The organism is Prochlorococcus sp. MIT 1327, assembly GCF_047304785.1.
GTDB classification, from domain to species: Bacteria; Cyanobacteriota; Cyanobacteriia; order PCC-6307; family Cyanobiaceae; genus Prochlorococcus; species Prochlorococcus marinus_D.
The window spans coordinates 1,947,752-2,058,030 of record NZ_CP138972.1 but is presented as its reverse complement, the minus strand read 5'-3'; the positions used below and the strand labels follow the sequence as shown (position 1 = coordinate 2,058,030).

General features: G+C 51.0%; 122 protein-coding genes and 3 pseudogenes (1 of these 125 cut by a window edge). 60 read left to right on the top strand and 65 right to left on the bottom strand.

The genetic code is table 11. The features are described from left to right. The 3 genes in view from SIB80_RS10285 to SIB80_RS10275 are tightly spaced (at most 49 nt apart) and all read right to left on the bottom strand, a layout consistent with a single transcriptional unit that may run on beyond the window. Positions 1-624 carry the 5' portion of a hypothetical protein gene (locus tag SIB80_RS10285; RefSeq protein WP_063419825.1) on the bottom strand. The gene continues 720 nt to the left of window position 1, outside the view, so only the first 624 of its 1,344 coding nucleotides appear in the window; the start codon lies at positions 622-624; the stop codon falls past the left edge of the window. 49 nt (positions 625-673) lie between these two features. Then, positions 674-904 carry a hypothetical protein gene (locus tag SIB80_RS10280; protein WP_063419826.1) on the bottom strand — a complete coding sequence of 77 codons (231 nt, stop codon included), beginning with the start codon at positions 902-904 and terminating at the stop codon, positions 674-676. Positions 905-925: 21 nt separating this feature from the next. After that, a complete protein-coding gene (locus SIB80_RS10275; RefSeq protein WP_169189856.1) occupies positions 926-1,153 on the bottom strand; it encodes a hypothetical protein in 228 nt (75 codons plus the stop codon). A gap of 9 nt (positions 1,154-1,162) precedes the next feature. Here SIB80_RS10275 and SIB80_RS10270 point away from each other — a divergent pair, with 9 nt between their 5' ends. The 4 genes from SIB80_RS10270 (at position 1,163) to SIB80_RS10255 (ending at position 3,910) form a co-directional block, all read left to right on the top strand. Then, positions 1,163-1,930, top strand: a complete 768-nt coding sequence (locus tag SIB80_RS10270) for a sulfite exporter TauE/SafE family protein (RefSeq protein WP_063419827.1) — start codon at positions 1,163-1,165, stop codon at positions 1,928-1,930. A 303-nt stretch (positions 1,931-2,233) separates the two neighbouring features. Then, complete coding sequence (gene psaM, locus SIB80_RS10265) at positions 2,234-2,344, top strand: photosystem I reaction center subunit XII (protein WP_011130590.1); 111 nt, start codon at positions 2,234-2,236, stop codon at positions 2,342-2,344. Between the two features lie 80 nt (positions 2,345-2,424). Beyond that, complete coding sequence (locus SIB80_RS10260) at positions 2,425-2,823, top strand: hypothetical protein (protein WP_155724643.1); 399 nt, start codon at positions 2,425-2,427, stop codon at positions 2,821-2,823. A gap of 82 nt (positions 2,824-2,905) precedes the next feature. Further along, a complete protein-coding gene (locus SIB80_RS10255; protein ID WP_063397369.1) occupies positions 2,906-3,910 on the top strand; it encodes a protochlorophyllide reductase in 1,005 nt (334 codons plus the stop codon). A 29-nt stretch (positions 3,911-3,939) separates the two neighbouring features. On the opposite strand, the gene bchL is transcribed toward SIB80_RS10255, so the two are convergent. From bchL to SIB80_RS10240, 3 genes are all read right to left on the bottom strand, one after another. After that, on the bottom strand, positions 3,940-4,830 hold the full coding sequence (gene bchL / locus SIB80_RS10250; RefSeq protein WP_063397370.1) for a ferredoxin:protochlorophyllide reductase (ATP-dependent) iron-sulfur ATP-binding protein: 891 nt from the start codon (positions 4,828-4,830) through the stop codon (positions 3,940-3,942). Positions 4,831-5,033: 203 nt separating this feature from the next. Then, entirely contained in the window at positions 5,034-6,644 is a 1,611-nt protein-coding gene (locus tag SIB80_RS10245; protein ID WP_063419828.1) for a ferredoxin:protochlorophyllide reductase (ATP-dependent) subunit B, read from the bottom strand. 8 nt (positions 6,645-6,652) lie between these two features. Next, a complete protein-coding gene (locus SIB80_RS10240; protein ID WP_063406480.1) occupies positions 6,653-7,909 on the bottom strand; it encodes a ferredoxin:protochlorophyllide reductase (ATP-dependent) subunit N in 1,257 nt (418 codons plus the stop codon). Positions 7,910-8,097: 188 nt separating this feature from the next. Between SIB80_RS10240 and SIB80_RS10235 the strand changes: the two genes are divergently transcribed. The 4 genes from SIB80_RS10235 (at position 8,098) to SIB80_RS10220 (ending at position 12,325) form a co-directional block, all read left to right on the top strand. Then, the gene (locus SIB80_RS10235) at positions 8,098-9,819 is read left to right on the top strand and encodes a SulP family inorganic anion transporter (RefSeq protein WP_063419829.1); all 1,722 of its coding nucleotides are present in this window, start codon (positions 8,098-8,100) and stop codon (positions 9,817-9,819) included. Between the two features lie 201 nt (positions 9,820-10,020). Then, positions 10,021-11,040, top strand: a complete 1,020-nt coding sequence (locus SIB80_RS10230) for a sodium-dependent bicarbonate transport family permease (RefSeq protein ID WP_063419830.1) — start codon at positions 10,021-10,023, stop codon at positions 11,038-11,040. A gap of 4 nt (positions 11,041-11,044) precedes the next feature. Further along, positions 11,045-11,326: a P-II family nitrogen regulator gene (locus SIB80_RS10225; RefSeq protein ID WP_063419831.1), complete on the top strand. Its 282-nt coding sequence runs from the start codon at positions 11,045-11,047 to the stop codon at positions 11,324-11,326. Positions 11,327-12,157: 831 nt separating this feature from the next. Further along, entirely contained in the window at positions 12,158-12,325 is a 168-nt protein-coding gene (locus tag SIB80_RS10220; RefSeq protein WP_240953028.1) for a hypothetical protein, read from the top strand. A gap of 214 nt (positions 12,326-12,539) precedes the next feature. Here the strand turns inward: SIB80_RS10220 and SIB80_RS10215 are convergent, their stop codons facing one another. Beyond that, on the bottom strand, positions 12,540-12,941 hold the full coding sequence (locus tag SIB80_RS10215) for a hypothetical protein (RefSeq protein ID WP_011130580.1): 402 nt from the start codon (positions 12,939-12,941) through the stop codon (positions 12,540-12,542). A 101-nt stretch (positions 12,942-13,042) separates the two neighbouring features. Between SIB80_RS10215 and SIB80_RS10210 the strand changes: the two genes are divergently transcribed. After that, complete coding sequence (locus tag SIB80_RS10210; protein WP_011130579.1) at positions 13,043-13,813, top strand: hypothetical protein; 771 nt, start codon at positions 13,043-13,045, stop codon at positions 13,811-13,813. On the opposite strand, the gene SIB80_RS10205 is transcribed toward SIB80_RS10210, so the two are convergent. Continuing rightward, positions 13,814-14,407, bottom strand: coding sequence for a non-canonical purine NTP pyrophosphatase (locus SIB80_RS10205; protein ID WP_063416009.1), 594 nt, complete (start codon positions 14,405-14,407; stop codon positions 13,814-13,816). A 343-nt stretch (positions 14,408-14,750) separates the two neighbouring features. Between SIB80_RS10205 and SIB80_RS10200 the strand changes: the two genes are divergently transcribed. The 10 genes from SIB80_RS10200 to cbbX all read left to right on the top strand — a co-directional run bounded on the left by SIB80_RS10200 (position 14,751) and on the right by cbbX (position 23,531). Beyond that, positions 14,751-15,062 carry a BMC domain-containing protein gene (locus SIB80_RS10200; RefSeq protein WP_011825471.1) on the top strand — a complete coding sequence of 104 codons (312 nt, stop codon included), beginning with the start codon at positions 14,751-14,753 and terminating at the stop codon, positions 15,060-15,062. Between the two features lie 69 nt (positions 15,063-15,131). Then, positions 15,132-16,544: a form I ribulose bisphosphate carboxylase large subunit gene (locus tag SIB80_RS10195; protein ID WP_011825472.1), complete on the top strand. Its 1,413-nt coding sequence runs from the start codon at positions 15,132-15,134 to the stop codon at positions 16,542-16,544. A gap of 108 nt (positions 16,545-16,652) precedes the next feature. Further along, entirely contained in the window at positions 16,653-16,994 is a 342-nt protein-coding gene (locus SIB80_RS10190) for a ribulose bisphosphate carboxylase small subunit (protein WP_011825473.1), read from the top strand. Positions 16,995-17,105: 111 nt separating this feature from the next. Then, positions 17,106-19,487: a CsoS2 family carboxysome shell protein gene (locus SIB80_RS10185; protein ID WP_063419834.1), complete on the top strand. Its 2,382-nt coding sequence runs from the start codon at positions 17,106-17,108 to the stop codon at positions 19,485-19,487. Between the two features lie 7 nt (positions 19,488-19,494). Next, a complete protein-coding gene (locus SIB80_RS10180; protein ID WP_063419835.1) occupies positions 19,495-21,039 on the top strand; it encodes a carboxysome shell carbonic anhydrase in 1,545 nt (514 codons plus the stop codon). Between the two features lies 1 nt (position 21,040). Continuing rightward, a complete protein-coding gene (locus tag SIB80_RS10175) occupies positions 21,041-21,316 on the top strand; it encodes a carboxysome peptide A (protein WP_011825477.1) in 276 nt (91 codons plus the stop codon). Beyond that, positions 21,316-21,567 carry a carboxysome peptide B gene (locus SIB80_RS10170; RefSeq protein ID WP_011825478.1) on the top strand — a complete coding sequence of 84 codons (252 nt, stop codon included), beginning with the start codon at positions 21,316-21,318 and terminating at the stop codon, positions 21,565-21,567. Before SIB80_RS10175 ends, SIB80_RS10170 begins: the two co-directional genes overlap by 1 nt. Before the next feature lie 56 nt (positions 21,568-21,623). Then, positions 21,624-22,235 carry a BMC domain-containing protein gene (locus SIB80_RS10165; RefSeq protein WP_074160147.1) on the top strand — a complete coding sequence of 204 codons (612 nt, stop codon included), beginning with the start codon at positions 21,624-21,626 and terminating at the stop codon, positions 22,233-22,235. Positions 22,236-22,378: 143 nt separating this feature from the next. Then, positions 22,379-22,630, top strand: a complete 252-nt coding sequence (locus SIB80_RS10160) for a 4a-hydroxytetrahydrobiopterin dehydratase (protein ID WP_011825480.1) — start codon at positions 22,379-22,381, stop codon at positions 22,628-22,630. Further along, a complete protein-coding gene (gene cbbX / locus SIB80_RS10155; protein WP_063419836.1) occupies positions 22,614-23,531 on the top strand; it encodes a CbbX protein in 918 nt (305 codons plus the stop codon). The genes SIB80_RS10160 and cbbX overlap by 17 nt, the downstream gene beginning before the upstream one ends. Before the next feature lie 35 nt (positions 23,532-23,566). Here cbbX and SIB80_RS10150 read toward each other — a convergent pair whose 3' ends face one another. From SIB80_RS10150 to gloB, 3 genes are all read right to left on the bottom strand, one after another. Continuing rightward, positions 23,567-23,788 carry a DUF3136 domain-containing protein gene (locus SIB80_RS10150; RefSeq protein ID WP_011130567.1) on the bottom strand — a complete coding sequence of 74 codons (222 nt, stop codon included), beginning with the start codon at positions 23,786-23,788 and terminating at the stop codon, positions 23,567-23,569. A gap of 290 nt (positions 23,789-24,078) precedes the next feature. Then, entirely contained in the window at positions 24,079-24,477 is a 399-nt protein-coding gene (locus tag SIB80_RS10145) for a Rid family detoxifying hydrolase (RefSeq protein WP_011825483.1), read from the bottom strand. 222 nt (positions 24,478-24,699) lie between these two features. Then, complete coding sequence (gloB, locus tag SIB80_RS10140) at positions 24,700-25,482, bottom strand: hydroxyacylglutathione hydrolase (protein WP_063419838.1); 783 nt, start codon at positions 25,480-25,482, stop codon at positions 24,700-24,702. A 29-nt stretch (positions 25,483-25,511) separates the two neighbouring features. Here gloB and hisG point away from each other — a divergent pair, with 29 nt between their 5' ends. The 3 genes from hisG to SIB80_RS10125 all read left to right on the top strand — a co-directional run bounded on the left by hisG (position 25,512) and on the right by SIB80_RS10125 (position 28,562). Beyond that, entirely contained in the window at positions 25,512-26,165 is a 654-nt protein-coding gene (gene hisG, locus SIB80_RS10135) for an ATP phosphoribosyltransferase (RefSeq protein ID WP_063419839.1), read from the top strand. After that, complete coding sequence (locus tag SIB80_RS10130) at positions 26,165-27,961, top strand: ABC transporter ATP-binding protein (RefSeq protein ID WP_063419840.1); 1,797 nt, start codon at positions 26,165-26,167, stop codon at positions 27,959-27,961. Before hisG ends, SIB80_RS10130 begins: the two co-directional genes overlap by 1 nt. 100 nt (positions 27,962-28,061) lie before the next feature. Continuing rightward, a complete protein-coding gene (locus SIB80_RS10125; RefSeq protein ID WP_063396120.1) occupies positions 28,062-28,562 on the top strand; it encodes a GNAT family N-acetyltransferase in 501 nt (166 codons plus the stop codon). Positions 28,563-28,565: 3 nt separating this feature from the next. Here the strand turns inward: SIB80_RS10125 and SIB80_RS10120 are convergent, their stop codons facing one another. Beyond that, positions 28,566-29,282: a TIGR04283 family arsenosugar biosynthesis glycosyltransferase gene (locus SIB80_RS10120; protein ID WP_063419841.1), complete on the bottom strand. Its 717-nt coding sequence runs from the start codon at positions 29,280-29,282 to the stop codon at positions 28,566-28,568. 680 nt (positions 29,283-29,962) lie between these two features. On the opposite strand from SIB80_RS10120, the gene SIB80_RS10115 reads away from it, so the two are divergent. From SIB80_RS10115 to SIB80_RS10090, 6 genes are all read left to right on the top strand, one after another. After that, positions 29,963-30,220: a Nif11-like leader peptide family natural product precursor gene (locus tag SIB80_RS10115; protein WP_063419842.1), complete on the top strand. Its 258-nt coding sequence runs from the start codon at positions 29,963-29,965 to the stop codon at positions 30,218-30,220. A 312-nt stretch (positions 30,221-30,532) separates the two neighbouring features. Then, positions 30,533-30,709: a CCRG-2 family RiPP gene (locus SIB80_RS10110; RefSeq protein ID WP_169189907.1), complete on the top strand. Its 177-nt coding sequence runs from the start codon at positions 30,533-30,535 to the stop codon at positions 30,707-30,709. A gap of 101 nt (positions 30,710-30,810) precedes the next feature. Further along, positions 30,811-31,047 (top strand): CCRG-2 family RiPP, encoded by a 237-nt coding sequence (locus tag SIB80_RS10105; RefSeq protein ID WP_063419844.1) that lies wholly within the window; start codon positions 30,811-30,813, stop codon positions 31,045-31,047. Positions 31,048-31,098: 51 nt separating this feature from the next. Beyond that, positions 31,099-31,353: a CCRG-2 family RiPP gene (locus tag SIB80_RS10100; protein WP_063419845.1), complete on the top strand. Its 255-nt coding sequence runs from the start codon at positions 31,099-31,101 to the stop codon at positions 31,351-31,353. Between the two features lie 44 nt (positions 31,354-31,397). Next, positions 31,398-31,667, top strand: a complete 270-nt coding sequence (locus tag SIB80_RS10095) for a hypothetical protein (protein ID WP_063419846.1) — start codon at positions 31,398-31,400, stop codon at positions 31,665-31,667. A gap of 5 nt (positions 31,668-31,672) precedes the next feature. Further along, positions 31,673-31,948 (top strand): bacteriocin, encoded by a 276-nt coding sequence (locus SIB80_RS10090; RefSeq protein WP_063419847.1) that lies wholly within the window; start codon positions 31,673-31,675, stop codon positions 31,946-31,948. A gap of 10 nt (positions 31,949-31,958) precedes the next feature. Here SIB80_RS10090 and SIB80_RS10085 read toward each other — a convergent pair whose 3' ends face one another. The 9 genes from SIB80_RS10085 to SIB80_RS10045 all read right to left on the bottom strand — a co-directional run bounded on the left by SIB80_RS10085 (position 31,959) and on the right by SIB80_RS10045 (position 40,350). Continuing rightward, complete coding sequence (locus tag SIB80_RS10085) at positions 31,959-32,261, bottom strand: hypothetical protein (protein ID WP_063419848.1); 303 nt, start codon at positions 32,259-32,261, stop codon at positions 31,959-31,961. 424 nt (positions 32,262-32,685) lie between these two features. Continuing rightward, the gene (locus tag SIB80_RS10080) at positions 32,686-33,486 is read right to left on the bottom strand and encodes a hypothetical protein (RefSeq protein WP_063419849.1); all 801 of its coding nucleotides are present in this window, start codon (positions 33,484-33,486) and stop codon (positions 32,686-32,688) included. 253 nt (positions 33,487-33,739) lie between these two features. Next, positions 33,740-34,168 carry a hypothetical protein gene (locus tag SIB80_RS10075; protein WP_413351499.1) on the bottom strand — a complete coding sequence of 143 codons (429 nt, stop codon included), beginning with the start codon at positions 34,166-34,168 and terminating at the stop codon, positions 33,740-33,742. Between the two features lie 483 nt (positions 34,169-34,651). Further along, complete coding sequence (locus SIB80_RS10070; protein WP_063419851.1) at positions 34,652-34,855, bottom strand: hypothetical protein; 204 nt, start codon at positions 34,853-34,855, stop codon at positions 34,652-34,654. 228 nt (positions 34,856-35,083) lie between these two features. Further along, entirely contained in the window at positions 35,084-35,566 is a 483-nt protein-coding gene (locus SIB80_RS10065; protein ID WP_169246884.1) for a hypothetical protein, read from the bottom strand. A 192-nt stretch (positions 35,567-35,758) separates the two neighbouring features. Further along, a complete protein-coding gene (locus SIB80_RS10060; protein WP_063419854.1) occupies positions 35,759-36,496 on the bottom strand; it encodes a hypothetical protein in 738 nt (245 codons plus the stop codon). Between the two features lie 204 nt (positions 36,497-36,700). Next, the gene (locus SIB80_RS10055; protein WP_063419855.1) at positions 36,701-38,263 is read right to left on the bottom strand and encodes a site-specific integrase; all 1,563 of its coding nucleotides are present in this window, start codon (positions 38,261-38,263) and stop codon (positions 36,701-36,703) included. A gap of 251 nt (positions 38,264-38,514) precedes the next feature. Further along, a complete protein-coding gene (locus SIB80_RS10050) occupies positions 38,515-39,189 on the bottom strand; it encodes a TIGR04282 family arsenosugar biosynthesis glycosyltransferase (protein ID WP_063419856.1) in 675 nt (224 codons plus the stop codon). Positions 39,190-39,195: 6 nt separating this feature from the next. Further along, positions 39,196-40,350: a trypsin-like peptidase domain-containing protein gene (locus SIB80_RS10045; RefSeq protein WP_063419857.1), complete on the bottom strand. Its 1,155-nt coding sequence runs from the start codon at positions 40,348-40,350 to the stop codon at positions 39,196-39,198. Positions 40,351-40,449: 99 nt separating this feature from the next. On the opposite strand from SIB80_RS10045, the gene dnaA reads away from it, so the two are divergent. Both dnaA and SIB80_RS10035 read left to right on the top strand, forming a co-directional pair. Beyond that, positions 40,450-41,841 (top strand): chromosomal replication initiator protein DnaA, encoded by a 1,392-nt coding sequence (dnaA, locus tag SIB80_RS10040; RefSeq protein ID WP_063419858.1) that lies wholly within the window; start codon positions 40,450-40,452, stop codon positions 41,839-41,841. A gap of 75 nt (positions 41,842-41,916) precedes the next feature. Beyond that, positions 41,917-42,489, top strand: coding sequence for a peroxiredoxin (locus tag SIB80_RS10035; protein ID WP_063419859.1), 573 nt, complete (start codon positions 41,917-41,919; stop codon positions 42,487-42,489). A gap of 65 nt (positions 42,490-42,554) precedes the next feature. Here the strand turns inward: SIB80_RS10035 and SIB80_RS10030 are convergent, their stop codons facing one another. From SIB80_RS10030 to SIB80_RS10010, 5 genes are all read right to left on the bottom strand, one after another. Beyond that, complete coding sequence (locus SIB80_RS10030; protein ID WP_236066044.1) at positions 42,555-43,355, bottom strand: class I SAM-dependent methyltransferase; 801 nt, start codon at positions 43,353-43,355, stop codon at positions 42,555-42,557. A 320-nt stretch (positions 43,356-43,675) separates the two neighbouring features. Next, the gene (locus SIB80_RS10025) at positions 43,676-43,933 is read right to left on the bottom strand and encodes a hypothetical protein (RefSeq protein ID WP_063419861.1); all 258 of its coding nucleotides are present in this window, start codon (positions 43,931-43,933) and stop codon (positions 43,676-43,678) included. Next, the gene (locus tag SIB80_RS10020) at positions 43,917-44,162 is read right to left on the bottom strand and encodes a 2Fe-2S iron-sulfur cluster-binding protein (RefSeq protein ID WP_011825497.1); all 246 of its coding nucleotides are present in this window, start codon (positions 44,160-44,162) and stop codon (positions 43,917-43,919) included. The genes SIB80_RS10025 and SIB80_RS10020 overlap by 17 nt, the downstream gene beginning before the upstream one ends. Next, positions 44,159-45,664: a cobyric acid synthase gene (locus SIB80_RS10015; RefSeq protein ID WP_063420016.1), complete on the bottom strand. Its 1,506-nt coding sequence runs from the start codon at positions 45,662-45,664 to the stop codon at positions 44,159-44,161. Before SIB80_RS10015 ends, SIB80_RS10020 begins: the two co-directional genes overlap by 4 nt. Before the next feature lie 11 nt (positions 45,665-45,675). Further along, positions 45,676-46,086: an Npun_F0494 family protein gene (locus SIB80_RS10010; protein WP_169189894.1), complete on the bottom strand. Its 411-nt coding sequence runs from the start codon at positions 46,084-46,086 to the stop codon at positions 45,676-45,678. A 42-nt stretch (positions 46,087-46,128) separates the two neighbouring features. Between SIB80_RS10010 and SIB80_RS10005 the strand changes: the two genes are divergently transcribed. Further along, a complete protein-coding gene (locus SIB80_RS10005; RefSeq protein WP_063419862.1) occupies positions 46,129-46,689 on the top strand; it encodes a nucleoside triphosphate pyrophosphatase in 561 nt (186 codons plus the stop codon). Positions 46,690-46,922: 233 nt separating this feature from the next. Here the strand turns inward: SIB80_RS10005 and psbC are convergent, their stop codons facing one another. Both psbC and psbD read right to left on the bottom strand, forming a co-directional pair. After that, positions 46,923-48,320, bottom strand: coding sequence for a photosystem II reaction center protein CP43 (psbC, locus tag SIB80_RS10000; protein WP_063419863.1), 1,398 nt, complete (start codon positions 48,318-48,320; stop codon positions 46,923-46,925). Further along, positions 48,304-49,359, bottom strand: coding sequence for a photosystem II D2 protein (photosystem q(a) protein) (gene psbD, locus SIB80_RS09995; RefSeq protein WP_041374731.1), 1,056 nt, complete (start codon positions 49,357-49,359; stop codon positions 48,304-48,306). The genes psbC and psbD overlap by 17 nt, the downstream gene beginning before the upstream one ends. Here psbD and SIB80_RS09990 point away from each other — a divergent pair. From SIB80_RS09990 to SIB80_RS09980, 3 genes are read left to right on the top strand one after another with little or no spacing between them, the layout of a single operon-like run. Next, complete coding sequence (locus tag SIB80_RS09990; protein ID WP_063397392.1) at positions 49,358-49,561, top strand: hypothetical protein; 204 nt, start codon at positions 49,358-49,360, stop codon at positions 49,559-49,561. The two genes, psbD and SIB80_RS09990, sit on opposite strands and share 2 nt — an antisense overlap. Then, complete coding sequence (locus tag SIB80_RS09985) at positions 49,551-50,126, top strand: photosystem I assembly protein Ycf4 (protein WP_063419864.1); 576 nt, start codon at positions 49,551-49,553, stop codon at positions 50,124-50,126. The genes SIB80_RS09990 and SIB80_RS09985 overlap by 11 nt, the downstream gene beginning before the upstream one ends. Before the next feature lie 3 nt (positions 50,127-50,129). Beyond that, entirely contained in the window at positions 50,130-50,834 is a 705-nt protein-coding gene (locus SIB80_RS09980; RefSeq protein ID WP_063419865.1) for a peptidylprolyl isomerase, read from the top strand. A 32-nt stretch (positions 50,835-50,866) separates the two neighbouring features. On the opposite strand, the gene ilvN is transcribed toward SIB80_RS09980, so the two are convergent. Both ilvN and SIB80_RS09970 read right to left on the bottom strand, forming a co-directional pair. After that, positions 50,867-51,397, bottom strand: coding sequence for an acetolactate synthase small subunit (ilvN, locus tag SIB80_RS09975; protein WP_063419866.1), 531 nt, complete (start codon positions 51,395-51,397; stop codon positions 50,867-50,869). Continuing rightward, a complete protein-coding gene (locus tag SIB80_RS09970) occupies positions 51,394-52,401 on the bottom strand; it encodes an alpha/beta fold hydrolase (RefSeq protein WP_169189895.1) in 1,008 nt (335 codons plus the stop codon). The genes ilvN and SIB80_RS09970 overlap by 4 nt, the downstream gene beginning before the upstream one ends. On the opposite strand from SIB80_RS09970, the gene SIB80_RS09965 reads away from it, so the two are divergent. The 5 genes from SIB80_RS09965 (at position 52,315) to SIB80_RS09945 (ending at position 55,909) form a co-directional block, all read left to right on the top strand. Then, positions 52,315-53,589, top strand: a complete 1,275-nt coding sequence (locus SIB80_RS09965) for a N2,N2-dimethylguanosine tRNA methyltransferase (protein ID WP_063420018.1) — start codon at positions 52,315-52,317, stop codon at positions 53,587-53,589. The two genes, SIB80_RS09970 and SIB80_RS09965, sit on opposite strands and share 87 nt — an antisense overlap. Before the next feature lie 28 nt (positions 53,590-53,617). Then, positions 53,618-53,716, top strand: coding sequence for a cytochrome b6-f complex subunit PetM (petM, locus tag SIB80_RS09960; protein ID WP_011130544.1), 99 nt, complete (start codon positions 53,618-53,620; stop codon positions 53,714-53,716). 55 nt (positions 53,717-53,771) lie between these two features. Continuing rightward, positions 53,772-54,734, top strand: coding sequence for an NmrA family NAD(P)-binding protein (locus SIB80_RS09955; protein WP_063419867.1), 963 nt, complete (start codon positions 53,772-53,774; stop codon positions 54,732-54,734). Positions 54,735-54,808: 74 nt separating this feature from the next. Beyond that, positions 54,809-55,024 carry a hypothetical protein gene (locus tag SIB80_RS09950; protein WP_063419868.1) on the top strand — a complete coding sequence of 72 codons (216 nt, stop codon included), beginning with the start codon at positions 54,809-54,811 and terminating at the stop codon, positions 55,022-55,024. An 81-nt stretch (positions 55,025-55,105) separates the two neighbouring features. After that, positions 55,106-55,909 (top strand): methyltransferase domain-containing protein, encoded by an 804-nt coding sequence (locus SIB80_RS09945; protein ID WP_063419869.1) that lies wholly within the window; start codon positions 55,106-55,108, stop codon positions 55,907-55,909. On the opposite strand, the gene SIB80_RS09940 is transcribed toward SIB80_RS09945, so the two are convergent. Next, complete coding sequence (locus SIB80_RS09940) at positions 55,878-56,489, bottom strand: pseudouridine synthase (protein WP_236066046.1); 612 nt, start codon at positions 56,487-56,489, stop codon at positions 55,878-55,880. The two genes, SIB80_RS09945 and SIB80_RS09940, sit on opposite strands and share 32 nt — an antisense overlap. A 267-nt stretch (positions 56,490-56,756) precedes the next feature. On the opposite strand from SIB80_RS09940, the gene infA reads away from it, so the two are divergent. Further along, positions 56,757-57,026, top strand: a complete 270-nt coding sequence (gene infA, locus SIB80_RS09935; RefSeq protein ID WP_006041809.1) for a translation initiation factor IF-1 — start codon at positions 56,757-56,759, stop codon at positions 57,024-57,026. Positions 57,027-57,374: 348 nt separating this feature from the next. On the opposite strand, the gene SIB80_RS09930 is transcribed toward infA, so the two are convergent. Both SIB80_RS09930 and SIB80_RS09925 read right to left on the bottom strand, forming a co-directional pair. Beyond that, a complete protein-coding gene (locus tag SIB80_RS09930; protein ID WP_063420022.1) occupies positions 57,375-57,623 on the bottom strand; it encodes a hypothetical protein in 249 nt (82 codons plus the stop codon). Between the two features lie 94 nt (positions 57,624-57,717). Then, a complete protein-coding gene (locus SIB80_RS09925; protein ID WP_370520951.1) occupies positions 57,718-59,139 on the bottom strand; it encodes a DEAD/DEAH box helicase in 1,422 nt (473 codons plus the stop codon). 124 nt (positions 59,140-59,263) lie between these two features. Here SIB80_RS09925 and SIB80_RS09920 point away from each other — a divergent pair, with 124 nt between their 5' ends. After that, positions 59,264-59,440 (top strand): hypothetical protein, encoded by a 177-nt coding sequence (locus SIB80_RS09920; RefSeq protein ID WP_236066047.1) that lies wholly within the window; start codon positions 59,264-59,266, stop codon positions 59,438-59,440. Between the two features lie 6 nt (positions 59,441-59,446). On the opposite strand, the gene SIB80_RS09915 is transcribed toward SIB80_RS09920, so the two are convergent. Then, positions 59,447-60,025, bottom strand: a complete 579-nt coding sequence (locus SIB80_RS09915; protein WP_011825519.1) for a hypothetical protein — start codon at positions 60,023-60,025, stop codon at positions 59,447-59,449. Positions 60,026-60,151: 126 nt separating this feature from the next. Here SIB80_RS09915 and SIB80_RS09910 point away from each other — a divergent pair, with 126 nt between their 5' ends. From SIB80_RS09910 to SIB80_RS09895, 4 genes are read left to right on the top strand one after another with little or no spacing between them, the layout of a single operon-like run. Next, positions 60,152-61,294 (top strand): Re/Si-specific NAD(P)(+) transhydrogenase subunit alpha, encoded by a 1,143-nt coding sequence (locus SIB80_RS09910; RefSeq protein WP_205909549.1) that lies wholly within the window; start codon positions 60,152-60,154, stop codon positions 61,292-61,294. Further along, complete coding sequence (locus SIB80_RS09905; protein ID WP_063419872.1) at positions 61,294-61,599, top strand: NAD(P) transhydrogenase subunit alpha; 306 nt, start codon at positions 61,294-61,296, stop codon at positions 61,597-61,599. The genes SIB80_RS09910 and SIB80_RS09905 overlap by 1 nt, the downstream gene beginning before the upstream one ends. Then, the gene (locus tag SIB80_RS09900; protein WP_063419873.1) at positions 61,599-63,038 is read left to right on the top strand and encodes an NAD(P)(+) transhydrogenase (Re/Si-specific) subunit beta; all 1,440 of its coding nucleotides are present in this window, start codon (positions 61,599-61,601) and stop codon (positions 63,036-63,038) included. Before SIB80_RS09905 ends, SIB80_RS09900 begins: the two co-directional genes overlap by 1 nt. Next, entirely contained in the window at positions 63,019-64,131 is a 1,113-nt protein-coding gene (locus tag SIB80_RS09895) for an alpha/beta fold hydrolase (protein ID WP_169189917.1), read from the top strand. The genes SIB80_RS09900 and SIB80_RS09895 overlap by 20 nt, the downstream gene beginning before the upstream one ends. 8 nt (positions 64,132-64,139) lie before the next feature. Here SIB80_RS09895 and SIB80_RS09890 read toward each other — a convergent pair whose 3' ends face one another. Both SIB80_RS09890 and SIB80_RS09885 read right to left on the bottom strand, forming a co-directional pair. Beyond that, positions 64,140-64,487 (bottom strand): (2Fe-2S) ferredoxin domain-containing protein, encoded by a 348-nt coding sequence (locus SIB80_RS09890; protein ID WP_063419875.1) that lies wholly within the window; start codon positions 64,485-64,487, stop codon positions 64,140-64,142. Next, complete coding sequence (locus SIB80_RS09885; protein WP_063419876.1) at positions 64,484-65,737, bottom strand: 1-deoxy-D-xylulose-5-phosphate reductoisomerase; 1,254 nt, start codon at positions 65,735-65,737, stop codon at positions 64,484-64,486. The genes SIB80_RS09890 and SIB80_RS09885 overlap by 4 nt, the downstream gene beginning before the upstream one ends. A 78-nt stretch (positions 65,738-65,815) precedes the next feature. Between SIB80_RS09885 and SIB80_RS09880 the strand changes: the two genes are divergently transcribed. Then, a complete protein-coding gene (locus SIB80_RS09880) occupies positions 65,816-67,147 on the top strand; it encodes a sodium-dependent transporter (RefSeq protein WP_063419877.1) in 1,332 nt (443 codons plus the stop codon). 157 nt (positions 67,148-67,304) lie between these two features. Here SIB80_RS09880 and cysS read toward each other — a convergent pair whose 3' ends face one another. The 4 genes from cysS to SIB80_RS09860 all read right to left on the bottom strand — a co-directional run bounded on the left by cysS (position 67,305) and on the right by SIB80_RS09860 (position 74,077). Next, the gene (cysS, locus tag SIB80_RS09875; RefSeq protein ID WP_236066070.1) at positions 67,305-68,804 is read right to left on the bottom strand and encodes a cysteine--tRNA ligase; all 1,500 of its coding nucleotides are present in this window, start codon (positions 68,802-68,804) and stop codon (positions 67,305-67,307) included. 70 nt (positions 68,805-68,874) lie between these two features. Next, positions 68,875-69,534, bottom strand: coding sequence for a Coq4 family protein (locus tag SIB80_RS09870; RefSeq protein ID WP_063419879.1), 660 nt, complete (start codon positions 69,532-69,534; stop codon positions 68,875-68,877). A 379-nt stretch (positions 69,535-69,913) separates the two neighbouring features. Next, positions 69,914-72,874 carry a DNA polymerase I gene (gene polA / locus SIB80_RS09865; RefSeq protein ID WP_063419880.1) on the bottom strand — a complete coding sequence of 987 codons (2,961 nt, stop codon included), beginning with the start codon at positions 72,872-72,874 and terminating at the stop codon, positions 69,914-69,916. Between the two features lie 24 nt (positions 72,875-72,898). Further along, the gene (locus SIB80_RS09860) at positions 72,899-74,077 is read right to left on the bottom strand and encodes an efflux RND transporter periplasmic adaptor subunit (protein WP_205909542.1); all 1,179 of its coding nucleotides are present in this window, start codon (positions 74,075-74,077) and stop codon (positions 72,899-72,901) included. A gap of 154 nt (positions 74,078-74,231) precedes the next feature. On the opposite strand from SIB80_RS09860, the gene ychF reads away from it, so the two are divergent. The 6 genes and pseudogenes from ychF (at position 74,232) to SIB80_RS09830 (ending at position 78,378) form a co-directional block, all read left to right on the top strand. After that, on the top strand, positions 74,232-75,323 hold the full coding sequence (gene ychF / locus SIB80_RS09855) for a redox-regulated ATPase YchF (RefSeq protein WP_063420027.1): 1,092 nt from the start codon (positions 74,232-74,234) through the stop codon (positions 75,321-75,323). 952 nt (positions 75,324-76,275) lie between these two features. Continuing rightward, positions 76,276-76,419 carry a high light inducible protein gene (locus tag SIB80_RS09850; protein WP_011130525.1) on the top strand — a complete coding sequence of 48 codons (144 nt, stop codon included), beginning with the start codon at positions 76,276-76,278 and terminating at the stop codon, positions 76,417-76,419. An 11-nt stretch (positions 76,420-76,430) separates the two neighbouring features. Continuing rightward, positions 76,431-76,634, top strand: a complete 204-nt coding sequence (locus SIB80_RS09845; RefSeq protein WP_063419882.1) for a chlorophyll a/b-binding protein — start codon at positions 76,431-76,433, stop codon at positions 76,632-76,634. A gap of 163 nt (positions 76,635-76,797) precedes the next feature. Continuing rightward, positions 76,798-76,899 (top strand): annotated as a pseudogene (locus SIB80_RS09840) (chlorophyll a/b-binding protein); the annotation flags it as partial. 748 nt (positions 76,900-77,647) lie between these two features. After that, entirely contained in the window at positions 77,648-78,037 is a 390-nt protein-coding gene (locus SIB80_RS09835; RefSeq protein ID WP_169189956.1) for a hypothetical protein, read from the top strand. Beyond that, on the top strand, positions 78,022-78,378 hold the full coding sequence (locus SIB80_RS09830) for a hypothetical protein (RefSeq protein WP_063419884.1): 357 nt from the start codon (positions 78,022-78,024) through the stop codon (positions 78,376-78,378). The genes SIB80_RS09835 and SIB80_RS09830 overlap by 16 nt, the downstream gene beginning before the upstream one ends. 157 nt (positions 78,379-78,535) lie before the next feature. Here SIB80_RS09830 and SIB80_RS09825 read toward each other — a convergent pair. The 3 genes and pseudogenes from SIB80_RS09825 to SIB80_RS09815 all read right to left on the bottom strand — a co-directional run. Then, positions 78,536-79,001: pseudogene (locus tag SIB80_RS09825) on the bottom strand (iron uptake porin); the annotation flags it as partial. A 725-nt stretch (positions 79,002-79,726) separates the two neighbouring features. Beyond that, positions 79,727-80,098: a hypothetical protein gene (locus SIB80_RS09820; RefSeq protein WP_063419886.1), complete on the bottom strand. Its 372-nt coding sequence runs from the start codon at positions 80,096-80,098 to the stop codon at positions 79,727-79,729. Between the two features lie 208 nt (positions 80,099-80,306). After that, positions 80,307-80,810 carry a glutamyl-tRNA amidotransferase gene (locus SIB80_RS09815; protein WP_236066048.1) on the bottom strand — a complete coding sequence of 168 codons (504 nt, stop codon included), beginning with the start codon at positions 80,808-80,810 and terminating at the stop codon, positions 80,307-80,309. Between the two features lie 384 nt (positions 80,811-81,194). On the opposite strand from SIB80_RS09815, the gene SIB80_RS09810 reads away from it, so the two are divergent. After that, positions 81,195-82,787 (top strand): alpha/beta hydrolase, encoded by a 1,593-nt coding sequence (locus SIB80_RS09810; RefSeq protein ID WP_063419887.1) that lies wholly within the window; start codon positions 81,195-81,197, stop codon positions 82,785-82,787. Here SIB80_RS09810 and SIB80_RS09805 read toward each other — a convergent pair. The 15 genes from SIB80_RS09805 to SIB80_RS09735 form a co-directional block, all read right to left on the bottom strand. After that, positions 82,781-83,800, bottom strand: a complete 1,020-nt coding sequence (locus SIB80_RS09805; RefSeq protein ID WP_063419888.1) for an ABC transporter permease — start codon at positions 83,798-83,800, stop codon at positions 82,781-82,783. The two genes, SIB80_RS09810 and SIB80_RS09805, sit on opposite strands and share 7 nt — an antisense overlap. Beyond that, positions 83,800-85,389: an ABC transporter substrate-binding protein gene (locus tag SIB80_RS09800; protein ID WP_063419889.1), complete on the bottom strand. Its 1,590-nt coding sequence runs from the start codon at positions 85,387-85,389 to the stop codon at positions 83,800-83,802. Before SIB80_RS09800 ends, SIB80_RS09805 begins: the two co-directional genes overlap by 1 nt. Before the next feature lie 27 nt (positions 85,390-85,416). Continuing rightward, a complete protein-coding gene (locus SIB80_RS09795) occupies positions 85,417-85,668 on the bottom strand; it encodes a hypothetical protein (protein ID WP_063420031.1) in 252 nt (83 codons plus the stop codon). A gap of 114 nt (positions 85,669-85,782) precedes the next feature. After that, the gene (locus SIB80_RS09790) at positions 85,783-87,099 is read right to left on the bottom strand and encodes a homoserine dehydrogenase (protein ID WP_063419890.1); all 1,317 of its coding nucleotides are present in this window, start codon (positions 87,097-87,099) and stop codon (positions 85,783-85,785) included. A gap of 37 nt (positions 87,100-87,136) precedes the next feature. Then, positions 87,137-87,598 carry a SufE family protein gene (locus tag SIB80_RS09785; RefSeq protein WP_063419891.1) on the bottom strand — a complete coding sequence of 154 codons (462 nt, stop codon included), beginning with the start codon at positions 87,596-87,598 and terminating at the stop codon, positions 87,137-87,139. 27 nt (positions 87,599-87,625) lie between these two features. Beyond that, the gene (locus SIB80_RS09780) at positions 87,626-88,084 is read right to left on the bottom strand and encodes a hypothetical protein (protein WP_063420033.1); all 459 of its coding nucleotides are present in this window, start codon (positions 88,082-88,084) and stop codon (positions 87,626-87,628) included. A 227-nt stretch (positions 88,085-88,311) separates the two neighbouring features. Continuing rightward, complete coding sequence (locus tag SIB80_RS09775) at positions 88,312-89,325, bottom strand: hypothetical protein (RefSeq protein WP_063419892.1); 1,014 nt, start codon at positions 89,323-89,325, stop codon at positions 88,312-88,314. A 144-nt stretch (positions 89,326-89,469) separates the two neighbouring features. Then, entirely contained in the window at positions 89,470-90,039 is a 570-nt protein-coding gene (locus SIB80_RS09770) for a 5-formyltetrahydrofolate cyclo-ligase (protein WP_063419893.1), read from the bottom strand. Further along, positions 90,036-90,803 carry a class I SAM-dependent methyltransferase gene (locus SIB80_RS09765; RefSeq protein WP_063419894.1) on the bottom strand — a complete coding sequence of 256 codons (768 nt, stop codon included), beginning with the start codon at positions 90,801-90,803 and terminating at the stop codon, positions 90,036-90,038. The genes SIB80_RS09770 and SIB80_RS09765 overlap by 4 nt, the downstream gene beginning before the upstream one ends. Positions 90,804-90,811: 8 nt before the next feature. After that, entirely contained in the window at positions 90,812-91,276 is a 465-nt protein-coding gene (gene ruvC / locus SIB80_RS09760) for a crossover junction endodeoxyribonuclease RuvC (protein WP_011130508.1), read from the bottom strand. 4 nt (positions 91,277-91,280) lie between these two features. Then, a complete protein-coding gene (gene bchI / locus SIB80_RS09755) occupies positions 91,281-92,372 on the bottom strand; it encodes a magnesium chelatase ATPase subunit I (RefSeq protein WP_063419895.1) in 1,092 nt (363 codons plus the stop codon). Then, complete coding sequence (locus SIB80_RS09750) at positions 92,369-93,787, bottom strand: DUF3370 domain-containing protein (RefSeq protein WP_063419896.1); 1,419 nt, start codon at positions 93,785-93,787, stop codon at positions 92,369-92,371. Before SIB80_RS09750 ends, bchI begins: the two co-directional genes overlap by 4 nt. Continuing rightward, the gene (locus SIB80_RS09745; RefSeq protein ID WP_063419897.1) at positions 93,784-94,944 is read right to left on the bottom strand and encodes a serine hydrolase; all 1,161 of its coding nucleotides are present in this window, start codon (positions 94,942-94,944) and stop codon (positions 93,784-93,786) included. Before SIB80_RS09745 ends, SIB80_RS09750 begins: the two co-directional genes overlap by 4 nt. A 30-nt stretch (positions 94,945-94,974) precedes the next feature. Continuing rightward, entirely contained in the window at positions 94,975-95,724 is a 750-nt protein-coding gene (locus tag SIB80_RS09740; RefSeq protein ID WP_063419898.1) for an RNA methyltransferase, read from the bottom strand. Beyond that, the gene (locus SIB80_RS09735) at positions 95,721-96,098 is read right to left on the bottom strand and encodes a c-type cytochrome (protein ID WP_063420035.1); all 378 of its coding nucleotides are present in this window, start codon (positions 96,096-96,098) and stop codon (positions 95,721-95,723) included. Before SIB80_RS09735 ends, SIB80_RS09740 begins: the two co-directional genes overlap by 4 nt. A gap of 56 nt (positions 96,099-96,154) precedes the next feature. Here SIB80_RS09735 and petG point away from each other — a divergent pair, with 56 nt between their 5' ends. Further along, positions 96,155-96,271, top strand: a complete 117-nt coding sequence (petG, locus tag SIB80_RS09730) for a cytochrome b6-f complex subunit V (protein WP_011130502.1) — start codon at positions 96,155-96,157, stop codon at positions 96,269-96,271. 10 nt (positions 96,272-96,281) lie between these two features. Here petG and rsmD read toward each other — a convergent pair. The 5 genes and pseudogenes from rsmD to SIB80_RS09705 all read right to left on the bottom strand — a co-directional run. After that, positions 96,282-96,845 (bottom strand): annotated as a pseudogene (gene rsmD / locus SIB80_RS09725) (16S rRNA (guanine(966)-N(2))-methyltransferase RsmD); the annotation flags it as partial. Then, complete coding sequence (gene hisH, locus SIB80_RS09720) at positions 96,842-97,483, bottom strand: imidazole glycerol phosphate synthase subunit HisH (RefSeq protein WP_074160150.1); 642 nt, start codon at positions 97,481-97,483, stop codon at positions 96,842-96,844. The pseudogene rsmD and the gene hisH, both read right to left, overlap by 4 nt. 94 nt (positions 97,484-97,577) lie before the next feature. Next, the gene (gene trxA / locus SIB80_RS09715; RefSeq protein WP_011130499.1) at positions 97,578-97,901 is read right to left on the bottom strand and encodes a thioredoxin; all 324 of its coding nucleotides are present in this window, start codon (positions 97,899-97,901) and stop codon (positions 97,578-97,580) included. Between the two features lie 224 nt (positions 97,902-98,125). After that, positions 98,126-99,289, bottom strand: a complete 1,164-nt coding sequence (locus SIB80_RS09710; protein WP_063420037.1) for a GuaB3 family IMP dehydrogenase-related protein — start codon at positions 99,287-99,289, stop codon at positions 98,126-98,128. Between the two features lie 75 nt (positions 99,290-99,364). After that, a complete protein-coding gene (locus SIB80_RS09705) occupies positions 99,365-100,504 on the bottom strand; it encodes a CAAD domain-containing protein (protein WP_413351522.1) in 1,140 nt (379 codons plus the stop codon). A 158-nt stretch (positions 100,505-100,662) separates the two neighbouring features. Here SIB80_RS09705 and gyrA point away from each other — a divergent pair, with 158 nt between their 5' ends. Together gyrA and crtL are read left to right on the top strand one after the other, a co-directional pair. Further along, positions 100,663-103,290: a DNA gyrase subunit A gene (gyrA, locus tag SIB80_RS09700; protein WP_063419902.1), complete on the top strand. Its 2,628-nt coding sequence runs from the start codon at positions 100,663-100,665 to the stop codon at positions 103,288-103,290. 2 nt (positions 103,291-103,292) lie between these two features. Continuing rightward, positions 103,293-104,519, top strand: coding sequence for a lycopene beta cyclase (gene crtL / locus SIB80_RS09695; RefSeq protein WP_346766606.1), 1,227 nt, complete (start codon positions 103,293-103,295; stop codon positions 104,517-104,519). Here crtL and SIB80_RS09690 read toward each other — a convergent pair. Further along, a complete protein-coding gene (locus SIB80_RS09690) occupies positions 104,516-106,084 on the bottom strand; it encodes a glycoside hydrolase family 57 protein (RefSeq protein ID WP_063419904.1) in 1,569 nt (522 codons plus the stop codon). The two genes, crtL and SIB80_RS09690, sit on opposite strands and share 4 nt — an antisense overlap. Positions 106,085-106,231: 147 nt before the next feature. Between SIB80_RS09690 and SIB80_RS09685 the strand changes: the two genes are divergently transcribed. Together SIB80_RS09685 and SIB80_RS09680 are read left to right on the top strand one after the other, a co-directional pair. Beyond that, the gene (locus SIB80_RS09685) at positions 106,232-107,854 is read left to right on the top strand and encodes a 2-isopropylmalate synthase (RefSeq protein ID WP_011130493.1); all 1,623 of its coding nucleotides are present in this window, start codon (positions 106,232-106,234) and stop codon (positions 107,852-107,854) included. A gap of 3 nt (positions 107,855-107,857) precedes the next feature. After that, the gene (locus tag SIB80_RS09680) at positions 107,858-108,721 is read left to right on the top strand and encodes a carbohydrate ABC transporter permease (RefSeq protein ID WP_063419905.1); all 864 of its coding nucleotides are present in this window, start codon (positions 107,858-107,860) and stop codon (positions 108,719-108,721) included. Positions 108,722-108,782: 61 nt separating this feature from the next. Here SIB80_RS09680 and SIB80_RS09675 read toward each other — a convergent pair whose 3' ends face one another. After that, entirely contained in the window at positions 108,783-109,145 is a 363-nt protein-coding gene (locus SIB80_RS09675; RefSeq protein WP_063419906.1) for a hypothetical protein, read from the bottom strand. Between the two features lie 142 nt (positions 109,146-109,287). Here SIB80_RS09675 and SIB80_RS09670 point away from each other — a divergent pair, with 142 nt between their 5' ends. Together SIB80_RS09670 and SIB80_RS09665 are read left to right on the top strand one after the other, a co-directional pair. After that, the gene (locus SIB80_RS09670; RefSeq protein WP_063419908.1) at positions 109,288-109,533 is read left to right on the top strand and encodes a Nif11-like leader peptide family natural product precursor; all 246 of its coding nucleotides are present in this window, start codon (positions 109,288-109,290) and stop codon (positions 109,531-109,533) included. Positions 109,534-110,023: 490 nt separating this feature from the next. Then, positions 110,024-110,269: a hypothetical protein gene (locus SIB80_RS09665; RefSeq protein ID WP_370520970.1), complete on the top strand. Its 246-nt coding sequence runs from the start codon at positions 110,024-110,026 to the stop codon at positions 110,267-110,269. Positions 110,270-110,279: the final 10 nt, after the last annotated feature.

The following is a 110,279-nucleotide window of genomic DNA, read 5'->3' as shown; positions in this document are numbered from 1 at the left end:
ATCGGAGTTCGAAAATGTATTTGTATGTCCTACTGTTGTGTCATCCCACGAAGATATTCCTGCCATGATATGACCCCAAGTTCTCTCCATGGCTGCATCTGCCATGCCAATATGCCTATCCGCGATATCGGTTGAAAAGGCAGCATCAGGATGGATAGGTTGGATGAGATCGACTTCTCGTGGCTGAGTCAAGTTGATTTCAGGTATGCGAATATCGAGGTCAACCAAATCAGTTGACTTGATCTTTGGATTCTTGATAGGATCTAATAGATGAGAATCTAACAATTGGTTGCCATAATTGTCTTTCCATCCACCATTAACTAGAGATGAGGCCTTGGTAATGTTGAAATTAAAATTGCTATCATTATTGTCAAGCCAATTCGTTGCTTTTGGGTGGATGCTTGGCACTTTATTGTCTAATTCAAACGTCATTGCATGATCCTCACCCTTCCTTGTGATGTCTTCCCAATTAGCTTTGACTTGATTGCGAACGAGGTTGTTGTTAATCATTGTTTTAAAGGGTTGATGAGTTTCAGAGGCTTTCGCCTCCTGATGCACATACCCTCTCTCAGCACAATCAATCTGGTTGTGACCCGTCTCGATGAATGCTGTGATGTTGATCACAGTTGAGTAGGGGCATTCATCTTCTTGTTGATAGAGCAGTTTCTGTCTATTAGTGATGGGCAGTCTTGCTTTGTGAATAGATCCACGTGTCGATCAGCGCAAAGCTTGCCCAACCGATGTGATGCAACTCAAGGTTTGGTGGATTGCCTAAGAGGAGCTGCCAGCCAATAGCGGAGGCTGAACGATCAAAACTTTCTCCTCTTTCATCTATCAAGCCATGCGCTGTTCCATTGATCTCTCCATTGCGAAGCCGCTCTCCACTTGGATCATTTTTTCTCAATGCTGCCTGGATGGCTTGTTGCTAACAAGCAGCGACCCAAGAATCTGCAGTACCGCTTAGATAGCTAAGCCTCCCTGCAGCTAACGGCAACAACTCAAGTCTGGGCGCATCAACTCCCGGGCGAGTCTTGTTTAAACAGGCGCCGCAAAAATGGAAGCTATGGGTCATCTGCGGCGTGGTTGCGTTGAGCAGTTCGGCGTGTTCGCCGAAACAGAAGCGAACCACTAGGCAGGATGCAGCTGTCGGCATCGAGCAGTGATGGTGTTGTGGGATTGGCTGGTGTTTGTGCCTTTGGGGCTGTTGGCTGGTGGTCTGGCGGGTCTGCTGGGTATTGGCGGTGGTCTGATCTTTGCGCCCCTCCTGCTGTGGATGGGGCTTAGCCCTCACCAGGCTTTGGCCACCAGTACTTTCGCCATTGTTCCCACTGCGTTGAGTGGCACGCTGACCCACCTCTTCGCTGGAGGATTTCAGCTTCGGGCTGGATTGAGCATCGCAGTGGCCGCATTTTTGTCTTCACTGCTGTTCAGCAAGATTGGTTTAGATGTTTCTGGCTGGCTTTTGCTGACGCTTCAGGTGGGGCTCTATCTCGTGGTGGCTGCCACGATTCGTTCAGAGCCTCAGCAAGCAGGTCAGCAGCTCAAATCCACTCTTTTTTTGCCGGGTCTTGCAGTCGTTGGCGGTGTCGCAGGATTTTCAGCAGGCTTGCTTGGTTTGGGGGGTGGTTTGTTGATGGTGCCTTTGATGGTGAATGGTTTGGCTGTTCCTATTCACTTGGCGATCCGTTTAAGCACCCTTGCCGTGACATGCTCAGCGACTGCGGCCTCTTTACAGTTTCTTAGCGAGGGTCGGGGCTCTGTAGGGATTGGGCTGTTGCTCGGTGGCGTGGCGGCTCTGGCCGCTCATTGGTCAGCGTCTCGACTTCAACAGGTTTCTGGCAAGAGTTTGGCTTGGATGTTGAGAACACTTGTGCTGTTGCTTGCTTTTGGCACTGGCCGTCAGGCCCTGATCCTTGCGATGGGGCATTAACTATTCCTCGTGCAAGTTTCAGTGCTAAGCCCCGCGTTTCAAGAGCCCATGTTTTTTGCTGCAAGGCGTTATTGATGAGTTGATCTCAGGAACCCTTTCCCTCCGAGAAAGTCGCTGCGAGAGCTTGCTCTCAATGGGCTTTGAGAGGCGTCTTTCGAGTCAGTGGATGGTGGGGAGATTGATCGATCAATGCCATTCGACGGAGGAGTTGCCATTGATAGGTGTGACAGGCCTTTGCGAAGACTGGTCTTAGGTACCGTTTTGCTAGGAGAATATGGATGCTTCTAGCGTTCCCCTTCCATCATGGGCATCACTGATATTGCAAATGTCGACTTGGCCGGTTTGTGCCTCGTGGTTGTCTTTCATTGCGGTGTGCTAGCTCTTCGCCTTGGCGTAACCCTTCATGAGGCTTGATTGAGGCCTTGATCTAATTGGGTCTAGCCCCTTGGCAGTTGAGGTTTGCTGCGCTACAAGCGGTCAACCGTTGAATAAACTTGGGCTCCTCCCTGGCTAGACCCAGGTCAAAACAGAAAAGCACAGCTCGGCGACGCCGTAAGCAGATTCATCCTGAGGTGATGGATGCAGTCACTATGGCGTCTACTTTGCAGCTGCAAGAGCAGCGCAGAGAGATTAATTTCAGCCTTTTGGCATTGACCATGAAGCTGGGATTGGTTTCCCTTTGTGTTGTGACTCTGGTCAAGCTCTCAATCGCTTATCAGGAACGTCTTGATCGTCATGGTGAACTTGTCGCCGTCTTGAACCTTGAATCTGCTCAGCTGAATACCCTTCAGCAACGTTTTGATCGTTTGTTCACCCTTGGAGGCGGCATTCGTCTGATGGACGAGCATGATCAGTGGATCGCCCCGAATCGTTTGAGGGTCATCTGGCGCTGAGTTTTGTTTTGCTTGCGTCGAGAGTGAAGCTCAGCGCTTAGTTTTATATCTATACCAACCTGCTGCTCTCAAGGCTGCGTCGATGGCTTCTTCTCAAGCTTCTCCAGGCACCGTCTTAATCACGGGCACGACCTCTGGCGTCGGGTTGTATGCCTGCAAGGCACTCGTCTATCGAGGCTGGCAGGTGATCACTGCAAATCGACATCCATTGCGAGCTGTTGCCGCTGCTGAGAGGGTGGGTATCCCAGCGGCTCAACTTCAGCATCTAAGGATGGATTTGAGTGATCTCCAGAGCGTTCGAGATGGAGTCGAGACCCTTCTCGGCTCGCTCGAACAACCGTTGGATGCGCTTGTTTGTAATGCTGCGGTCTATCAGCCCAGATTGAGCAAGCCGAAACGCTCAGCTCAGGGCTATGAGCTCTCGATGGCAACCAATCATTTCGGCCATTTCTTGCTGATTCAACTTTTGCTTGAGAACCTCGGCAAAGCAAAAGTATTTCAATCAGCGCGTGGCTCTTATTTGTCTGCTGCCCGAGTGGTCATTCTTGGCACAGTCACTGCAAATTATAAGGAGCTTGGCGGCAAGATCCCCATTCCTGCACCGGCTGATCTGGGTAATCTTTCAGGTTTTGAGCAAGGATTTCATGCGCCTATCAGTATGGCGAGTGGCAAAAGCTTCAAGCCTGGCAAGGCCTATAAAGACAGCAAGCTCTGCAACATGATCACCACGCAGGAGCTTCATCGGCGTCTACATGAACAATCAGGCATTTTATTTACCTCTCTTTATCCTGGTTGTGTGGCTGATACACCGTTATTCCGCTACACACCAAAAATCTTCCGGTTTTTGTTTCCTATATTCCAGAGGCTGATTACTGGTGGATATGTCACCCAGGCCAAGGCTGGCCAACGGGTTGCACAGGTTGTGACTAATCCAGAGTTTGGTGTATCAGGCGTGCATTGGAGTTGGGGCAATCGTCAGAAGAAGAACCGCGAAAGTTTCCGACAGGAACTATCGGAAAGGGCAACAGATCCCATCACTGCAAAACGGGTCTGGGAATTGTCGATGAAATTGGTTGGCTTGACTTAAATGATCAAGGGCTTTGCTCCTTTTAGAGGTTAGTCAAAGCCAAGCAGGTCAAAAATTTCACGATCTTTGAGAGGTTCCGCTTCAAGAGGCTCAACCTTATCGATCATTTTTTGTGCGAGTGCAAGATATTCATTTTGACATTCCATTACCCCCTCGTCTGATGAGTCCATCTCGAAAATTGTGCATTTTTTAAGTCTTGATCTACGTATTGCATCAACGTTTTTAAAATGAGCCATAGTTTTCAGCCCTGTCTGTTGATTGAATTTTTCTATTTGATCTAATTCGGCAGAACGATTCGCAATAACTCCGCCAAGGCGAACTTTGTAGTTCTTAGCTTTAGCGTTAATTGCAGCGACAATGCGATTCATCGCAAAAATCGAATCAAAGTCGTTGGCGGTGACGATGAGGCAGTAGTTGGCATGTTGCAAGGGTGCAGCGAAGCCGCCACAGACCACGTCTCCAAGGACATCGAAGATCACCACATCGGTGTCTTCCAGCAGGTGATGCTCTTTAAGCAGCTTTACGGTCTGTCCAGTCACGTAACCACCGCAACCGGTGCCGGCTGGAGGCCCACCACTCTCGACACACTTGACTCCATTGAAGCCTTCAAACATGAAGTCATCTGGTCGTAACTCTTCGCTATGGAAATCAACCTCTTCAAGGATGTCGATCACCGTAGGCACCATGCGATGCGTAAGCGTGAAAGTACTGTCGTGCTTGGGATCACAACCAATTTGCAGCACTCGTTTGCCGAGTTTGGAGAATGCGGCTGAAAGGTTGGAGGAGGTGGTGGATTTACCAATTCCGCCTTTCCCATAAACCGCGATTACCAGGGCCCCTTCCTGAATGCGAACAGAAGCATCCTGTTGAACTTGCACACTGCCTTCACCATCGGCTGGTCGTGTCAGGGTCGTGGTCATTGAGTGATCTTGCTCAAGTTCGTATTGTTATTCAAGGCCAAGGGATCTATCTCTGCTGGTTCCTAACAAATTCGATACAACTTTTTTCAAGGTTTGCTTGCTTTTCGAGACAAAGGGATTGACCATTAGAGAAAGATGAGTGTAAACACTCATCCTCTTTTCTCCTTGTAATGACTAGAAGCCTCTCTATTTTTTTCTGATAGTCAAGCCCGAAAGTGGACTTTTGCGTCGTAAACGGTTTCGCTGTCGATACGTCTACAACCAGCCTGGCGCGCATACTTTTCCGTATTGCGGCGAACCTTTCCGCGTACAAAGAAGGGGATCTTTGCGAGCTCTGCTTCTCCCTCTGGGGTCCAGAGAGGTGATTCCTCAGATGAGGAAGCCGCATTTGTTTGCGTTGATGGATTGCTGGCTGCTTGGCTTTGTTGTTGTTCCGTTTGGCTCTGATGTCCGCCTAGGTGCCCTAGGTGGCTTTGATGACCATCCACAAATTCAAAGTCATGGCGGAACATACCGATTAGATGCTCCTCAAGGCCCATCATCAATGGATGCACCCAGCTATCGAAAATGACGTTTGCACCTTCCCATCCCATTTGTGGGCTGTATCTGGCAGGGACGTCTTGCACGTGCATCGGTGTGCTGATGACTGCACAGGGAATACCCAGTCGTTTTGCACTGTGCCGCTCCATCTGTGTGCCAAGCACAAGTTCGGGAGCGGCCTCTGCCATGGCAGCTTCCACGGCAAGGTAGTCATCGCTGATGAGTGCTTCAAGTCCTAGTTCTTTGGCTGCAGCTCGTACCGGTCTGGCCATTTCGCGGCTGTAGGTGCCAAGACCCACCACTTTGAAACCGAGCTCTTGATCAGCAATCCTTGCTGCGGCAAGGGCATGTGTGCCATCGCCAAAAATGAACACGCGCTTGCCGGTGAGGTAGTTGGAATCCACAGACTGTGAATACCAAGGCAGTCTCGATTGCTCTGTACCTTCGCCTGGATTAGGTGCAGGCATCTCTAACAATTGATGGAGTTCCTTTAAAAAGTCTTTGGTAGCACCCACTCCGATCGGCACTGTTTTGGAGAACGGCATGCCGTAATTGCGCTCAAGCCAGAGACAAGTTGCTTCTGCGATTTCAGGGTAAAGACAGACATTCAGATCAGCATTGGGAAGCCGCATTAGATCAGCTGGCCTTGCTTCAAGTGGAGCCACAACATGTACATCAATGCCGTGTTGATTGAGCAGTTTTTCCAATTCGAGAATGTCGTCTCTACAGCGGAAGCCGAGCAGGGTTGGCCCCAAGAGATTCACTCTGGGCCGGCGTCCTTCGTTTTTCCATGCAGCAGGGCTATGACTGACATCAGATTGCTCAGAAGGCTGCTTGCTGAGGATGCCTCGCACGAGTTGATAGAACGTTTCTGAGGCTCCCCAATTTTCTTTCTTGCTGTAGGCCGGCAGTTCTATACCCACAACAGGCATGTTGAAACCCATGCCTGAAGCAAGTGAGCCGGGTTGGTCTTGAATGAGTTCAGCGGTGCAACTTTCACCCACCAAGAGTGCTTCGGGGTTAAAACGCTCCACGGCTTCACGCAGATGACCTTTGACCAATTCAGCCGTATCTCCTCCTAGATCCCTGGCTTGAAAGGTGGTGTAGGTCACTGGCGGTCTGCGCCCGCGCCGCTCGATCATCGTGAACAGCAGATCCGCGTATGTGTCTCCTTGCGGGGCATGCAACACATAATGAACTCCTTCCATCGAGGAGGCGATGCGCATGGCTCCTACGTGAGGAGGCCCTTCATAGGTCCAGAGAGTGAGTTCCATTGGCTTTTTTAGACGCTTACGAGGAGTTGGTTGTTGAGAAGGTTGCGGCGATGCAGTGGCCTTGCAAACAGTTCGGCGAGGTCTGCGGCTTGATCAATGCCGTGGATGGGGCTAAAGATCAATTCGATTGACCATTTCGTTGCAATCTCTTCCGCTTCAAGGGGATTTGCCAAACCCATACCGCAGACAACTAGATCAGGACGCTGCTCCCTAACCCTGTCGAGCTGCTTCTCCACATGTTGGCCCTCCATGACCTGCGTGTTGTGCGGCAGCAGTTCCAATTCAGACTGCATCATCTCTCGATTGAGATAAGGAACTCCAACTTCTACAAGTTCCATTCCACATTCTCTGTGAAGGAAACGTGCTAGTGGAATTTCCAACTGGGATTCAGGCATCAGGAAAATTCGCTTTCCAGCCAGTTGCTCTTTGTAGGGCGATAAAGCCTTTTGGGCGCGCACCATCAAAGGTTCAAGGATGGTTGCAACGTGACTGCCATTGATATCAAAAGCGTGGGCTGCCGCTTCCATCCAGAGTCGGCTTCCCTCAGCTCCCAGAGGGAAAGGCGCTTGAAGGATCTCGGCGCCTCTGTCTTTGAGTTCCCTAGCCGTGTCAGTTAAGTAGGGCTGGGTTAGCAAAACACGGGTGCCAGGCCCTACGGATGGCAGATCAGTCGACTGCCTTGGCGGCAAGCTGGACACTGAGGGGATGCCGAGGCGCTCGAAGAGATGTTTGAGACGATCTTCAACTGCGTTGGCCATGGTGCCAACAAGCAGTAGCTGCGCTTCGTTGCTATTAGGCATCAAAGGCACCATGGCTTTGAGCGCACCGTCCTCTCCCTGAGTAAAGGTGGTTTCAATGCCGCTGCCTGAGTAATTCAGCACGCGTACGCCGCCTTGAAGCTGTCCATTGAGTCGCTCGGCAACTCTTGCCAGATCTAACTTGATCACTTCGCTGGGGCAGGAACCCACCAGAAAGAGGGTGCGAATTTCAGGACGTCTCGCCAACAAGTCGTTTATCACCCGATCGAGCTCTTCATGAGCGTCTGCGAGTCCAGCGAGGTCTCGCTCTCCCAGGATGGCAGTGCCAAAACGCGGCTCGGCAAAGATCATCACGCCTGCGGCGCTTTGGATCAGATGGGCACAGGTGCGTGAGCCCACCACGAGGAAGAAGGCGTCGGGCATTCGTCGATGCAGCCAAACAATTGACGTCAAGCCACAGAAAACCTCCCGAGGTCCGCTTTCCTTTAGCAGCGTCGTGCTGCCCATGGGCTGCTCCAAAATCGCTATAACAATTTGCTTGATGAATGAACAAATCTGCGGGAGTTAATAAACTCTTCGGGATCGAGAAAAGCTTTTTGTTATAGAGGCCGGACAAATTGCTTCTCTTGCCATAGAGGAGGGGCCCACAGCCAGATATTGTTTTGTTCAACTCAAGTGGGAAGGAGCACTACGTTTTGGCATTGATCCATGGATTTCATCTGCGCAATGTTCGCGGAGATCTATTAGGCGGATTGACCGCTGCGGTGGTGGCGCTGCCTTTAGCTCTCGCATTTGGCAATGCTGCCCTTGGCGATGGAGGCGCGATCTACGGTCTCTACGGAGCGGTGATTGTTGGCTTCTTCGCAGCGCTGTTTGGCGGCACTCCATCTCAGGTCAGCGGTCCTACAGGACCGATGAGCGTCACTGTGGCAGGAGTTGTAGCCGCCCTTGCTGCTGTTGGTATTTCCACAGCGTTGCCAACGGTTGATGGGCCTGGAGAGCTTTTGCCCCTGGTGATGGCCGCAGTTGTTGTTGGAGGTCTCTTCCAAATTCTTTTTGGGGTCTTACGACTGGGTCGTTACATCACGCTTGTGCCCTATTCAGTGGTGTCTGGCTTTATGTCTGGGATTGGGGTGATCATCCTCATTCTTCAGATTGGACCTCTCTTTGGCATCTCAACCAAGGGCGGTGTGATTGCTTGCCTTACGCAGTTATCGGCAAACTTTCAACCCAACTGGGGCGCGGTAGCAGTGGCTGTGATGACCTTGGCCATTGTCTTTTTGGCACCTCGGCGACTCACCGAGTGGGTGCCTTCACCGTTGTTGGCTTTGTTGATCGTTACGCCTCTCTCGGTTGTGCTGTTCAATGACGCGAACCTTTCAGCTCGAGGCATCGATGAGCTGCCGCGTATCGGCACGATCCCTGAAGGTGGCCTGAGCTTTTCTTTGCCCAGCTGGGACCCAGCATTTCTTCCTTTGATTATCAAATCAGGCTTAGTGCTTGCAGTGTTGGGAGCAATCGATTCGCTGTTGACATCCCTTGTTGCAGACAACATTACCCAGACTCGTCATAACTCAGACCGAGAGCTGATTGGCCAAGGAATTGGCAACTCTCTTGCTGGGCTGTTTAACGGATTGCCTGGCGCCGGTGCAACGATGCGGACGGTGATCAATGTCAAATCTGGAGGCAGCACGCCACTCTCTGGAATGGTGCATTCCATTGTGCTGTTGATTGTTTTGTATGGAGCAGGTCAGTTCGCGGCTTTAATTCCAACTGCTTTGCTTGCAGGAATATTGGTCAAGGTAGGTCTCGATATCATTGATTGGGGCTTCTTGCTTAGAGCTCATCGCCTCTCGATTAAGACAGCTGTTGTCATGTATGGCGTCTTGCTGATGACAGTTTTCTGGGATTTAATCTCAGCAGTTTTGGTTGGTGTGTTTGTTGCAAACCTATTGACAATTGATTCGTTGACACAGGCTCAATTGGAAGGAATGGATGCCGATAATCGTTTGATGGATGGTGATTTTGACAACAAATCAACTGGTGCTGGTGCTAATACTGAAGAGCCATCACTGCCCCCTTCAGAGCAAGCATTGCTTGATCGTTGTGGCGGGCAGGTGATGTTATTTCGCCTGCGCGGGCCATTGAGCTTTGGAGCCGCTTCTGGGATCACAGAACGAATGGCTCTGGTACGTAATTACAAGGTTTTGATCCTTGACATTACTGAAGTCCCTCGGCTTGGCATTACTGCAACTTTGGCCATTGAACAGATGGTTCAAGAGGCAAAAAACCATTCAAGGAAAGCTTATGTTGTGGCTGCAAACGAGAGGGTCCGCAAAAGACTTGAGAAGTTTGATGTGCAAGGTTTGATGGCTAATCGAACTCAAGCTCTTGAAGCTGCCCTGGCTGACTTATAAGGGGTAAGTGACAACTTATTAGAGATCTCAGCTTCATTAGACCACCTTCATGGGGTTGGGATCTTTGATAAAAACAATGATATAATCTATCTTGTAAAATTTACAGCTTTAAATGGTTTGAAAAATTGTCTACGTTTCGTTTAAGTACGCCGTTCTCCTTCATTATCTAAAACAGACCAGATTTCCCTGCAACTTCTTTATATGATCACAGCAACCGCAACAGCACTTGACGCAGGGCTCGTACTGGCCAATGTTTTATCACCAAAGGTTTTATTTTTTTTCTTGGGTGCGATTGCGGTTTTCTTGAATGCTGACCTTGAGATTCCTGCGCCGCTGCCGAAATTATTTTCGCTTTATCTGTTGATGGCCGTTGGCTTTAGGGGTGGCATGGCTTTGGCGAAAGATGGTCTCGGTGGTCAAGTTATCCCAACCATTACTGTTTCTATTTTAATGGCAGCGGTCATCCCGCTGATTTGCTTCTGTATTTTGCGATTGAGGTTTGATGTCTTTAATGCAGCAGCAATATCAGCAACATATGGCTCAATTAGCGCAGTGACCTTTATCGCTGCTGAGAGTTTTCTTCAGGCTCAAAATATTTCTTATGACGGATTTATGGTGGCCCCACTGGCGTTAATGGAATCACCGGCAATCATCGTTGGATTGGTCCTGGTTCGGCTTGGTTCCCGTCAGGCACGTCCTGGTTCTGATGGAATGAATTGGCGCAAGGTTCTGCATGAATCGATGCTGAATGGCTATGTCTATTTGATTGCAGGTAGCCTTGTAATTGGTTTCATTGCTTCTATTTATAGCCCTGCTGGTGTAGAGAAGATGGAACCATTCGTTTATAAGCTTTTCTATGGAGTCTTGTGCTTCTTCTTGCTGGACATGGGAATCGTTGCGGCGCAGCGTTTTAAAGACCTCAAAAAAGCAGGAGCGTTTCTTGTCTTTTTTGCCATTCTGATGCCAATGTTCAATGCGTTAATCGGAGGCCTTGTTGCTAGGGCACTTGGTTTAGGGTATGGCAATGCACTTTTGTTTATTATTTTGTGCTCTAGTGCCTCATATATTGCCGTCCCTACGGCAATGCGAATGACAGTTCCAGAGGCCAACCCAAGGTATTACATTTCTAGCGCATTGGGATTAACTTTCCCTTTTAATCATACGATTGGGATTCCACTATATATGGGTTTGGTTTACAAGTTAATCCCTGCATCAATTTAAAATCATGAAGCGACTAGATTTAATTGTAAGCGAGAGAGAGCTTGAGTCAGTGATTAAAGCTCTTGACGAAGCTGGGGCACCTGGCTATTCAGTCATTAGGCCTGTCACTGGTAGGGGGCCTGATACTTATGTGACAGAGGGCATGGATTTTAGTGGCCTTGGGGCAAATGCTCATGTGATTGTCTTTTGCGAGATAGAAGTTCTTGAGAAGTTGCGTGTATCGATAAATCCCATACTTAATTATTATGGTGGCGTAGCTTATGTTGCGGAGGCTGCTCCACTCTGACAATCTTTTGAAAATATAAATAATAACGATATGGGTTTTGTGCGGCTTAGTAGTAGCCGCAATTGATGCCGCCTTAAAGGTTTAAGTTTTTTCCCTCACGCTAGAGGGGCAACTTTTTCTTTGAAGTTAGCTTGATTGATGTGAGAGTACCTATTCTCTTTCTGGCAACCAAGTCATGGCTGAATGCAATGATTCCAACTGGTAAGGAAAGAAATAATTAAAATATCGCATATGAATCTAAATATAAGCTTCTAAAATAAAGTGGGTTTTTCAATGACTTCTCCCCTCTCTACCATTAGAACAGTATTAGTGGTGTTATTTGGATGTTGTCAAGAGATACTCGCCTGCGTTTGCAAGAGATTCTTGCTCGAGTCGCAAGCGATCAGCCCGTTAGCTTAAGTGAACGGATTTATATTCATAAGTTTGCTGACCGAAACCAGACTGTTGCAACCTGGTTGTATAGAGCGAGGAGAGAACAACAGAAATTGCAACCTCAAGATGGCATCGATCAGTTGCTCGATGCTCTTCAAATTGGCTCGTCCGAACCAGATGATCACTACTGCTCGGAGGATGAAGAGCTTGGCGAATGGTTTGGTGGAGCTCCGTCCTGGTTAGGTAGGAGCTGACCTTCAATTGTAGGTTTTTCTATCACAATGCAATCTGTCTGCACTAAGATTTTTTTAATTGCAGACGAAACATGACTAAATTTACGAGAATCGATTTTTTGGATTGATGGCTGCAGTTCGCTTTTTACCGTCTGTTTTGGCTTGATCTCTCACTCTTGCTTCTTGTGAGTCATCTAGCCAGAAAGCAACCAATGATCAAATCCAAGTGGCTGATTGTGCTGAGCTGGTGTGCTCTGCTCGAAATCAAGTTGATCAGGCTGTAGCGGTGGTCAATGCGCTGACTCCTGAACCCACGATTGCCCAGGCTGAATTCAGTGAGTATCGTTACCAGGTGAAGATCTTCTGCGACGCTGTCGAGGAGATACGTGAGTAGAAGGATCTGACTCTTGCTGAAGCTGCTGATCAGCAAAAGGGCAAAGTGGCTCCTGTGATTGCGGCCAGAGAACAATTGATGGCAACCACGGTCTGCATCGATGTTGAACAGTCGGCTAAAAGAGAGTCAGACGATGAAGACGAGTCAGAAGATGAATGATTAAAGACAATCTCTTCTGGAGATTGATCAGTTTGATGATTAATTTTTAAGGGATTCAAAGGCGGCGACGGAATCCATCGCCGCTGAATCCATCAACATTGCGCTCTGGAGTTTTGTCGGAACTGCTGAGCTTCCAAACGTTTCTGCTGACTCGCCTTGCGATTAGTCCTCCTCGTCTGACTTCCTTTGAGCCGGGTCTCGCACCAAGAAGTTTTGACACCTCAGCGGTGCTCAGTGGAGCACCAGTTTGAATGGCCAAAGATGTGAGCTCGAGGCGTTGTCGCAGAGCTAAAAGATCGGCTTGTCCGCCAGTCTCAGCTTGAGACCATGTCCATTCACTTGCACCTTCCCGCATTTTTTGCATCAGGCCCAAACCAATTAAACCCAGTGCTTGCTCTGCTTTTAGGTCTGTTGGAAGGTTTGTAGATTCAGATTTTTTTTCTTGCATGGTGGCCATAGTCCATCCCAATCATTGATTTGGACGGTATCGGCTCTAAGGCCACTTGCAAGAGCAGTGCATTTGAAAGATATGTTCAATCACAAGGTATTATCCCCGCCATGCAGCGATTTGCGGGTTTAGAAATTCGGGAGCGGCGTCAAGGTGGAAGCTCGCTGGTGACAGGAACTGAGGTTTTGCCTCAGGCCTCAGGGGCAAGCTGCGTCATTACGACTGATTCGGAGACAGCAAGGGTTGGCCGTCAAAATAGTCATGTGCAGCAAATTGAATTGCGCACGTATGTTTTCCTCGATTCACTTCAGCCTCAGCTAGCTGCCTACATGGGCACGGTGAGTCAAGGCTTTTTACCGATTCCTGGTGATGCTTGCCTGTGGATGGAGGTCTCACCAGGCATGGCCGTCCATCGAGTGACTGATATTGCCCTTAAAGCGAGCAATGTTCGGCTCGGTCAAATGGTTGTGGAAAGGGCTTTTGGTTCTTTGGCCCTCTACCACCGTGATCAGAGCACGGTGCTCCATTCTGGCGATGTTGTTTTGGATGCCATTGGCAGCACTGTTAGCCAGAGAAGTTCTTGTGATGTGAGCTGGACCGAGGTGATCCGTGCGATAACCCCAGATCACGCTGTTTTGATTAATCGCCAAAATCGTCGTGGTTCGATGATTGAAGCTGGAATGAGCATGTTCATTCTTGAAACCGAACCGGCTGGTTATGTATTAATTGCTGCCAATGAAGCTGAGAAGGCATCCAATATCACCATCGTTGACGTGAAAGGCGTGGGAGCCTTTGGCAGGCTCACTTTGGCTGGGAAAGAAGGTGATGTAGAGGAGGCTGCTGCTGCTGCAATGCGAGCCATCGATCAAATCAATCGTTAGCTAAACAATCTGATCAAGTCCTAGTTGTTCTCGCAGGCAGGGGGCTAGTGCTCTAGCTGCTTTCCCTCGACTACCAAGCCTTGAAAGCTGTTGATTGTTGAGTTCTCCGTAGGTGCAGTTAGCTTCGCGAACCCAAAACAGCGATTCGAACTCGCCTCCTTCATAGGCAGGCGATCTAAGTAGTTCTCCCCAGCAAATCCCCTCTGCTGCTTTAAGAAGCTTCCCCTTGGAATTGCATAGAACCATCACACTGCGGAAGCGAGCACTCCGATATGGGTTGTTTTCAAGGGCCGCAAGGATTTTCTTGATTTTTTCTTGATTGTTGGCAGCAAAGCGGGCCGAATAAAGCCCCGGGGCTCCATCCAGGGCATCAACTTCTAATCCGGAGTCGTCAGCAATGGTCCAGTTTCCAACTCGTTTTGCGACTGCTCGAGCTTTGAGTAGGGCATTGTCTAGATAAGTGGAGCCCGTTTCCTCGACATCTAGATCTTTTGGTTGCCTCTGCACATCGATTGGTAGTGGACCAAGCATTGCTTCGATCTCGGCGACCTTGCGAGGGTTTCCACTCGCAATGGTTAGCAGTGGTTTAGCCAAAATCAAAAAAACTATCGCTCTTATTCTGCTTTAGGGGGTGGAAGTTCTCTCTTGGGAAGACCTGAGGCAGGATTTTTTGATTGTTTCTGCTCCCCTTGGGCAAGCGATAGAAACTCCTGGAGCCGATCAATTGAGGCTTTTGGGCTACTTGGCAACCAAATGTGGCCAAGCGCTGACAGAAAAACGAACAGTCGTTTAAAACAGTCGTAGCAAGGGTGATTAGCCGAGCTTATGGAAGGGGCTACGGATGGTGATCCATTTTTTGGCCAAATTTGCTTGACGGAACGTTGGCCTGCAGAGCATTGTCCATTGCGAACATTCCATTCATCACTTCAGGTAGGCAATGGCTAACGAAACCATGGGCATCGCCCTAGGCATGATCGAAACCCGCGGCCTTGTGCCAGCAATTGAAGCTGCTGACGCCATGACCAAGGCAGCTGAAGTGCGCCTGATTGGCCGTGAGTTTGTCGGTGGTGGATATGTCACCGTGCTCGTGCGTGGCGAAACAGGTGCTGTTAACGCTGCTGTCCGTGCTGGCGCTGATGCTTGCGAGCGTGTAGGAGACGGCCTTGTGGCAGCGCACATCATTGCCCGCCCTCATCGCGAAGTTGAGCCTGCGCTAGGCAACGGCAATTTCGTAGGTCAGAAGGACTGAGGCCTTCTGCGATGGCTCTAAGAGCCGCGCTATCTCAACCTTCTATACCGACTTAAAAGGAGCTATTCCATGAGCAAGAAGTACGACGCTGGGGTTAAGGAGTACAGAGACACCTACTGGACTCCCGATTATGTACCCCTAGACACCGACCTGCTGGCCTGCTTTAAGGTCACTGGCCAGGAAGGAGTACCCAGAGAGGAAGTTGCCGCTGCTGTGGCTGCTGAATCTTCAACAGGTACTTGGTCCACTGTTTGGTCAGAACTACTAACTGACCTTGAGTTTTACAAGGGCCGTTGCTATCGCATCGAAGATGTCCCTGGAGATAAGGAATCTTTTTACGCATTCATTGCTTATCCTCTTGACCTTTTTGAAGAAGGTTCAATTACGAACGTTCTGACCTCCTTGGTCGGTAATGTTTTTGGATTCAAGGCCTTGCGCCATCTGCGCTTAGAAGACATCCGCTTCCCGATGGCCTTCATCAAGACCTGCGGTGGTCCTCCTAATGGCATTGTCGTAGAACGCGATCGTTTGAATAAGTACGGTCGCCCCTTGCTTGGTTGCACCATTAAGCCAAAGCTTGGCCTTTCTGGTAAAAACTACGGACGTGTTGTTTATGAGTGTCTGCGTGGTGGTCTTGACTTAACCAAAGACGACGAGAACATCAACTCTCAGCCTTTCCAGCGTTGGCGCGAGCGCTTTGAGTTTGTTGCTGAGGCTGTCAAACTTGCACAACAAGAAACTGGAGAAGTCAAAGGTCATTATCTCAATTGCACCGCGACGACTCCTGAAGAGATGTATGAGCGCGCCGAGTTCGCCAAAGAACTCGACATGCCAATCATCATGCATGACTACATCACTGGTGGATTTACCGCCAACACTGGTTTGGCGAATTGGTGCCGTAAAAACGGCATGCTGTTGCACATCCACCGCGCTATGCATGCGGTGATTGACCGTCATCCCAAACACGGAATTCACTTCCGTGTGCTTGCTAAGTGCTTGCGCCTTTCCGGTGGTGACCAGCTCCATACAGGAACTGTGGTTGGCAAGCTAGAAGGTGATCGTCAGACCACCCTCGGCTTCATCGACAACCTGCGTGAGTCTTTTGTTCCAGAAGACCGCAATCGCGGTAACTTCTTTGACCAAGACTGGGGTTCCATGCCTGGAGTCTTTGCTGTTGCCTCTGGTGGTATCCACGTTTGGCACATGCCAGCGCTGCTGGCAATTTTCGGAGACGACTCCTGCCTGCAGTTCGGCGGTGGTACCCATGGTCATCCATGGGGGTCAGCTGCTGGTGCAGCTGCTAACCGAGTCGCACTTGAAGCTTGTGTGAAAGCACGCAATGCAGGTCGTGAGATCGAGAAGGAAAGTCGAGACATCCTTATGGAAGCGGCGAAGCACAGCCCTGAGCTTGCGATCGCACTTGAGACTTGGAAAGAAATCAAGTTCGAATTCGACACCGTCGACAAACTCGACGTTCAGTAGATCGGCTTAATCGAGGAGACACCTGTCTCCTCAAAACTTCTTCTCAGATTTAGTTAGGCCAACACTTAATTGTATTGGCCCCCCAATATCCACATTCCAAGGTTCACCATGCCTTTCCAGAGCACAGTTGGTGACTATCAAACAGTCGCCACCCTGGAAACCTTCGGCTTTTTACCGCCGATGACCCAGGACGAAATTTACGATCAAATTGCCTACATCATTGCTCAGGGATGGAGCCCTGTTATTGAACACGTTCATCCAAGTGGTTCCATGCAGACCTATTGGTCTTATTGGAAGTTACCTTTCTTTGGCGAGAAGGATCTGAATGCTGTAGTCAGTGAGCTTGAGGCTTGCCATCGTGCATACCCAGACCACCATGTGCGCATGGTCGGTTACGACGCTTACACCCAAAGTCAAGGAACTGCATTCGTAGTATTTGAAGGACGCTGATTTTAGTTTCAGCATCTATTCCTTAATAGCCTCGAGTTTTTTCGGGGCTATTAATTCTCATCAGAGGCAACGTGCCTCTTTCATCCTTACGACGTTTTTTATTGGTTGGGCATGGCAAAACAATCCAGTCGAGAGCTAGCGCTTGAACGCCGTAGGGCCCAGAGCAATTCAGGCAAGAAATCCACGTCATTAAATGGATCAAGTCCTAATCGCACCCGCAATGCCTCTGATGCACGTGTCACAAGGACTGATCAATCTTTCCTCAAGACTGGAAAAACTTCTCCGCAGCTAGTCGCTCCTAAGAAAGAGCTGCCAGATACGTCTTTTGTTGCTTCAAGAGAATCCTCTGGCGCTTCACGTCGTCAAGTTAAATCCATAGCTAATCCTAGTCGAGAGTTGGTTTTGGCTCGTCGTGACCAGCTCTCTCGCCGTGGTCAGCCAGCGGCAAAAAGTAAAGACAGAACCCGTGCAGAAGTTGAGAAGCTCTCTTCAAAGCTTAGCCAGCAAGGTGCTGCAATGAATGAGGTTAAGGATTTAGCCTCTAATCAAAAAAGTTTTGATGAATCTTCTGCTAATTCTTTGAGGACTTCTGATGCCATCTCAAGATTAAGCCCTAAACATTCATCTTCAAGCCGCCCTACTTCGAAACGCCGCTCAATACAAAATCCAAGTCGAGCATTGGTTCTTGCTCGCCGTGAAGCACAATCGAAACACGGAAAAACAGCAGCCAATCAACCGACCTCTGCCGCATCAGTCGCTCGCCAGGGAGACCCTGACTTGTCAAGTCGAGAGATTTCACAGAGAGTGCGTGAATTGCGTAGTAAAAGTGGATCTACCGATAAAAAGCGTTCAGGTGCTTGTCGTCCCTGTGGCCCTAATCGTAATGGTTCCAAGCAGGCTGTTGCGGCAGATGCCCATTGGAAAGTTGGTTTAAGTGAAACAAATACAGGCCAGTTTGTTACTGGAACTCAAGCAAATCGCTCTTCTAAAACCACTGGCAACGAAGCGAGTACTTGTCGTTCAATTACAGGTACTCAATATTTAGGTTCAGAGGTGTTTGATGCTTTTTGTCAGTCATCTCCGCAACCAGGTCAGCCTTTAAAAGTTGCAGTTACAAATACTAGTCATGGAAATCGGGTGACCGGTAATGAAGTTGGCCGCTCAGAAAAAGTGACTGGTGATGAACCTGGGACTTGTAAGACTTTGACCGGCACTGAATATATTTCAGCTAATCAGGCCAATCAATATTGTGGAGTTAGCCAACCTTCCCCAAGAAAAGTTGGCCAGAGCATTACAGAAGATGGTCGCAAGGTTAGCGGTGTGATGGTGGGACGTTCCGAGAGGGTTACTGGAGACGAAGCTGGTTCCAATCGGCAACTGACTGGTGATCAGTATCTTGGAGCTGACCCACTCCCTGAAGGAAGACCTGCTGAAAAAGTTGGTTCATTTCATACTCTGCGTGGAGCAGGTGTAACTGGTACCAATGTTGCCCGCTCTGAGTACGTTACCGGTAATGAACCAGGTAGTTGTAAAAGAGTGACTGGTGATGAATATGTTGGTACTCAGCAATACAAAACATTTTGCGGTGGCAGGCCAAACCCTGAGGCAGCAAAGGTCGGTTTAAGCCTCACAAATAAATCGCAAACTGTTAGTGGAACTCTTACAGGTCGCTCTGAACTTGTAACAGGAGATGAGCCTGGAACATGTAAAGCAGTTACTGGAACTCCATATGGTGGCCTTGAACAAGCTGCTGGCTGGTGTGATACAAATTCTGTAAGAGAAATTCAGGACCGTACACCAAAGATGATGGGTACACCTGGAGCTGTGATGACAGGTCTTCAGCCTGGAGTAGGTGGAGTGATGACAGGAGCAGAGAAAGGTGCTTGTGAACCCTTAACTGGCACCCCATATGTAGGTGGAGATCAACTTGCCCAGGCTTGTGGATCAGACGCCCCCGCTGGTAGTGAGTTGCAACAGGATGGACAAAGGTCTGCCCCTTGGACCCACTTTAGTGTTCAGTCTCCAGCAAGGGCTGCTCATGTGAAAAGTGAACAGCGCTCTGGTGTGACAGGAACAAGTTATGAGCAGGGCTCTCAGATTACGGGGCCTTTTAATATGGCGGTTGATAAAATTACTGGCACTGAGCAGTTCCGTTTTGACCGCAAACAACGTCATTTCAAGTCGGCTCCTGTTGAAGAAACCCCCAATGATGTAAGTCAAACACGCCCAGAATCACGAGTTACAGGAGAAGGCCAATCTGCCGGCCTCAATATCACTGGTGATGATTGGGATCGCAGTGAAAGGGTGACTGGTACCGAAGGAGCTTCTGCTCGTCGCCGTAATCCAACTCGGCCTGGCCCGATGTCTGCGATGCCTGCTGCTGATTTAAAGCGTAATGAGGAAGTTTCTCAACCAATGAGTCGAGTAACAGGGTCAAGTGGTAACACTGATCAAGGCTCCTTGATCACAGTCTCTGGCGGCGCAAGGGGTTGATTGATTGATGGCCTATCGCAATCGCAATTTGGCCTCTCAAACGCAAAGACCCTTGGCGCCGACTGCTCCAAGGAGGAGGCCTGTTGTAACACCTCAGATCTCTGATCGCTCAAGGCTAAGAGGGTTTGCCAATGTTGGTTCAGGGCCTTGCCACCCTCTCACAGACAGAGCTGCAAATCAGCATCTGCAGACTTATGAAGCCAATGTCAAAGGCTCTTTTGAGCTGATTGTTCCTTTCCTTAAAAGGATCTCAGCACTTCAGCATGATCAGGATTTTGTCTCAAAGTCCCAAAGTCTTGCTCGCTCTGAACTTGGTTTTGATTTGCCTAGCCACCTTTTGGAAAAGGCTTGGGTACGAGCATTAGATATGAGGGCCTTATTTGCTTGGTGTGTGTTTCAGTCTCATCAGCAGGTGAGTGACCGCTTTTTTCAAGAAGACCCTCTGCAAGGAGGAGAAGGCAGCATTCAAGCAAAGCATTTCCAATCATTCCTTGTTGATTGTGGTTTTCATCTCCTTGATGTCTCCCCCTGCGCTGATGGACGCTTGGCACATACGATTGCTTATGCCTTACGGATTCCATTTAGTTCAGTAAGACGTCGCTCCCATGCAGGCGCTCTATTTGATGTTGAGAAAACTGTCAACCGTTGGATTAAGACAGAACACAGACGATATCGAGAAGGTGTGCCAAATTCAGCCGACTCTCCAACACGTTATCTCAAGGTTGTCACCTATCATTTTAGTTCCCTTGATCCATCTCATCAAGGATGTGCGGCTCATGGGAGTGATGATGCCTTGGCAGCTTCTGCTGGCCAACAGCGCTTGCTTGATTTTCGTGAATCCGTCGAAAATAGTTTCTGTTGTGGTGCATCAGTAGACCTTCTTTTGATCGGGCTTGATACCGATACTGATGCCATTCGCGTACATGTTCCTGCGGCAGATGGTTCAATTGTTTTAGATGAATGGCTTTCTGCGGAAGATCTTTATCACGAGACGCTTGCTCTAAATTCAGATGAGGCGATGCAACATATTGCTGAACGTGTTGAAGCAAGTGCACCTAAGAAACCCGACGAGGGGATGGTTGCATTCATTGCGAAATTGATTGCAAACAACTTTTCTCAGATTGACTACGTGAAACAATCACATGCTGGCCCCTACCCAGATGCTGGGCATGCAGAGCGCTTTATTGGAGTTGGAATAGGTTTTAAGGAAGTGCATCTTCGCAACCTAACTTATTTCGCTCATTTGGATACTGTCGAAGTAGGTGCCCCAGATTTAGATGTAGGAGTGAAAATTTTTAAAGGGTTGAATGTTTCTCGAGATCTACCAATTCCTGTTGTTGTTCGTTTTGATTATTCTGGCCAAGTCCCAGGGGCAAGGGATCGTGCTGTCACTGATTGCTATCGTGTAAATCAAGCTATTGCTGAGCGTTATTCTGATCTTTTCGATCAGGGCCTTCTTCATACATTCTTGACGATTCGTGATCGTGATAAAAAAGACACTTCAGAGGTAGTCGGTTCCTCCTTGGAGCCTGTTCATCAGGAGGCACACTGACATGTTGATCTGCAAGGTTCTTAAGCCGCTTGTTTCCACCAATCGAATCCCTGGATTCGAACACAAACACCTTCAAGTTGTTCTTGATGGAAGTTCCAAGAAGGTTGCAGTCGATGCTGTGGGTTGTAAGCCAGATGATTGGGTGATTTGTGTTGGCAGCTCAGCAGCGAGAGAGGCGGCAGGAAGTAAATCCTATCCCAGTGATCTTACGATTGTAGGCATTATTGATCATTGGGATCCAGACGCCCCGAAGCCAGTTTCAGGGGGCTCAGCTTGATGGAAATCATGCAGGTTATGGGTCGTTTGGTTTGTACGCAAAGGGTTGACGGTCTTGGTCATATGCATCTGCGCATCCTGCGTAATAACGCTGGCAAGCAGTTGGTGGCTGTTGATCCTGTTGGTGCTCGAGAGGGAAATTGGGTGTTTACCTCCAGTGGATCAGCGGCACGGTTTGCATGTCCAGATCCCAACACTCAAACAGATCTAACAATTGGAGGAATTATTGATTACTGGTTGCCTGATGGATAGTTGATAAATGATTCGGATCCGATCCATTTCCTCTCTTCTTCTTAAACTTTTCATCCATGCCAAAACCTTCTTCCTCTAGTTCTTCAGACAGCCCCTCGTTGACGACAGCGATACCTGCTGGCGCTGAAGCTTCTAAAAAAGTTCTTCCTGGAAAGGCAACACAAACTGTGGATGTTTCTGCAGCAACATCTTCTTCAGCAAGTTTAAAGTCGACTACGGCCAGAAGTTCTTCTCCAGCTCGTACTTCCGCCAGTCGAGCAACGGCAGCGGGGTCCGCATCAAGGGGCGGTAGGAGTGCTGCGGGTTCCAGTGGCAGTGGCTCTGCGTCTGGTAGTGCTATCAAGGCCTCTGCTTCCTCTGCGCCTTCTTTTGTTCAGGGGGTCGCACTCGGAATGATTGAAACTCGTGGCATGGTTCCTGCCATTGAAGCGGCTGATGCAATGACAAAAGCTGCTGAGGTTAATCTCATCTCTAGGGAATATGTCGGCGGTGGTTATGTCACTGTGATGGTGCGTGGCGAAACAGGCGCTGTGAATGCAGCCGTTCGTGCTGGTGCAGATGCGTGTGAACGGGTTGGTGATGGCCTTGTTGCAGCGCATATTATTGCTCGTCCTCATCAGGAAGTTGAGCCAGCATTAAGACCCACTCATGCAAAGCGCCGCAGCTAAGTTGGGTACACCCTAATTTTTAGCTTTCTAATTTGCGGGTTTCTTCTGTGGCGAAGTTATTCGGAAATCTGGTCTGATCAACTTTGATGACAAGCATTAAGGTTATTCTTTAACTTTGAACAATCCATCTCCCAACTGTTGTGATGAATCAATGGCAGAAGCGTGTTCGTCCTATACGACTCGAGCGACGATTTGAATTCGAAACCTATGCAGAAACCAGGGATTTTTTAGATCGTCTTGGTGAGCACACTGAAGCTGCTAAGCGCTTTCCTGATATTAGTTTTGGACGTACCTATGTCAATATCACGTTGCGGCCGGAGGATGATGAAGAAGAGGTTGAGTTAAATGATGATGATTATAAATTTGCCGCTGAGATAGATGGACTCCTCAATTGATCTCTCTTTAGCTTATGCCGATTCCGGAGTTGGAGAGGTGCTAGATCAGTTGGATAGCGAGCTGATTGGCTTGAAGCCGGTGAAGACGAGGATTCGAGAAATTGCCGCTTTGTTGTTAGTTGATCGGGCCAGGCAGGATTTTGACTTAGTCAGCACGATGCCAAGTCTTCATATGTCTTTTACTGGACGGCCTGGCACTGGAAAGACAACTGTTGCAAGCAGAATCTCTCAGATTCTTCATCGTCTTGGATATCTGCGCAAAGGTCATGTTGTAACTGTCACCCGTGACGACTTAGTTGGTCAGTACGTTGGCCACACGGCGCCAAAAACTCGGGAGATGATTAAACGTGCACAGGGAGGTGTGTTGTTCATAGATGAGGCGTATTACCTTTATAAGCCAGGTAATGAAAGAGATTATGGAGCAGAAGCAATCGAAATATTGCTACAGGACATGGAATGTCGGCGAGGTGATTTTGTTGTTATTTTTGCTGGTTATAAAGATAAGATGGATACTTTCTATCAATCTAATCCTGGCCTTTCTTCTAGGGTTGCTCACCATATTGATTTCCCGGACTATAGCAATCAGGAGTTGATGGCTATCGCTCAGTTATTCCTGGCCCAGCAGAACTATTACTTTGGCGATGAAGCTGAGGGCGTTTTCGAGGATTACATCGAACGTCGTCGTCAGCTCCCTTTCTTTGCTAATGCTCGTTCAATTCGCAATGCTTTGGACCGTACCCGTTTGAGGCAGGCGAACCGATTGTTTGCACGCATGGGAGAACCGCTCAGTCGTGATGAACTGATGACGATCGAACCTGCTGATATCTTGGCGAGTCGTGTATTCCAAGGGGAGGTGGAAGGTCGGCATCCGACTCAACCCGTTTTGGAATCGTCTGAATGAGGATTGAAGATAGCTTTATGGATGAAAACTATTCTCTACTTAGGTTGTTCCAGATCTCGTCTGATCAGCACAAGCAAATAAGACGGTGCCTTGTAACGGCTTGGGAGGCAGCGATTGAGGGTCTCAAGATGGCTCCAACACACTGTGCGCTCTATCTCTTGGGTGCTACGACCTTCCTGCAGCAGTCGCCTTAGGGCCTTGCAGTAAAGGGGATAACCCGCCTCGAGTTCGCCAATGGTCAACTTGGCTTCGGCCATGGTTTCTCGCAGTACGCCTCTAAACCTATGCAGTCTTCAGACTACTCAGCGGACTGTCCGTCTTGGCGGATTTAGCTGTTGCTTTTAGGTTCGGCCAATCGTTTTTTCCCTTTTCAACGCTAGGGAAAGTCACAGGAGGAAGTAGTAACCCCTCTTCCGCTGTCAATCAAAGTGATTAGGGTTGATCGAATCGAAGGACTCCTGCTAGGTCAGGGATAAGAGGACAGGGACAAGATTTTCTTGAGTCGCTACACGCTTGATCAACGCGCTTCACGATTCTCTGGTTGTTTTCAGCCGAGCCAAGCAACGCAATCGATTTCCACTCGACCACCTTTTGGAAGGGCGGCTACTTGAACACATGCTCTTGCGGGGCTGATGCCATCGCCGAAGATCTCGCCATAGAGAGCATTAACCCTCTGAAAGTCCGCTAGATCCGTGAGGTAAACCGTGGTACGAATCACTTGCCTTGGCTCAGCACCGGCGGCTGTGAGCACAGCCATCAGATTGCTTAGGACCTGGCGGGTTTCAGCTTCCACATCACCTTGCCCAACCATCACCCCGTTGGTTGGATCAAGGGCAATTTGACCAGAGCAGTACAGCCATCCTCCTGCTAGTACGGCCTGGTTATAGGGCCCGACTGGTGCTGGAGCTGATGCTGTGGTGATTGCTTGTACAGAAGGGGCGTTCATGGTCGGCTCTGAGCATGAATGGTGCATCATCGCTATCAGCTTTTGTTTCTGTTGAAAATCCCCTGGGTGTGAGGCCGCTTCGTTCATGTTCCAGCGGCCTTGATCTCCATGGATTGCAATCTCACTGGCTGTTGGTCCTGTTCCAAGGGAACAGGACTGCCTTGTTGCTGAGCAGTTTTGCCAGGGCAGGCCTTTTGATCTTGCTGCGTTAGATCTTTGTGCTTAGTTTCGCCATTGATCCTTGTGGTAGCGAAGTTCTGCCAGCTCTTTGCTGTTCTGAGCACGCACGAAGAGGTTGGTACGTTGTTCTTCTGAAATGCTGCTAGGCAGGCTCAGGGCACCCCTCTGGCGGCGACTTGAAACGTCTGCCAGTCGTTCTCTGATAGCAGCATCTTCTGGATGCAGGGCGGAGGCCCAGCGCAGATTTGCTTCGGTGTATTCGTGAGCGCAATACACACGGGTCTTCGCTGGTAGGCAACTGAGACGTTGAAGAGCCTTGAACATGTCTTCGGCAGTTCCTTCAAACAGTCGGCCACATCCAGCTCCGAAAAGGGTGTCACCACAGAACACTGCTGGATCTTCACGATCTTCCTTGTTTGTGGGCAGGTAATAAGCAATGTGTGCTCTGGTATGACCCGCAACGGCGAGCACCTCAACACTGCTGTTGAGAAGAGAGATCTTGTCTCTATCACGAACGGAGATCGTCTGGAACGGAATGCGATCACGGTCGTCAGCGGCTGCTACCACGGCTGCGTTAGGCCAGTCCCTAAGCAGCTCAAGGGTGCCACCAATGTGATCTGGATGGTGATGGGTCTGAAGTACTGCTGCGAGTGAGAGCTTTCGAGTTTGCAGCCATGTCTTGACAGGTTCTGCGATTGCTGGATCCACAACGACAGCCTGGTCGCCTTTAATCCAGATCCAGATGATGTTGTCCTGAAGAACAGGAAGGGCATGGATCGATGAAGGTTGTTTATCGCTAGTCGCAGCTGTTGAGGTTGCCTCCATCGTTAAAGTCCAGGTCGACGCATCGCTCCATGATCACTGTCGCGCTTGCAAAAGGAGCTTTGCTGAATGATTCGGTTGCTCGTTTTCAATCTGCTGGGTTGGATTTTTCAGCTGTACTTGATCCAGGTAATCGTCAGTTAATGGTGCCTTCCCATTGTGGTCGGGCCCGGGCGCTGTTGGTGCGCAACGGGGATGTGCCCGTTTATGTTGCCTATGGTCAGGCCCAGTTGGGAGTTGTTGGTTACGACGTGCTGCGGGAGCATCAGATGCCCGTTGCCCAGTTGGTTGATCTTGGCTTCGGGGGCTGCCGTATGGCTGTGGCAGTGAAGGAAAGCAGTGGTTATCAGCACGCCGCTGATTTGCCGCCCCATTGTCGTGTTGCTAGCAAGTTTACCCATTGTGCCCGAGAATTTTTCGATGCTCTCGATCTGCCTGTAGAGCTTGTTCACCTGACCGGTTCGGTAGAACTTGGCCCTTTAACAGGCATTGCTGAAGCGATTGTCGATCTGGTCGCGACAGGCCGTACCCTTCGCGACAATGGATTAGTGGCGATTGAGGAACTATTTCAGTCTTCGGCTCGCTTGATCGGTCATCCATTGGCCTTGAGGTTGGACCGTGGAGATCTTCAGTTGATTGTGGAGGCTATGCGCATTCAGGAATCATTACCTAAAAATCCAGCTTGATGGCTGTTACTGATTTTCAGCGGGTTCGGCGTCTGGGGCGTTATCTCCGTGAGGACCGTCGGCGTCTATGGATGGTGCTGTCCCTCTTGGTGCCGCTAGCTCTTGCTGGTGCGATTCAACCCCTCTTGGTTGGCCAGGCAATCAGTGTTTTGAAGCAAGAGTCAACCTTCCCTTGGCTCAGTGATCTGCCAGTGAGCTCAGCAATAAGACTTTTGGTGGGGATTCTGCTGATTTCTGTGGTTCTGCGCTTGGGTCTGCAGGGCTTTCAGTCTTTCAATATCGAGGCCTTAGGGCAACGGCTAACGGCGCGTATTCGTAACGATCTGTTTGGCCACGCCATGGCCCTTTCCCTGCGCTTTCACGATCGAATGCCTGTGGGCAAGTTGTTGACTCGGCTGACCAGTGATGTGAATGCACTATCGGAGGTTTTTGGCAGTGGGGCAGTGGGAGTTTTGGGCGACCTCGTCAGCCTTGTGGTGATTGCAGTCACCATGATTTTGATTGATTGGCGGCTGGGGGGGTTGCTGTTGGTGACGCAGGTGCCGGTCACCTTGGTGATCCTTTGGTTGCAACGCCGATACCGGAAAGCCAATTACCGCGTGAGGGAGGAACTCTCTCAGCTCAATGCCGATTTTCAGGAAAACCTTCAGGGGCTTGAGGTTGTCCAGATGTTTCGTCGAGAAACGGTTAATGGGCAGCTATTTGATCGCACTGGCTCGGCCTACAGGCAAGCCGTGAATGGAACGATCTTTTATGACAGCAGCATTTCAGCTTTTATCGAATGGGTGGCTCTGGCAGCCGTGGCTGCGGTGCTGGCGCTTGGGGGATGGATGGTAACTGCCGAGACAATGGGCCTCGGCACCTTGACAACGTTCATCCTTTATTCCCAGCGTTTGTTTGATCCCCTGCGTCAACTTGCTGATCGCTTCACTCAGATTCAGGGGGGACTGACTGCTGTTGAACGGATTGGTGAGTTGCTAGAGCAGCCACTTGACATTGTCGATGCAAAGCCTGTTAAAGACGTACCCAGCGTTGTTAGGCCCTCGGCTTCTGCTGCTTGTGGTGAGGTGGTGTTTGAGGGAGTGAGCTTTGCCTATCGGCCGGACGAGCCGATTCTCCAGGACCTTAGTTTTCGCATTTCTGCTGGTGAACATGTTGCCCTGGTAGGCCCAACCGGTTCAGGCAAGACGACCCTGATCCGCTTGCTGTGTCGTCTTTACGAGCCTCAGGCCGGGCGGATCATGCTTGATGGTATTGACATCAAAACAATCCCTCTTTGGCGGCTACGCAAACAACTGGGGGTTGTGCTTCAGGACACCTTTCTATTTAGCGGCAATGTTGCAGATAACCTGCGATTGGATTCCTCGATTGAGGATGACCGTTTGCGGGCGATCTGTAGAGATCTTGGCCTTGATCCTTTGCTCAATCGGCTACCCAACGGCTTGGAGACTGAGCTCAGGGAGCGTGGCGGCAATTTGTCATCGGGAGAGAGACAGCTCTTAGCGGTTGCAAGGGTGGCCATTCGCAACCCCACTGTGCTGGTGATGGATGAGGCGACCGCTTTCATGGACCCTTCTACGGAAGCGACATTGCAAAGGGATCTAGATCGCTTGCTTGAACGTCGCACCGCAGTTGTTATCGCCCATCGCCTGGCCACTGTGGAAGCAGCCGATCGAATCATGGTGCTTCGGCGGGGCAAGCTGATTGAGCAGGGAACCCACCTTGAGCTTCGTGCCAAGGGAGGCCTTTATTCTCAGTTAGCGGAACTACAGGAAAGGGGACTGGCGAAACTTTGAATTTAGTTTTTGCTTTCAGCGATTGGATCTTGATTTCAGCTTCACGCTTAATGGCTATGGGCGCTGGTGAGGCAGGATCAAGACAGTTGAGCACTGCTGTGTGATCAGCTCCTGTTCGCTAACGCCGGAGGTGCTTGAGCAGGCCTATGGGCATGGAGCACGAGAGTGCCCGTCTTCTAATGAGCAGATCAAGCTTGTCTTCAGTCAAGACCGTTCATTCGATCTTGTTGAGCTTGAACAATTGCTGGAGGCTGTGGGTTGGAGTCGCCGGCCGATGCGTCGTGTGCGTCTTGCACTTGATCACACTCTCTTGAAAGTGGGTCTTTGGCGCCATGATCCCCTGTTGCCTCGTTTGGTTGGTTTTGCTCGATGTACAGGTGATGGAGTTCTTGAAGCCACAGTGTGGGATGTAGCGATTCACCCCATTTATCAGGGGGTGGGATTGGGTAAGCATCTAATGGATTACACCCTTGAATCTCTTAAGGAGATGGGTGTCAAACGAGTCACGCTCTTTGCTGATCCAGGTGTTGTCGATTTCTATGAGCGACAGGGCTGGACGCTTGAGCCTGATGGCCACAAATGTGCTTTCTGGTATGCCTAAGGATTATCGGTAATAGTCTTTTGAGAGCTGCTTGGCTGCCTCTCCTCTGTGCCAGCGTTTACGCAATTGGGCGTTTTGCCAGGCTTGATTCAGTAGACCTAGCCGTTGCAAACGGCGGCCATCGGTGTAAAGGGGTAATCCAAGGCTTAGCAACCTGACTTGGCAAGAGAGTCGCTGCACCAAATCGAGATCTTCCATCAAAGGGATGGGTTTGTATCCCCCGATGTGTTGGTAGAGCCTTTTGCTGATGAGCAAGCCTTGATCGCCATAGGGCCTTTGTAGCCAATAACTGCGAAGGGCCACCGCTAGTTCCAATAGACGCAGTTTTGTTCCCTTCCCTTGGATTTTGTAGTCGAAAAACCAAGCATTCAGGTCTCTTGCTGGCTGAGTAATCACTGCTTCAACGATAGCGGGCCATTGGGGCGGGAGGCGGCTGTCGGCATGCAGGAACATCAACCAAGTTCCTTTTGCATGGCATGCTCCATGACTGAGCTGAGCACCCCGATTGGGATTTGCTACTCGCAGTACTTGAGCTCCTGAGAGTTGGGCAACGAGTTCTGTGCCATCACAGCTGCCAGCATCAACGATCCAAAGGTCAAGGGGTGTCGGCCAGCGTTGGAGATCGGCCAACAGCAGTGGTAGACGGCTGGCTTCATTGAGGCTCGGCACAATCACGCTGAGGTGATGTTCCACCTCACTTAGAGCTGAGATGTTGCTCATTGATGAGACGTTTTGAGCGGCACTGCTTCCCTTTTGAAAGAGGTCATCTTGTTCTTTCTCGACTCATTTTTCTAGCCTTAATCGAGTTGTTTCCTGGTTCATATCCTTGTGATATCAATCCTTCCTCGCATGCTTGCCATGGTGTGAGGTTGAGGCTATGACTGGGATTAGGAGGATGGAAAAGTTAGATGAAGTTGGAATAATACATTAATACTAGTCCATTCATCCGGGCAAAGGCGTTGTCTCTGTCCTGCAATCATTCTAGTTCTTTTGCATTCGTTGAGACAGTAACCGATACGCAAGAAACAGATCGAGACTCGCAGAAGCATGGATTAAAGCTGTAAGTTGTGATCAGTGCATACAGGTGCGCAATACAGGTCGAGTCGCTGACCGTATTGACCATCTGTCTGTTTACCCATCATATGAATGGAACAAGAGTAGCTGGTAGAAAGGGTTTTGATTGCTATGTTGGATTGGATTGATGATGTAGTTGGATAAGAAGGCTTTAAATCCTGTGAAACTAGTTTAGGAGAGGGGTGTATATGGGGTTAATCGCTCCATCTACATACGTTATATCGCTTCAGACATTTGTGTCATAAAACCTAAGCCCGATTTGAAATTATTTTTTTCTAGAAATTCCTTCAAAGGATAGCTATGCTAACAAGAGTTAAAAATCACCAATGAGCGAAGAGCAACTCAAGGCATTCATCGCCAAAGTTCAAGCCGATACCTCACTACAGGAACAGCTCAAAGCAGAAGGTGCTGATGTTGTTGCTATTGCCAAAGCTGCTGGGTTCGCGATTACCACAGAAGACCTAAACTCTCATCGCCAAAACCTGTCTGATGCTGAGGTGGAAGGCGTGGCTGGTGGTGGCTGTGGCTTTGGCAGTAAAAATGACTTTACTGTGGCGATGACCAACTGTGCTTATTGCAGATAATATTAAAATATATAAGTAAGATTATGGATATTAAAAGCCTACACACTCAAAGCCCTTGCATTAGCAGGGGCTTTTTATTTCTTTAACCACTTCAATATTCACTTAAAACGGCATCCGATACCTGGCAAGACATTAAAGAATAGAATCTATGTAATCTCAGGCAGGTTCCTAAAATATTCTAGTTCTGGTAATTACTCTCAGGAGCTGTGACCAACATCACAACTAGCAATGATTCGGATCAATGACGTATAAGAGGAATTGGTAGATGATGTGTTCATCCGAGGGATAGATCTCTCACAACCATTCAAACCAATGACTAACAACGAACTTACGATTGAAGAGCTGCAGGGAATTGCAGGTGGGTTTGATCCTGGAGATTGTGTGAGCGCTCTAACTAGTCAAGTAGGATCACGTTTCGGGATGACGAGAAGGGATTGGGAGATAAGTTCGACTTTGATTGATGGTGGTGAAGGACACGACCTTCAGTGACTACATTGATGAAAAGGTGAACTCAAGCTGGTTCATCTACTATTACAGTCATAGCAATTCTTCTGAAGTTAGCTATACTTAGTAAAGAGTATTTACACCTAATGGCAGACCCAAAAGAAAACGAAGAACCCAACGAGGAGCTATCTATTGACGAGTTGAAAGCTGTTAGTGGTGGCGGGCTTGCTTCGAGCCCAATTGGTAAAAAAGAGTTGAACTGGGGTGAAATCTGTGATGTAGGTGCTTCTGTGAGGGCAGAAGGTTCTGGTTCAGGAATGACCAAAGCTGATTTTGAGAGAGCTAATAAGACAGGTGTTGGTGGTGAATACTACAATGAGTAGCTAACCAATCCTTACATTATTTAACCAGTCCAACATCTCAAACACAAACAAATGACTGAACCCAACAACACAAACGAAGAAATCAACGAGGAACTCTCAACTGACGAGTTGAAAAGTGTTAGTGGTGGGTTGATGGGACAACACCAAGGTGCTGTTAATAGTTTTACTGACAAAGTTAAATCTGGTGCTCAGTCGTATACACAACAAGATGATAATGAGACCTCGTCTGATTACAACAAGAGAGTTGGATTAGATACTGGTCCTATAGATAATAGTGAAGTCGGTCCGATAGGTAGAGAACGATAATCTCAAGGAAATACAACCACTGAAACCTTCATTCCTTCACTACTATGACTGACCCCAAAGAAAACGAAGACATTGAACTCTCAACTGACGAGTTGAAAAGTGTTAGTGGTGGTTGGAGTTGGACTATGGACCAAGAGGGTAGTGCTTATAGAGAAGTTCAAAGCGAAAGACCTTTTGACCCGAGAGGTTCTGGTTCAGGAATGACCAAAGGTGATTGGGAGAAGAGAAATAAGACTTTTGGTGATGGTGATGGAAAACACGAACTAAGTGATAGTCCTAATGTAATATTTAACGACGGGACAGTAAGGTTTTAGATGTAATGACTAAACCAAACGAACAAGTCGATGAGGAACTCTCAACTGACGAGTTAAAGAGTGTTAGTGGTGGTGTAAATGAGTGCTTTAAAAAGGAGTTGGTTGTTGAGACTGAGCGCTATAAAACTAAGACCGCTACAGGACATTTGGACTACTCTGAGCCAGAGCAATCGTATAACACATCTGAAGGTTCAGGTTATGCAGGGACACTAAAAGATTGGAAGAGAGCTAATAAGACAGGTGTTGGGGTTGATGATGTTGACCTTGGCGCTGGAAAATGAAAAAAATACGCTAGCCAATCCTCACTTTATTCAACCAGTCTAACATTTCCTGCTTTTGTTTTTTGAGTTCAGATGGTGATGTCTTACCAGGCTTAGCTGGATTAGGTGTTGTATATGGAGCTTCTAATCGGTTGGCCCCTTTTTTATGTGTTTTCTTTACTGGCTGTTTAGGTATCTGTTTGATTGGTTTGTTGATGGTAAGTGGTTGCTGTGCTTTCAGTTCCTTGTGTTGTAGCTTTTCTATTTCAGGTATTATCAGTTGTTGGACTTTGAGTTGCCTTCCCTTAATTGAGTTTACTTGGTTACGTGCCATTGGTATGTATGTTGTGGGTAATGAGCCGAAGATGAATTGCACATCGAAAGCAGATCAGTCCACCCTTCTGAAGTACTTGTATCTATACCGGCTCTGTTAAGCTAAGTACGCTAAGTATTTAACCTATGAACTTGTTGACGTATTATTTGGAAACTGTATGGCACCAAAGATAGGTGTTGTTTTAATACGTCATTTCTGATTAGCTTTTATTGTCGTCTATCAGGTTGGACAGTGCTTAGAGAATCCATTCACTTAATACAACCTTCGCTAAATCCTCACGGTTGTTAGTCCTATGTTCATTCATAGATTGATAGGCTGTCTGTGACATTTCACCTTCAGTCCAGAATCTAATCTTAGTTGTATGTGGAACGTTGTCTCGTGTTAACTCAGTTTGCTTTTGCATTAATGTTTAGGTTGGATTGGTTTAAACGTAAGTTGGTCTTGGTGGTGATGGGATAGCAATGTGAGCAAGTGTCATTAGTGGATCTCTGACTACCTCCAGCTTAGCTTTGAGTTCTTGGTCTCCATAGATCTCATCAAGATTCATAGCTTGTACAATTGTTATCAGTTGATCTACAAGTTGTTCTTGTGTTGGTGGTAGTGATTCCTCAGCAGTGTTAGATGGTTCAGTTACTACTTCGACATCTACTGCAGAAGCTTGTGAAGTCTGCTCTTCTATCTGTGGTTTAGTTCTTAGACTAGACAGAGGTTTGAATTCATCTGTAAAGAAACCAGCTTGGTAACCACGTAGTGCAGATGCTGAAGGAATTTCACCATGCTTTGTGAAATATTCATCAACTTTAGATCTTAAGAGTGCTGTTTTGTCTCTACATAGTATTGCTAAATGGGTCACAGAAGCTTGATCTAGGTATTGTGGTCTACTGTTAAACCAATCACCTTCATCGTACTCCTGATGGTAGAAGTTATACGCAGATACATTGTCTGAGATGACATCCTTAGACCATCCTTCAGACTTCATAGCGTTAGCTAATGTTCGATGCTCCGCTGATCGTTGTGGGAATAGCTTCTGATATTCCTTTATCTTTCCTATGATCATCATCCTTTCAAACTGTGCTTTACCCTTAGCTACAGCGTAAGCTTCTACGTTTGGCTTAATCTGATCAAGGAATGATTTGAATTCACTAGTTACTTCTTTGTCGTATATTTGTATAAGTGTCATTTGAAAAAATATTTCAGTCGAGTTTCGTATCGATACGAATCTCATTTATTCCATAGCCACATACTGGTAACTCGTTGTCCTAGTACATGGGTAGGAATGAATTGTGTTGCAACTATGTTCTCCACAGTCTTTCCCCTCTATATGTCAGTCATTAGATTTCAGCTTTTCTCCCTGTATAGAGGCGTTATCGCAATTAGTTTTAAGCTATCGCTTGGATGTCTACCTAAATGTGATAGGAGACTTGTTAACTATTTACAGCTTTTCTCCTGTATACGTCAGTTACCGTCTTGAATTTCTGCTACTCACTATCTTCTTCATCAATTTGTGATAGGAGACCACGTCCGAAGATTCTGTCGATAGCTTCCCGATTTCTTTGTATCTGTTCTGGAGTTAATGCTTCCCTTATCTTAGCCTCACGCTCTTCATATAACCTACTCATATAGTCTTCATCTTTGTATAGCCTATTCTGTTCTTGACTTCGTCTGTTAGCTTCGTGCTGTGCTTCAGTTAGGAATCTATAATTCAGTATTAAGGTCTGAACTATCCGAGCCTTTGAATACTTAGTTGCTGTCTTGTGGCATTCCAACTTGTTGTAAGCTGTAGAAGTGATTGCTAAGTTTAACTGTTTACTTCCAGTTGTCCCTTTGTATTTAACCTCTAATCCATCAGGATTCATTAGTTGTTCAGGCCACTTGTAAGGCTTTAAGTTATTCATATCAGTAGTCAACGAGCTGTAACTGGGTAGCCCTTTCAATAGCATCCACGTAAGCATATCCTGCTGTGTTTGTTGATGCTCTTGAGAGGCCTCTAGGAGACGCTCAGCTGCCTCTAAAGACACTCTGACGCATAATTCGTCGAGTAACTCTTCGACCTGTTCTGCCGTCTCCTAGGTCTGTCTTGCGGAAGTCACGTTCAGAATCTTTCTTCCGCTTTTGATATTGTTTCTGATGTTTGGATGGCTTAGGCATCAGCTTAGGTTACATCGATAATCTTTTCCTTGATAAGGAGTTGTCTAATAAATCCAGACATGTCCATGCCCTGATTCATAGCGCATAATTTTATCTTAGCAATGTCTTCGAGGTGTCCTCTAATTACTATCCTTTGGTCCATCTTGTGAGATCTTGTGTTGTATCTAGCCATAATATACGTTGCGTATGTTTTCAATAAAATGGAACATGGCTTATATCATAGAACGCCTGTCCCAAATGTTTTAGTTTGTTAATGCTCCAGTAAGTAGCAGAGTGATAAGACCTCCAAGTATTCCTGCTGGTAGTAACTCCTCTCGTGATTGCTTGAGTTGATCTTGGGAAGCTTGGTAGGCTTCGTAGATGTCCTTCTTAAGGTGCTGCTTTGTGATGACGGTAGCTTTTTGATCAAGGTCTTCAAAAAGAGTCGTGACATTGGGTAGGTTCATCGTAGGTGGTTGTTGTATAGACGTCCCGATTCAGCAAGAGGTAACGCAATGAATGAATGCTTGATATCAATAGGTATTCCACACTCATCAAGTATTACGTTATCACTTGCTGCAGCTAGGTATATTCGTTCACTAAGTGGATCAGGCCTGTTTAGGCTGGATCATGTAGCAAATTCTGCGTCCCAAGCCGTCGGGACTAGAGGATCATAGCATAGAAACTAATATATGTCAATCTTCCTCTATAGCTTTTAATTCACAAGCATTCTTTGCTTCCCCTAACGAATAAGTCCCTCCTAGCTTTAGCTCACTTTTGGAGCAAGTTCCTTGACGGAACCATTCCAGTTTAAGAAATCCATTCCAAGGGTCTCCTATTCTTGTCGTTCTGCTTTGTCCTTTTGTTACTGGCTTGCAGCCTCTATCCCGCCATTCAGGTCCATCCATCCAGACACTATTGTCATCACCCAAATCAATCAAGTAGCCTTCTCTTACTTTCCCTGCTGATGATTCTACCTTTTCTTTCCCCATCAAGCTTTTAATACAATTTGCCAGCGACTTCTCTTTGCATTCGTTTAGGGCTGCATCAGGCGAAATGCCAAGCGACTTGTACTTGTTAATACAGGAAAATAATGCTTTCTCATCAGCCTCAACTGCTCCACAGAAAATTGATGAAGCCGAAAATAATGAAGCTGCGGCAAAAAGTAATCTATGCACTGGACCCGTGATTGATGCGTTCAAGCAGTATAAGCACTTAACGGCTAAAGTCCTTCTTCTAATTCATTTCTATATATACTTAGATATATTAACTAATTTGCTTCTAATATTACTTAAACAAGAAGTTAAAGACGAGTAATACGAAATTATTTGCCATTAGAATCGCATAATCAGGTCTTTTGAGTTTAAATCTTATATGCCATGACCCGAATACTTCGCCTTAGACAGCTCCTCCTCAAGCGCTTCAGCCTTAGCCTTCCATGTCGCCTTCACCTTGGCAAGCTCACCTTGAAGCTCTGCATTTGAGTTTTCAAGTCTAGTGATTTTTGACATTGAACTATTTAATTTAGCCTCTAAACCTTCGACAATCCCTTGGTAATGCTTAATCGACTCTTCTTTGGTGGCGTCTTCGCTAAGTGTTTTGATTGCCTTCTTTGACTCCTTCAGAGCTTTCTTCGGCCTTGAATCCCTAAGTATCTTTTTAATCTCTGCTTCGCTGATCCCTGCCCCTTCTACTTCAACAATCTTTTGAGTTAGCTTCTGCTGTATGCCTTTGTCATTCACGCGAGCAATTGTGCCAAGTGTTCTGGCAGAGATATTAGTCAAGAACCTGTCAGGAACTTGATGCTCTGACAACCACTTATTGGCAGCAACTAGATCTTGGGCAACACTCTTCGAGAAGTGGAGATCACCAGAGTCAAGCAAGGCGGTCCAGTTGCCCTTGCTTTTAGCGTTGACCTGGATATCGCAAAGGACTTGAGCGCACGCCCTTACCGAGTTCCCAGCAGTATCCCAAGCTTCATTTGCAATAACGACTCTTGCCTTTAGCAGGCCCCGCTCGTCCTGGCTTAAGCCCTTGACAGCATTTTCGTTGAGCACCACTCCGGATACATCAACGTCGCTTAGCCTTTGAATAGCGGAGGTGGTCAACTGGCTCGTCCGTATCTATTGAAAAGGATACCTTCTTGTTGCGAGTCCGCAAGAAATAATACATTTGAACCAGTGCCACTCCTGTGACGTGAGTGTGCCTACTTGCTTGGATGCCTGTCGTAATTAAGGAGAGACTTCAAAGCTTGAATTTCCTTCAATGGGTATATCAGAATAGCTCGATCACCTTTGAAGATGCTTCTGCATTTACTGTTCTTTAGCAGTAGCTGTTTTGCTTCTGTTAATGGCACTTCTATCTTTGCGTGCAGTTCGTTTATATGAATTTGAATCATCTCTGCTCCATAGTTTAGGTGTTTCTTTTGTTTGTCCTTGTTGTTTGTTGCTGTATAGTTCTACCTTTACATCCTCTTTCTTCTTGATGCCAAATGGTAGAGAGGTTATTTCCTCTGCTCGTTCCCTGATGTCAAGCCTATCGTAATGTCGTAGCAGCACATCAGGTGAATGGCCACTAATGCGGCTTAAAAGGAAGATGTCAAGCCCTTCCAGTAGCTTGTCTTGGATAAATGTAGAACGCATGGAGTAGATACTGTATGGCTCATCACTAAACTTGTTGCCATGTAACTTATCAGTAACTCTCTTACGTATGCACCCCCACGAAAGTATGAAGTTAGCATGAGTATAAGTCTTCCCTTCGTTATTAATGTTGCCAAATACTAAATCGTTACCACTGACGCTGCGCTTGATGTTGTGTTTCTCATAGTAGGTGTTGATGTAGTCCCTCCAACGTAAGAACACTGACCCAAGGTTTGTCGGGATTTCTCTGTATTGGCCTGTCTTGCCAGATGTAACTGTGATGTATGCAATCAGTCGTTCTTCACGTCCTAACGAATTTTGATTAGCGGCCCATCCACTACTTGGTGCATCATCTCCTATCACTTCAATTCCTTCTTCTTCTAGTTCAGCCATCTCTTGTTCCAGCTTTGACTGACTAATCCTTCCTACATCGCGGACTTCTACTTCCTTCCACTTAAGCTTACGCAGTTCTTCTGGTCTAGCACCACTATTCTTCGCTACTAATGTCCATGTCCAGAACAAGACACGCCATAAATGGCACCTGTGATTTCTTACGTTCTCCCCTTCTTTGACCCACTTACGGATTTCTCTATTTATGATTGTCCAATCACCTTTAGAAATAGGAGGGTTGGAAAGCAAGTCATCCATACGTATCTTGAACTTCGGGAATAATGTCTTGGATACTGCTACTTCTGGCTCAATAAGACGATGCTTAACTAGATGGTTGTTGATGAAGTCCTTTATCTTAAGGATTTCGTCCTTCCATGTGAGTTTTCTCAACCCTGCTCTGTAAATTAGATAGTTATGGAACGTTGTCTCCCTTATCTGCCTAGTATTTTGTATCCCCTCGCTTTGAAGATAAGGCAACATTACCTTCTTGAGTACAGATGATTTGTGATAGTGAGTGTTATCTACTATAATCCCAGCCTTCACTCTGTTTAGCTCGTATTCAAGGAAATCCTCAACAGCTTCCTCTATTGGTTGAGTATTCTTAACTTTCTTTATTGACGGTTTCCTCTGTTTAGTTTCAGGCAGCCTACCGCTCAACTCTAATGCTACAACAGCTGCTAATCTTTTGGCCTCTGTTATGTTCGTAGCACCTTCAATCTTCTTGTTTCTATAACTCTTCGTTCCCGGTATTAGCTCTCGGTAGTAGTAGCAGCTCGTATCTTGCTTATACGACACCACAATACCTCTACCATCTAATACTTTCTCTTTCTCATGTATCGCTGGCATGGTTCTAGTAATGAAACGAATGCCAGCTATCTTGTTGTTTGAGTTTACCTTCTCTTGCTTTCCATAACATCAATCACCCTATCTATTTCCTCCAAATAGAGTATTACGTCGTCCAAATCTGGGCGCCTGTAATAGGTTTTGATGTTTTTGGGCTTGGTTAGAAGATGGAACTCATGGCGGAGCTGATGAGCTGACTTTTCCATGATAGTTGGATGAGGTTGGATGGTCAAGCTCCATCCTTCAAATCCTTGTCACAGACTCATTCCTAGCATAGACTTATCGCATGCTTGCCATGGTGAAAGATCTTCAAGGCAATCGAGATCGTTTTGTTGACCAAGCAAGCAAGGCCTTACTCCTGCCTCCGCTGCTTTCTGCAGTGTGACTTGCTTCACTTGATTGCTCCCCCAAGGAATGCCGCAGAAGGGCCAGCGTGTCACGGGCTTTACCAAGCGCCCTGAGAGTCCAAGTAACCAGTACCCCCCATCAGTAGCGGGTCCAAGCACGAATTCATGTTCTTGCAAAGCCTCTAGGGCCTGAAGCAGATCCCGATCACAGAGATTTGGTAGATCCGTGCCGATCAGCAGTGTGGTGCGACCTGTGCTGAGTTGTGGATGGTGTCGTTGCTGCGCTCGCAAAACCTGTCGGCGCATCCGTTCACCCAGGCTTCCCTTGCCTTGAGGCTCCACTGTTCTCACACCTTGATCGTGTGCCCAGCGCTTGGCTGCCTTGGGAGCGAGGCCAGTGATCGCGAATTGCAGCTCGACCAGACCTCTATTGGCAAGATGATTTGCCACGCTCAGAGTGTGTTTGCTCAGCCTGGCCTGGATAGATGCTGCACGCACTATTCCAAGATTGGTGGCCAGTCTTCGTTTGCATCTGCCTGCTGCCGGCCAGCGGGCCATCACAACCAGCGCGGGTTTTGCCATTTCAATTCACCCCTGCCGGGGTAGCTCTGCTGGTTTCACAATTAATTCGATCGTCTTGTCGTTTCGTTCAAGGGTGAGCGGCATGGGCTTGCCAACCTCCCCACGATCAACGGCAAGTTGTACTTGCGAAGGGTCGCGGACGACCTCACCATTGACCTCACTAATTAAGTCGCATTGGCGCACGCCGGCTTTGTCTGCAGGGCTGCGAGACATCACTTCGACAACGAGAACAGCATTGACTTCAGGCACCTGGCATTGCCCTCCTGTTGCGTTGATTTCTTTGGCTAGCTGGGGGGTAAGGCTCTGAAGCCTGACCCCGATATAGGGATGAGAAGCTTGCCCTCTCCCCACGATTTGTTGGGCAATTCGTTTGGCCAGGTTGATCGGTACTGCAAAACTCAGCCCCCCTCCCGGTGCAACTTTGATGGCAGTATTGATTCCGATCACCTGTCCTGAGGCATTGATGAGTGGTCCTCCGCTATTGCCAGGGTTTACGGCGGCGTCAGTTTGGATGTAAGGAACTCGTTGCCCTCCCCCTAAGGCGTTGGTGCGGTCGACGGAGCTGATGATGCCTGCAGTCACGGTGTTGTTGAGTCCAAGAGGATTGCCGATCGCGATTGCCCATTGCCCAGGCTTGATGTTGTTGGAATTGCCGAGGGGGGCCACGGGAAGCTTCTTCGCCACGACTTTGACCACGGCCACATCGGTGAGGGGATCACCACCAAGCACTTTGCCGCTGTAACTGCGTCCATCTGGAAGGGTTACCGATACCTGTTCTGCCCCTTCAACCACATGAGCATTGGTGAAGATCAGCCCGTCAGAGCGTGTGATGAAACCTGACCCCTGGCCTGCTTGCCGTTGGATGGGAGGTCCGCCGCCGAAGAAGTTGCCAATGGGGTTTGCGATCCGTTTCACCGTGTCGATGCGCACCACTGCCGGACCAACTTGTTCCACAGCAATCACGATCACATTGGTGCCAGGCTGCAGAGGCGCAGACTTGGGTGGATCACTGACGACAGGGGTGTTGTCTTGGCTTGTCTTAGAACCAATGCCGATGCGTTGACGTAACCCTTCGTTGCAGCCACTTAGGTTGATGCTGATGAGGACCAAGCCAAGCCATCTGATCGGATGCAGTCTGTGGGCAGATAGGGCAAGGGTCATGACAAACGCAGGTGCCAGGGAACGTGAACATCAGGGTCTTATTAAAGACGGCTTGCTCGATAGAAGTTGCGTAGATTCAGCCATCGCAGGGGAAAGGATGTGGTGCTAACGGGCAATGAGCTGTGGTCCAAGGTGCAGCAGGCCCTTCAGCACAATCTCAGCAAACCTACGTTTGAGACATGGATTCGTCCTGCCATTTGCAGTGGTTTTCGGGACGGGGAGTTGACTCTGATTGCTCCAAATAGCTTTGCCAGTAACTGGCTTCGCAAGAATTACGTTCAGACAATCGAGGAGGCTGCGGCGAAGATTTACGGCCAGCCAGTCAGGGTGTCTGTTCAGGCGCAGGAGGAAGACTCTGCTGAGAGGGTTTTGCCACCAATGGCATCGGCGACCGTACCTTTGCCTGCTGCAGAAGCAACCACTGCCTCTGCAGCCCCTTCTAGTGGTCCGCGGCGGATTCTTCCAGGCCTGAACCTGCGCTATGTCTTCAATCGGTTCGTCGTGGGGCCGAACAGTCGCATGGCCCATGCTGCTGCGCTAGCCGTTGCTGAAGCTCCTGGGCGAGAGTTCAACCCTTTATTCATTTGCGGCGGTGTTGGCCTGGGCAAGACTCATCTGATGCAGGCCATTGGTCACTACAGGCTTGAGATCAATCCCGAAGCAAAGGTGGCTTATGTTTCTACAGAGACCTTCACGAATGACTTAATTCAAGCTATTCGGAAGGATGGGATGCAAGCTTTCCGAGATCGATATCGGGCTACTGATTTGATTTTGGTTGATGATATTCAGTTTATTGAAGGCAAGGAATACACCCAGGAAGAGTTCTTTCATACCTTTAATGCTCTCCATGAAGCTGGTAGGCAGATTGTGATCGCTAGTGATAGACCTCCAAGTCAGATTCCAAAGCTTCAAGAACGCCTAATCTCTCGATTCTCTATGGGCTTGATCGCTGATATTCAGTCGCCTGACCTTGAGACTCGCATGGCAATTTTGCAGAAGAAGGCGGAACAGGAACGCATGATGCTGCCTCGCGATTTAATTCAGTACATCGCTGGTCGCTTCACATCCAATATCCGTGAACTTGAGGGGGCTCTTACCAGGGCAGTTGCCTTCGCTTCGATCACGGGGCTGCCTATGACAGTTGAATCGGTGGCACCAATGCTTGACCCTAATGGTCAAGGGGTGGACGTTACCCCACAACAAGTGATTGATAAGGTCTCTGAGGTTTTTGACGTGACTCCTCAAGACATGCGTAGCAGTAGTCGTAGGCGGGCCGTTAGCCACGCTCGGCAGGTGGGCATGTATCTGATGCGTCAGGGCACGGATTTGAGCTTGCCTCGTATCGGTGAAACTTTTGGGGGAAAGGACCACACCACAGTGATGTATGCCATCGAGCAAGTGGAGAAAAGGTTGTCCAGTGATCCTCAGTTGGCTAGCCAGGTTCGGCGTGTGAGGGATCTGCTGCAGATCGATTCACGCCGTCGGCGATAGGTTTCAACAATTTGATCATTTGACAAGATCAGATGAGGTGTATGAGATTTTGTTTGCATCAACATCAGCCTTTCAATGCCTTCCCTTCAAAGCGTTCCAGATGTCACCTTCAAGACTCGCGTGCGCGATGAATCTGTGCCCGGGTCTAATCCATTCCGCTGGCAAGACCTGACTAGTGCTGAAATCTTTAAGGGGCGCAAGGTGGTGTTGTTAGCCCTGCCAGGAGCTTTTACACCTACGTGCTCATCCAATCATTTGCCACGTTATGAGGAGTTGCATGCAGAACTTGTTGCCCAAGGTGTTGATCAGATTGTCTGTCTTTCAGTGAATGATGCTTTTGTAATGTTCCAGTGGAGTAAACATTTGGGTACCAAGAATATCTTTATGCTCCCTGATGGAAATGGAGAGTTCACTCGTAAAATGGGCATGCTTGTTGAGAAATCCAACCTAGGTTTTGGTTTGCGTTCCTGGCGCTATTCGATGCTGGTGAATGATTGTAATATTGAAAAGATGTTTGTTGAACCTGGCTTTAGTGATAATGCTGATGGTGACCCGTTTGAGGTCTCTGATGCTGATACGATGCTCGCTTACATGAAGGGTGTGCAACCAGCTGGTGTTAGTTCCCCGCGCCGTGAGTTTGAGGGTTAAACCCTTCACTTTTTTCCTGCCTGCTTGTTACATTTAAAACTGATTATCTGTTTTCCTGCTTCACTCTATATCTTACGTAACAAGTAGCAATCCTCTTCTAGGACTGAGTCTTTGTCGACAAGCTCTTTGACTTCGTCAAGTTGCTTTGAGAGGTTGATGTAATTTGCTTGATCGATCAATTTGTAGCCTAAGAGATTCTCGTGGAATGTTTCGCTGAGTGTATTGGGGGAAAAGTTTCCTATCCCGTAGCCTTTCTCGCTGAATTTCCTTAGCCTTTGAAATATTGCCTTAGAAGTTTCGCTTGGTTTGAATGCATTCAGTGCGAGAAGACTTCCGGCTGCTTGTGTTTGCTGTAGATGTTTAAAAAGTGAATTGACTGAGTCTTGCGAAAGCCAGTATAAAAGCCCTTCCATGAGGATAAATGATTGGCGTGATCCTATCCATTGGCTTAATGAGTCGAATAGTTTTTTGTTTTCGCTGCTCTTATTGAGGTCTGTTGTACGCAGGAATAGAATGTCTCTCTCTGAGAGCCGCTGAGAGGATTGAAGCTTCTGTATTCTTTGCTGCTTTGACTTGATCAGGTTGGGCTTGTCTACTTCGCAGGATGCTATGGGAGTGTTGATTAGATAGGGGTAATTGGTGAACCCGGCGCCAATATTGATAAACACTCCACTTGTTGCTTGAATGTGGAACTCTCGAAGCCTTTCTAGAAAGAATCGATGCCTGAGGCAGTGAGCAATATCTTCGGATTTACCTACCTCCTGAAGGTATCGATTTGCAAGCTTCTCAGCTGGTTTGGTGACCCATAAATGTGCAAAGTTGTCGAGACTGATGTTGGTATATTTTGCCCTAAAGCAATTAACCACATGCGCTGAGGCGTCTACTCCAGGAAGCACGTTCTTTTATTTGTTGCAATCATTTTAGCGAGCTGTTGATCTTTCATGGCATCAGAGTCATCAAGAGATGCTTGAGGAAGGTGAAGCTATCGACAGCGAAGCTTGCTGATTAGCAGGCTCAAAAGTAGAGCAGCTGCTCCATGCCCTTGTAAAAGTGTTTGCCAAGGATTCAATCCGACAAGAGGTGACTTAAGCAGGCTTGAGGGGCTGCCTTCTACAACGTCGCCATACCAGCAAGCTTGGATGCCTAGACATGACAGGAGTCGATGTAGGCAATGCGGATGTCACAACTAGAGAGAATTTCCTTCAAAGTGGCCACCAATCCAGGCTGTCTCTAGGCAAAAAAGCATGAGTAGGAATTGGCTTGCATCAGAAATAATCAGTAGAGCAGGCATTAATTGCTGCTCGCCGGCTATTAGTCGCTGCATTTGTTTCTCAGCGGAGAAAGTCATCAGTGCTAACCCCCCGTTGGTTCCTGCAAAAGCTGTAAGGCAAATGTTGTTTAAAAAGGATTGATAGCTCTGCGATAGATCACCAGAAAGGATCATCGGCGAACTCCACCTTGAGTTGGCATGACTTCGCTCTAGGAACGATGGCGATGCAGGCTCGCACCACTTCTCCATTCACTTCAATCTCACAAGCACCACAGCTCCCTTGTAAGCAACCTGTGGGAATGATGATCCCTGCGTCTCGAGCAACCTGGAGCCAATCAAGCCCTGGTTCTGTAAGGGAGCTTGTGCCATTGGGCCATTGAATCTCAATCTTAGAGATCGTCATGTTCTCAGCAGTGGGTTGATGTTGACATGTTCTTCGAAAACATCGGTGAGACGATTGAGTAGTTGTTCTCTTTGTTGCTCATGGTGGGGTATATCGGTCGGCAAGTCTGCTAAGCCCTTTTGCTTACGTATCAGATTGAGCCACAGCCTTCGCCAGCGACCATTCTCGAAAATCCCGTGCAGGTAAGTTCCCGCGACTTGGCCGCAGCTCTCATTTTTACTGACCCAACCCAGTGAGGGATCGTCAGCCATAGGTAGGACAGACTCATGGCTCCCTTGAATGAGTTGGCTATTGCCATGGTGTAATTCAAACCCCTTCACCTTGGCATTGTCTGGCCACTGGGTGATCCTTTGGCATTGTTTTAGAGCCTTATTGCGTTTGAAAACGGTATCTAGAGGCAGCAGATTGAGTCCTGCCAAGCTGCTTGATGGGTCTGTTGTTGTGACGCCTTCCAGACCTAGTGGATCTGCCAGAGTTCGCCCAAGCATTTGCATGCCGCCACAGATGCCAAACACATGCCCACCGCTTTGGGCGTAGGTTTGCAACTGACGCCCTAAACCACTGCGGTTTAGCGAATTTAGATCGCGCAGTGTCTGCTTGCTGCCGGGAATGATGACAGCATCTGGAGTCCCGAGGAATGTGCCGGGTTCCACCCATCGCAGCTGAACTGTGGGTTCTGCTTCTAATGGATCGAGATCGGAAAAATTACTTAGGGATGGCAATTTCAAGACAGCGATTTCGACCTCGGCATCATTTTTTTTGCCTCTTCTCTCCAGTAGATCAAGGGAGTCTTCTGGCGGGAAGAGCTCTTCCAGCCATGGCATTACACCGATGACGGGAATACCGGTTTCGGCTTCTAGCCAATCGCGCCCTTCATCAAAAAGTTCGCGTCGGCCACGGAAACGATTGATGAGTAGCCCGCGTATCAATTGCTTTTCTACCGGCTTAAGTAAAGACAGGGTTCCCATGATCTGGGCAAAAACACCACCGCGTTCGATATCGGCAACGAGCAAACAGCGGGCTCGCAGGAACTGAGCCAATCGCAGGTTGGTGAGGTCTCGCCGTTGCAGGTTGACTTCCACTGGGCTGCCTGCACCTTCCAAGACAAGCCGGCCATGGGTGTAAGAGCACTGAAGGTCTTTTAGCGCCTCACGGATGACGCTCCATCCAGGACGGAACCATTGCTCGTAGTAGGTCTCGGCACGCGCCGTGCCAACGCTTTGACCCAGATGGATGACTTCACTGGTGCTGTCTCCCTGGGGTTTGAGCAGCACAGGGTTCATGGCGCATTGAGGCTTGAGTCCTGCCGCCCAAGCTTGCAGGGCTTGTGAATAGGCCATCTCTCCGCCACTCTCGTCAACCCAGGCGTTGTTGCTCATGTTTTGCCCTTTGAAGGGTATGGGAGTTTCGCCTCGCCGAAGCAGCAGCCTGCAGAGAGCGGCAGACATTAATGATTTACCAGCTCCACTGGATGTGCCTAACACCATCAAGGGGGTCGACATCCCATCGGTGCTCATTGTCTGGGCCAAAGTCGACGCAGATTGTGTTGCAGTCGTTCGAAAATCCCAGCTCGTTGTGTTGGTAACCCTGGTGACTGTTCAAGTAACTGGCGGCCCAAGGGGGTTAGACGGATTTTCGCTGTCAACCCCTGCCCATCAACTTCACGGCGCAATACACCAACGGTAATCAACCAGCGAAAAGCGGCTTCAACAGCATCAGCTCGCTGAAACCAGCTGCATCCAGGCAAGCAGTATTGCCGGGCTTGCTGCCAAACGTGCTCAGCATTGAGCCCTGTTGTTTGGGCATCGGTATAAAACCTGGTGTCAAACCGTAGACAACGCATGGCTTGGGCAGCACGTTTTTTACTGCGCATGTCAAGCAATTCCAGCTCGCTTGTCATGGCAACGGAGGCAAGGTCGACCATTAATGGCAGCCTAAGAACTTGTTCTCGCTGCTGTAATTCATTGTGTTGATGCTTGCCTCAGCTTCTCCAGCCCGCCGTCGACTGCTTCAACAGGCCTTGATCCCCCATCAAGTGATGGTGAGTGGGGTGGATGAAGAGACTATCCACCATTTTGATCCAGTGCGGCTTGTCCAGCAGTTAGCGGAGGCGAAGGCTGGGGTGGTGCATCAACAAATTGAGGCTGCTTTGCCGGTGCTTGGCTGCGATTCAGTGTTGGAGTTTGATGGCACAGTGTTTGGCAAGCCAGCCACGGCGGTGGAAGCCAGTAGCCGTTGGCAGCGAATGGCTGGGGCGTGGGGGCTTTTGCATACCGGTCACTGCTTGCTCAGTGTTAATGGTGAGCGCCTCAGCGAAACAGTAACGACACGTGTGCTGTTTGCTGCCTTGAGTGATTCTGAGATCGAGGCTTATGTGGCTACTGGTGAACCATTGTTATGCGCGGGTGGCTTTGCTCTTGAGGGTCAGGGTGGCTTGATGGTGGAGCGCCTTGAGGGTTGTTTTAGCAATGTGATTGGCTTGAGTTTGCCCCTGTTGCGGCGCTGGTTGCTAGTTATTAATGAATAAGTTGGATTAACTGATAGTGAGTTGTTGAAAGCTTGGCGCTGATTTTTCAATTGTTAAGGTTGATCATTGCTACGGTTTTTTGAGGCAAGTTGTTGCTCTTCAGGTTCTATTGAGCATGTGATTGTTGCTCTGTTGTTTTTGATGTCCTTTGGCTTCATGAAAAAAAACCCTCGCCGCAATGGCGAGGGTTGAAGGTTTTCCCGATTAACAAGATCGATGCTTGATGTTGAGAATCAGTCGAGATCAGGCATTGACAAGGCTGGTTCGGTCTTACGATCGATGCCTTTTTCAAACCCGGCTGCAACAGCCCTGGCGCGACCAGCGTGGAACCAGTGGCCCACGATGGTGAACCAAGCTAGGAAGAACGCATGACCAGCTAACCACTGGCGAAGGTTCACGAAGTTAACCGAGTTGGGCTCGGTGATGATTCCACCTACTGAATTGATGGAGGCGTTGGGGGCGTGGGTCATGTATTCAGCAGCACGGCGAACTTGCCATGGCTGAACATCGTTCTGAAGCTTGTCAAGGCTCAGGCCGTTAGGTCCACGCAGTGGTTCTAACCAAGGACCACGGAAGTCCCAGAAGCGCATCGTTTCTCCACCAAAGATGATTTCACCAGTAGGAGAACGCATCAGGTACTTACCAAGGCCTGTTGGCCCCATGGCAGTACCAATATTTGCTCCAAGGCGTTGGTCACGAACTAGGAAGGTGAAGCTCTGGGCTTGAGAGGCTTCGGCGTTCGATGGACCGTAGAACTCTGATGGGTAGGCGGTGACGTTGAACCATATGTAGGCCGTGGCAATGAAACCACAACAGCTCAGGCCAGCAAGGGCGTAGCTGAGGTAGGCCTCTCCGTTCCAGATGAAGGCTCTACGAACCCATCCCCATGGCTTGGTGGCAATGTGAAAATGGCCGCCAACGAATAGAAGAGCAGCAACGTAAATGTGGCCGCCAATGAGGTCTTCCATTGAGTTGACACCAGTGATCCAACCGGTACCTCCCCAGGGAGAACTGAACACGTATCCAAAGATCACGCCTGGATCAAGTGTGGGGCTGGTGATTAATCTCACGTCGCCACCACCTGGAGCCCAGGTGTCATAGATACCGCCAAAGAAGCAGGCCTTGAGAATCAGAGCCAGAGCTCCCCAGCCAAGAAAAATCAGGTTGTAACCAAGAATGTTGGTCATCTGATTCTTGTCTTTCCAATCAAGCCTGAAAAATGGAGAGCTGTAATCCTGAAGTTTTTCAGGGCCGACCAAGGCGTGATAGACCCCACCTAAGCCGAACACAGCAGAGATGATTAAGTGCATCACCCCGCAATGGAAGTACGGATAGATGTCTACGATTTCGCCACCTGTACCAACGCCATAACCAAGCGCTGCCACATGTGGCATCAAGATCAGGCCTTGCTCGAAAATTGGCTTGTCGAAGGTGAAGTGACTGACTTCGAACAGGAGCATGGCTCCTGCCCAGAAAGTCATCAGACCTGCATGGGCAACGTGGGCGCCAAGGAGGCGTCCAGAAAGGTTGATGAACCGGGCATTACCTGCCCACCATGCGTAACCGGTGGATTCAAGGCTGTATCCCCCGGCATTCTGCAGTATGGAACCAGATTTAAAGGGCGTTTCCACGTGGCATTACCTCTTCAGGGAATACAAAGTTTTCGTGAGGTTGGTCCGCAACGGACATCCAGGCTCGGATACCTTCGTTAAGAAGAACGTTCTTGGTGTAGAAGGTCTCGAATTCGGGGTCTTCAGCGGCGCGTACTTCCTGCGACACGAAGTCGTAGGCACGCAGGTTGACTGCTAAGCCAACGATGCCAACCGAAGGCGTCCACATGCCCATGACAGGCACGAACAGCATGAAGAAGTGCAGCCAGCGTTTGTTGGAGAAGGCGATTCCGAAAATCTGGCTCCAGAAACGATTGGCGGTCACCATTGAATAGGTCTCTTCTTCCTGGGTGGGATCAAACCCTTTAAAGGTGTTTGACATAGCGCCATCCTCGAACAAGGTGTTCTGCACCGTTGCGCCATGGATGCCACAGAGCAAGGCACCACCGAGGATTCCTGCTACTCCCATCATGTGGAAGGGATTCAGAGTCCAGTTATGGAAGCCCTGCAAGAAGAGAATGAAGCGGAAGATTGCTGCAACCCCAAACGAGGGAGCAAAGAACCAGCTGTGTTGTCCTAGGGGGTAAATGAGGAAACACGCCAAGAAGACAACGACTGGGCCTGAGAAGGCAAGTGCGTTGTAGGGGCGGATGCCAACCAAACGGGCAATCTCGAACTGTCTCAGCATGAAGCCGATCAGAGCGAAGGAGCCGTGAAGGGCTACGAAGGTCCAGAGGCCACCAAGCTGACACCAGCGCACGAAATCACCCTGAGCTTCAGGGCCCCATAGCAGCAGCAAGCTATGACCCATCGCATCTGCGGGGGTGCTTACAGCGGCGCTAAGGAAATTGCAGCCTTCCAGATAGGAACTTGCAATGCCGTGGGTGTACCAGGAGGTAACGAAGGTGGTGCCGGTAAACCAGCCTCCTAGGGCCAAGTAGGCCGTAGGGAACAAGAGGAGGCCAGACCAGCCAACAAAAACGAAGCGGTCGCGCTTGAGCCAATCATCGAGGACGTCAAACCATCCCCGCTGAGGCGCGCGTCCTACAGCGATCGTCATGGGAAAAAAAAACGGTGCGGTTCTGCCGCAAGCTGTGGGATACCCAAAGACTTTAACAATCCCCAAGGGGCCTTTGGGAGTGAGTTGCCTTGAGCTGAAACCCCTTGTAGTGGTGTTGCTCCTTTGGCTTGCTTCAAATCTGCCCGTTGTGGGCTGTAGCAGTCCAGAATGGAGATTCATATTGGGTAGTCATGTCAGCTGATCTCCAGGAAACCCCTAAGGCCGGAGATGCTTCTCTAGAGCGGCTTGAGCAATCGGTTCTCGGTTTTCGACGTCTCTCCAATCAGCTCTTGGCCGTCATAGTCACAATCGGTGGCCTTGGCTTCACACTGACTTGTCTGTCTAGTTATTTGGGGCGAGATCTTCTTCCCATCGGCAGTCCTTCGACTCTCCTATTCGTGCCTCAGGGCTTGGTGATGGGTCTCTATGGCATCGCAGGTTTGCTGCTTGCGAGTTACCTCTGGGTGATGATCAACATCAATTTGGGTGCAGGTAGCAACAACTTTGACAAGGCTTCCGGGATGGTGAAAATTTGCCGTCGCGGATATTTCAAGCTGATCAGCGCGGAGTTCCCCCTCAAGGATGTCAAAGCCGTCAAGGTTGAGGTACGTGATGGTTTCAATCCTCTTCGCCGCTTGTCCTTGCGGGTTCAAGGTCGGCGAGACATCACTCTTACCCGCGTCGGTCAGCCTCTCCCCCTCGCACAGTTAGAACAGGATGGTGCTGAGCTAGCGCGTTTTCTTGACGTGAATCTTGAAGGGCTCTGAATTGTGTTGCTCTCATCCCTTGCGCGTTTGATTCGGCGTCAAGACATCTGGGGAATTCTGCTTTGTGTGCCCTTATTGGTTGGCTGTAGCAAGTCCACTACGGCATCGATCAAGGCGGTTTGTTCCTCGCTGACTAGCCCCTGCTTGCAGGGCAAAGCAAATGTGCTGATGAGTACGAATCGAGGCGCAATCACCCTTGAGGTGGATGGTGATGCTGCTCCTGTTACCGCAGGTAATTTTGTCGATCTTGTTAAACGTGGTGTCTATAACGGAACTGTTTTTCATCGGGTCGTGAAAGAGCCCGTTTCCTTTGTTATTCAGGGCGGTGATCCTGCTTCAAAGGACCCTAAAACGCTCAAGACCCATTACGGGAAGGGTAGTTTCATCGACCCCGCCAGTGCTCAGGCCCGCTTCATTCCCTTTGAAGTGAAGTTGAAAACAGATGACCAGCCTCGCTATGGAAAGCTGATCACAAACCCCAGAGAGTTGCTGCAATTGCAATTGACTCATAAGAAAGGGGCCCTGGCGATGGCTCGTTCTCCGGCGCCGGATTCAGCCAGTGCTCAGTTTTACATTGCTTTGCGCCCTTTACCCGAACTTGATGGCCGTTATGCCGTTTTCGGCAGGGTGATCAAGGGGTTGGAGGTGGTGGATGCGATTCAGCAGGGTGATCGTATTTTTAAAGCCAGCCTGGTAATGGCGAAATAAAAACCCTTAATGCATTGCCAAACACTTAGGCCTTAGGCCGGTATTCGGCTGCCGCTCGGAGAGACCTTTAAGAGTTCGGTGTTGACCCCTGAGGCCCTTACCAGAGCGACCTTGCCGGTACGGGCGATTTCGATGATCCCGTAGGGGGTTAGCAAGCTTTCGAGCGCCACCAGCTTGCCTGGGTCACCCACCACCTCAAGGGTAAGTGCGTCATCGGCCACATCAACCACTTTCGCTCGGAAGACCTGAACGAGATCGAAAATGGAGCTGCGCTGGTGAGCGGGTGCGGAAACTTTGAGCAGCATGAGTTCTCGTTCGACTGCAGGTTGCCTGGTTAGATCAAGCACCTGCAGGACATTGACGAGTTTGTCGAGCTGTTTGCTCATCTGTTGGAGGGCATGATCGTCTCCCTCTACAACCATCGTGAGTCGAGATTGTCCAGGAGTTTCGGCTGGGCCCACCGCAAGGCTGTCGATGTTGAAACCACGGCGTGCAAAAAGTCCTGCGATCCGGCTTAGAGCTCCGGATTCGTCTTCGACTAGCACTGAAAGGGTGTGCTTCATGCCCGTTGTTGATCATTCCCTAAATTAAGGTTCAGCCAGCTGAACAAGGCTTGATCAAAAGCCTGAGTGGATTCGTCATGGGGGCAATGGCCCGTTTCATCAAGCACTGAAAGAGTGATCCATGGGTATTGATGCTGCAGTCGATGGCCAATTTTTAATGGCACAAAACGGTCCTCTCGTCCCCAGAGAAGCAATATGGGGGGGCGATCGGGCCTGCTAGCAAGGCGTTTTAGTAAGCGAGGAGCTGTGCAGCCAACTGGCCGCAGTGTCATGCCAACGCACATCGCTCGTAGGGCGCGAGCTGCCGAGGGTCGCCTTGCAGGTTGGGCAATCAGGTGTAGTAGCTCATGGTCTAACTGGATGGAGTGGTGGTAGCCCATTTGAAGAGCTGCTTTAAGGAGTGGCGTTCGTGCGATGAGAGGAACAATCAGTTCAAGAGGCAAGAGGCGGAAGATGATTGCGATCAACTTGTGCTTCAACCGGCGCCACCAGCGTGTGGGGCGGAAGCTCAATGGTTCAACCAATGCAGGATCCGGTAATGGAGCTGCTACCACAGCTCCAACAAGGTCTGGGCGGAATGCGGCTGTGGTGAGAGCCGTTAGTGCTCCTAGAGAATTGCCTATTAGTACTGCTTGTTGAGAGGGGCTGGCCTGGACAATTTGCTCAAGAAAGGCTGCTAATTGTTTGCCCCACAGTCGATTGTCGAGGCGTCGAAATTGCTTCAGTCCTGGTTGGGCTGAAGCTCCAAAACCGATCAGATCAAGGCTGTAGACGCGGAATCCTGACGCTTTTAGGGGTGAAGCATTGTGTCGCCAATGAGCGCTGCTGGCACCGAATCCGTGGATGAGCACGAGTGGACGTGCATCCTCTGCTCCCAGTACACGCCAGTGACAACGTAGGCCTTGCCAATACCAATCATGGGATTCGCCCCAGTCAGCACCTGTCTCTTGAATGGCCCGCTCGGCAGTCTGGAAGTCAGTTGCAAACAAAGCGGCTTGAACCAACCCACCACCCACTATCGCGAAGGCTCAGTCGTTTTGGAGCCAGGAGGTGGTTTCTTCCGCCCAGAGTCTCGTCCTTCCCGTGATCTTTCGGTTTTATTGGCTGCTTTTCAGCAGCAGAGAAGAGAGAAGTTTTCGCCTGCTTTGCACTGGTTGGACCTTATGGCTGGTTGCGGTATTCGTGCTTTGCGCTGGGGGTTGGAGGCTGTTAAGCCCTCATTGTTGGCGTCAGGAGTAGAGCAGCTGCCAGAGCTGTGGGTGAATGATGCCGATCTTGAGCGAGCTTCTCTTTTGGAGAGGAATCTGGCCCCTCTGCGCCAAGAGCAAATCTCGCTAAAGCTTTTTCATCAGCCCGCAGAGGTCCTGCTGAGCCGTGCCTACCTCGATCAGTGTCGTTTTGATCTGATTGATCTCGATTGTTTTGGTTGTCCGAATGCGTTTCTGCAACCTGTGTTGCAGGTTCTCGCTTCTGAGGGGTTGTTGCTGCTTGCAAGCAGTGATGGTCGCTCTCCCACAGGTCATGACCGGCCAGGGGCAATTCGCAGTTTGGCTGCTGCGGCTCGGGTGCATCCAGCCAGCTGGGAGATCGCTTTGAGGCTGCAGCTTGGGGTTCTTGCACGACATGCCTGGCTGCTAGGGCGTGGTTTGGAGCCCCTGGTCAGCTTTAGTGAAGGTCGTACTTTTCGTGTTGCGGTAAGGATCAAGCGTCGACTTGCTGCCGGTGAGGAGAGCCAGCTTGGGCTTTTAGCTCGCTGTGAGGCTTGTGGTGCTCAGCTTGCTCAACCACTGATCTCCCTAAAGGGGTGGTCAGGGTGTATGTGTTCTCAAGGAGGTGGCCGTTGGGCGGTGAGCGGTCCCCTTTGGCTGGGCCCCCTTCAGTCGCCAGTTGTGTTGGCCGATTTGTTGGTGTTAGCAGAACAGTCGATCGTTCCGATCGCATCCGCCACATTGCGGCTGTTGCATCGCTTGCAGTCTGATATCGGCTTGCCGGTCTATTGCTGGTCCACAGCTGAACTGGCCAAGCGTCTGGCTTTATCTGGCCCGCCGTCTGTTTTGGCATTGGTCAGGGATTTACGTTTTGCTGGCCATGAGGCTTGCGGCAGTGCCGTGATGGCAGGACAATTGCGAACCGATGCGACAGTGACCGAGCTTTTGCGGATTTGCCACGAGATGTGTCAGGAAGGGCGTTAAATGGTGTGCGTGATTCACATGCCCATTCATGGCTTCGGAGATTTTCGGGATTGCTGCCGTCTTCTGGGTGTTGATCCCAGTTGGTCTCGCAGGTGGTGCTCTCTTGTTGAAGCTTCAGGGGGACTGAAGTTCGCAGACTGGAGTCGCTCGATATAGGCTCCTTGCTTGTATTGAAGGGCCCTATGCAGGTTCTGGTGGTTGGTGGAACTGGCACCCTTGGGCGGCAGATAGCTCGTCGTGCCATAGATGCTGGCCATCAGGTCCGCTGCATGGTCCGTAAACCTCGTAAAGGGGCTTTCCTGCAGGAGTGGGGTTGCGAGCTCACCTGCGGCGATCTGCTTGATCCGGAGACTATTGATTACGCTCTTGATGGCATCGATGCTGTCATTGATGCGGCCACCAGCCGTCCCGATGATTCTGCGAGTGTCTACACAACCGATTGGGATGGAAAGCTCAATCTGCTGAGGGCTTGTGAGAAAGCAGGAGTGAAGCGCTACGTCTTTCTTTCTTTGTTGGCAGCTGAGAAGCATCCCAAAGTGCCATTGATGGACATCAAATTCTGCACCGAGAGGCTGTTGGCAGATTCGTCATTCGATTACACAATTTTGCAGGGTGTGGCCTTTATGCAGGGGTTGATCGGTCAAATCGCCATACCTGTTCTTGAAAACCAGACGGTTTGGGTGAGTGAAACGCCTACAGCAGTTGCATACATGAATACCCAAGACGTCGCACGTTTTGCTGTGGCTGCTTTGGAGCGTCCTGAAACGATCCGCCGCAGCTTTCCTGTCGTGGGTCCAAAGGCTTGGACCTCCGAAGAAATTGTGCAATTTTGCGAAAAGTCCAGCAGTAAAACAGCCAAGGTGATTCGTGTGTCACCTTTTCTGATCGGATTGAGCCAGAGAGTGGTCTCATTCTTTGAACAGTCAGTGAATATGGCTGAAAGGCTTGCTTTTGCAGAGGTCACTGGAGGGGGAATTGCTTTGGATGCACCGATGGATGACACCTATTCCTGCTTTGGCTTGGATCCTTCGGAAACCACCCCTCTTGAAAGTTATATCTCCGAGTACTACGACACGATCCTCAAGCGTTTGCGTGAGATGGAGGCAGATCTCGACGAGGAAAGCAGGAAAAAGCTGCCTTTTTAAGGAATTTTCTATCTAACATTGGCGCGAGGATGGTTTATTTGTACTATTCGCGTATCTGTTTTCCTCCTGCTGGCATGTCTGTTGTTCAAGTTAAAAACCTGCAGCGCCGACTAGACAATTTGTCTTTTGAGGCTACTCAGGAGCTCGATCGGGCTTGTGGGCATGAGCTTTGGCGCAACCTTGGCTTCGATGCCTTTGACGGCCTCGAGGATGCTGAGCGCCGGGCTAGGGCCAATTACTACTACGGCCAGTTGCAGACAGTGAATGAGCTGTTGGAGGCCTTGGGCTAATGCCTTGGGTCATCCAGGTTTAGCCATCGATTCTTTCCCTACCGACCACAATGGATTGATCTTGCTTGAAGGGCTTTTTTCATGAGCAGTAGCTGCTGTAGTCCCTCTGCTTCAGGCTCTGGAGCTGATGCGTTAGATCAGACGCAGGCTGTAGAGGAGCGCTATGGAGCTGCAGCGCATGCCCAGGAAGCTTGTTTGTGTACCCCGGTGGCTTTCGACCTCAGCCTGCTTAAGGCCATCCCTCGTGAAGTTGTAGAGCGCGATTACGGCTGCGGTGACCCAACTCGCTGGGTTAAGCCTGGTGACACTGTGCTTGATCTTGGCAGTGGCAGTGGAAAGAACGCTTTCATTTGTGCCCAGCTGATCGGTTCGGCGGGTGCCGTGATTGGGGTGGATCGCAATGTTGAGATGCTCAACCTGGCTCGTCAGGCCGCACCAGTTGTCGCGGAGCGGATTGGCTTTGCCAATGTGCGCTTTGTCGAGGGCGCTATCGAAGCGCTTGAAGCCCCTCAGGTTGATGGGGCTCCGCTTATTGCCGATCGGTCGATTGATGTGGTGTTGAGCAACTGTGTGCTCAATTTGGTGAATCCTGCAGATCGTCAGAATCTGCTGGCCAACATTCGCAGGGTTTTGCGGCCAGGTGGACGGCTTGCTGTTAGCGATATCGTCTGTGATAAGCCAGTACCCCTTGCTCTTCAGCAGGATCCGGAACTCTGGAGCGGCTGCATTAGTGGTGCCTGGCAGGAAGAGGCCTTCCTGCAGGATTTTCGTGCTTTGGGCTTTGAGAAGGTGAGCTATGCCGATCGTTCTGATCAACCCTGGCAGGTGGTTGAAGACATTGAATTTCGCGCCGTCACGCTTGTGGGTCAGTTGCCGGACGATTGAGGAGGGACAGCAGGAGGTTGGTCTCTCTTGATGAGACCTGCCTCCATTGGCCAGGATCCATCCCTTCAATGCTGAGGGGTGGCTCACCATCCAAAAGCTCGATGCGATGACGGATCAAGCGAAGGGTTGGCAGCCCTACGGCTGCTGTCATCCGTCGAACCTGTCTGTTTCTCCCTTCTTTTAACTTCAATTCAAGCCAGCTAGTGGGGATGCTTTGCCGCACACGGATGGGTGGTTCACGCTCTCTCACGATCGGAGCAGCGTTTCCCTTCAGCCAGCTCGCTAGGGCAGGACGGGTTCTCTTTCCCTGAATGATCACTCCTGAGGCAAGTTTTTGTAGTTGACTTTCACTAGGAGAACCTTCTACTTGCACCCAATAAACCCGCCAGTGGCTCAAATGGGGATTGGTGAGTCGATGCTGCAGGCGCCCATGGGAAGTGAGAACCAAGAGGCCTTCACTGTCAGCATCTAGGCGGCCTGCCGCATACACCCTTGGTATGGGGATCAAGTCTGCTAAGCACCTCCACTGGCTGCCTGGTTCTGGGGTGAACTGGCTTAGGAAGCCGTAGGGCTTGTTCAACAGAAGGGTCGTGAAGTCGTCTGCTTGGGTGGTCAGCTGATCAGTCAGTAGACGCGAGCAGTATCAGCATAGATAAATCGTTGTAGGGATCATCAGCGCATGATTGCTTCAATAAAGATGAGTCATCGTTTAAGCCTGAGTCTTAACGGTTGACCATCATGGAGCGTGGCGAAATGACAATCGGCCCTAGAGACTTTTTGACTCTGCCGTGTTTGCAGGGGCCGCAACCTAAACTCCGATTGAACCAATGAGCCACGGCACAACCGCATGATCGAAACCTCGGGTGTGATTGAGAAGGAACAAGGTAACGGGTTCTATCTGGTCACCCTTGAGCAGCCCGCCGGTCATCAGTGTTTATGTCGTGCCGCCGGCAAGCTCACTAAGTTCCGCATCAAATTGCTCGCTGGTGACAAGGTGCTGGTGGAGATCAGTCCCTATGACCTCACTCGAGGCAGAATCACTTATCGAGAGCGAAATGCTGGAGCCCCAGGGGGGCGCCCGGGTGGAAATCGCCCTGGTGGCCCACGACGACGTTAATCAGCTTCATAAGAATAGATGGGCTGGGCTTGAATCCTTGATAAGGATTGACACTGCTGCTTTGTTAGGCTTTGCCACTTCAGCTTTCATTTGATAATGATACAAACTGTTTCTTGCTGGTAGAAAAATCTTTACTGCTTGATTCCAATTTTGTTCTAAAGAATTGGTTGTTACCTTGATCAATTAAATAGCCCAGGTGATGATATTATTGGTGAGAACAATTCCAGTAATAATCTCTGAGAATTGATAATCTTACTCTCGTGAGTTGAGGCTTTTATTGGTTCTCTGACGGCTTGACTTCTGCGTGTAAAATATTTAAAGTCAGCAGAAATCCCTGGTTAAATTTGCTTAGATCTCTAGGGCCTCGTCTGCGTCGCTTGTTTTTTCGTAGGAATGGCTTTTGTTGGGCAGGTTCGGCACCACAAGGGCTGAGGCCTCAAGTAGTTCGTGATGTCCACCTGGACATGTGATCCACTCGCGGAATTCTTGGGTGATGGCGTAACTGTCTTCGTAGCTCTCTTTGCTGTCTAGTAAAGCGATTCTGGCGGATGCCCAACACGTTGAAACGCTTATACGTCGTCGAATAGCTGTGTTCATGATTGGTCCCCATTGGCCAGAGAATTGCATGTCAGTGGTCTGTATTTGGTTTGATTTTATAGAACGTCGCATTTTTCTTTCGCAAAAGTTGTCGTCAACGCTGCAAAAAACTGGGCAGATTTGGTGTGCGTAGTCGGATGACAGCACCTGCTCCATCGTTGACTGCTTCGAGTGGCAGGCTTGGGCCTCGCCAGTGACCCATCGTTGTGTTTTCCTCTGCTTTCGCTTCGCTGTCTCTGATGAGATATGGCTCTGTCTTCGACCAGCTTCGGGCATGGCCCATCAGTAAGGGATCTGCAGGTGCAAAGACATAGGAAGGGTGACGAGGTACCGGCTCTAACGATGCTCTTGCTGTGGAGATCCTTACAGCGCGAGTGATTCCCTGTATGAATCGGCTGCGCGTTACCACCGTTGTGAGATAAGCAACCACGCGAAGTCTTGGGGCATCGAATCCCTCGGCACACATGTCGATGCTTACTAACCAGTCGGCTTTGCTTGTTTGGAAGGCTGCCAGGCGAGCACTGGCATCACGGTCTTGGGAATGCACCAGCTCGACACGATCGCCTTCCTCTTGCAGGAGCTGGGCGATGCCACCAGCGTGTTCGATATCTCTAGCGATCACAAGGCCTGCGGCATCGTGATGGTGGCGACGTACCTTCTCAAGTTGACGTCGTGCCCGTAGTAACAGTTGCAAGGCAATGCTGCTTGAGTCTGAGATCCGAATAGCCCTACGCAGATTGCGTGCTCGCCAGCTTTCACGCACTTCAGCAGAGAGGGGGGAGACATCTCGATCGGGCTGTCCAGGACGGCTGTGTTCCACCCAGCCGTCCTGGAAGCGGAATTCGAGGGGGCGCACATCTCCAGCATGAATCAGCTCACTAGGTTCGACGCAGAGATCTGGGCTGATCTGCTCCACCAGAGCACCCTCGGCTTCCACGCGCACCCGTCGGGCTGCACAGAAGGCCAGATTGTCGGCGCGGAAGGGCGTGCCAGTCAGACCAAGCCGTATTTTGCTGCTGCCAGTGAGAGCAAGAAAGGTGCGTCCCCAGGCTGGGCCTTGAGGTTCATCTGGATTCATCCCGAGGTGGTGGGCTTCATCGGCAATAGCGAGTAAGCCGTCACCGGCCCAGTCTTTTAGTTCTGCTATCAGGGTCTCTAACTGAAGACCGGCACCTTGATAGGTCACTGCCCAGCCGTCTGCTTGTTTGAGGATCTCGGGTTGTTCTGGGCAGGCTTCCCAGTCCTGCAAGTTGAGTCCTAGTTGTTTAGATGCTTGGTGCCATTGATTGAGGATCGAGTTGCGGTGGCAAAAAACTATGAATCGCGTTAAGCCTCCCCCTCTTTGCATGGCCTCGAAGCTGAGGAGGGCGCCGAGGGTTTTACCTGCACCTGGGCCAGCATGCACAAGCACATCTCGCCCTTGGATTGCCTGTGGAGACAGTCTGCGACGCAGCAGCTGAATTAGCTGTTGCTGCCAAATGCGGGGTCGGATTTTGGGCTGGCAGGACTCTCCCAGCAGTTCAAAGGAAGGCTTGGAGATGGCATTGCACGAGAAGATAGGTCTTTCTAACCATTTCTTTCGCTGCTGGCATCTTTAGCTTCCAGCCAAGAGCTTCTGGGGTTTTCGGCCCCCTGGCACCATGGCCAAACGCCGCCATTCATCACAGTTTATTTTTCAGCAACGCCGTAGCTTGGAGCAGTGCTGGCTCAATGAATGTGACATTGATCCGCTGATCCTGAGAGCACGCTTGCTCCATCGCCAAGGCCTGAAGCTTCAGGCCTTGGCGATGGAGCAAGAGTTGTTACCAATTATCTGACTGAGTTCAGAGCGCTTCGGTGTGGTTCACGAGTAGGTGCTCAACCTCATTGAGGCCTTCGCTTGCAGCAGTGTGTGCGATCTCGAAGTTGCCCTGAGCCTCATCCATGAGTTGACTAGCTAAGCGATCGAGCAATTGCTCCTTTTGCTCCTTGAGCATCGTTAGCAATTCGTTTTCGATCAGCTTTTGAACCGCTGATGCCCTCAGGGTGTCTGAACCGGCTTCAGCAAAGGTTCCCTGAACCAGTTCTTGAATAAACAGTCGGTGGACTTCACTGCTGCGTAGGAAACTCTCGGTGGCGTTGATAATGCCGTCTACCAAAGCTTTGTCAGGCTCTGACTCCTGTTTGTCGAGCTTGAATTCCCAATCCAAATGGCGTCGCTGCCATCCTGCGGAATGGAGGCTCGGCATCACTGTCTGGGAGAAGGTATCCACCGAAATCTCGTAGATCCTTTCTGCCAGGCGTTCACACCATTCTCTCCCGTGTCCCTGGAGGTTGTTCTGCATTGTGGAGCGCTCCACAGCATGGCCTCCGTGATGGCTATGGCAAACACCATCCGGACATTCGATTGCAGTTAGGCCCATGGAGGGAGTTGGAGTTAACAATCCTTCTTAGCTATAAAGCCAGCTGAAAAACTCTTTTCTTCAGGAAAGCTCCCGGTGCCGGGAGGTCGACCCCGTAATCTCGCCTGGTTCAACCAGTCCTGTCTTTTGCCCAGACTCTTAATTCCGGTGGAATCGGCGATGGGAGAAACCCGTGTTGCGGCCTCGCCGGACACGGTGAAGAAGTTTCTTTCTCTGGGAAGCAAGGTTGCCATTGAGCGTGGCGCCGGCCTTGCCGCAGGTTTTGTTGATGGTGATTTCAACACCATTGGTGCGGAGCTGGTTGCTCCGGGAGATTCACAGGCCTGGAGCGAGGCCGATGTCGTCCTATGCGTTCAATCTCCTTCTGCTAGTGCTTTGGCAAGGATGCGATCTGGGGCCCTTGTTGTTGGTTTGTTGGCGCCTTATGCCAACAGTTCTTTAGCAGCATCGCTGAAGACAGCAAAGCTCTCAGCGATGGCCCTAGAGCTGCTGCCGAGAATTAGCCGGGCACAGTCAGCGGATGCCCTTTCCTCTCAGGCCAATATTGCTGGCTACAAGGCGGTGCTGTTGGCTGCTGCTGCCCTTGATCGTTACTTTCCGATGTTGATGACGGCAGCTGGCACGGTGCAGCCAGCGCGGGTCGTGGTATTAGGTGCTGGTGTGGCTGGATTGCAGGCAGTTGCTACAGCAAAGCGTCTGGGTGCTGTGGTCTATGTCAGTGATGTCCGCTCTGCCGTGAAGGAGCAGGTGGAGTCACTTGGGGCACGCTTTATCGAACCTCCTGAAATTGATCAGAGGCCAGATGAGTCTGGTGGCTATGCCAAGCAGGCTTCTGAGGCTTTTTTGACGGCTCAGCGTGAGCAGCTCTCCAATCAGTTAGCGGAAGCCGATGTGGTGATCTGTACTGCTCAGGTGCCTGGTCGAAAAGCTCCACGATTAATCAGTGATCTCATGCTCGATCGCATGCGCCCAGGTGCTGTGGTGGTCGATCTTGCCGTTGAACAGGGTGGAAATTGTGCGAATACTCGTCCTGGTGAAACAGTCGATCGCAATGGCGTGAAGTTGATCGGTGCCTCCGATCTCCCTTGCAGTGTTCCCAATCACGCCAGTGCTCTTTACTCTCGCAATTTGGTCGCTCTGTTGCAGCCCATTTTAAAGGACGGTCAGCTCACTCTGAACATTGAGGATGAGTTAATTGCCGGATGCCTGATCAGTCACAACGGTGAGATTCGTCATCACGATGTGTTCAACACGGGAGGGTCCAACTGATGTCGTTCTTGAGTGAGGCCCTTTGGGTGCTGCTGCTTGGCAGCTTGCTTGGCCTTGAATTGATCGGCAAGGTGCCTCCCACTTTGCATACGCCTTTGATGAGTGGTGCCAATGCGATCTCGGGGATCACGATGTTGGCCGCGCTCACCCTGATCATCAAGGCCGGTGACAATGTCCCTCTGCTGGCGATGGGTGCTGTGGCTCTTGGTTTCGCCTTGTTCAACGTAATTGGCGGATTTCTCGTTACCGATCGGATGCTGGCCATGTTCAGCCGCAAGTCCGCTCGCCGCAAGGACAATCACTGATGAATATTGCTGAGATCCTCAAGTTCGCGATTGATCTGGTCGCGGTTTTACTCCTTGCCCTTGGGATCAAGGGCCTTTCGAAGGTGCGCTCTGCCCGTGAGGCCAATCGCATTGCCGCTCTTGCCATGGCACTTGCCGTGGTGGGCTTGATCGTGAACTATCTCGGCACCAGCGGCATCGCTGCTGAAGCCTGGATTTGGATCATCTTCGGCACGTTGGTCGGTGGATGTCTCGGTGCGATCACAGCGCAGCGTGTGCCGATGACTTCCATGCCCGAGACCGTCGCTTTGTTTAACGGCTGCGGAGGCATGTCGTCGTTGTTGGTGGCTCTCGGCGTTGCAATCTTCCCGAGAGCCGCTGGTGCTGGCGAAGCAGGCAGCGCAGTGGTTGAAGACATCTCGATTGTGGTGTCTGTTTTTGTTGGCTCGATCACCTTCACAGGCTCAATCGTGGCGATGGCAAAGCTGCAGGGCTGGCTGTCAACACCGCCTTGGATGCAGAGCAAGGTTCGGCATGCCGTGAACATTGCGCTTGCTGTGATGTCTTTAGTGGCGGCCATCGAGCTTGGTCGCCATGGCGACAACGTCAGTGCGCTGTGGTTGCTGGTGATTGGGTCCGGTCTGTTGGGAATCGGTGTAACGCTACCGATTGGTGGCGCCGATATGCCAGTGGTGATCTCACTTTTGAACAGTTATTCAGGTGTTGCGGCGGCGGCGGCAGGTTTCGTTGTCGGCAGTCAGTTGCTGATTGTGGCTGGCGCCATGGTTGGAGCTGCTGGTCTGATCCTCACTCAGGTGATGTGTAACGGCATGAATCGCTCGTTGGTATCCGTGTTGTTTGGTGGAGCGTTAGGAGCAAGCGCTGCTTCTGGCGGCGGTGGCGAATATAAAAACATCACCAGTTGCAGCGCAGAGGAGTGTGCGCTCACCCTTGAGGCGGCAGAGCGTGTTGTGATCGTTCCCGGTTACGGCCTGGCGGTAGCGCAGGCCCAGCACACGCTGAGGGAAGTCACCCGTGCTTTGGAGGCAGCTGGAATTGAGGTCACCTATGCCATCCATCCGGTTGCTGGACGGATGCCAGGTCATATGAATGTTCTGCTGGCAGAAGCCGATGTGCCCTATGAGCAGCTCAAGGAGATGGATGTTATTAATCCTGAGTTCCCAGCCACTGACGTGGTGCTGGTGCTAGGGGCGAATGACGTTGTGAATCCTCAGGCCAAGACTGATACAAGTTCACCTCTCTATGGCATGCCTGTGTTGGATGTGCAGGAAGCTCGAACGGTGTTTGTGGTGAAGCGGGGCATGAGTGCGGGCTACTCAGGGATTAAGAATGATCTGTTTGAACTTGCCAATACTTCCATGGTGTTTGGTGATGCCAAGAAGGTGTTGGGTGATCTTTTGGTTGAACTAAAGGAGCTCGGTGTTGGGAAGAAGGGGTGAACCCCATCCCGAGCTGCTTCAGCAGCTCGGGATGTCTTCTTTTAGACAGAGATTGCCTTGGCTGGGCGGTGATTTGCAGACCCTCAGGGACACCCTGAGACCTGTGCGCTTGCCAAGTGATCGAGGCGAAGAGATTGAAATTGAAGTACCAGCCTTGCCGAGCGGTATGGCGGGTTCTGGTCAGTTGTTGGCTTTGTTTGATCGTCCTCAAAACACCCGCCAGGCGCGTGGCTTGGTTTTGCTGCTGCATGGATTGGGGGGCTCTAGTCGACGCGAAGGTCTACGACGCATGGCCTGCGCTCTTCAGACGGCTGGTTTTGCCGTGCTGCGCTTGAATTTGCGTGGTGCAGACCCTGGGCGGCATCTCTCAGCAGGGACCTATGCCGCTCAGTGCAATAGCGATCTTGGCCCGGTGTTGTTACGGGCCCGGCAGCTCTGTGATCAGCTTGGGCGTGAGGGTTTTGCTTCGAGAGGCACAGTTCCTCTGCTGGGGGCAGGTATTTCCCTGGGGGGCACGATGCTTCTCAATGCCTGTCTTGAGCCAAGCCATGTGCACGCGCCTGGCCAAGCGGTTTTGGATGGATTGGTTTGTACCAGTAGTCCCCTTGATTTAGCGGCTTGCAGTGCCTCCATCGAGCGACCCCGCAATAGGGTTTATCAGCGTTGGTTGTTGCAGCGATTGATTCGTCAAACCTTGGCGGACCCCTTCGGCGTGACTGTCCAGGAAAGGGAAGTGCTCAATGGGGAGAAGGGTCAGAGCCCGCCAGCAACCATTCGAGAGTTTGATGCTGTCATCACAGCACCGCGCTGGGGTTATGGCGATGTTGATGCTTACTACGCTGGCGCCTCACCTTTGATCACCTTGCTTGAGAACCCCAGCCGCCTGCCGCCGACACTGCTCCTGCAAGCGCTAGATGATCCCTGGGTGCCAGCAGAAGCCGCTCAACAGTTGGCAGCGAACATGTCTCCATCCAGTGAGCAGCGAATCCAAGTGTTGTTGACCCCCCACGGCGGCCACAATGGTTTCCATGCAATCGGAGGCTGCTGGGGGGATCAGGTGGTCGCCCGCTGGCTGTCAAAGTTTGGCGCTTGACTAAAAACTCATGGATATCTCTGCTGCTGAGGTGTCCGCCGGATGATCCAGGCTTCGATTGGCTGGCCTCCAAGCACATGCTCTCTCACGATTGATTCGATTCGTTCTGGTGTCACACCGCCATACCAGATCCCGTCTGGCCAGATCAGCAGGATTGGTCCGTCGTTGCAGATGCGAAGACAGTCAACCTTGCTACGCAGAACCACACCTTCTGGGCGATCAATGTTTTCGAGATCAAGCTGTTTGATTAGTTTTTTGAGATTGGTCCAGCTGGCGTTGCCGACATCTGCACTACAACAGGCCGCCTTGTTGGCTGTTGCGCAAAGAAGTAGGTGATGACTCACCTTGAAATTCATGCTGTCAGGGCTGGCAGTGGTAGGCGACGGGTGCCCCGTTTCACCTGCTCTTGTACGGCCTTGCGTGCCCATGCATCGACGGCAAGCACGTCATCAAGCTTGGGTTGTGTCTGCAGGTCGGGCTTGTGGCGCTCACAGGCAGCCTCGATCACTTCCGGGATGTCAAGAAAATGGATGCGCTCTTCAAGGAACTGGGCTACTGCTTCTTCATTGGCAGCATTGAGAACGGCTGGCATTGTTCCGCCGGCCCGTCCTGCGGCGTAGGCAAGTTCCATGCAGGGGTATTTTTTGGTATCAGGGGCGCGGAATGTGAGTTCGCCTACTTCGGCGAGATTCAGGCGCCGCCAAGGTGTTTCGAGCCGCTCCGGCCAACTCAGGCAGTAGAGGATAGGTAGTTTCATATCTGGCCAGCCGAGCTGCGCCAGCACGGAGGAATCAGCCAGTTCGATCATCGAGTGGATGATGCTTTGAGGGTGGATCACGATCTCGATTTGGTCGTAGTCGATGCCAAAGAGGTAATGGGCTTCGATGACCTCTAGCCCTTTATTCATCAAGGTGGCTGAATCCACTGTGATTTTGCGTCCCATGCTCCAGTTGGGGTGGCTGGTTGCATCGGCAATGGTGGCTTTCTCGAGATCTTTTGCTGACCAGTCGCGGAAGGCACCTCCAGATGCTGTGAGCTGGATGTGGCGCAGCCCAGGGGTAGGAACTCCTGTTGATAGGCGGGCGTTCTCAGCCCAGGGTGTTCCTTGCAGACACTGGAAAATGGCCGAGTGTTCGGAATCTGCTGGAAGCAGTCGACTGCCGCTGCGTTTCAACTCCGGCAGTACGACAGGTGCGGCCGCGATCAGGGTCTCTTTGTTGGCGAGGGCAAGATCCTTGCCGGCTTTGATTGCTGCCAGTGTTGGCAGTAGCCCAGCACAGCCGACGATGCCGCTGACCACGAGATCAGCGCTATCCCATGAGGCAGCCACATTGAGCCCTTCTGGACCAGCTAACAACTGAGGTAAGTGAGGTGGTTGTTGCTCGCTAGGCAGTGCGTTGAGTTGCTGCTTCAGTTGTGGCAGCAGCGACGCGTCGGCGAGCGCTACAACCTCGGGATGGTGTCGTTGGATCTGCTCCACGACAAGAGAGACGTTCGTGCCGGCCGTGAGTGCCACCACCCTGAATTGCTCAGGGAATTCTTCGGCAATCTCAAGGGTTTGAGTACCGATCGAACCTGTGGAGCCCAGCAGGCTGATGGCTTTCACACTGTTCCGGCAGTTGAAGCCAGTCTCCCACTAGATGGCCAGACACTGGCAAGCTTGTCTTAACAAGGAGGTCCAGCCATGGCAGTTCGGGAACATTGGCGATCGGGCGTGGGCTTTGTGCTTGCCGCTGCAGGCAGTGCAGTGGGGCTGGGCAATCTCTGGGGTTTCGCCTATCGATCCTCTCAGGGGGGTGGAGCGGCGTTTCTGTTTCTCTATGTCGTGATTGTGTTGGTGGTTTGCCTGCCGGTGTTGATTGCTGAGATGGTGCTTGGCCGCAGTACGGGCAAAAGCCCTCTGCTGGCACCGGTTGCAGCAGCTGGGGCCCGCTGGCAACCGATGGGCTGGCTGTTTGTGATTGCCCCTTGCGGAATTTTGGCTTTTTATGCCGTGTTGATGGGTTGGACAGGTCACACCCTGTTTCATGCCCTGTTGGTGGGGTTGCCGGCGAACATGACGGAGGCGGAGAGCTTTTTCGGTGTCGTGAGCAAGGGAAGTAACGCCTTATGGGGCCAGATGGTCAGCTTGGTGCTTACTGCTTTGGTTGTGGCAGCCGGTGTTCGTGGTGGTATTGAGCGCCTCTCTCGCTGGGGGCTGCCTTTGCTTTTTTTGTTGCTGATTGCACTGGCGTGTTGGGCGTCCACTCTCGATGGAGCCTTGCAGGGGTATCACACCTTTCTGTTCCGCTGGGACGCTGATCAGTTGTTCAATACCACGACGGTGCGCAACGCCTTTAACCAAGCCTTCTTTTCCATTGGCACTGGTATTGGCTGCATCCTTGCCTATGCCGCCTATTTGGACCGCCGCAATCACCTGCCTCGCGAAGCGGTGGCAGTGGTGAGCATGGATACAGCCGTGGGTTTGCTGGCAGGGATGATCACCTTCCCAGTGGTGATGACATTTGCTCTCAAGGATGTGATAAGCGATTCCACCGTTGGAGCTTTATTCATTTCTATCCCTACAGGGTTGGCTTCTCTTGGGGAGACTGGCCGTGTGGTGGCTGTGCTTTTTTTCGCTCTGGCTTACATCGCTGCGATCACCTCTGCGGTGTCTTTGCTTGAGGTGCCAGTTGCATGCCTGATTGATCGCTTTGGTTGTAGTCGTATTAGGGCGGTATGGCTCTCTGTAGCCGTAATTTTTGTGCTCGGTCTGCCGGCGGCTACATCAACGGATGTTCTCGGCATGATGGATTCTCTGCTGAATCTGTTGTTAATTCTTGGCGGACTACTGCTGGCTCTTTTGTTGGGTTGGGTGGTGCCCAGTCGTTTCAAGGAGGATCTCGCTGGTTGTGAGACACCATTTGGGTTAAGTCGCTTGTTGCTGTTCATGCTGCGTTGGGTGTCACCACCTGTTGTGGCCTTTGGTTTGATCGTTAGCGTCGTGGATCTGCTGCAGACATGGACTGGGACCTGATCAAGCGTTCACGTTTGGGGCTCATGGACCCAGTTCTCTCAAGCAGAGGTGGGCATTATCGATTTAGCTGAATCGTTTGTATCCCTAGAGCTGGCGAAGCCGAAGTCGCGCATCGAGGCGCTGATGGTTGAAAAGCAGAACGTTCCGCGCAAGGTGATTAACTACTGATCCAGTCTGTGAGGCCACCTGGCTTATCGATCAGTTCGATGCCTTGGGCGCGCAGCTCGTCGCGGATGCGATCGGCTTTGGCGAAATCACGGGCAGCTTTGGCTTCTTGGCGTGCGGCAATGGCGAGTTGAATATGGTTTTCATCAACCCTGTTGTTGTCACCGGGTGCTGATTGCGCGGCTTTTTCTGCCTCAAGCCCGAGCACATTGGCTAGCTCCACTAGCAGTTGCCAACGTGGGAGCAAGTTCAGCTGCGCTGTTTCTTGAATTGCCTTTGTGTCACCACGCTCCAAGCGGTTCGCTAGCGCACGCAGGGGGCGGGCAAGATCGAATAGCACTGCGATAGCCCCTGAGCTGTTGAGGTCATTGTCAAGTGCATCGATGAAGTGTTGCCGTATTTCGCTGCATTGCTCCAGACTGGAGGAATGGGCGGGTTGAATGACTTCTTGTGGTAGAGGCTTGCATTCAGACCAGTTCAGGGTCTCGGCATAGATGTTCCCGAGGCCAAGGGCTGCATTAAGACCTTTCCATCCGGTGGCTGCAGCGTTGATGGCATCGGCTGTGAAGTCGAGCGGTTTGCGGTAATGGGCCTGCAGAATGAACAGGCGTAGCGTCATTGGGGAGACGCCGCTCTCTAGCAGTGCTCTGATCGTGGTGAAGTTGCCGAGTGACTTGCTCATTTTCTGACCGCCGACATTCACCATGCCGTTGTGTAGCCAATAGCGAGCAAGCTGCTTGCCCGTAGCTGCCTCAGATTGAGCGATCTCGTTTTCGTGATGAGGGAAGATCAGGTCAGCTCCCCCCAGGTGGATGTCGATTGTTTCGCCCAATTCCTCACGCACCATGGCGGAACACTCGATATGCCAGCCAGGGCGCCCCGCTCCCCATGGTGAGGGAAAGCTTGGCTCTCCGGTTTTAGCTCCCTTCCATAGTGCAAAATCAAAGGAGTGTTGTTTGCGCGCCTCTTCGGTATCGGCTACACGACCATCGGCGTTTTGCTGCTGCTCATTGAGTTCACGACCACTGAGCTTGCCATAGCCGTGATGTTTCATTACGGCGAAGTAGACATCGCCATCGACAGAGTAGGCAGCCCCACTAGCTTCCAATTCTCCGATCAAGCTGCGTATCCCATCTAGGCATTGGGTGGCACGGGGCATGCGATCGGGCCGCAGGATGCCTAGGGAATCCATGTCTTGATGGAAGGCTTCGATGTTTTGCTCGCTGATCTCCTGCATGGAGCATTTCTTTTCAGCGGCACGCCTGAGGATTTTGTCGTCGATATCAGTGAAGTTCTGCACGAAGGTGACTGTGTAACCACGCCAGATCAAATAGCGACGCAGCACATCCCAGGCGATGTAGCTGCGGGCATGGCCGAGATGGCAGAGGTCGTAGACCGTGACGCCGCAGCAGTAAATGCTGACGTGCCCGTCCTTGAGCGGAGTGAAGGGTTCCGTGCGGCGGGTGAGGGTGTTTGTGAGCCGCAGGGACACTGGCAGGGCTGGAGCTTGCTTTGAGGCTAGGGCCACGCGTTCTGAACCTGCGTTCGGCTCGGGCTGATTCTTAGCTCGCGTTGGAGTGAGGCAGCCTTAGTTCTTCGCGCCATTGCACAAGTGGCCGCTCCCAGCCTTCTTCAAGTTTGTGAGCAATAACTAAGTCAGCATCCAGTCCCATCTGGAAGCCTTGGCTTAGAGCCTGAAGCAGCGGGCCAAGCGGCTCATCGTCTTGCAGTGCGTTGAGCATGCCGCCAAAGATCAACATCACGGCCAGGGGTGAATGGTTCTGAGCAAGGTTGAACCCTTGCAGGCCAAGCTCACTGACCCCATCGATGCCGAAGCCTGTTAGCACGTGAACGATGTCGTGCGTTTCCTTGAGGCGATGCACGATGAACTCCTTGGGGGAAGTCACAGGTGTTGGATCAATCAGCCCATTTGGATCGATGCCTTGGCTGAGGAGTTGATCGGCGTAGCTGCGGTCAAGGCTTCCTTGCGGAAGCTTCTGCAGATCGTTGAGGTCTATCGGTTTTGGCCGCCAATCCTCCTTCACCATCTCCTGAAAGCGTGCATTCGCCATCAGGTGGCTTTCCATCTTCTCGGCCAGGGGGCTGTTTTTAAGGTTGCCTGCAACTGCAAACACGCTGTCCAGGCCAGGATCTTTTAAAAAGTTGGCCAGACAGGCTACAAGTTTTAGGTTTTGCAGTCGTTTACGCAGGTTGAGATTCATCAGCAGGATTGCCTTGTGGAGGGTTTTATTGACTCAGAGAATATGGCTAGTTCTCTCCAGATACATGGGATGAGGGCAATGGAAGCGTTGGTTTCAATAAATCTATTATTCGTTCAATTTAAGAATATCTAGTCAACTCTAAAACTATTGCTGGGCTGCCTTTTTGGCTTGTAGTATCCAAGACTTTCTCTCTCAGGCTTGCACTTCTATTGTTTGGATGAACCATCAATTTAGATCCACAGATTTAGATCTCTTGTAAGGCTCTCTTAGCGGGCCTTTTTATTGCTTAAAGGCATGCTCTGAATTGATTGAAACAAGTGTTTGCTTGGCCTTGTTCTGGAGGTCAACTGCCGTCTAGTTCTTTTGTCTGTTGAGGTTGTTATTTCGCGTCCATCCAGTTATCGCCAATGCCTGTTTCCACCACGAGTGGCACGCTCAGTTCAACAGCCTTTTCCATCGTTTGCATCACCAACTGCTGAACATCTTCAAGTGCGGTGGGGTCTACTTCCAACACCAGTTCGTCGTGCACCTGCAGCAGTAGGCGTGCCGGTAGATCTGCTGCCGTCAGTTTTTCTTGTAACTGCACCATCGCCACTTTGATGATGTCGGCACTGGATCCTTGAATTGGTGCATTGGCTGCCGCCCTAAGTTGTTGGGCTTCCATGCCACCCCGCCGGGCTACGTCGAGATCAATGTCAATTGGATCTTTGCCCAGCAATCGGCCTAATCCGTTGCGATCGAAATGGAAGGGCCGCCGCCGCCCTAACAGGGTTTCTACATAGCCTTTGCTGAGGGCAAGCCGCTCTTGCAATTCCAGGAAGGTAAACACCTTCGCGTAGCGCTGTTTGTAACGGCTAAGGAAGTCTTTGGCCTCTGCTTGGCTGACGCCGGTTGAGCGTGCAAAGCGTTGGGCGCCCATGCCATAAATCACGCCGAAGTTGATTGTTTTGCCGAGTCGACGTTCATCAGAGCTGACTTCAGCTTTGTCCAGCAGCAGCCTTGCGGTGAGAGCGTGCACGTCATCGCCATTGCGGAAGGCCTCTTGCAAAACCTCCTCTCCAGAGAGGTGGGTGAGGATGCGCAATTCGATCTGGGAGTAGTCAGCACTTAGTAGTTGCCAGTTCTCCTGGGGAAGAAAAGCCTTGCGGATACGCCGGCTGAATTCGGTGCGGATGGGGATGTTTTGCAGGTTGGGGTTGCTACTGCTCAGCCGGCCTGTGGCCGTAACCGCTTGGTTGAAATCGGTGTGCACCCTGCCCGTCTCTGATTCCACCAGCTGCGGCAAGGCATCCACGTAGGTGCTGCGTAATTTGCTCAGGATCCTGTGCTCAAGCACCAACGGCACCACGGGATGATCAGCTTCGAGTTTTTCCAGCACGTTGGCATCGGTGCTCCAGCCCGTTTTGGTGCGCCTAGATTTTTTGCGATTCAGCCCAAGTGTTTCGAATAGCAGTTCTCCCAATTGCTTGGGGGAGGCCAGATTGAAGTCCACTCCGGCTGCTTCTCGGGCTTGTTCTTCCAGACGCTCCAAGGTCTCACCCAGTTCAACGGAAAGTGTCTGTAAATAGGGCAGGTCGATGCGGATCCCGGTGGCTTCCATTAGCGCCAAAACCGGTTCTAGGGGTTGCTCAACTTGCTCCAGTAGGGGGAGGAGCTTGGCTCCCATGTTCTCAAGTTGTGCTCTGAGTCGTATGGCAAGTCGCCGGGTGAGATGCACGTCCATGCCGCAGTAGAGGCTGGCCGTTGGGATCGCTACATCAGCAAAGGTTTGGCCCTTGCCAACCAGCTCGCTGAAGCCGGTTGGCGTGATCTTGAATTCACGCTCTGCCATCACATCCAGGCCGTGTTTGGCTGCTGCATCACGGAGGTAGTCGGCCAGCAACGTGTCCATCACGACCCCCTCGAGGGCGAGTCCATGGCGCAACAGGATGAGCCTGTCGTATTTGGCGTTCTGCAGTGCTTTGGGGTGGTCTTTACTCGCCAACCAAGGGGCTATCGCTTTGAGCACAGCCTCTAGGGGGAGTTGGCAGGCAGCCTCTGCCTCCAGTAGTTCTGCAGGCGGATGGTGTCCGATCGGGATGTAGGCCAGGTCTTGCAGCCCCTCACCCCAACAGACGCCTAAGCCCACCAGTTCGGCGCAAAAGGGATTGAGGGCGGTTGTTTCAGTGTCGAGGGCCACTGGCTTGAGGCGATCTCGGTAGCCCATCAGCCGTTTAACAAGCTCTTGCAGCTCTTCTGGATTGGTAATCAGTTGAGGTTGTAGCGCCGGTTGTTCGTTGTCGTTTGAACTCTCTGGTTCTGTTGAAGATTCAGGAACTGCTGGGCTTGTCGCCGATTTGGATGGTTCAAGTTCGTGGCGATTGGCTTTAAATCCCCCGCTGGAGAAGGTGGCCACGAAACTTGGCACTTGGCGCACCAGGCTGTTGAGTTCAAGGGCGCTCAGGCGGTCAGTGAGGCCAACGTTGTCAACGCTGCTTAGCTCTAGACGTGGCTCTTTCGGTAGGGGAATATCGACCAGGATCTCTGCAAGATGGAGCGATAGATAGGCGTTGTCACGATCGTTGCTGAGCTTGCTTTTGAGTGCTCCTTTAATGGCACCGCGGCTGGCTTTCTCGCCTTCTGCTTCCACTTCAGCCAGCGCGTTGTAGATGCCATCGAGATCGCCATTCTCCTTAAGAAGAGTGATGGCTGTTTTAGGACCCACACCTTTGACCCCGGGGATGTTGTCGGAGCTGTCGCCAGTGAGGGCCTTGAGCTCAACCACCTTGTTGGGGATGACGCCAAGTTTGCTGAGCACTCCAGCCTCATTGATCAGGCTGGGACCACTACTTTTGGCGTAGGGTCCACCACCCATATAGAGCACGGCAATGTCGCGCTGATCGTCGACCAGCTGAAAGAGGTCACGGTCGCCGGAGAGGATGCGGACCCCCCAACCATCTCTGCTTGCTTGGTTGGCGAGGGTGCCGAGCACATCATCGGCTTCATAGCCAGGGGCAAGGCAAAGGGGTAGTTGCAGATTGTTTTCAAGGATCTCTTGCAGTTGTTTCAGGTCCTGGAAAAAGATGTCTGGTGCAACATCACGATTGGCCTTGTAGTTGACATCTGCTTGATGGCGGAAGGTTGGCTCAGCTGTATCAAAGGCGATCACAATGCCTTGAGGGCTAAGACTTTTGCAGTTGTCCAGTAGGGCTTTAAGGAAGCCATAGGTAACGCTGGTGGGGGTACCGTCTTTTGTGGCCAATCCACCTTCGCCTCCTTTGCTGAAGGCATAAAAGCTGCGGAAGGCCAGCGAGTGGCCATCCACCAGTAGCAACAGTGGCTTGTTGGCAGCCTCAGGCATGGGGCGAATTGATGTGGGTTTGGATCAGTCGCGTTTTGGTTTGGCCCAAGGGGGCAGATCGATAAAGATGCGCGTGCCGGGATTGAGCCCGCTCAGGATGGCTGTTTTGCTGCCACTACTGGTGCCTAGTTCCACCGCTTGAAAGCTTGGTTGATTTTTTTTGCCCACCAGAAGCACCCCAGGTTTGCCCTTTTCAGTCACAATCGCCACGGTGGGAACCAACGTGCTGGGTGCAGTTTTTCCCGTTTCAAAATCCACGTCTGTGGACATGCCTATCAGCAGTTGGGGGGAACGCTTGATCAGGTTGAGCTTGACTGCGAAAGAGATGACATTCTCAGTTTTTGCTGCCCTGGGAGCGATTTCGCTGACGCGGGCCATAAAACGTTGTTCTGGGAAGGCATCCACACGCACGCTGGCATTTTGGCCGATGCGGATGCGGCCGATGTCGCTTTCGGGAACTTTGGCGTTCACCTCCATTCCTTCTGAGAGCTCAACAAGGGAGGAGCTGCTGGCGCCGGCAGTTGCAGAGGCTGCTGTTGTTGGGGTCACAAAGGCTCCTGGCTCCGCATAACGGGCTGTGATCACACCACTGAAGGGTGCTCTGATAAGAAGTTCGCTCCCTTCAGTAATGCGTTGTTGAACACGCTCTTGGGCTGCGGCAAGGTTGGCGCGGCTGGTCAGGTAGAGGCGGCGATATTTGCTCGCGTCGTCGGCTGAGATGGCTCCTTGTTGGTAGAGGTTGTCGCGCCGCTCATGGTCTGCTTTTCTCGTTTGGTATTCAGCTTGCTCTTTTCTTTCAAGGGCCTTCGCTTCATCTAAGCGGTCGTTGTAGTCGCCACTATCCATGCGAGCCAGTACCTGCCCCTTTTTGACCTCGTCGCCTTGATCGACATAGAGCTCTTCCAGCAAACCTGCTTTTTTGGGACTGACATTCACGCTCCGCTTCGCCTGCAATTCGCCATTGGCGCTTACGATCCCGGGAAGGGAGCCCCTCTCGGTTTCTACGGTGTAGTCGCTGAGATCGCGACCCAAGCGCTGCTGGGGGCTGAACCTCCACACCACGCTGCCTGCAGTGATCAGCACGACAGCTGCACTGAGGCCTATCCAGAGTTTGCGGCGGCGTTTAGCACCTTTGAGTTGTGTGAGATGGACCAATCCCTGCTCCTGATGTGCCGATATGGGCGAGGCCTTTGTACTGGCCATCAACCCACCAACGATGTGACGCAGTCTCGCTGGTCAGCGAGCCTGACTGCAGCATGGCACGATTACGTGACTGCTAAGCGTCTATAGCGTTGTTGTACAGTGCCATATTGCTGTTTCAATGGTTTCTGGCATGGGCACAGCTAGATTTGCCCCCATGCTTAAAGCCGGAATTGTTGGACTACCCAATGTGGGTAAGTCCACGCTTTTCAATGCACTTGTGGCCAACGCGCAGGCTCAAGCTGCCAATTTTCCCTTCTGCACCATTGAACCGAATGTGGGCAGCGTTGCGGTACCTGATGAGCGGTTGCAGCTGCTTTGCGATCTAAGTAAGAGCAAGGAGCTGATTCCAACGCGCATGGAGTTTGTTGATATCGCTGGTTTGGTCAAGGGGGCTAGTGAGGGAGAGGGGTTGGGCAACAAATTTCTTGCCAATATTCGCGAGGTTGACGCCATCGTGCATGTAGTGCGTTGCTTTGAAGACGAGGATGTGATCCATGTCTCTGGATCAGTTGGCCCTTCTAGGGATGCTGAGGTCATCAACCTTGAACTCGGCTTTGCAGATCTCAGTCAGATCGAGAAACGGCGCTTGCGCTTGAAAAAACAGACGCGCACAAGCAATGACGCCCAGCTCGAAGATGCTGCGCTTGAGCGGATTCAATCTGTGCTTGAGCAAGGTGGTGCTGCTCGTGCTGTAGAGCTCAGTGATGAAGAAGCAAAGATGATTAAACCGCTTGGCCTGCTAACGGCTAAGCCAATCATTTACGCCACCAATGTGAGCGAAGATGATCTTGCCGACGGCAATGCCTACTGTGAGGAGGTGACGACCTTGGCGACGCGTGAGGATGCTGAATGCGTGCGTATTTCAGCCCAGGTGGAGGCTGAGTTAATTGAACTCGGCGAAGCAGAGAGTATTGATTACCTTGAAGGCCTCGGAGTGAGTGAGGGAGGGTTGAAGAGTTTGATCAAGGCGACCTATCGGCTTCTAGGTCTTCGTACCTACTTCACCACAGGGGAGAAGGAAACCCGTGCTTGGACGTTTAAGGCCGGCATGACGGCGCCGCAGACAGCTGGTGTGATCCATACTGACTTCGAGCGTGGTTTCATACGTGCTCAAACCATTGCTTACCAGAAGCTGCTTGAGGCCGGTTCCTTTGCTGAAGCACGCAACAAGGGCTGGCTGCGTAGTGAAGGTAAGGACTACGTCGTAGGGGAGGGTGATGTTATGGAGTTTCTCTTTAACGTCTAGTTTTTATTCTTCTGGGGCATACTTTCTATTTGACCAAAATAGCAAACCAAACAATAGGCCTCAAGGTAAGCAAAACACTTTGTTTGTTGATTGATCAAGTCAATCTAATTTCTATTCAGTTCACCTTGAGTTCTGAATTCACTAAGCTGAACTCGCATAGATGATCTACCTGGTAAACGGTAATTTAAAAGACTTGAACAGGTGGTAAGAGCACCAATAAAGGCTTCTTGCCAGTTTGTTGAATGTGATGAGCTTGTCGCCATCCGCCAAATGCCAGTATCTATGGAATAGCTCTTTCAAGAGACTAGGTAGGGCTTTGAAATAAATTCTTCCAATTACGGCCCATATCAAGCGGCGCCTAGGTGTTTGCACCTAAGCCTTTGGAGGCCGTGGGATTTTTGCTTGATTTAGACTTGTGCAGTCCAAGCCTTTTGAGGCTTTGATGGAAGTCCTAAAATTGAGAGAGCGGTTGAGCAAGCATGGACGGAGTGCTCTTTTGAGCATTCATTAGTCCTCTTCCTCTATATTGAGTTAGATAGAGAAATGATAGAGGCTTAAGTTTCTAAACTCTCTTACAAGAATAGTGAGAAGAATTCAAATCCAATAGACTTGGCTATGTTTACATTGTTAAATGTTGGCAAGGAGCTATTGAGGCTGCCATGAATGATTGAGATCGTATGAGCTAAGGCGTCCAAAAAAAACATCTTAGTAATATAAATTCGCGCATATTTTTAAAATTTTCTTCTTTTAATGCATTAATTTGAGAGCTTAGCGATAAGATATAGATATGTAAATACCCTGCTTTAAAGGGTGTTTTGAGAGCTTTAAGCCGACGAGCCTGCCCCTGTAAACAGGATCGTCACACTTCGCAATCTCTTGTGTTAAGCTTTTGTAACGAAGGCCGGAGTGCTGGTCTTCGTGATCAAAGGGACCTGAACTCAAATTCCTTCTTATGAAAAAAACACCCAAGACCAATAGGGTCGAAAATCAGAAGTTAACCGCTGAGCGTGTTAATGGAATGGCCGCAATGATGGGATTTTGGGCTGCGGTCGGAGCATATCTAACGACAGGCCAAATTATTCCTGGTGTGGTTTAAGCAGAAAAATCATGACTTCTTCTACAAATGTCATCACTGAAGACGGTGGACGTCAGAACATGTATGCAAGCGAACCTCGCATGCAAATTGATCCTGAATACACCGCTTTTAGTAAAGAAGCAGAACTGGCCAACGGACGTTGGGCAATGATTGGCTTCTTTTCTGCTGTCGTGGCTTATTTGTTCACAGGGCAAATCTTACCCGGCATTTTTTGATTTTAATGATCATTGTTCAGGCTAATCATCTTTTTTAAACAGTAGATTAGTCGAGAATATGACATTGACTCTCATTCTTGTCTTATTGCCAATTGGCATGAAGACTTTTTGCCTTTCCTGACCTTTTCTTACACAATTCCTCTACCTCTCAATCATCATGAATGAAAATGCAGAGCTACAAAACGGCCGCTGGGCAATGATTGGCTTTATTGGAGCACTCGCCAGTTATGCTGCTACAGGGCAGATTATTCCTGGATTATTTTAAGCACTTTATAGACATTCATGCCCTTAAATTCAAACTTTAGGGCATTTTTACTCTCTCCTCATTTATTATGGAATTTAATCCCCTTAACTCTCTCAAGAGATTCACGAAAAGGCTTGTTAAAAGGTCTAATCGCTATGATTATGCACTGACTGGTTGGATTATTCCAGGCATCTTTTGAAAAATTCCTTTTAGCTAGAGGTCCCTTCTCTTATTTGGAATAGGGCCTCTAGCTTATAAGGATAGTCTGTTGAGCATGTATTGACAGTTTTGGTTATACGATCAATCCAAGGCTTGGTTGTGACTCGCCTTTTTCATTGACGGCATTCAATCTTCTTGGAGTTTTCTTCAAGCGAAGCTCGTTGGTTTGATGAGTTTGTATTACCCTTGCAATGGCTGCTGAGGTGGGGTTGATTGTGTTAACTCAGCTCTGATTCTTATTAAACAAACCTTTTTCAGGATTAGCTTGCGGCATAACAGAGATTTTTCTATTCCAATTGGATAGACATTGGGCGTGAATGTTAGGCTTTGAATAACCATTTTACACCTTTTAGATTCTATTTGAACAGAATGTTAGCTTGATAGGTTCAGCTTGTAAATTCTTCAAAACTAAGCCATCTTGCCGCGCATCTTCATTCCATAACTTGCGAGCATTTAGGCCGGAGTGCAAGGTGCTTTCTTGGCTAGAGTCAAATTTATGACTTTGCTTACGATTTTCGACTCCTTATATATGCCCAGCAGAAATGGCGCCATGAGTGAAGATCGCGAACGGATTAGCCTTGGAAATGCCTTGATTCGTTTTGCGCTTAAGCAAGGCGATGCAACGGCTATTTTGCGGACTACGCTTCAGCTTTGTAATTTAGATAGAGAGAAGGCAGATCTACTTTCCCTCTGGTTTATTGATGTTGGTAAAAGTTGCAAGGAATATCTTGGTACCATGACGGACAATCAAGTATTTATGCGCATGTGGATGCTCGGTAATGTAGATATCAAGCAGGTCTCAGAATCAGGTAAGCCTATCTTTATTCTAACAAAGAAAGGTGTCGAAAGAGTTAGACATTCGCCGAAAGAGAAATGGTGCTATAAACTTTTATGGGATAATCATGAGGCCTCTAGGGACGAGGAATGCGTCATTTCTTAGCAGGATTAGTGTTATTGCTCTTGCTCGTAGTACATAGTGAATCTGCTTTGGCTGATGGTGCACAAGAAGAATTCACGAGCCAAATGCTGGAATGGAGAGAAAAGAGTGAGTTGGCTCAGGATAATTTAAGAGGAGCAGAGGAGGAATTGAAGGCTGGCTCTAAGTATAAAGCCTGTATCAAGCAAAGAATCGCAAGCAAGTATGGCGTCGAGGCTTTTCAAGCATTAATTAAAGCCCAACAAATCAATGACTCAGAAAATGAGTTTGACAACTTAGATGAAAATTTGGCCAAGTGGAATGATCTACGTGATTGTAATTCTGATGGTTCGTTATTGAACTAACCTTATATGTATAGACGATGAGAAGAGCTGTTTTTTGGGCTTTATTGATCTAGCTCTTGACTGATGATTGTTGTAAGCCGATCTCATTCTGTTAAAAGTTAAAGCAGTATTTGTATTGAGCAACGCATTTGATCCAGGTTTCTTTGAGTCGTCGACTTATTAAGAATGCCTTACCAACAAGCTTGGTGGTGGTGGAGAACTGAGTGGCCTCGAGTTCGTTCACCAACGCGCGCTTCTAGGCCATCAACACGGCCCTTAAGGATGGCGAGCTCCTGCTCGAATTCGTTGAGAAGACGACGCAGTTCGTCGGTGACTTCAGTGATGCGATCGAGGCAAGCATTCAACAGAGCAGCCGCTTCAAAGCGGGTCATTGCTCTGTTGCCCAAGTAGCTACCGCTTGGATAGCCAGCTACACAGCCGTAGCGCTCGATCAGGTTGCTCAGAGCCTGATAAGCCCAATCGGTTGGGTAAACATCTTGGAATTGGGAGATGCTGGTGACCTGCTCGCTGGAGGCCGAATAATCGGACACACCTTTGATGTCTAGGTCTGCGGCATTAGCAGCCATAGGGGCCATCAGGCCCAAGGCAGCAGGTGCCACCAGCAATTGCTGGAAGAGTTTCATTTGGTTCCTCACACAGATAGGCGCAATGCGCCGATTGAATATTGGCCATTAACCTCTCTTTAAACACATCTTGGTGTGAAAATCAGGCCTGTAGTGCTTAATGTTTCGTGAATTTATCTCTAGAATTAATTTTAAAGTTTGCTTATTAGATGTTCAAGAGAAATGTTTGTGGCTAATCAAAGCCTTTGGCTGTGCTTGTTCGTGAATAAGTATCGGTTTTTCTGGCGAACATTGTTTAGCAGTCATTTTTCATTGCAATCTAATTCTTCCTTGTGGTTTATCTAGCCTCTTCGAATTTAGAGCCTCCTGTGGGGAGCATGAGTTGATTCGTTGATGCTATTTGTTTATGTTCTCATGTCTTCTTCGAGAGTGTTTCGTATTGGTGGCTGAATGTAAGTATCGAGTTATGATTGGTGGCTAATTGTTATTCGTCTTCTTGTGTATTGGATGGTTTGCTTTTGCTTGGAATGTCCTGATTCCAGATGTCTATGTATTGATTGGTAGACATCAGCTTATTAATGAACTATGTCTTTGGTAAGTCTTAGGTCGAACTGGCCTTTATTTGATTGTATTTTATGCTATTAATTTTTTTCTGAGGTTATTTATTTAAAGTTGAATGCATTGAAAATCTGGCCTTTCTCTAGGCTTGTGTAATTACAAACAACTTTTCGGAACGTTTATCTATATCGTTTGATGTTTATGACTTCTGGTGATCTGTTCTATGCCTAGAGCACTTCTTGGTCTGGGGCAGGAGTGGCTTGAGTGTCGTTGCTAGAAGCTTGTGACGCTTCAGCTTCTCCACTCACTGGAGCCACTGCTGTTGTTGCTTGAGCTGCGGCTGCGGCCTCAGCAACCTTTTTGGCGGCTGCAGCTTCCGCAGCAGCTTTGGCAGCAGCTTCCTCAGCAGCCTGTTTGGCTGCAGCTTCCGCAGCAGCTTTGGCAGCAGCTTCCTCAGCAGCCTGTTTGGCTGCAGCTTCTGCGGCTTTCTTGGCTTTGCTACCGCCTGTGGTTAGGTTGTTTAGCGCCCAAAAAACACCAATAATAATGGGGATATGCACCAAACCGCCCATTACGACTTGAGAATCGGGGTAAGCCATCTTTGGTGCTTAGGCAAACATGACAAATAATAGGCTGTCCTAGAGCCATTCTAGAGGCTTTGATTACTTATCTTATCTTTGTCAGTTGAATTGCATTTCTTCCTTCGCGCTAGTGGTTTGCCTGTTGTCTACGTTTTTTGTATCCCTTGGCGAGCTTTAACGGTCTAGCTCATATGCTTTAGGAGAGGCTTATTTATAGATTTTTGTTTTATTGATCTGTTTTCCGGCTAGAAGTATTTCTATAGCTCATCTTCGTCGATGTGCAGTCAGCATTAAGTGTAGGGCTCAAGATTGAGGTTGCTTTGATGACCTGAGGATTGTCACGGACTTCAGGGCTAATGCCAACCTCAAGAAGTGATAAGGGTAATGTCTCTTTTGCAATCCTCTTGCTCAGTTGTCCGCTTTTGACGAGACATTCGCTAGCGGCAGATGTCCCAGTTGCAAAGGCGCGAATACTCGCCGCAAGTTGTTTGCTGGCGTTTTTGATTTGAAGGTTGGTTTCATTGGCGGAGACTGCGGATTTAATCAGAAGTGTCATAGCAGTTGTTGCGCCTAATAGCATTCTCATGTTGCTTGGATGTTGTCTTTTATAGGGGTGGAAATTGCTGGCAATCATAATGTATTTTATAAATTGCATTTGCGTGCGCAAATATTTCCTTGTACCACTCTTCCTACCCTTTAATGCTCGCTTGTTGCTTGGATCGCCCTTCATTGTTTGATTCGTCTCTTCTGCTGGCCTGTCTGGTGCTTTAGCAAGAGAGCCGCTTTAATTTGAATGATATGGCCGGATGGTTTTCGGCTACAGATCTCATGCGAGGTGTTTGGGGTGAAATGATTGTTGTTAATCGCTGTGTTGATTATTCAGGTATAGGTGTTGACGAGATTGTTCTTTGGTAGCTCTTTCTCGGCTAATTGGTTCGCTTGGCAAATGGCGGAAACTGCTGATAAGTCGTTTCTCGCCTGGCTTGAGCAGAAGTTGGAAGCTCAATGGCGGCATCTGATCTGTCGATGGCACCCAGGAGCACCATTCACTGATCCGATCTAAGCCCTTCAAGGCTTGAGTGAAAATGGTTTGACTCGTTAGCGGTATTCGGCGTTGGCATTAACACGCCCAATTGGACAGCGAATTGTGATTGGGCTATTCGGCGCTTTGCTGTTCGGACTTGCTGGAGTATCGCCGCTGAGAGCTGCGGAGCGATTGGAGGTGCAGCTTGAGGGGATGGTGATACCAGTTTGGATTAGGGAGTTGGTCGATTTGGGGCGGCCTGGGGGCAGCAGTAGTTCTGAACTCATCCCCTGGCTCAATTTGCTCGATGCCGATAGCCGCTTCGATCTCTTTGAGCTGCTTCAGGCATCTTTGCTTACAGATCAGAGCATGGCTCGACAGATGCTGCGTAGTTGGGCAGGACGTCAGCTGCTTGATGCCGTTAGTGATTTGGTGAGGGTCGATGCCGACAGTAGTGGCATTGTCTTGTTCAACACTCTGGAACTGCTCTTGAACAGTCAGTCAGAGGTGACCGCTCTGGACTTGCTTGAGGAGCTCCCTGCTGAAAATGTACGCCTCGATCTTGATGCTCTACTTCAGGTAGCAAGTCGCTGGCGGCGTCAGTTGCAACAGCAGCAGCAGTTGGTGTTAGCGCTCGGGAGGTTTCCCGCCACACAAGTTCCAGTTTTGCAAGAGCTGGCAGGTAAGGAAGTTTTTGCCGCAGGACCTGAGCTCAAATTTTTGCCAGTGGCTCATCGCACCAAGCCCCTCCAGCTAGAGCTGTGGCGCCCACCTGATGGCACTCCGTTGCGGTCGAGCTGGGTGGTGCTCATGCCAGGCTTGGGTGGAAGCCAGGATCATTTTCGTTGGTTGGCTCTTAGCCTTCAACGTAAGGGCTGGCCGGTTGTGGTGCTTGAGCATCCAGGTAGTGATGCCAAAGCGGTGCATGCCCTGCTGAAGGGGCAACGACTTGCACCTGGAGCAGAGGTGTTGCCTGACCGCTTGGCGGATCTGCAAGCTGTCCTGCAGGCACGAGAGCAAGGCACGTTGGTATTGCCTGGTCAGAAGTTGGTGCTGATGGGTCACTCCCTCGGGGCACTGACGGCTTTATTGGCTGCTGGTATGACCCCGGAGCCTGGTTTGTATACCCGTTGTCGTAAGGCTCTAGACGATCTTCCTCTCACCAATCTCTCGCGCTTATTGCAATGTCAGTTGGTTGATGTGCAAATGCCAAAACTGCAGTCAATCCCCCAGCTAGAGGCAATCGTGGCTCTAAACAGTTTTGGTAGCTTGCTGTGGCCTCGTGATGGGGCTGTGCCTTTGTCGGTTCCAGTGTTACTGACTGGCGGCACCCTTGATTTGATTACTCCTCCGCTGAGTGAGCAGCTCGATTTGCTTTTGGCAATCTCACCCCATCCCGCTAGTCGAGTCGTGCTTGTGGATGGCGCTAGCCATTTTTCACCGGTGCGGGTTGAAGGTCAGATGGGTGAGGGTCGTGGCGATGATCTCTTTCAACTAGGCGAAGAGCTGGTAGGGCGTGAGCCGCTAGCTGTGCAGCGATTGTTGGCAGTGGAGATTCAAATCTTTTTGGAGCAGGTTGAGGCTGGCGAAGCCCTTCAGGGCGCCACACATCAGCAGGTCGGGGATTTGCGGCTTCATCGTTTGGATCGCCACGCAGCAGAGAGACTTCGCAAATCTCAGTAGCGGACGCGGGGATCAATCAGAGCAACGAGCAGATCCACGCTCACGCTTACCAGCACCATCAGGGCAGCCACGACAACCACAATCCCTTGAACCACTGGGTAGTCGCGTTGGTTGATTGCTTCTTGGAGCCGTAGGGCGATGCCTGGCCAGGAGAAGGTGACTTCAATTAACAGTGCGCCGCCAATCAGCGATGCCACTGTGATCCCAGCAATGGTGAGTACTGGCAGAAGAGCATTAGGGAGGGCATGGTTGAGCACCACCTGTTGCTCATTCAGCCCCCGGCTACGGGCAGCTTCAACGTAATCGGATTGCAGTGTGCGGCCTAGATTGAGTCGCAGGGTACGGGCGAAAATCCCACTGAGGAGAAGGCCTAGGGTCCCTGCCGGTAACACCAGGTGTCTCACTGCTCCTTGAAGAGATATCCAGTCGCTGCTCCGCAGACTGTCGAGGATCAGGAAGCCGCTCCCCTCTGGTGGTAGCAAGCTCGGGGGAAAACGTCCTCCAATTGGTAGCCAACCGAGAATGACTGCAAACAGCAGTTGAACGATCATCGCGGCCCAGAACGGTGGCAGGGCATAGGTGCCAATGCCGTAGAGGCGGCCTGCGAGATCTAGCTTGCCTTCCGGGCGGGCAATACCACTGAAACCAACGACCAGACCAACCACTGCTGCAATCAATAGTGCCGTCAGGCTTAGTTCCAAGCTGGCTGGTAGGGCTCTGGCAATGATCTTGCTCACTGGTTCCTGGTTGAGAAGAGCTTGGCCTAGATCGCCATGAATTAAGTCTTTGATGAAGTGCAGGTATTGATGCAAAAGCGGTTGATCCAGTCCAAGCTTGGTGCGCAGAGCAGCGCGGGCTGCAGCTGGCGCACGATTGCCTAATACGGCATCGACTGGGTCTCCTGGTGCCACCCGTAGGAGGAGAAATACCATGCTGGCAATGAGCCAGAGCATCACCGGTGCCAGGGCCAAGCGGGTGGAGCTGTAGCGCAGTAGTTCTCTCCCGCGGCCCATCAGTGCAGCTCCCGTAGACGCTGGAGCATTAAATGGCCGCTCCCGTCAAACTCTGGCTTGGATAAGCGCCGCTGGGCCCAAGCTCGTGGAGCTACCAGCCAGATTGGTAGATAGGCCGCTCCGCCGGCGGCGGAGCGTTCGATCTCTCTGAGCTGGTGGAGACGATCGGGTCCGCGAAGTTCATCGCTGTGGCGAAGGCTCGTTTCCAGCCCATCTGTGGTCCAGAAGCTGCCGCTAATTGCCGCTTCCCCTTCTTCGCATACAGATCCATTGGCTTTGCTGCAGCTTAATAATGGAGCTAAATAGGCTTCCGGGTCGGGATAGGCGCCTCGCCACTCAAGGATGACGGCCTGGAATGCGCCTTCCCCCAGTTGGCGGTAAACGGTGGTCGATTCGACGCTATTGAGCTTCAGTGTCAGGCAATCCGAGAGATCACGTTCCACCTGTGCCTGCCATGTAAGCGCCAATAACTTGTCTGCTGGCACGTTGGAACGAAAAGTAAAAGGGAGTGTCAGCTTTTGAGTTGCGCAATAGCCTGCCTTTTTCAGCAGCTGCTTGGCTCGTTGAGGGTTGTAGCTGGGCCAAGGTGTGAGTGGTTCAGCCTGCAAGTTTGGCGGCACTAAAGACCGCAGCGGGCGTCTTAGTCCATAGCTCACGCGCTTCACCATCAGCTGACGGTCGAGGCTGTAGGCGAGGGCCTGACGTAAGAGGGGTTGATTGAGTGGAGGGGCATTACTGAGGAGAGTGATGTAGCCGATCTCAAGTGCTGGCCCCTCTCCTTCGCGGAGCTTCCCTTGCTTGGCAAGGTGATGGAGCGCAAGGCGTTGGTCTTCGTCCAGTGAATTGGAGAGGAGTACATCCACTTCACCGCTTCGTAGAGCACCAAATAGGGCAGTGGAGTTGCTCAGATTAATGAAATCGATTCCAGCATTACTGGCCTGGGTACTCCAGTACTGCAGAAAAGGCTCAAGGCGTTGTTGCTGGGTTTGAAAGCTAGTGAGTCGGTAAGGGCCGGTTCCAATGAATTGCTTATTGAGGAACTGATCTCTGTGCTTGGCGTAAGCAGTTGGTGATATCGGCGTCAGATTGATTGAGGTGAGTAGTCCCTCTAGAGAACTTGAGGGTCGCGTTAATCGAAGGCGTAGCAGGTAGGGACTGGCTGTCTCCACGGTGGCAATCCGTCCCCCTATCACGTAGTTGAGGGTGCCGATACGCAGAAATCGCCGCAGACTGAACGCCATCGCGGCGGCATTGAAGTGGGTGCCATCGTGAAACAGCACATCCTTCCGCAGAGGGATCGAGATGGTGAGGCCGCCATCACTGATCTGAGGTGGAGCGGATGCCAGACGTGGCTCTAGGTCCCCTTTGTGATTAAGCCGGTAGAGGGGCTCCCCCAGGGCGCTCAGCAATTGCAGAGCATCAAAAGTACTGGCCTGGGCAGGATCGAGGGATGTGATCTTGCCAGCACTAGCCACGATGAGTCGCTGACTATGGCGAGCAGGCTGACAGGCAATTTGGCTCAGCGCTAGGGAGAAACCAAAGAGAGCAGCGGCCCAGCGTAGAGAATTACGACGGCCGGAGCTGGGCACAACGCGTGCGGATCGGATGGCCTTGATTCAAAGATTTGCTAGTGAGTGTCGTTGTGTTTTATGGGAAGAGCAGGTGATGTGTTGCATCGACACTTCAAACACCGGGGATCCATTGGGCAGTAGTGGCCAACGTCTCACCCAACAGCGATTGTGGTCATCGTCGATTCCGATTACCTGGAATTGCTCTTTACCATTGAGGAGTTGAACACAGTCGCCTTGATGGAGATCCATGATGGGTCGGAAGTCCGGCTTGGGAAAGAGTTGGACTCTTGACATCATCGAAGCGGTAGACATGAACCTTTGGGGGCACAGGTCAGCGTCTGCAGACTTGCCTCTCAACTTGTTTTATAACTCTTACGTAAGCAGGGGGCTCATCGCCAGGGGGGCTGGAAGTTAAAGGCAGCTGAGATGGGCGGCAACTCCTTTGACCTCAGCCATAGAGGTGATTGCAGTCAGGGCATCTTGCATCTGGCCTTGGCTTATTTCATGGGTAATCACAACGATTTCGGCGCCGGTCTCTGAGGCATCGAATTGCACGATTGATTGAATCGAGATGCCACGATCGCCGAAGCAGCTTCCGATCCGACCGATCACGCCTGGTGTGTCCTCTGCGTTGAAGCGCACATAGTTGCGCTGACGGATGGCACTTGGATCAACGAGGTGACAGGAACGCCAACTGCTTGCGGCGAGAAGGGGATCGAGGCTGCCGTGGAGTTCACCTAGTTGGCGTATGCCAGCGATATTGAGGATGTCCGCCACCACAGCAGAGGCGGTGGGTCCAGAGCCTGCTCCTGGGCCATAAAACATCACGCGGCCGATCGGATCGCCCTCAACCAGGATGGCGTTGTTCACGCCATTGACTCCTGCAAGCGGGTGGTCTAGAGGCACCATTGTTGGTTGCACACTTACAGCTAAGGGCAAGGACTGACTGGCCTGAGTGTCTGAGTTGAGACGTTCGGCGACAGCCAATAGTTTCACCCTGTAGCCAAGCTGTTTGGCGTAGTCCACATCGCGGCTTTGCAGCTTGTTGATGCCTTGGGTGGGAATTGAGTCACGGTCGACAGGTCCACCGAAGGCCAGTCCAGTGAGGATGGCAATCTTGTCTGCTGCATCGAACCCCTCTACGTCGGCCGCTGGATCTGCCTCTGCATAACCAAGATCCTGGGCGGTCTTGAGTACGTCGTCATAGGCCACCCCTTCCTGTTCCATGCGGCTGAGGATGTAGTTGGTGGTGCCGTTGATGATGCCGCTCACGCGTTCGATCCGGTTGCCACCGAGTGATTGCTTCAGTGGCTCGATGATCGGGATGCCCCCGCCGACGGCAGCTTCGATCAGGACGTAGACCCCTGCAGCAGCTGCAGCTGCTGCAATTTCTTCGCCATGTCTTGCAATTACGGCTTTGTTAGCTGTAACGACCGCTTTACCGGCGGCAATGGCTCGCATGATCAGGGTTCGGGCTGGTTCGATCCCTCCCATGACTTCAACAACCACTTGCACAGAGGGATCATCAACAACGGCCTGTGGGTTGTTGGTCAGTAAGGGTGCGGGAAGTTCTATCGAGCGAGGTCGTTGTAGATCTCGAACCGCTATGCGCACCAGTTCAAGCTCAGCCACCAGTGGATGCCGCCCTGCGGGGGTTTGGAGGATGCCTGCAACTCCGGCGCCTACCGTTCCAAGCCCCAGGAGACCAACTCCTATTTTCGTGCCCATGGCAGCTGTGTCCAGTCTTGTACTTGCTGGCCGGACTCTAGGAAGTTGTGGAAGACGAAACCCTGGCAAGTTGCTGGGCCTGGGCCTTCATGTTGAGGAGGATATTGAGGAATCCGTTGGCTCTTGATGGGGTGAGGCTGCCTTGAAGGCCTGTGGCTTCAATGAAGCTTGGGTCCACGGCCATGACTTGCTCAGGTGTGAGATTGCTGAGGCCTTGAATCAGCATTGCCAGTAAGCCTCTTGTAATCAGTGCGTCGGAGTCTCCTTGCCAGTGAAGCCGTCCTTCCACGAGTTCACCCAGGACATGGACCTGAGAAACGCATCCCTTGACCTTGATGGCGTCGGTTTGTAAGTCAGGGGACATTGGTGGCAGCTTTTTGGCCAGCCATAGAACATATTCGTAGCGGCGGCGCGGATCAGAGGTGCCGTTAAGTCTCTCGACCATGCTGTCTAGTGCCTGACTGCCAAAGCTTGAGGATGCGGCGGTGGGCTCAGCCATGGCGAAAGATCAGAATTTGAGGCGCTGCTAACGCACGCTAAACAAAACACCTACAAGACCTAACAGGAGAGGTGATTCAGTGCTGATCTGGAACGATGGTGTTTGTGGAGTTTTGGGTTGGCTGACTACCTCATCGAGCTTCACCTTGCCTGAGCGGATTGGCAGCATCAGATAGTCACGGTGACCTGGGCCAGCATCCACCTGCAGGTCGAGGGTTCCTTCTTGCATGACTGGCAGGCTCAAGCTAAGTTTTCCCTGTTGATCCATTCGACCCAGCTCTCGGCCTGGTGCTCCGTTGGCCTCTAAGAGGCGTACCACTGCGCCCTCAACAGGTGTTCCTGTTGAGAAATGGCTTTGAAGCTCCAGGCTTCCATCGAGGTAGTTGAGAGTGCTTTCAATGGCATGGGCTTTCGCTGCCTGACCTTGCCCGAGACCAAGAGATGTTGTTGCGATCAATAGAAACAAAGGCTGGATCAGGGTCCGCATTGAATGATCTCTGAAAACTTTGATACTCATTTTGAGAGATTCTTGCAGGATTGACTAGTACCTGCGTGGCAGCCTTTGAGACGGTTGAGATTATTGTTGTACGAAATATTTCCCAGAGGTGAATATTCGGTTACTGAAAATGGTAGCAATGGCGTGTTGAAAGCTTTTTGATTCCAATTGTTAGGAGTAGATTTTATTCGGACTCAATTCATTTGGCTTTCAATTGCTCAATGACCCATGTGCAATGAATGAGCAATGTCTTCATAATCACTGCCTGAAATAGGAATTGGATGTTGTAAATCGATATTCCATTGAATTGCAGTGCCTTCAGTAGCAAGGCCTGGATGAAGTAGATTAACTCCTTCAATCATTAGGGTATTCAAAAAATTATCTTGAGCTGTAGAGCCTTGCTGCCCACTGACAAAATAAGAGCTGAAAACGTTTTCTATATTCCCGCTGCCATGGGCAGACTTTTCAATGCTAGCAAGTGTTAGTAAACCACTGTTATTATCTGTATCCCTGATGGGGATGAATGCAGCTTCGTCTTTGGTGATTCCATATGAACTGCCAGATGGTGTGGTGATGCTCCCCCAAAATAGCCATTTCAGTTCATCTGCATAGATGTTTCCCTCTCCTGTAATCGGGTCGATCGCTCCTCCAACTTGGCCAACTTCGACTTCTCCTGTAAGGTCAAGAGTGTAACCTTGTAAAGACGTATTAAATGATCTTTGAGGGCAAATAAACGAAAGGATATTGCCTTGCTTGTCTGCACCAACGGAAACAATTGATTGCCCAAATAACAGTTCCCCAGGATTGCCGTCTATAGGATCGTATTGAAAAACAACATCCTCTGCTTCTAGCAGTAATTTCACTTGTGAGTCTAAGGAATGATTTTCGTGAAGCCTAATATCTTCCTCGTATGACACCACGGCATTCTCCATTCCTTGCTCGAATTCCTCATCGCTAATCTTATTGTCATTGTTTTGGTCGAGTATCTCAACGATTGCAGCGGCATCATCATTCTCTAGTTCCAGGGTTATATTTGGCCCTTGATCATCAACAACAGCCTCAAAGGTGAAGGATTTCCCGTTGACAGTTGTCTGGAATGTATAATCATCACCCACGCCCAATGAATTGAACAAGTTAGATTCAACAACTGGTCTAAGGGTGATGACGTCATCTTTGCCGTCTATCTCTATGGACTGAACTTTTGCGTGCGAATAAAGTGCTGGTGCTGTCATTGCGCTTGATTATTTAGACTTTAGAGGTTAATGGAATGATTGCTAAGTGTCAAGAAGGCATTGAATCTAAACCTTGTCATTTTGCGATAGCAGGACTGACTTGATGTAGTCGTTATTAGTAATTTGGGGGCTGATTTTAAGTTTCTATTTTACTTTGAAAACTCCTGTTTCACTAATCCAGCCATCAAGGGGCACATCCCAACTGTCACGAGGCAGTAACTCTGTTGATATGCAGGCTTGTGGCAAGACTGCAAGTGTTCGCACTTTGCGCCAAGCTAAATTGCTTCTGAAGCGGTCGAAGAAACCGCCTCCATAGCCGAGTCTGATCCCTCGTTGATCCATCGCCAGAGCAGGTATCAGCAAGAGGCCTATTGCATCAGCGTCAAGGATGGCTTCATCTAGCGGGGCTGGGATCATGCAGGCATCTTTTCGGAGTGGAGTAAGAGTCCAAGGGTGGTAACTGAGACTTCCGTCCTCCCCACTGACTGGTAGCGCCAAGGGCAACTTCAAGTTGAGTTTCAGTTCGCGGAGATCTACTTCTCCGCTAAGCGGCCAATAAACACCAATGTGGCCTCGTAGGTCCCCAGCTTTTAAGTAACCCTGAATAGTGTTGACAACCTGCTGAATGATTGTGTCTTGAACAGCAGGTAACTGTTGAGCGCGCAGGACCTTGAATTGACGACGAAGCTTGGCTTTGGCGATGGCTTGATTCATCGCGTTAGATAACCCCAGCGGCCCATGAGTGGAAAGATCAGGGGGATTGTTGTTTGATCTGCAGGCCAGAGTCTCTGCAGTTCCATGCTGAGTTGTGGCAGCAAGTCATGTCCCTCCTGCGTTGCTTTCCTCAAAGCCGACCAGGTCCCTATGTAACCGATCAGCTGATTACAGCTCCATTTGAGGGAGATGCAGAGCTCTTGGGGCAACGATTTGCTGCGGGCGGGGAATGGCAGGTTCTGATAGTGGTTGTCGACATGCTGACGCTGGGGAGGCCACCAGCTCCATAACCTTTCGCCGTAAAGCTGGTCTAGCCACAACTGCAGAGCAGGGGGAGCCCCTTGCGGGGGGTCATAGCCCACCCAGACCATCAGTCCACCTGGGCGTGCCACCTTGAATGCTTCTTCGTTGAATCGGGGTACATCTAGCCAGTGAATGGCGGCGGCCACCACAATTGCGTCCATGCATGCGTTGGGAAGCCCGCAATCTTCAGCTGCTGCTACTTGGTAATGAATGTTTGATTGAGCTGGTGCGGCAGCAACCTGAGCTGGGCTGAGATCGGTTGCATCAACGCGATCAAAGTGCCTTGCAAGCCCTAGAGAGGCCTGGCCGCTACCACAGGCAACGTCCCAGCAACGTTGGTGGCCGGTGGCTTTGCTGCTGATCCAGGCAAACAGGGATTCTGGGTAATTAGGGCGTTGTTGGGCGTAGGACTCAGCCACGCTGTCAAACCAGCCGTGTTTTGGTGAGCAGGAGGAGTCCATCAGTGGTTTTAGCGCTGGAACCAACCCGTGAGTGCTATGGCGAGGGCGTCGGCGGCATCATCGGGTCGGGGCGGCTGATCAAGATTCAATTCGCGCATCACCGCATCGAGCACTTCATCTTTTTCAGCATGGCCTGAGCCCGCCAAAGCAAGCTTGATCTGCATCGGAGGGAATTCCATCACTGGCACTCGAAAGCGTGCCAGGGTCATGATGATGACTCCACGTGCCTGAACCACGCTGATCGTCGTGCTGGAGCGGTAGAAGAAGAATTTCTCCACAGCGGCCAGTTGGGGCTTCCAGCGACGGATGAGCTGACGTAGATCGCTGGCGATTTCCACCATCCGTTCACCATCGTCTATGCCTGGATTGGTGCGGATGATGCCGCAATCGAGCATCTGCTGTTGTCCGTTGCTGGTGTCGATGACCCCGTAGCCCACCCTGGCGATGCCAGGGTCGATGCCAAGGATGCGCAAGCGATCAGCCTGCTTGAGTTGTTAGCTCGAAGTCAGCCTGATCGCTGTTCTCGCTGCGTTCGAACACTTTGCAGAAAATTTTGACGACCCGATCCCCTGAATCAATCTGCTCGAGAGGGTCTTTACGCAATCGATGGCGTAGAGAGCACGAGATCACGCGTGCCACATCTTCTTCCGAAACCTCTGTTCGTCCTGCAAAGGCTGCTAGAGCCCTGGCGGCACGGTTGGTGACGATATCGCCACGCAGTCCATCCACATCTAGTTCGCCACAAACAGCCGAGATTCGTAGGCGCAAATCGTTGTCGAGGCTCACCTGTTCAAGACGTTGCTGGGCCTCAATCACGCGTTGTTGTAAGGCGTCTTGGTTGACTTGCACCGATGTGGCAAAGGTGTCGGGATCGCTATCAAAGGCGGTGCGCTGATCAACCACCTGCACCCGTAGGTCTGGATCGCGGACAGTGCGCACCTCAACACTCATGCCAAAGCGATCAAGGAGTTGGGGTCGTAGCTCGCCCTCCTCGGGGTTGCCGGAGCCGATCAGTACGAATCGGGCAGGGTGTCGCACTGATACCCCTTCACGTTCCACCGTGTTCCATCCTGAGGCCGCTGAATCCAGCAGCACATCGACAAGATGGTCGTCAAGCAGATTGACCTCATCGACGTAGAGCAAGCCGCGGTTGGCCTTGGCCAGCAGGCCTGGCTCGAATGCACGAACTCCTTCGCTGAGGGCCTTCTCGATGTCGATGGTGCCGCAAAGACGATCTTCAGTGGCACCGAGAGGCAAATCCACCATCGGCACCTGTCGCTCCTCAGTGGCAAGGCTTTCACCATGTTCAATGCGTTGGCGCACGTCACTGCTCTGTAGATCCGGATCAGTGGGTGAGCTGTTGTAAGGGTCGCCAGCTACGACATCAATCCCTGGAAGGAGATCTGCTAGGGCTCGGATCGCGGTGGACTTGCCCGTGCCTCGATCTCCCATGATCATGACTCCGCCGATTCGCGGGTCGATCACATTGAGTAGCAGAGCCAGTTTCATCTCTTCCTGGCCAATTACGGCGGTAAAGGGAAAGACCCTGCGCTTGCGGGTTGAACTCACGGGTTGATGTCTGGAGTTGTTTTGGATTGTTTCACAGGCAGGAGTGTGAGCACTTGCGGTGGGGTGGCATCAGCGGGGTAGATCAGTCGAATTCGGACATCTCTAGTTTCTCCTGGCGTCAGGCTGATGCGACCAAGGTCTGGCCCCATCTGCCCCTGCCGCAGGACTAGGTGGAAGCGGCGACGCCCCATGGGTCGACTGGACTCGCTATCGAGTCCACTGACCTCGATCAGCCCTCGATACATCACAGGTCCGCTGGCTGAAACGCGAAAGTCCAGGCTTGTGTTGTTGTTGTCCTTCTTTAAGGGGGACTCAAGGGTCAGTAAGAAGGATTTTTCCTGCTTTGATCCGTTGTGTAGCGGCAGGGTGAGGTCATATTCAACTCCGTAGTTGCCATGGGCAGCCCATGCTGTGTTGTCGTAGTGCGCTTGTAATTCAGCGGTTTGTACCTGATCTGTGCCGAGACTGCCCCTCTCGAGGCTGCTGATAGGCCAGGAGATGGGAGTGTTGATTGCGCTTAGCACGGTGCTACCAGGATCAGTCAGGGTTGTCTTCCATGTGCTGCCCAACTGGATTCCGCTGACGCGCGAATACACGATCTTGCCGCTGCTACCTCGAGGCGTGGGGTGATGTTCCTTGGGGCTGAGTTCGCCGCTTTCAAGCAGCTCAATCCAGCGAGAGAGTGGAGGGGCCGCTTGGGGATTGCCGTATGCAGCCACGGTTGCCAGTGAGATGGGGCCAGAGCTATGAAGCCGCATCTGAAGGTTGCGACCGTTGAGGAGTGGATCGAGACCTGCTACGGGGATGGGGAGCACCAAGAGGAGGCTTGGGCTGCCTGGTAGAAGTTTCCAGCGCTCTGGCAGCTCTTGAGCTCGCTCCCCCCGCAGTAGATCGCCAGCTACCCGGCTGCCTGGGCCAGCGGCAATTGGGATCGTGGTTTCGGTAATCATTTTCGGCAGAGGCAGAAAAGGTGCAGCTGTCTGTCCTGCTTCGGTGGCTTGCGATAGGGAGGTACTGCCTTTCAGTAGGGTCAGTTTCACTGGCTCTTCACCCAGTGGCTGTGCCAGCACTGCTAGCCAGAGGGTGGATTCGAGATGATCGGGAAGGCCGGCATACACGTGGTGACTGAATAGATCGAAACGACCATCGAGTGGCACGGCCAGGTTGCTTTTGTCAGCTTTGGCGCTGGACCTTTTTGTGTTTTTGGTAGGGAAGGTGGAGATCAGAATCCCTTCCCCTGTAATCAGTTCGGGATTGTTGTCATTAACCATCAGCACCTTGTCAAGCTCGCCTGGCAGGGGCCTGACCTGTTGCTGTCTTTGCTTTACGGTTGGGGCGGCGATGAGAGCAGGGATATCAAGCACTGCTCCGGATACGGTGAAAAGCGCAACTGACAAAAGGGCGGGGATCTTCATGGCTGATTGCTTTTTGTTGATTCCGTTCGAGGTGTCGATGGCTTTGGCTTGAGTACTGGAGCCATAGCGGCTGCCATGTCGCGGATCAGTTCTGTGGAACGGGGGTCGTTGAAGGGGCCTTTCACCATGAACCCTGCCACTGCACGACTGCCATCAGGTAGTTCTATTAGGCCGGCATCCGCATAAGCGATGCCGATGTCGCCGGTTTTGTTGTAGATGCGGTAGCCCTTTGCCAGGAGGCTGTTGTCAGGCTCTCCTTGCTTACCCCCCAGTCCCTTGAGAAATCCACCAGGTAATAGGCGGTTGCTGACGGAGGTGCTCATTGCCTCCCTAAATAGATCCCGTGTGCGTGGGCTAAGGGCTTTCCCAGTATCGACCAGTGCGATGGCCCGTGCCAGATCGTGGCTGCTGGTGGTATTGGTTCCTTGTAGATCCGGCAACCAGTTATTCACCACCGTGGAGCTCAGGCCGAGAGCATTGAAGCGTGCATTGAGGACGTCCTTGCCACCAATGCGTTGAATCAGCAGATTGGTGGCGGTGTTATCGCTCACCCGAATCATCTCGGTGGCAACTTCGTGGGCAGGGAATTGGCTGCCAAGCGGTTTGCTGGCCATCCATCCAGCACCACCACCAACAATCTCTTTGGTGAGCTTCAGGGGTTCATTCCAGCTGAGCTGACCGGAATCGATGAGTTCGAGAGTTACCAGCAGGATTGCTGTTTTGATGGAGCTAGCTGCAGGCAGTGCTGTTTCGGGGGAGAGCTCGGCATAGCGTCCGTCATCAAGCACTAACAAGAATGCGCTTGCTTGTAAGTCTTTCTGTTGCTTGGCGAGATCTCTCCAGCGGTTGCTCAAGGTTGTGAGTTCTTGCTTCGTCTGGAAGTTTCCCAGTTGCAAACTATTCCCATTGCTGAGCATGGGGTTTGTGGCTTCCTCAACCATGTTGAGGCGACTGGGGAGGCCCTTCAGGGAAATCCAATTTCGCCCAGGAAGCCACTCCGGCAAGTCCAGTTTGCCCTGCTTCACCTGTGGGCCGAGCATCTTCAGCGCTGAACCTGTAATCACGCCGAGGCCGATGCCCATCAAGATCAGACGCAACAAAAGCCGTAGGGGACCAGCCCCGTTTGAGCGGTTGCGGTAAGGGCGACTGCTTGACAAGGAAGTGAAGATCAGAGAGTTCGGCTGAGGTTAAGAGTGACGAGAATGGATGGCCCAGCGCAGTTGCCTCACCATCCCTCTCAGCAGGGCTACTTCCTCGGGACGGACTGCAGCGCGTTGGAGTAAACCACGGACTTTGGCCATGCGGGCTTGGGCCGTATGGCTCAAAAGAAATCCCACCTCTAACAGGAGATCCTGTGCATCTGTTAAGCAGGCGTCGAGTTGACGAGGTGATGCTGGGTCGGGCCATGCCGATTGCCCTTCCCTGAGCGTCCCTTGCCCTTGGCAACGTTGTAGCTCATGCAGCACGATCGCTACTGCATGCGAGAGGTTGAGGGATGGATAGCCATAAGAGCTGTGCAGAGTGAGTACACGTTGGGCGAGTTGAAGTTCCTCGTTGGTTAGGCCCCTGTCTTCACGGCCAAATACCAGTGCCACAGGTGCTGCACCCATGCTCTCTAGTAACCATGGCACTGCTTGTTCGGGGGGTTGCAGGGGGATGTTGCCATGATCCAATCGGCCGCAGCTTGCTACAACTCTGTGACAGTCAGCTACGGCATCGAGCAAGCATGAGAATTGTGTTGCCTGCTCAAGCATTGCTAGGCCATGGACAGCCATGCGTCGTGCCTCGGCATCAGCAGGGTCGCAGCGGGGCGAGACCAGACGTAGTTCTTGTACTCCGAAGTTGGCGCAGAGTCTGGCCACACTGCCCAGATTCAGTGGACCAATTGGCTCAACCAGAACAACAGTCGTTTGGATTGAGCGGATGTCCTTGTTCAATTCAGGGAATTTAAATAAGCCAGTAGGTCGGCCATTTCTTGAGGCTCCAGCTGGAATCTGGGCATGGGCGGCGTATTGCCGCTTACCACTTGTCTGATCAGCTGGGCGTCGTTGCGGCGTTCGCTCACTTCAAGGAGATTCGGGCCTAAGTTTCCTTGGGCAGTAATTCCGTGGCAGCCAGCACAGTTGATGCGGAACAGCCGACCTCCTTGCTCCAAAGATCCCTCCAAATCAAGGGTGGCGTTGACGTAGGGGTCTCGTTGTGAGTGCCCTGGTACCCATAACAAAATTGCAATGCAGACAGCTGCTGCCAGTACCACTAGGGCTCCAATTAACCCGTTTTTTCTTTGATTGTTTGATGACGGGCCCGTCACGGTGAGTTCAGGAGCATGAAACAATTGTGCTTAATCTTTCAACTGGGCGCGAGGCCATGATCGAACCACTTCTCTGCGGCATCGTTCTGGGTTTGATTCCGGTCACTTTGCTTGGATTGTTTGTGGATGCTTGGAATCAGTATCGTCGCGATACTGTTCTGGGGGATTGGTGAACAGTAAGGCGCTGCTGCCATAGATACGGCGATCTTGTTCAAGCCACTGCATTGGGGTTTCCAAGCTGTTGTTCGTGGCATGCTCACAGATCACTAGCGCATCTCTCTGCAGCCAATTGCCTGAAAGCAGGGCTTTGAAGACTTCTGAATAGAGTTTTGAAGAATAAGGTGGATCGAGGTAGACCAGGTTGAAACCAGGGTTTTCCCCTGCCCAAGGTTTATTGAATTTGGCTGCATGGCAACCTCTCTTCAGCCAGCTCAGTACGTCATGGCGGATCACTTCAATGTTGCTCTGCCGGGAGAGGCCAGAGGCGGTGGCAATTAGGTTGGCCTGACAGACTTTGGCTGTCTTCGCGTTCCGTTCAACAGCTACCACACGTCGTGCGCCACTTTGCAACGCCTCACAGCCCATGACTCCACTGCCGCTAAATAGGTCAAGCCAGTGGCAGTCATGCAAACGTGGGGCTAGCACGTTCATCACTGCTTCACGAACACGACTCGTCGTGGGTCTAGTGCCTTGGCCAGCGGGACTTTGAAGCTTCCGCCCTCCGGAGAGCCTTAGCTGGTTGCTCATGGCACAGGTTTTGCGCCGGTCTCCAGCCACTTCAGCCAACGTTGCAGCATGCGCTCGCCGGCTGCGGCGGATTTCTCTGGGTGAAACTGACAGGCCCCTAGTCGGCCTTGCCAGACAATCGCTGTGATGTTGTCTCGGCCAAACGGTGCTATTGCCGCAAGATCACTGTTTTGGCTGGGGACTGCAGCATAGGAATGCACGAAATACATCCAGCTGTCTGGATCTTCCTTGTCAAGCAGCGGGCAGTCGTTTCGATGTTCTAGAGCAGCCCAGCCCATGTGGGGAATGCGTTCGCCTTGATTGGAGGGCAGTCGTTGAACGTGGCCCTTAAGCAACCCTAGGCCGGTGGCATTTCCTTCGTCACTCGATTCGAACAACAGCTGCAGGCCCAGACAGATGCCTAGCAGAGGTCGTCCTCCTTTCACCCAACTCTTGAGGTCTGGAACCAATCTGGTCTGCTCAAGGTGCACCATGGCGGGATCAAAGGCACCGACTCCAGGCAAGATCAATGCATCACAGCCGCCTAAGTCGGCGGGCTGCCTCACTATGTGAAGAGCCTTGTGGAGCCTTTCAAAGGCAATCTGCACAGAGCGCAGATTGCCCATGCCGTAATCAATTAAGCCTAGACGTGTAATCAAAGAAACCCTCCGCAATCTGGCCTTTTAGCCATGTGAGGCATTGAATCAGGCCAATGGTGATCTAGGAGGGCTGGAATCGAAGTTGGATCAAGCTTCAGAGGTACTTTGAAATGGTTCCAGAAAGCGTGGCTTTGGGCACTGCACCAACAACTGTGTCGACTTTTTGACCTCCTTTGAACACCATCAGGGTGGGGATACTGCGAATACCGTATTGGCTGGCGACGTTGGGGTTTTCGTCAGTGTTGAGCTTGAAGACTTTGATCTTGCTCTCGAATTCTTTGGCAATCTCATCGACGATCGGAGCAACCATGCGACATGGGCCACACCAAGGCGCCCAGAAATCAACTAGCACAGGCACGTCGCTTTGAAGGACGTCCTGCTCGAAGGAGGCGTCGGTAACTGCGGCGGCATTGGACATTCCTTAGGTCGTTGATTTTGCGGAAATTTAGCAATCGTTTGTATTTTATTCAGGCTTAAGAGCCTCCACAGGTAGGAACTGTGACGGTCTCTTGCACAGAAGACGAAAAGCCCGAGCTCGTCGGGCCGGGGTGTGTGAGGAGTGTGTGGGCCGTAGCCCTCACGAATTCATACTAGCCATGGCCTCTCTCGGATCCAATTGGTTTTCGTCTGCGATCGGAATGTTTACTTGCCCATGCCTAGCTGCTGGGCTTTCTGATAAACCTTCCCTTCGGTCAGCAGAGATGGGGCGATGACGACCTCAACTTGTTGCATCTCTTTGATCGTACGGGCCCCAAGAGTGCCCATGGACGTTTTGAGAGCTCCTAGAAGGTTATGGGTGCCATCGTCTAGCAGAGCAGGCCCTCTAAGGATGCGTTCCAGGCTGCCTGTGCTGCCCACCTTGATTCTTGTGCCCCTTGGCAGTACTGGACTGGGAGTGGCCATGCCCCAGTGGAAGCCACGACCAGGAGCCTCCACTGCTCGGGCGATCGGAGAGCCGATCATGACCGCATCGGCACCGCAGGCAATGCATTTACAGACGTCCCCTCCTGTGATGATGCCGCCATCTGCGACGATCGGAACGTAGCGACCACTCTCTCGCTCGTAGTCCTCACGGGCGGCAGCGCAGTCCGCTACGGCGGTGGCTTGGGGGATGCCCACGCCAAGAACCCCACGAGAGGTGCAAGCAGCACCAGGGCCGATGCCAACCATCACCCCTGCGGCACCTGCACGCATGAGTTGCAGAGCGACCTCGTAGGTGACGCAATTACCCATCACCACAGGGACCCCCATGCCTTGACAAAGGGCTTCGAGATCGAGAGTTTGTTGACCTTCAGGACCAATGTGTTCGGTTGAAACCACTGTCGCCTGCACAAAGAAGAGGTCAGCACCCGCTTCTGCAATGGTTTTGCTAAAGCGCATTGCTGCCACGGGTGTGCCACTCACAGCAGCAATGCCCCCCTGATTTTTGATCTCTTTAATGCGTTGATAGATCAGGGCTTCTTGCACAGGTTTGCTGTAGATCTCCTGCATCAGTGGCACGAAGGCGTCCTTTCCGATTGAGGAGATCCGATCCAGTACTGGGTTGGGGTCTTTGTAGCGGGTTTGGACTCCTTCCAGATTCATTACGCCGAGGGCTCCAAGGCGAGATAGGGCAATAGCCATATCGACATTGACAACGCTATCCATAGCGCTCGCAATGATCGGTATCTCACGTTCGATGCCTGCGAGGTTCCAGCAGGTGTCAGTGATCTCCGGGTCTACGGTTCGTCCACCCGGAACAAGGGCGGTTTCGTCGATGCCATAGGCCCGGCGAACGACCTTGGTGCGTCCGAGCTGAATGTTCACCACAGACCGAATAAAGTCACGCCAAGTTACCAACTGGGGTGATTCAAATTTTGCCTTGAGGAAAAGGAGCTTTAGCTAGGGCTTGTTGTCAGTTGTTCCACGGAAGGCTTCCCATCGGGTGCGCACTTTGGAGATCACATCCTGTCGATCTTCGCTGCGGATCAGGCGGGTGATTGAAAACCATGTCAGCCAGAGGATGCCGGCGAGTTCGAAGAGAGATGGAGCTAGAGGAACGCTCTCAATCGTGGACAAAATACCGCCGTAGATACGAACAAAAATCACAAGGGTGATCAATGCAGCAATGAGAAGAACGGGTCGTCTCAGTTGTTGCCATGGGCTTGTCTGATCGTCTTGCTTAATCCAGTTGCTCAACTTGAAGAAGTTGCGCAGTCTCTCCAAAAGCAGTTTCAACTCCTCTCCTTGATCAAGGCCTTCGGGCCCGTCTGAGGGTTTGGGAGTTGGTGTTGGGCTTGAGGGGATGGTGCTTGGCTTGGAGATAGCAGGGCTGTCTTGAACTGGAGCAGGTTGTTGTTGAGCTGGTGTCTTAGGGACAGCAGGGTTGGCTTGTGAGGGAGCAGCTTGAGCTGCACTCACTTTGAGGTCATCTGAAGCGCCTGAGGGTTTGGGAGTTGGTGTTGGGCTTGAGGGGATGGTGCTTGGCTTGGAGATAGCAGGGCTGTCTTGAACTGGAGCAGGTTGTTGTTGAGCTGGTGTCTTAGGGACAGTAGGGTTGGCTTGTGAGGGAGCAGCTTGGGCTGCACTCACTTTGAGGTCATCTGAAGCGTCTGAGGGTTTGGGAGTTGGTGTTGGGCTTGAGGGGATGGTGCTTGGCTTGGAGATAGCAGGGCTGTCTTGAACTGGAGCAGGTTGTTGTTGAGCTGGTGTCTTAGGGACAGCAGGGTTGGCTTGTGAGGGAGCAGCTTGAGCTGCACTCACTTTGAGGTCATCTGAAGCGCCTGAGGGTTTGGGAGTTGGTGTTGGGCTTGAGGGGATGGTGCTTGGCTTGGAGATAGCAGGGCTGTCTTGAACTGGAGCAGGTTGTTGTTGAGCTGGTGTCTTAGGGACAGTAGGGTTGGCTTGTGAGGGAGCAGCTTGGGCTGCACTCACTTTGAGGTCATTTGCAGCAGCTGAGGACTCAGCGGATTCAGATGAGGACTCGGTGCCTTCCGTTGCTTCGGAGGTTCCTTCTGCTTTGGATTCCTCAGCCGAGCTCATGGTCCAAATATCACAGTCAAAATAGTTTAAGAGGCCTCTTTAATACTGAGCCTTTAGCTGTATTAAGCCCTAACAGTGCAGAGGCTGGTTTTTGTTGATGCTGGTGGCTCAATTCTTCAGCTTCCGAGATAACCTGATTATTGGCAACCAGCTCTTTTATGGCGGATCCATTGGGACCCAGTGACGGCGGTCCCGGCGAGTCCGACGATCGGATAATCCAGACGGACCTGCGCATTGAAATGTCGCGCTCCTATCTGGAGTACGCGATGAGTGTGATCGTTGGGCGTGCGTTGCCCGACGCTCGCGATGGTCTCAAGCCTGTGCATAGGCGCATCCTTTATGCGATGTATGAGTTGGGCCTGACGAGCGATCGGCCTTATCGAAAGTGTGCCCGAGTTGTTGGTGAGGTTCTGGGTAAATACCATCCCCATGGGGATACAGCCGTCTACGACGCGCTGGTTCGCATGGCTCAGGATTTTTCCATGCAAATGCCGTTGATTGATGGTCACGGCAATTTTGGTTCGGTCGATAACGATCCACCTGCGGCCATGCGATACACCGAATCGCGTCTTCAGTCGCTTACGACAGACAGTCTGCTTGAGGATATCGAAGCAGAGACAGTTGACTACGCAGACAACTTTGATGGCTCCCAACAGGAGCCAATGGTATTGCCAGCACGTATTCCTCAGTTGCTGCTGAATGGCTCCTCAGGGATCGCCGTTGGCATGGCTACCAATATTCCACCGCACAATCTCAGTGAATTAATCGATGGTCTGCAGGCTCTGATCAGTAATCCCGAGCTAAGTGATTCTGAGTTGATGACGCTTATCCCTGGGCCGGACTTTCCAACTGGTGGTCAGATTCTTGGTCGTAGTGGTATTCGTGAAACCTATCTCACCGGTCGTGGTTCGGTAACGATGCGCGGCGTGGCAAATATTGAGACGATTGAACATCCCGGTCGAGCAGACCGGGATGCAGTGATCATTACTGAATTGCCCTATCAGACCAATAAAGCAGCGCTGATTGAGCGGATTGCAGAGATGGTTAATGATAAGAAGCTGGAGGGTATTTCTGATATTCGCGACGAAAGCGATCGCGATGGCATGCGTATTGTCGTGGAGCTGCGACGTGATGCCTACCCTCAGGTAGTGCTCAATAATCTTTTCAAGCTCACTCCTCTGCAGAGCAACTTTAGCGCCCATATGTTGGCGCTAGTCAATGGCGAGCCGGTGCTGCTCACCCTGCGCAAGATGCTGCAGGTATTCCTCGATTTTCGCGTTGATACTGTTGAACGTCGGACCCGCTATTTCCTTCGTAAAGCTGAGGAACGCGACCACATCTTGTTGGGTCTTTTGCTTGCTCTCGATCAGCTTGATCCAATCATCGCGTTGATTCGTGCTGCCTCTGATACGGCTACAGCTCGTCAACAGTTGCAGGAGCATCATGGTCTCACGGAGATTCAGGCGGATGCCATCCTGCAGATGCAGTTGCGGCGTTTGACCGCTTTAGAGGCTGACAAGATTCGTTTGGAACACGAGGATCTTGTCACCAAGATCGCCAATTACAAGGACATCCTTGGCCGACGTGAGCGTGTTTTCGGTCTAATTGAGGACGAATTGACCAAGCTGCGCGAGAAGCATTGCTTGCCTCGGCGCACCGAGATCCTCGATTTAGGAGGGGGGCTCGAAGACATCGACTTGATTGCCAACGAGCGATCTGTGGTGTTGCTCACTGAGACCGGTTATCTCAAGCGCATGCCGGTAAGCGAGTTTGAGGCCACTAGTCGTGGGACACGAGGCAAGGCAGGCACTCGCAGTCAAGGTGAGGAGGCGGTGAAGCTGTTTATCAGCTGCAATGACCATGACACGTTGCTGTTGTTCAGTGACCGCGGTGTCTCCTATGCCCTTCCTGCTTATCGCGTGCCTCAGTGCAGCCGCACAGCGAAGGGAACACCTGTCGTACAGCTCTTGCCCATTCCCCGTGAAGAGGCAATTACCTCCCTTCTGTCAGTTATATCCTTCGATGACGACACCCACTTGTTGATGTTGACGAAGGGTGGCTTTATCAAGCGCACCTCTCTATCGGCTTTCAGCAAGATTCGTTCCAATGGTTTGATTGCCATTGGTTTGGAGGAGGGTGATGCTCTTACTTGGGTGAGGTTGGCAGTTCCTGGTGACAGTGTTTTGATTGCTTCTAGGGCTGGAATGACCATTCATTTCCGACTCTGTGATGAGGAGTTACGACCCTTAGGACGAACTGCTCGTGGCGTGCGTGCCATGAATTTACGAGGCGGCGATTCCTTGGTGAGCATGGATGTATTGCCTGTCGAGCTTGCCGATCAGGTCGCCAAGAGTCTTGAGGATGATCAGGATGAAAGCGGCGAGACCGTTGTCGTTAGTGATGGACCATGGGTGCTTGTTGCTTCCGCTAGTGGACTGGGTAAGCGGGTACCGGTGAATCAGTTCCGTTTGCAGAAACGTGCAGGCATGGGTCTGCGTGCCATCAAGTTCAGGCGCGAAGGAGACGAGTTGGTGGGTTTAAGGGTGCTTGGCTACGGAGAAGAGCTTTTGTTGGTAAGCGAGCGTGGAGTGATTGTGCGTACCAGTGCCGATAAAATTCCTCAGCAGTCAAGGGCTGCTACTGGTGTTCGGCTTCAGCGCTTGGATGCAGGTGATCGCCTCTCTGAGGTGGTGCTTGTGCCGCCTGATTCTGAGGATCAGGACCAGCCAGATGATCGATCTGATCCCAGTGAAGTGGCTGGGGTTGACGACGCTCCTTCCATCTGACATTGACCAGTCGTACGGATGTTTTAGTGATGGGAGCTGGTCCGGCGGCTCTCTGTATCGTTGCTGAGTTAGTCGAGCAAGGCTTGGCAGTGACTGCCCTCGCCTCGCATACACCTGAGCAGCCATGGCCCAATACTTATGGAATCTGGGCTGAGGAGCTTGAGTCTCTTGGGATGGCTTCTTTACTGGGCCAGCGTTGGACCAACACAGTTAGCTATTTCGGTGATGGTGATAACGAGGAGGGTATTGCTCCAATTCAACATCATTTCGACTACGGCCTTTTCGATCCAGCCGCATTACAAGATTCATTGCTGAGTCGTTGTGGTGAATTGAGTTGGAATGTTGAAACCGCTGTGAGCATTAAGGTGTTGGGGAGAGATACGGAAGTTCTCTGTCACTCTGGCAACGCTTATCGAGCACGGGTTGTCATTGATGCCAGTGGTCATCGCAGTCGATTTATCCGTCGCCCTGATCATGGGCCCGTAGCGGAGCAGGCGGCCTATGGCGTCGTGGGACGCTTCAGTTCATCACCAGTGGAGTCTGGTCAGTTCGTATTAATGGATTTTCGTCCCGACCATCTCAGTGATGAACAACGAGAGAAACCCCCCAGCTTTCTCTATGCCATGGATTTTGGTGAGGGAATCTTTTTTGTTGAGGAGACTTCGCTTGCCTGCGCGCCTCCATTGTCTTGGAGTGAATTAAGGGAAAGGCTGCATGCACGCTTGTCTCACCGCGGGGTGGAGATTAAAGAAGTGATCCATGAGGAATATTGCCTGTTCCCGATGAACTTGCCTTTGCCTGATCGTCGTCAACCTTTGCTCGCGTTTGGTGGTGCAGCAAGCATGGTCCATCCTGCTTCGGGCTACATGGTTGGGGCTCTTTTACGTCGAGCTCCGGCATTGGCAAAGCATTTGGCAATGGCTATGGCTGTGGAGCCTCCTCTGGATTCTTCCGCTCTTGCTCGGGAAGGGTGGCAGGTGCTTTGGTCGCCGGAGCTTGTGCAGCGTCATCGCCTTTATCAATTTGGTTTGCGGCGACTGATGAGCTTTGACGAAGCTCGCTTGCGCAGCTTCTTTGCCACTTTCTTTCGGTTGCCACGTGAGGATTGGGCAGGTTTTCTGGCCAACACGCTGCCACTACCTCGTCTTCTGATGGTGATGCTGCGGTTGTTCTTGCTTTCCTCCTGGGAGATTCGGTTGGGGATGCTTTTTGGGGCCTCTTTGACCTAGTCACGAATGCGAGCCCAGTCCGTCGCTTGAATGAATGGGAAGAGCCCATCTTCCGATTCGAGTGTGATCAGCCAGTCTTCGGGCAGATGTTGCTTGTCATTGATGGCCTGCATTAATTGCCAGAAACGGTTGAGGTGGCGATGGATACGTTCCTTCGCAAGCTCCGTGGTTGTGCCTGCTCTCAGAATGAAACTCCAGTCGGAGGACTGGGCCAGGAGAAGTTCTCGAGCAGCCTGTTGCAGCAGCCGTAGGTCCGATTCTCGAGCCACTCCTAGGCTGCATCTCTCCACCATTGCTTTTCCGGCTCGGCTCCACTCAGGAACCACCCATGCATTGCTGTCATTGAGCCAATAGTCGTGGTAGCCACCTTGCCCCCAGCTTGAGGGACATGGTTCACAAAGTTGGAGTTGGGGGTTTGATGTGAGGACGTCTCGAAGCCTGGTGAAATACACCTGCTCCTTGCTGGCCTGGCGGAAGATTTCGGCAAGGAAAGTTGGCCCCTCAAACCACCAGTGTCCAAAGAGCTCTGCGTCGAAGGGAGCCACTAACAATGGCTCGATGGCCATGGTGTTAGCTAATTGATCAAGTTGGATACGGCGACCGTTTAGGTAGAGCTGAGCGTGTTCTTTGGTAAGTGCGCAAGCTATGGCGGGCTCATAAACTGCTTTGGCATCAAGGGGTGACGTTTGGTCTGTCACTCGATGCAGTTTCAGCCCTAAGGGTCTGGGTTCCTTGAGCCCGATCTCATGGAGTTGTTCGATTGGTAGGTCCCAACCAAGATCCCTATGAAATTCACGGTAAAAAGGGTCGCCTGGATACCCTTGCTCTGCTGACCAGACAGGAAGCGTGGCATCACTGTCTCTGCCGAAGAAGGCCACGCCATTTCGGCTGCAGATTGGGGCATATACGCCATAACGCGGACGAGGAGTGGCATGCAGGAGGCCATGCCCGTCGAGCACGGTGTAGCGCAGTCCAGCATCGAATATCCAACGGTCCAGCCCTTCGTAGTAGGCACATTCCGGCAGCCAGATTCCCAGGGGCTGCTCTCCTAGTAGGCGGTGGTGCTCGCGTACGGCAGTGCGCAACTGACCACGCACTGCCTCAGGGTGTTCCCTCAGTAATGGCATGTAGCCATGGGTGGCTCCGCAGGTGAGCAGGTCGACAACCTTTGACCTTTGAAGTTGGGCAAAGCGACCAATGAGATCGCCTTCGCATGCCAACCACTGATGCAGATGTCGTTGGATGATCTCAGCGAGGTGGTCCGCTGCAGGTTGTAGGTCTGAGGAGGTTTGGGCTAGGAGGTCCAGACGAACAGCGAGCCAGGCGGGGAATCGGTGTTTTAGATCGTCGTCACTGAGTAGGGAGAGCAGGGTCGGAGAGAGGCTGATCGTGAGCCTGGGGTGTTGGTTGGGTGCTGCGGCAGCTTCTTCCAGAACCTGGAGAAGAGGTAAATAGCACTCAACCAGGGCTTGAAAAAACCAGTCTTCTTCCAATGAACCGGGCTCTGCCGATCGCACATATGGGAGATGGGCATGGAGAACCAGGGCCAGAGCACCTTTGCCCACGTTCTGATTTCAGTGGAGTTGAATTTAGAACGACTTTGTTGATAAAGCCGACCTTGGTTTGCTGAGTTGTCGCTTCGCAGTAGGCAGTCCCCCCTTAGACTCGCTTAACTCATAGTCATTTCGACTAACTCCCTGAAGGGTGCTGTCATGGCCAAGGATCCAGGCCGAGTTTTGATTTTTGACACCACCCTCAGGGATGGAGAGCAGTCCCCTGGGGCAAGTCTCAATCTTGAGGAAAAGCTGGCTATTGCCCAGCAACTCGCTCGTTTGGGTGTGGATGTGATTGAAGCTGGCTTTCCTTTTGCCAGCCAGGGCGATTTTGCTGCCGTGCAACGTATTGCCCAGCAGGTTGGTGGGGATGAAGGGCCAATCATTTGTGGCTTGGCTAGGGCTTCGCGTGCTGATATCAAGGCTTGTGCTGATGCCGTTGCCCCAGCACCTCGACGACGAATTCACACATTCATTGCCACGAGTGATATTCACTTGGAGCACAAGCTGCGTAAATCTCGGGCGGAGGTTCTGGCGATTGTTCCAGAGATGGTTGCCTACGCCCGCTCACTTGTTGATGATGTTGAGTTCTCTTGTGAGGACGCCGCTCGAAGCGATCCTGAGTTTCTTTATGAGGTGATCGAGGCTGCGATTGCTGCGGGGGCAGGCACCATCAATATCCCCGACACAGTTGGTTTTACAACTCCCTCGGAGTTCGGGGCGTTGATTGCTGGTATCGATTGCCATGTTCCAAACATGAATGAGGCGGTTATTTCTGTTCATGGTCACAACGATCTCGGACTGGCTGTAGCCAATTTTTTAGAAGCTGTGAAGAGTGGAGCCCGGCAGTTTGAATGCACAATCAACGGCATTGGAGAGCGGGCAGGGAATGCTGCGCTTGAGGAGTTGGTGATGGCTTTGTATGTGAGGCGGCGTTATTTCAATCCCTTCTTTGGGCGTGAACCTGATAGTCCTACACCTCTAACAGCCGTTCGCACGGAGGAAATCACCAAGACCTCTCGATTGGTCTCAAATCTCACCGGCATGGTGGTGCAGCCCAATAAGGCGATTGTAGGCAGCAATGCTTTCGCCCATGAGTCAGGTATTCATCAAGATGGTGTGCTTAAAAATCGTCTGACTTATGAAATTGTTGATGCCCGTACGGTTGGGCTGAGCGACAATCGGATCTCGCTGGGCAAGCTAAGTGGCCGCAGTGCCGTCCGAGCTCGCCTTGAGGAGCTCGGTTACGACTTGACTCGGGAGGATCTTGACGAGGCCTTTGCACGATTTAAGGATCTGGCCGATCGCAAGCGCGATATAACCGATCGAGATCTTGAGGCCATTGTCAGCGAACAGGTTCAGCAGTCTGAAGCTCGTTTTCAGTTGCGACTGGTGCAAGTCAGTTGCGGTAGCAGTCTTAGGCCTACGGCTACTGTCATTCTTGCGCAAGAGGATGGACAGGAGCAGACTGCCGCTGCAGTGGGCACCGGCCCAGTAGATGCTGTCTGTCGTGCATTGAATGCTCTAGCTGGCGAACCTAATGAGCTGATCGAGTTCTCGGTGAAGTCGGTAACGGAAGGGATTGATGCGATGGGTGAAGTCACGATTCGGCTACGTCGGGATGGGCAGCTTTTCTCAGGTCATTCCGCTGACACTGATGTGGTTGTTGCTGCAGCTCAAGCATTTGTGAATGCGCTTAATCGGCTGGTGGCAGGTTGCGGTCGCCAGTCTCTTCATCCCCAACATGATGCTGTGCTAGCTGATCTACGGTCAGGCATCTAAACAATGGGGCGTTTTTCCTATGTGGAGATGAGGCGTAAGAGCTTGGCTGCGCCACTGCTGAAAGGTCTTCAGTTAGGGGTCCTTATCGTGTTGGCGCTTGTCATTCTCCTTCCATTGCTTTGGCTGGTAAGCACGTCCTTGAAAGGGCCCGCTGAAGAGATTTTTACTAGTCCTCCAGCCTTACTACCTGCCGAACCGAGCCTGATGGCGTATTGGCGACTATTCGCCGACAATCCGCTAGGGATTTATTTGCTCAACAGCACAGTAGTGAGCTGTTTGGCCGTGGTAGCCAATCTGCTTTTCTGCTCCCTGGCGGCCTATCCACTCGCTCGGATGCGCTTTGCCGGAAGAGGCCTGGTCTTGGCCCTTGTGGTGGCAACCATCCTCATTCCTTTTCAGGTGGTGATGATCCCTTTGTATCTTTTGATGGTGCAGTTGGGATTGCGTAACTCTCTGATGGCCTTGGTGATTCCACAGGCCGCAACAGCCTTTGGGCTCTATCTCTTGCGACAGAGTTTTTTGACGGTGCCCGTGGAACTTGAAGAGGCTGCGCGAATCGATGGTTGTAGTCGATTGGGTGAATGGTGGAACGTGATGATTCCGGCTGCTCGTGCTGATCTAATCACCCTGGCCATGTTTGTGTTTATCGGCACTTGGAGCGATTTCCTCTGGCCTTTGGTGATCTTGGATGACCCCAGCCTTTACACCCTTCCACTCGGCCTACAGCAGCTCGCCAGCAGCTTCTCTCTTGACTGGAGAATTGTGGCGGCTGGGTCGGTGGTGTCGATTTTGCCGGTGCTGGCACTCTTCATTCTTTTGCAGCGTTTTATTCTCCCTAGTGCAAGTGGGGATGCGGTGAAGGGATAGGTTTTTGATCGCCAAGAATCAATCCCAGGCTCTTGTCAAGACTTTCAGGGTTCTATGAAGCTCAAGGTTGTGGTGACAGCCTTGGAGCTGATGGTGTGGCTGGAGGGTCAGGTTGCATTCGCCATGGGTCAGATTGACTGTGGATGGACTCTTTTTGCGGCTTGGTGATCTGTCGTTGTTGTTCGATGAGTGCGTTAAGCCTTTCCCCTTGATTATTGAGCCGGATCTGAAGGCTGTGTAGTTGCTCGCCCAGCAAACGGCTGCTGCTTGTTTGTGGTTTTTGTTCAAGCTCACTCAGCCGTTCCATAACCTGGTTAAGAGTGTTGGTCTGCTTGGCAACCGCTTGCCAAATCACGATAAAAAGCACTGTCAGCATGCTCATCCCTCCGGCACCAATCAGACGCCAGCCTTTCCAGTTCTTCATGCCGTCGTTAAGGAGACTTTATGGGTGTAGCGGTTCTGTGTTGACTTTGCATCTATGCAGCTACAAATTCAGGCATGCTTGAACGCATCATCTGCCAATTTGCTGCTGGCTGATGTAGACCGATCACTCTCGCATTGGGGTCGTGTCGATTAAGGACCTAGACCGTCTGTTGGCTTTAAGGGAGGAGGATCCATTGCTCGATAAGCAACTTGAGGACGCTATCGAGGTTGAGCAGTTCCTGGAGTTAGCGCAGGACCGTGGGCTTGATGTGACGGAAGCTGATCTTTTTGCTGCTCAACAACGCGATGAGGGTTCTCTTTCTGCTGTGGAATTGCAACGCCGCATGGCTGAAGAGTCTCGTCGTTTGCGTCACTTCATCCAAGGCTGACAAGATTGATGAGGATGGCGACTAAGCAAGACGACTCCATAGGAGTTTGTGTGCTGGCTGCCTAAAGTTAAAGTGGCGCCATAAATTCGACTTTGACCTTTTCGATTGACTGGCTATTAATTCAGTATGACTTTGAATCATTGATTATTGCATACATGCTTTTAGAGATAAATACAGTAGTTATGTTATGGCAATAACAGGATTTACCCCGTAAATATCTCGTGGTAAACCCTAAAACTCGACCTGCGATTGTTGCTGCAGGAACCAATCGCTCAAAGGCTGGAGGTTGAAATATGAACAGCTAGTAGTTGCTTGATCTTCACTGGCCTCCTGGATGTATAGAAGTGTATTTTTCATTGAAAAAGAGTCTGTGGCAGTCTTGTTGATCAAGTTATGGCAGGCTCAGTAGAGAGAAAGGTTTTTAGCAGGGAAGAACACTGCTAGAGAGATCGTTTTCTGGTTTTGCAAGTTTTTCCACAATCGTGAGATTATGCGTGTGTTGAGCAAAGGAAGAAATATGGCACCCCAACGACTGCTTTACAGGTTGGTTGCTCTTGATGGAACTCCCCTCCCTGTTCTGGATTCTCCATATGACTCAGATGAAGCAGCTCTTGCCGCTGCAAAGAATTGGCGTGATGGACAGGGGCTTAACTGCTCAATCAGTCAAAGGGCTATTGGTGTTGAAGTGATGACGCGTAGAGGGGCTTGCCGAACTGTGGGCTATCCCAGAAATTGAGGCTGACCCA

What these genes read in the sequence shown, in the direction of transcription:
- SIB80_RS09860 (WP_205909542.1), bottom strand. Translation starts at nt 74,077, where the DNA reads ATGGCCAGTACAAAGGCCTCGCCCATATCGGCACATCAGGAGCAGGGA.
- SIB80_RS09765 (WP_063419894.1), bottom strand. Translation starts at nt 90,803, where the DNA reads ATGGACTCCTCCTGCTCACCAAAACACGGCTGGTTTGACAGCGTGGCT.
- SIB80_RS10105 (WP_063419844.1), top strand. Translation starts at nt 30,811, where the DNA reads ATGGCAGACCCAAAAGAAAACGAAGAACCCAACGAGGAGCTATCTATT.
- SIB80_RS09790 (WP_063419890.1), bottom strand. Translation starts at nt 87,099, where the DNA reads ATGGGCACGAAAATAGGAGTTGGTCTCCTGGGGCTTGGAACGGTAGGC.
- SIB80_RS10045 (WP_063419857.1), bottom strand. Translation starts at nt 40,350, where the DNA reads ATGACCCTTGCCCTATCTGCCCACAGACTGCATCCGATCAGATGGCTT.
- SIB80_RS09820 (WP_063419886.1), bottom strand. Translation starts at nt 80,098, where the DNA reads ATGGCTTACCCCGATTCTCAAGTCGTAATGGGCGGTTTGGTGCATATC.
- SIB80_RS10190 (WP_011825473.1), top strand. Translation starts at nt 16,653, where the DNA reads ATGCCTTTCCAGAGCACAGTTGGTGACTATCAAACAGTCGCCACCCTG.
- SIB80_RS09805 (WP_063419888.1), bottom strand. Translation starts at nt 83,800, where the DNA reads ATGGGCCGCGGGAGAGAACTACTGCGCTACAGCTCCACCCGCTTGGCC.
- SIB80_RS10240 (WP_063406480.1), bottom strand. Translation starts at nt 7,909, where the DNA reads ATGGGCAGCACGACGCTGCTAAAGGAAAGCGGACCTCGGGAGGTTTTC.
- psbD (WP_041374731.1), bottom strand. Translation starts at nt 49,359, where the DNA reads ATGACGATCGCTGTAGGACGCGCGCCTCAGCGGGGATGGTTTGACGTC.
- SIB80_RS10055 (WP_063419855.1), bottom strand. Translation starts at nt 38,263, where the DNA reads ATGCCAGCGATACATGAGAAAGAGAAAGTATTAGATGGTAGAGGTATT.
- SIB80_RS09675 (WP_063419906.1), bottom strand. Translation starts at nt 109,145, where the DNA reads ATGAAGAACTGGAAAGGCTGGCGTCTGATTGGTGCCGGAGGGATGAGC.
- gloB (WP_063419838.1), bottom strand. Translation starts at nt 25,482, where the DNA reads ATGGAGGCAACCTCAACAGCTGCGACTAGCGATAAACAACCTTCATCG.
- SIB80_RS10210 (WP_011130579.1), top strand. Translation starts at nt 13,043, where the DNA reads ATGCAGCGATTTGCGGGTTTAGAAATTCGGGAGCGGCGTCAAGGTGGA.
- hisG (WP_063419839.1), top strand. Translation starts at nt 25,512, where the DNA reads ATGATCACTGTCGCGCTTGCAAAAGGAGCTTTGCTGAATGATTCGGTT.
- SIB80_RS10215 (WP_011130580.1), bottom strand. Translation starts at nt 12,941, where the DNA reads ATGGCCACCATGCAAGAAAAAAAATCTGAATCTACAAACCTTCCAACA.
- SIB80_RS09680 (WP_063419905.1), top strand. Translation starts at nt 107,858, where the DNA reads ATGGGGCGTTTTTCCTATGTGGAGATGAGGCGTAAGAGCTTGGCTGCG.
- SIB80_RS10120 (WP_063419841.1), bottom strand. Translation starts at nt 29,282, where the DNA reads ATGAGCAACATCTCAGCTCTAAGTGAGGTGGAACATCACCTCAGCGTG.
- SIB80_RS09920 (WP_236066047.1), top strand. Translation starts at nt 59,264, where the DNA reads ATGGCCAAACGCCGCCATTCATCACAGTTTATTTTTCAGCAACGCCGT.
- SIB80_RS10270 (WP_063419827.1), top strand. Translation starts at nt 1,163, where the DNA reads ATGGTGTTGTGGGATTGGCTGGTGTTTGTGCCTTTGGGGCTGTTGGCT.
- SIB80_RS09850 (WP_011130525.1), top strand. Translation starts at nt 76,276, where the DNA reads ATGAAAAAAACACCCAAGACCAATAGGGTCGAAAATCAGAAGTTAACC.
- SIB80_RS10110 (WP_169189907.1), top strand. Translation starts at nt 30,533, where the DNA reads ATGACTAACAACGAACTTACGATTGAAGAGCTGCAGGGAATTGCAGGT.
- SIB80_RS10015 (WP_063420016.1), bottom strand. Translation starts at nt 45,664, where the DNA reads ATGTCGACCCCCTTGATGGTGTTAGGCACATCCAGTGGAGCTGGTAAA.
- psaM (WP_011130590.1), top strand. Translation starts at nt 2,234, where the DNA reads ATGGGCATCACTGATATTGCAAATGTCGACTTGGCCGGTTTGTGCCTC.
- SIB80_RS09900 (WP_063419873.1), top strand. Translation starts at nt 61,599, where the DNA reads ATGAATATTGCTGAGATCCTCAAGTTCGCGATTGATCTGGTCGCGGTT.
- SIB80_RS10170 (WP_011825478.1), top strand. Translation starts at nt 21,316, where the DNA reads ATGGAAATCATGCAGGTTATGGGTCGTTTGGTTTGTACGCAAAGGGTT.
- SIB80_RS09950 (WP_063419868.1), top strand. Translation starts at nt 54,809, where the DNA reads ATGTCTGTTGTTCAAGTTAAAAACCTGCAGCGCCGACTAGACAATTTG.
- SIB80_RS10165 (WP_074160147.1), top strand. Translation starts at nt 21,624, where the DNA reads ATGCCAAAACCTTCTTCCTCTAGTTCTTCAGACAGCCCCTCGTTGACG.
- SIB80_RS09775 (WP_063419892.1), bottom strand. Translation starts at nt 89,325, where the DNA reads ATGACAGCACCAGCACTTTATTCGCACGCAAAAGTTCAGTCCATAGAG.
- SIB80_RS09815 (WP_236066048.1), bottom strand. Translation starts at nt 80,810, where the DNA reads ATGAAGGGCGATCCAAGCAACAAGCGAGCATTAAAGGGTAGGAAGAGT.
- bchL (WP_063397370.1), bottom strand. Translation starts at nt 4,830, where the DNA reads ATGACCACGACCCTGACACGACCAGCCGATGGTGAAGGCAGTGTGCAA.
- SIB80_RS09990 (WP_063397392.1), top strand. Translation starts at nt 49,358, where the DNA reads ATGGGAAAAAAAAACGGTGCGGTTCTGCCGCAAGCTGTGGGATACCCA.
- SIB80_RS10130 (WP_063419840.1), top strand. Translation starts at nt 26,165, where the DNA reads ATGGCTGTTACTGATTTTCAGCGGGTTCGGCGTCTGGGGCGTTATCTC.
- SIB80_RS10145 (WP_011825483.1), bottom strand. Translation starts at nt 24,477, where the DNA reads ATGAACGCCCCTTCTGTACAAGCAATCACCACAGCATCAGCTCCAGCA.
- SIB80_RS09985 (WP_063419864.1), top strand. Translation starts at nt 49,551, where the DNA reads ATGTCAGCTGATCTCCAGGAAACCCCTAAGGCCGGAGATGCTTCTCTA.
- SIB80_RS10050 (WP_063419856.1), bottom strand. Translation starts at nt 39,189, where the DNA reads ATGGCAAAACCCGCGCTGGTTGTGATGGCCCGCTGGCCGGCAGCAGGC.
- SIB80_RS10175 (WP_011825477.1), top strand. Translation starts at nt 21,041, where the DNA reads ATGTTGATCTGCAAGGTTCTTAAGCCGCTTGTTTCCACCAATCGAATC.
- SIB80_RS10100 (WP_063419845.1), top strand. Translation starts at nt 31,099, where the DNA reads ATGACTGAACCCAACAACACAAACGAAGAAATCAACGAGGAACTCTCA.
- SIB80_RS09965 (WP_063420018.1), top strand. Translation starts at nt 52,315, where the DNA reads ATGGGATTCGCCCCAGTCAGCACCTGTCTCTTGAATGGCCCGCTCGGC.
- SIB80_RS09880 (WP_063419877.1), top strand. Translation starts at nt 65,816, where the DNA reads ATGGCAGTTCGGGAACATTGGCGATCGGGCGTGGGCTTTGTGCTTGCC.
- SIB80_RS10095 (WP_063419846.1), top strand. Translation starts at nt 31,398, where the DNA reads ATGACTGACCCCAAAGAAAACGAAGACATTGAACTCTCAACTGACGAG.
- petM (WP_011130544.1), top strand. Translation starts at nt 53,618, where the DNA reads ATGGCTTCGGAGATTTTCGGGATTGCTGCCGTCTTCTGGGTGTTGATC.
- SIB80_RS09750 (WP_063419896.1), bottom strand. Translation starts at nt 93,787, where the DNA reads ATGAAGATCCCCGCCCTTTTGTCAGTTGCGCTTTTCACCGTATCCGGA.
- SIB80_RS10275 (WP_169189856.1), bottom strand. Translation starts at nt 1,153, where the DNA reads ATGCCGACAGCTGCATCCTGCCTAGTGGTTCGCTTCTGTTTCGGCGAA.
- SIB80_RS09830 (WP_063419884.1), top strand. Translation starts at nt 78,022, where the DNA reads ATGCGTCATTTCTTAGCAGGATTAGTGTTATTGCTCTTGCTCGTAGTA.
- SIB80_RS10020 (WP_011825497.1), bottom strand. Translation starts at nt 44,162, where the DNA reads ATGACGATCTCTAAGATTGAGATTCAATGGCCCAATGGCACAAGCTCC.
- SIB80_RS09835 (WP_169189956.1), top strand. Translation starts at nt 77,648, where the DNA reads ATGAGTGAAGATCGCGAACGGATTAGCCTTGGAAATGCCTTGATTCGT.
- SIB80_RS09930 (WP_063420022.1), bottom strand. Translation starts at nt 57,623, where the DNA reads ATGAACACAGCTATTCGACGACGTATAAGCGTTTCAACGTGTTGGGCA.
- SIB80_RS09890 (WP_063419875.1), bottom strand. Translation starts at nt 64,487, where the DNA reads ATGAATTTCAAGGTGAGTCATCACCTACTTCTTTGCGCAACAGCCAAC.
- SIB80_RS10010 (WP_169189894.1), bottom strand. Translation starts at nt 46,086, where the DNA reads ATGGTCGACCTTGCCTCCGTTGCCATGACAAGCGAGCTGGAATTGCTT.
- cbbX (WP_063419836.1), top strand. Translation starts at nt 22,614, where the DNA reads ATGGACTCCTCAATTGATCTCTCTTTAGCTTATGCCGATTCCGGAGTT.
- SIB80_RS10070 (WP_063419851.1), bottom strand. Translation starts at nt 34,855, where the DNA reads ATGAACCTACCCAATGTCACGACTCTTTTTGAAGACCTTGATCAAAAA.
- trxA (WP_011130499.1), bottom strand. Translation starts at nt 97,901, where the DNA reads ATGTCCAATGCCGCCGCAGTTACCGACGCCTCCTTCGAGCAGGACGTC.
- SIB80_RS10185 (WP_063419834.1), top strand. Translation starts at nt 17,106, where the DNA reads ATGGCAAAACAATCCAGTCGAGAGCTAGCGCTTGAACGCCGTAGGGCC.
- SIB80_RS09955 (WP_063419867.1), top strand. Translation starts at nt 53,772, where the DNA reads ATGCAGGTTCTGGTGGTTGGTGGAACTGGCACCCTTGGGCGGCAGATA.
- SIB80_RS09795 (WP_063420031.1), bottom strand. Translation starts at nt 85,668, where the DNA reads ATGATGTCAAGAGTCCAACTCTTTCCCAAGCCGGACTTCCGACCCATC.
- SIB80_RS09945 (WP_063419869.1), top strand. Translation starts at nt 55,106, where the DNA reads ATGAGCAGTAGCTGCTGTAGTCCCTCTGCTTCAGGCTCTGGAGCTGAT.
- SIB80_RS09785 (WP_063419891.1), bottom strand. Translation starts at nt 87,598, where the DNA reads ATGGCTGAGCCCACCGCCGCATCCTCAAGCTTTGGCAGTCAGGCACTA.
- SIB80_RS10225 (WP_063419831.1), top strand. Translation starts at nt 11,045, where the DNA reads ATGAAGCGACTAGATTTAATTGTAAGCGAGAGAGAGCTTGAGTCAGTG.
- SIB80_RS10035 (WP_063419859.1), top strand. Translation starts at nt 41,917, where the DNA reads ATGCCTTCCCTTCAAAGCGTTCCAGATGTCACCTTCAAGACTCGCGTG.
- SIB80_RS10090 (WP_063419847.1), top strand. Translation starts at nt 31,673, where the DNA reads ATGACTAAACCAAACGAACAAGTCGATGAGGAACTCTCAACTGACGAG.
- SIB80_RS10180 (WP_063419835.1), top strand. Translation starts at nt 19,495, where the DNA reads ATGGCCTATCGCAATCGCAATTTGGCCTCTCAAACGCAAAGACCCTTG.
- SIB80_RS09915 (WP_011825519.1), bottom strand. Translation starts at nt 60,025, where the DNA reads ATGGGCCTAACTGCAATCGAATGTCCGGATGGTGTTTGCCATAGCCAT.
- SIB80_RS10160 (WP_011825480.1), top strand. Translation starts at nt 22,379, where the DNA reads ATGAATCAATGGCAGAAGCGTGTTCGTCCTATACGACTCGAGCGACGA.
- SIB80_RS10085 (WP_063419848.1), bottom strand. Translation starts at nt 32,261, where the DNA reads ATGGCACGTAACCAAGTAAACTCAATTAAGGGAAGGCAACTCAAAGTC.
- infA (WP_006041809.1), top strand. Translation starts at nt 56,757, where the DNA reads ATGATCGAAACCTCGGGTGTGATTGAGAAGGAACAAGGTAACGGGTTC.
- polA (WP_063419880.1), bottom strand. Translation starts at nt 72,874, where the DNA reads ATGCCTGAGGCTGCCAACAAGCCACTGTTGCTACTGGTGGATGGCCAC.
- SIB80_RS10255 (WP_063397369.1), top strand. Translation starts at nt 2,906, where the DNA reads ATGGCTTCTTCTCAAGCTTCTCCAGGCACCGTCTTAATCACGGGCACG.
- SIB80_RS10195 (WP_011825472.1), top strand. Translation starts at nt 15,132, where the DNA reads ATGAGCAAGAAGTACGACGCTGGGGTTAAGGAGTACAGAGACACCTAC.
- SIB80_RS10115 (WP_063419842.1), top strand. Translation starts at nt 29,963, where the DNA reads ATGAGCGAAGAGCAACTCAAGGCATTCATCGCCAAAGTTCAAGCCGAT.
- SIB80_RS10230 (WP_063419830.1), top strand. Translation starts at nt 10,021, where the DNA reads ATGATCACAGCAACCGCAACAGCACTTGACGCAGGGCTCGTACTGGCC.
- ychF (WP_063420027.1), top strand. Translation starts at nt 74,232, where the DNA reads ATGCTTAAAGCCGGAATTGTTGGACTACCCAATGTGGGTAAGTCCACG.
- SIB80_RS09705 (WP_413351522.1), bottom strand. Translation starts at nt 100,504, where the DNA reads ATGAGCTCGGCTGAGGAATCCAAAGCAGAAGGAACCTCCGAAGCAACG.
- SIB80_RS09685 (WP_011130493.1), top strand. Translation starts at nt 106,232, where the DNA reads ATGGCCAAGGATCCAGGCCGAGTTTTGATTTTTGACACCACCCTCAGG.
- SIB80_RS09905 (WP_063419872.1), top strand. Translation starts at nt 61,294, where the DNA reads ATGTCGTTCTTGAGTGAGGCCCTTTGGGTGCTGCTGCTTGGCAGCTTG.
- SIB80_RS09845 (WP_063419882.1), top strand. Translation starts at nt 76,431, where the DNA reads ATGACTTCTTCTACAAATGTCATCACTGAAGACGGTGGACGTCAGAAC.
- SIB80_RS09780 (WP_063420033.1), bottom strand. Translation starts at nt 88,084, where the DNA reads ATGCGGACCCTGATCCAGCCTTTGTTTCTATTGATCGCAACAACATCT.
- SIB80_RS10025 (WP_063419861.1), bottom strand. Translation starts at nt 43,933, where the DNA reads ATGATCCTTTCTGGTGATCTATCGCAGAGCTATCAATCCTTTTTAAAC.
- ilvN (WP_063419866.1), bottom strand. Translation starts at nt 51,397, where the DNA reads ATGAAGCACACCCTTTCAGTGCTAGTCGAAGACGAATCCGGAGCTCTA.
- gyrA (WP_063419902.1), top strand. Translation starts at nt 100,663, where the DNA reads ATGGCGGATCCATTGGGACCCAGTGACGGCGGTCCCGGCGAGTCCGAC.
- SIB80_RS10245 (WP_063419828.1), bottom strand. Translation starts at nt 6,644, where the DNA reads ATGGAACTCACTCTCTGGACCTATGAAGGGCCTCCTCACGTAGGAGCC.
- SIB80_RS09665 (WP_370520970.1), top strand. Translation starts at nt 110,024, where the DNA reads ATGCGTGTGTTGAGCAAAGGAAGAAATATGGCACCCCAACGACTGCTT.
- SIB80_RS10150 (WP_011130567.1), bottom strand. Translation starts at nt 23,788, where the DNA reads ATGGCCGAAGCCAAGTTGACCATTGGCGAACTCGAGGCGGGTTATCCC.
- SIB80_RS09770 (WP_063419893.1), bottom strand. Translation starts at nt 90,039, where the DNA reads ATGAATCAAGCCATCGCCAAAGCCAAGCTTCGTCGTCAATTCAAGGTC.
- SIB80_RS09870 (WP_063419879.1), bottom strand. Translation starts at nt 69,534, where the DNA reads ATGAATCTCAACCTGCGTAAACGACTGCAAAACCTAAAACTTGTAGCC.
- SIB80_RS10200 (WP_011825471.1), top strand. Translation starts at nt 14,751, where the DNA reads ATGGCTAACGAAACCATGGGCATCGCCCTAGGCATGATCGAAACCCGC.
- petG (WP_011130502.1), top strand. Translation starts at nt 96,155, where the DNA reads ATGATCGAACCACTTCTCTGCGGCATCGTTCTGGGTTTGATTCCGGTC.
- SIB80_RS10080 (WP_063419849.1), bottom strand. Translation starts at nt 33,486, where the DNA reads ATGAGATTCGTATCGATACGAAACTCGACTGAAATATTTTTTCAAATG.